General features: G+C 68.2%; 92 protein-coding genes, 1 pseudogene and 1 riboswitch (2 of these 94 running past the window's edge). Of the genes and pseudogenes, 52 read left to right on the top strand and 41 right to left on the bottom strand.

Annotated elements, in window-relative coordinates; all coding sequences use genetic code 11:
* The 4 genes from G4D83_RS26075 to G4D83_RS26060 form a co-directional block, all read left to right on the top strand.
* On the top strand, nucleotides 1-465 hold the end of the coding sequence (locus G4D83_RS26075) for a hypothetical protein (protein ID WP_163867539.1). It extends 912 nt beyond the left edge of the window; 465 of the gene's 1,377 nt are visible here — the last part of the coding sequence; the start codon falls outside the window, past its left edge; the stop codon is at nucleotides 463-465.
* 75 nt (nucleotides 466-540) lie between these two features.
* Nucleotides 541-1,377, top strand: coding sequence for a GIN domain-containing protein (locus tag G4D83_RS26070; protein WP_163867538.1), 837 nt, complete (start codon nucleotides 541-543; stop codon nucleotides 1,375-1,377).
* A gap of 253 nt (nucleotides 1,378-1,630) precedes the next feature.
* Nucleotides 1,631-3,211, top strand: a complete 1,581-nt coding sequence (locus G4D83_RS26065) for an SDR family NAD(P)-dependent oxidoreductase (RefSeq protein ID WP_163867537.1) — start codon at nucleotides 1,631-1,633, stop codon at nucleotides 3,209-3,211.
* 316 nt (nucleotides 3,212-3,527) lie between these two features.
* Nucleotides 3,528-5,306, top strand: a complete 1,779-nt coding sequence (locus G4D83_RS26060) for a DUF4215 domain-containing protein (RefSeq protein ID WP_163867536.1) — start codon at nucleotides 3,528-3,530, stop codon at nucleotides 5,304-5,306.
* Nucleotides 5,307-5,358: 52 nt separating this feature from the next.
* Here the strand turns inward: G4D83_RS26060 and G4D83_RS26055 are convergent, their stop codons facing one another.
* Genes G4D83_RS26055 through G4D83_RS26045 form a run of 3 tightly spaced genes read right to left on the bottom strand, consistent with a single transcriptional unit; the run spans nucleotide 5,359 to nucleotide 9,749 of the window.
* Nucleotides 5,359-5,946, bottom strand: coding sequence for a prolyl hydroxylase family protein (locus G4D83_RS26055; protein ID WP_163867535.1), 588 nt, complete (start codon nucleotides 5,944-5,946; stop codon nucleotides 5,359-5,361).
* A gap of 51 nt (nucleotides 5,947-5,997) precedes the next feature.
* Nucleotides 5,998-7,563: a mucoidy inhibitor MuiA family protein gene (locus tag G4D83_RS26050; protein ID WP_163867534.1), complete on the bottom strand. Its 1,566-nt coding sequence runs from the start codon at nucleotides 7,561-7,563 to the stop codon at nucleotides 5,998-6,000.
* Entirely contained in the window at nucleotides 7,560-9,749 is a 2,190-nt protein-coding gene (locus tag G4D83_RS26045) for a mucoidy inhibitor MuiA family protein (protein ID WP_163867533.1), read from the bottom strand. The genes G4D83_RS26050 and G4D83_RS26045 overlap by 4 nt, the downstream gene beginning before the upstream one ends.
* 168 nt (nucleotides 9,750-9,917) lie before the next feature.
* On the opposite strand from G4D83_RS26045, the gene G4D83_RS26040 reads away from it, so the two are divergent.
* Nucleotides 9,918-10,745: a polyphosphate kinase 2 family protein gene (locus tag G4D83_RS26040; protein WP_163867532.1), complete on the top strand. Its 828-nt coding sequence runs from the start codon at nucleotides 9,918-9,920 to the stop codon at nucleotides 10,743-10,745.
* A 304-nt stretch (nucleotides 10,746-11,049) separates the two neighbouring features.
* Complete coding sequence (locus G4D83_RS26035) at nucleotides 11,050-12,867, top strand: EGF domain-containing protein (RefSeq protein ID WP_163867531.1); 1,818 nt, start codon at nucleotides 11,050-11,052, stop codon at nucleotides 12,865-12,867.
* Nucleotides 12,868-13,004: 137 nt separating this feature from the next.
* Here the strand turns inward: G4D83_RS26035 and G4D83_RS26030 are convergent, their stop codons facing one another.
* The 3 genes from G4D83_RS26030 to G4D83_RS26020 form a co-directional block, all read right to left on the bottom strand.
* Nucleotides 13,005-14,990, bottom strand: coding sequence for a sensor histidine kinase (locus G4D83_RS26030; protein ID WP_163867530.1), 1,986 nt, complete (start codon nucleotides 14,988-14,990; stop codon nucleotides 13,005-13,007).
* Nucleotides 14,991-15,244: 254 nt separating this feature from the next.
* Nucleotides 15,245-16,609 (bottom strand): hypothetical protein, encoded by a 1,365-nt coding sequence (locus G4D83_RS26025; protein ID WP_163867529.1) that lies wholly within the window; start codon nucleotides 16,607-16,609, stop codon nucleotides 15,245-15,247.
* Entirely contained in the window at nucleotides 16,585-18,030 is a 1,446-nt protein-coding gene (locus tag G4D83_RS26020; RefSeq protein ID WP_163867528.1) for a circularly permuted type 2 ATP-grasp protein, read from the bottom strand. The genes G4D83_RS26025 and G4D83_RS26020 overlap by 25 nt, the downstream gene beginning before the upstream one ends.
* A 96-nt stretch (nucleotides 18,031-18,126) precedes the next feature.
* Between G4D83_RS26020 and G4D83_RS26015 the strand changes: the two genes are divergently transcribed.
* The 3 genes from G4D83_RS26015 to G4D83_RS26005 are packed head-to-tail and all read left to right on the top strand — an operon-like array spanning nucleotide 18,127 to nucleotide 22,207.
* Nucleotides 18,127-19,440, top strand: coding sequence for an aminotransferase class I/II-fold pyridoxal phosphate-dependent enzyme (locus tag G4D83_RS26015; RefSeq protein WP_205522710.1), 1,314 nt, complete (start codon nucleotides 18,127-18,129; stop codon nucleotides 19,438-19,440).
* A 19-nt stretch (nucleotides 19,441-19,459) separates the two neighbouring features.
* Entirely contained in the window at nucleotides 19,460-20,539 is a 1,080-nt protein-coding gene (locus G4D83_RS26010; RefSeq protein ID WP_163867526.1) for an amidinotransferase, read from the top strand.
* A 51-nt stretch (nucleotides 20,540-20,590) separates the two neighbouring features.
* Nucleotides 20,591-22,207, top strand: a complete 1,617-nt coding sequence (locus tag G4D83_RS26005; RefSeq protein ID WP_163867525.1) for an NADP-dependent glyceraldehyde-3-phosphate dehydrogenase — start codon at nucleotides 20,591-20,593, stop codon at nucleotides 22,205-22,207.
* 62 nt (nucleotides 22,208-22,269) lie between these two features.
* On the opposite strand, the gene G4D83_RS26000 is transcribed toward G4D83_RS26005, so the two are convergent.
* A complete protein-coding gene (locus G4D83_RS26000; RefSeq protein WP_338041945.1) occupies nucleotides 22,270-23,343 on the bottom strand; it encodes a type IV pilus twitching motility protein PilT in 1,074 nt (357 codons plus the stop codon).
* Nucleotides 23,344-23,522: 179 nt separating this feature from the next.
* Nucleotides 23,523-24,407, bottom strand: a complete 885-nt coding sequence (locus G4D83_RS25995; RefSeq protein WP_163867524.1) for a hypothetical protein — start codon at nucleotides 24,405-24,407, stop codon at nucleotides 23,523-23,525.
* A gap of 204 nt (nucleotides 24,408-24,611) precedes the next feature.
* Here G4D83_RS25995 and G4D83_RS25990 point away from each other — a divergent pair, with 204 nt between their 5' ends.
* The 4 genes from G4D83_RS25990 (at nucleotide 24,612) to G4D83_RS25975 (ending at nucleotide 29,634) form a co-directional block, all read left to right on the top strand.
* Nucleotides 24,612-26,006, top strand: coding sequence for a hypothetical protein (locus tag G4D83_RS25990; protein ID WP_163867523.1), 1,395 nt, complete (start codon nucleotides 24,612-24,614; stop codon nucleotides 26,004-26,006).
* 137 nt (nucleotides 26,007-26,143) lie between these two features.
* Nucleotides 26,144-27,130, top strand: a complete 987-nt coding sequence (glsA, locus tag G4D83_RS25985; protein WP_163867522.1) for a glutaminase A — start codon at nucleotides 26,144-26,146, stop codon at nucleotides 27,128-27,130.
* A 136-nt stretch (nucleotides 27,131-27,266) separates the two neighbouring features.
* On the top strand, nucleotides 27,267-28,835 hold the full coding sequence (locus G4D83_RS25980; protein WP_240356588.1) for a leucyl aminopeptidase: 1,569 nt from the start codon (nucleotides 27,267-27,269) through the stop codon (nucleotides 28,833-28,835).
* 373 nt (nucleotides 28,836-29,208) lie between these two features.
* Nucleotides 29,209-29,634, top strand: coding sequence for a hypothetical protein (locus G4D83_RS25975; protein ID WP_163867521.1), 426 nt, complete (start codon nucleotides 29,209-29,211; stop codon nucleotides 29,632-29,634).
* Nucleotides 29,635-29,714: 80 nt separating this feature from the next.
* Here G4D83_RS25975 and G4D83_RS25970 read toward each other — a convergent pair whose 3' ends face one another.
* Nucleotides 29,715-30,398: a lysoplasmalogenase gene (locus G4D83_RS25970; protein ID WP_163867520.1), complete on the bottom strand. Its 684-nt coding sequence runs from the start codon at nucleotides 30,396-30,398 to the stop codon at nucleotides 29,715-29,717.
* Between the two features lie 44 nt (nucleotides 30,399-30,442).
* Entirely contained in the window at nucleotides 30,443-31,378 is a 936-nt protein-coding gene (locus G4D83_RS25965; protein WP_205522714.1) for an alpha-amylase family glycosyl hydrolase, read from the bottom strand.
* On the opposite strand from G4D83_RS25965, the pseudogene G4D83_RS47275 reads away from it, so the two are divergent.
* Nucleotides 31,341-31,529, top strand: a pseudogene (locus G4D83_RS47275) (LLM class F420-dependent oxidoreductase); the annotation flags it as partial. The gene G4D83_RS25965 and the pseudogene G4D83_RS47275 sit on opposite strands and share 38 nt — an antisense overlap.
* A 116-nt stretch (nucleotides 31,530-31,645) precedes the next feature.
* Entirely contained in the window at nucleotides 31,646-32,011 is a 366-nt protein-coding gene (locus tag G4D83_RS46400) for a hypothetical protein (RefSeq protein ID WP_240356601.1), read from the top strand.
* A 93-nt stretch (nucleotides 32,012-32,104) separates the two neighbouring features.
* Here G4D83_RS46400 and G4D83_RS25955 read toward each other — a convergent pair whose 3' ends face one another.
* Nucleotides 32,105-32,656 (bottom strand): outer membrane beta-barrel protein, encoded by a 552-nt coding sequence (locus G4D83_RS25955; protein ID WP_163867519.1) that lies wholly within the window; start codon nucleotides 32,654-32,656, stop codon nucleotides 32,105-32,107.
* A 63-nt stretch (nucleotides 32,657-32,719) separates the two neighbouring features.
* Nucleotides 32,720-35,167 (bottom strand): helicase-related protein, encoded by a 2,448-nt coding sequence (locus G4D83_RS25950; RefSeq protein ID WP_163867518.1) that lies wholly within the window; start codon nucleotides 35,165-35,167, stop codon nucleotides 32,720-32,722.
* 91 nt (nucleotides 35,168-35,258) lie between these two features.
* Here G4D83_RS25950 and G4D83_RS25945 point away from each other — a divergent pair, with 91 nt between their 5' ends.
* Nucleotides 35,259-35,786 (top strand): DinB family protein, encoded by a 528-nt coding sequence (locus G4D83_RS25945; protein ID WP_163867517.1) that lies wholly within the window; start codon nucleotides 35,259-35,261, stop codon nucleotides 35,784-35,786.
* A 111-nt stretch (nucleotides 35,787-35,897) separates the two neighbouring features.
* Here the strand turns inward: G4D83_RS25945 and G4D83_RS25940 are convergent, their stop codons facing one another.
* Nucleotides 35,898-36,401: a DUF4334 domain-containing protein gene (locus G4D83_RS25940; protein ID WP_163867516.1), complete on the bottom strand. Its 504-nt coding sequence runs from the start codon at nucleotides 36,399-36,401 to the stop codon at nucleotides 35,898-35,900.
* Nucleotides 36,398-37,519: an NAD(P)-dependent alcohol dehydrogenase gene (locus tag G4D83_RS25935; RefSeq protein WP_163867515.1), complete on the bottom strand. Its 1,122-nt coding sequence runs from the start codon at nucleotides 37,517-37,519 to the stop codon at nucleotides 36,398-36,400. Before G4D83_RS25935 ends, G4D83_RS25940 begins: the two co-directional genes overlap by 4 nt.
* A gap of 254 nt (nucleotides 37,520-37,773) precedes the next feature.
* Here G4D83_RS25935 and G4D83_RS25930 point away from each other — a divergent pair, with 254 nt between their 5' ends.
* The gene (locus tag G4D83_RS25930; protein ID WP_163867514.1) at nucleotides 37,774-40,638 is read left to right on the top strand and encodes an FG-GAP-like repeat-containing protein; all 2,865 of its coding nucleotides are present in this window, start codon (nucleotides 37,774-37,776) and stop codon (nucleotides 40,636-40,638) included.
* Between the two features lie 187 nt (nucleotides 40,639-40,825).
* On the opposite strand, the gene G4D83_RS25925 is transcribed toward G4D83_RS25930, so the two are convergent.
* The 3 genes from G4D83_RS25925 to G4D83_RS25920 all read right to left on the bottom strand — a co-directional run bounded on the left by G4D83_RS25925 (nucleotide 40,826) and on the right by G4D83_RS25920 (nucleotide 42,659).
* On the bottom strand, nucleotides 40,826-41,158 hold the full coding sequence (locus tag G4D83_RS25925; RefSeq protein WP_163867513.1) for a hypothetical protein: 333 nt from the start codon (nucleotides 41,156-41,158) through the stop codon (nucleotides 40,826-40,828).
* Between the two features lie 169 nt (nucleotides 41,159-41,327).
* A complete protein-coding gene (locus G4D83_RS46945) occupies nucleotides 41,328-41,462 on the bottom strand; it encodes a hypothetical protein (RefSeq protein ID WP_275902393.1) in 135 nt (44 codons plus the stop codon).
* A gap of 51 nt (nucleotides 41,463-41,513) precedes the next feature.
* The gene (locus G4D83_RS25920; RefSeq protein WP_240356586.1) at nucleotides 41,514-42,659 is read right to left on the bottom strand and encodes a J domain-containing protein; all 1,146 of its coding nucleotides are present in this window, start codon (nucleotides 42,657-42,659) and stop codon (nucleotides 41,514-41,516) included.
* A 192-nt stretch (nucleotides 42,660-42,851) separates the two neighbouring features.
* On the opposite strand from G4D83_RS25920, the gene G4D83_RS25915 reads away from it, so the two are divergent.
* Nucleotides 42,852-43,895 carry a hypothetical protein gene (locus tag G4D83_RS25915; protein WP_176433428.1) on the top strand — a complete coding sequence of 348 codons (1,044 nt, stop codon included), beginning with the start codon at nucleotides 42,852-42,854 and terminating at the stop codon, nucleotides 43,893-43,895.
* Between the two features lie 118 nt (nucleotides 43,896-44,013).
* The gene (locus G4D83_RS25910; protein WP_163867510.1) at nucleotides 44,014-45,645 is read left to right on the top strand and encodes a peptide-N4-asparagine amidase; all 1,632 of its coding nucleotides are present in this window, start codon (nucleotides 44,014-44,016) and stop codon (nucleotides 45,643-45,645) included.
* 54 nt (nucleotides 45,646-45,699) lie between these two features.
* On the opposite strand, the gene G4D83_RS25905 is transcribed toward G4D83_RS25910, so the two are convergent.
* Nucleotides 45,700-47,127 carry a DUF6896 domain-containing protein gene (locus G4D83_RS25905; protein WP_163867509.1) on the bottom strand — a complete coding sequence of 476 codons (1,428 nt, stop codon included), beginning with the start codon at nucleotides 47,125-47,127 and terminating at the stop codon, nucleotides 45,700-45,702.
* Between the two features lie 51 nt (nucleotides 47,128-47,178).
* On the opposite strand from G4D83_RS25905, the gene hflX reads away from it, so the two are divergent.
* The 8 genes from hflX (at nucleotide 47,179) to G4D83_RS25865 (ending at nucleotide 55,374) form a co-directional block, all read left to right on the top strand.
* Nucleotides 47,179-48,657 (top strand): GTPase HflX, encoded by a 1,479-nt coding sequence (hflX, locus tag G4D83_RS25900; protein WP_163867508.1) that lies wholly within the window; start codon nucleotides 47,179-47,181, stop codon nucleotides 48,655-48,657.
* 287 nt (nucleotides 48,658-48,944) lie between these two features.
* Nucleotides 48,945-50,144 (top strand): MDR/zinc-dependent alcohol dehydrogenase-like family protein, encoded by a 1,200-nt coding sequence (locus G4D83_RS25895; protein WP_163867507.1) that lies wholly within the window; start codon nucleotides 48,945-48,947, stop codon nucleotides 50,142-50,144.
* A complete protein-coding gene (locus G4D83_RS25890; protein WP_163867506.1) occupies nucleotides 50,141-50,908 on the top strand; it encodes a DapH/DapD/GlmU-related protein in 768 nt (255 codons plus the stop codon). Before G4D83_RS25895 ends, G4D83_RS25890 begins: the two co-directional genes overlap by 4 nt.
* The gene (locus G4D83_RS25885; RefSeq protein ID WP_163867505.1) at nucleotides 50,905-51,963 is read left to right on the top strand and encodes a 3-oxoacyl-ACP synthase III family protein; all 1,059 of its coding nucleotides are present in this window, start codon (nucleotides 50,905-50,907) and stop codon (nucleotides 51,961-51,963) included. Before G4D83_RS25890 ends, G4D83_RS25885 begins: the two co-directional genes overlap by 4 nt.
* A gap of 17 nt (nucleotides 51,964-51,980) precedes the next feature.
* Nucleotides 51,981-52,217, top strand: coding sequence for an acyl carrier protein (locus G4D83_RS25880; protein WP_163867504.1), 237 nt, complete (start codon nucleotides 51,981-51,983; stop codon nucleotides 52,215-52,217).
* Nucleotides 52,214-52,969 carry an SDR family NAD(P)-dependent oxidoreductase gene (locus G4D83_RS25875; RefSeq protein WP_163867503.1) on the top strand — a complete coding sequence of 252 codons (756 nt, stop codon included), beginning with the start codon at nucleotides 52,214-52,216 and terminating at the stop codon, nucleotides 52,967-52,969. The genes G4D83_RS25880 and G4D83_RS25875 overlap by 4 nt, the downstream gene beginning before the upstream one ends.
* Entirely contained in the window at nucleotides 52,966-53,976 is a 1,011-nt protein-coding gene (locus G4D83_RS25870) for a 3-oxoacyl-ACP synthase III family protein (RefSeq protein ID WP_163867502.1), read from the top strand. The genes G4D83_RS25875 and G4D83_RS25870 overlap by 4 nt, the downstream gene beginning before the upstream one ends.
* Before the next feature lie 18 nt (nucleotides 53,977-53,994).
* Complete coding sequence (locus G4D83_RS25865; RefSeq protein WP_163867501.1) at nucleotides 53,995-55,374, top strand: class I adenylate-forming enzyme family protein; 1,380 nt, start codon at nucleotides 53,995-53,997, stop codon at nucleotides 55,372-55,374.
* Here the strand turns inward: G4D83_RS25865 and G4D83_RS25860 are convergent.
* Nucleotides 55,350-56,291 carry a LysR family transcriptional regulator gene (locus G4D83_RS25860; RefSeq protein WP_163867500.1) on the bottom strand — a complete coding sequence of 314 codons (942 nt, stop codon included), beginning with the start codon at nucleotides 56,289-56,291 and terminating at the stop codon, nucleotides 55,350-55,352. The genes G4D83_RS25865 and G4D83_RS25860 overlap by 25 nt on opposite strands.
* 102 nt (nucleotides 56,292-56,393) lie before the next feature.
* Between G4D83_RS25860 and G4D83_RS25855 the strand changes: the two genes are divergently transcribed.
* Both G4D83_RS25855 and G4D83_RS25850 read left to right on the top strand, forming a co-directional pair.
* Nucleotides 56,394-57,089 carry a type 1 glutamine amidotransferase domain-containing protein gene (locus tag G4D83_RS25855; protein ID WP_163867499.1) on the top strand — a complete coding sequence of 232 codons (696 nt, stop codon included), beginning with the start codon at nucleotides 56,394-56,396 and terminating at the stop codon, nucleotides 57,087-57,089.
* 97 nt (nucleotides 57,090-57,186) lie between these two features.
* Nucleotides 57,187-58,527 carry a leucine-rich repeat domain-containing protein gene (locus G4D83_RS25850; RefSeq protein WP_163867498.1) on the top strand — a complete coding sequence of 447 codons (1,341 nt, stop codon included), beginning with the start codon at nucleotides 57,187-57,189 and terminating at the stop codon, nucleotides 58,525-58,527.
* Between the two features lie 57 nt (nucleotides 58,528-58,584).
* On the opposite strand, the gene G4D83_RS25845 is transcribed toward G4D83_RS25850, so the two are convergent.
* On the bottom strand, nucleotides 58,585-59,124 hold the full coding sequence (locus G4D83_RS25845) for a hypothetical protein (RefSeq protein ID WP_163867497.1): 540 nt from the start codon (nucleotides 59,122-59,124) through the stop codon (nucleotides 58,585-58,587).
* Nucleotides 59,125-59,294: 170 nt separating this feature from the next.
* Nucleotides 59,295-59,364: riboswitch (S-adenosyl-L-homocysteine riboswitch) on the top strand.
* Nucleotides 59,365-59,451: 87 nt separating this feature from the next.
* On the opposite strand from G4D83_RS25845, the gene ahcY reads away from it, so the two are divergent.
* The gene (ahcY, locus tag G4D83_RS25840) at nucleotides 59,452-60,882 is read left to right on the top strand and encodes an adenosylhomocysteinase (RefSeq protein ID WP_163867496.1); all 1,431 of its coding nucleotides are present in this window, start codon (nucleotides 59,452-59,454) and stop codon (nucleotides 60,880-60,882) included.
* Nucleotides 60,883-61,495: 613 nt separating this feature from the next.
* The gene (locus tag G4D83_RS25835; protein ID WP_163867495.1) at nucleotides 61,496-62,317 is read left to right on the top strand and encodes a hypothetical protein; all 822 of its coding nucleotides are present in this window, start codon (nucleotides 61,496-61,498) and stop codon (nucleotides 62,315-62,317) included.
* A 48-nt stretch (nucleotides 62,318-62,365) separates the two neighbouring features.
* Here G4D83_RS25835 and sitI6 read toward each other — a convergent pair whose 3' ends face one another.
* Together sitI6 and sitA6 are read right to left on the bottom strand one after the other, a co-directional pair.
* The gene (sitI6, locus tag G4D83_RS25830) at nucleotides 62,366-63,094 is read right to left on the bottom strand and encodes a SitI6 family double-CXXCG motif immunity protein (RefSeq protein WP_163867494.1); all 729 of its coding nucleotides are present in this window, start codon (nucleotides 63,092-63,094) and stop codon (nucleotides 62,366-62,368) included.
* A gap of 3 nt (nucleotides 63,095-63,097) precedes the next feature.
* Nucleotides 63,098-63,796 (bottom strand): SitA6 family polymorphic toxin lipoprotein, encoded by a 699-nt coding sequence (gene sitA6 / locus G4D83_RS25825; RefSeq protein ID WP_163867493.1) that lies wholly within the window; start codon nucleotides 63,794-63,796, stop codon nucleotides 63,098-63,100.
* A gap of 440 nt (nucleotides 63,797-64,236) precedes the next feature.
* On the opposite strand from sitA6, the gene G4D83_RS25820 reads away from it, so the two are divergent.
* The 3 genes from G4D83_RS25820 to G4D83_RS25810 are packed head-to-tail and all read left to right on the top strand — an operon-like array spanning nucleotide 64,237 to nucleotide 68,130.
* Nucleotides 64,237-66,519, top strand: coding sequence for a patatin-like phospholipase family protein (locus G4D83_RS25820; protein ID WP_163867492.1), 2,283 nt, complete (start codon nucleotides 64,237-64,239; stop codon nucleotides 66,517-66,519).
* 52 nt (nucleotides 66,520-66,571) lie between these two features.
* Nucleotides 66,572-67,780, top strand: coding sequence for an extracellular solute-binding protein (locus tag G4D83_RS25815; protein ID WP_163867491.1), 1,209 nt, complete (start codon nucleotides 66,572-66,574; stop codon nucleotides 67,778-67,780).
* Between the two features lie 26 nt (nucleotides 67,781-67,806).
* Nucleotides 67,807-68,130, top strand: a complete 324-nt coding sequence (locus tag G4D83_RS25810; protein WP_163867490.1) for a hypothetical protein — start codon at nucleotides 67,807-67,809, stop codon at nucleotides 68,128-68,130.
* Nucleotides 68,131-68,290: 160 nt separating this feature from the next.
* Here the strand turns inward: G4D83_RS25810 and G4D83_RS25805 are convergent, their stop codons facing one another.
* The gene (locus tag G4D83_RS25805; protein WP_163867489.1) at nucleotides 68,291-69,856 is read right to left on the bottom strand and encodes a hypothetical protein; all 1,566 of its coding nucleotides are present in this window, start codon (nucleotides 69,854-69,856) and stop codon (nucleotides 68,291-68,293) included.
* A gap of 379 nt (nucleotides 69,857-70,235) precedes the next feature.
* On the opposite strand from G4D83_RS25805, the gene G4D83_RS25800 reads away from it, so the two are divergent.
* The 3 genes from G4D83_RS25800 (at nucleotide 70,236) to G4D83_RS25790 (ending at nucleotide 73,633) form a co-directional block, all read left to right on the top strand.
* Nucleotides 70,236-71,612, top strand: coding sequence for a hypothetical protein (locus G4D83_RS25800; protein ID WP_163867488.1), 1,377 nt, complete (start codon nucleotides 70,236-70,238; stop codon nucleotides 71,610-71,612).
* A gap of 88 nt (nucleotides 71,613-71,700) precedes the next feature.
* Nucleotides 71,701-72,645 carry a type 1 glutamine amidotransferase domain-containing protein gene (locus G4D83_RS25795; RefSeq protein WP_205522708.1) on the top strand — a complete coding sequence of 315 codons (945 nt, stop codon included), beginning with the start codon at nucleotides 71,701-71,703 and terminating at the stop codon, nucleotides 72,643-72,645.
* A gap of 31 nt (nucleotides 72,646-72,676) precedes the next feature.
* Nucleotides 72,677-73,633: a helix-turn-helix transcriptional regulator gene (locus tag G4D83_RS25790; protein ID WP_240356584.1), complete on the top strand. Its 957-nt coding sequence runs from the start codon at nucleotides 72,677-72,679 to the stop codon at nucleotides 73,631-73,633.
* A gap of 24 nt (nucleotides 73,634-73,657) precedes the next feature.
* Here the strand turns inward: G4D83_RS25790 and G4D83_RS25785 are convergent, their stop codons facing one another.
* Nucleotides 73,658-74,200: a hypothetical protein gene (locus G4D83_RS25785; RefSeq protein WP_163867486.1), complete on the bottom strand. Its 543-nt coding sequence runs from the start codon at nucleotides 74,198-74,200 to the stop codon at nucleotides 73,658-73,660.
* Nucleotides 74,201-74,445: 245 nt separating this feature from the next.
* Here G4D83_RS25785 and G4D83_RS25780 point away from each other — a divergent pair, with 245 nt between their 5' ends.
* Both G4D83_RS25780 and G4D83_RS25775 read left to right on the top strand, forming a co-directional pair.
* Nucleotides 74,446-75,360 carry a M12 family metallopeptidase gene (locus tag G4D83_RS25780; protein WP_163867485.1) on the top strand — a complete coding sequence of 305 codons (915 nt, stop codon included), beginning with the start codon at nucleotides 74,446-74,448 and terminating at the stop codon, nucleotides 75,358-75,360.
* 411 nt (nucleotides 75,361-75,771) lie between these two features.
* A complete protein-coding gene (locus tag G4D83_RS25775) occupies nucleotides 75,772-76,323 on the top strand; it encodes a hypothetical protein (RefSeq protein ID WP_163867484.1) in 552 nt (183 codons plus the stop codon).
* Nucleotides 76,324-76,336: 13 nt separating this feature from the next.
* Here G4D83_RS25775 and G4D83_RS25770 read toward each other — a convergent pair whose 3' ends face one another.
* Together G4D83_RS25770 and G4D83_RS25765 are read right to left on the bottom strand one after the other, a co-directional pair.
* Nucleotides 76,337-77,602 carry a PKD domain-containing protein gene (locus tag G4D83_RS25770; protein ID WP_163867483.1) on the bottom strand — a complete coding sequence of 422 codons (1,266 nt, stop codon included), beginning with the start codon at nucleotides 77,600-77,602 and terminating at the stop codon, nucleotides 76,337-76,339.
* A 21-nt stretch (nucleotides 77,603-77,623) separates the two neighbouring features.
* Nucleotides 77,624-78,472 (bottom strand): hypothetical protein, encoded by an 849-nt coding sequence (locus tag G4D83_RS25765; protein ID WP_240356582.1) that lies wholly within the window; start codon nucleotides 78,470-78,472, stop codon nucleotides 77,624-77,626.
* 42 nt (nucleotides 78,473-78,514) lie between these two features.
* On the opposite strand from G4D83_RS25765, the gene G4D83_RS25760 reads away from it, so the two are divergent.
* The 6 genes from G4D83_RS25760 to G4D83_RS25735 all read left to right on the top strand — a co-directional run bounded on the left by G4D83_RS25760 (nucleotide 78,515) and on the right by G4D83_RS25735 (nucleotide 85,696).
* Entirely contained in the window at nucleotides 78,515-79,627 is a 1,113-nt protein-coding gene (locus tag G4D83_RS25760; RefSeq protein WP_163867482.1) for a hypothetical protein, read from the top strand.
* A 235-nt stretch (nucleotides 79,628-79,862) separates the two neighbouring features.
* On the top strand, nucleotides 79,863-81,365 hold the full coding sequence (locus G4D83_RS25755; RefSeq protein ID WP_163867481.1) for a hypothetical protein: 1,503 nt from the start codon (nucleotides 79,863-79,865) through the stop codon (nucleotides 81,363-81,365).
* Between the two features lie 297 nt (nucleotides 81,366-81,662).
* Nucleotides 81,663-82,025: a hypothetical protein gene (locus G4D83_RS25750; protein ID WP_163867480.1), complete on the top strand. Its 363-nt coding sequence runs from the start codon at nucleotides 81,663-81,665 to the stop codon at nucleotides 82,023-82,025.
* 6 nt (nucleotides 82,026-82,031) lie between these two features.
* Entirely contained in the window at nucleotides 82,032-83,168 is a 1,137-nt protein-coding gene (locus G4D83_RS25745; RefSeq protein ID WP_338041943.1) for a glycoside hydrolase family 16 protein, read from the top strand.
* A gap of 261 nt (nucleotides 83,169-83,429) precedes the next feature.
* Entirely contained in the window at nucleotides 83,430-83,990 is a 561-nt protein-coding gene (locus tag G4D83_RS25740; protein ID WP_163867478.1) for a hypothetical protein, read from the top strand.
* A 68-nt stretch (nucleotides 83,991-84,058) separates the two neighbouring features.
* Nucleotides 84,059-85,696 (top strand): cell division protein FtsK, encoded by a 1,638-nt coding sequence (locus G4D83_RS25735; RefSeq protein WP_163867477.1) that lies wholly within the window; start codon nucleotides 84,059-84,061, stop codon nucleotides 85,694-85,696.
* 41 nt (nucleotides 85,697-85,737) lie between these two features.
* Here the strand turns inward: G4D83_RS25735 and G4D83_RS25730 are convergent, their stop codons facing one another.
* The 8 genes from G4D83_RS25730 to G4D83_RS25695 form a co-directional block, all read right to left on the bottom strand.
* Nucleotides 85,738-85,983, bottom strand: a complete 246-nt coding sequence (locus tag G4D83_RS25730) for a hypothetical protein (RefSeq protein ID WP_163867476.1) — start codon at nucleotides 85,981-85,983, stop codon at nucleotides 85,738-85,740.
* On the bottom strand, nucleotides 85,980-86,603 hold the full coding sequence (locus tag G4D83_RS25725; protein ID WP_163867475.1) for a hypothetical protein: 624 nt from the start codon (nucleotides 86,601-86,603) through the stop codon (nucleotides 85,980-85,982). The genes G4D83_RS25730 and G4D83_RS25725 overlap by 4 nt, the downstream gene beginning before the upstream one ends.
* A 418-nt stretch (nucleotides 86,604-87,021) precedes the next feature.
* On the bottom strand, nucleotides 87,022-90,489 hold the full coding sequence (locus G4D83_RS25720) for a TolB-like translocation protein (RefSeq protein WP_163867474.1): 3,468 nt from the start codon (nucleotides 90,487-90,489) through the stop codon (nucleotides 87,022-87,024).
* On the bottom strand, nucleotides 90,483-91,022 hold the full coding sequence (locus G4D83_RS25715) for a DUF1318 domain-containing protein (protein WP_163867473.1): 540 nt from the start codon (nucleotides 91,020-91,022) through the stop codon (nucleotides 90,483-90,485). The genes G4D83_RS25720 and G4D83_RS25715 overlap by 7 nt, the downstream gene beginning before the upstream one ends.
* Nucleotides 91,019-94,696 carry a hypothetical protein gene (locus tag G4D83_RS25710; RefSeq protein ID WP_163867472.1) on the bottom strand — a complete coding sequence of 1,226 codons (3,678 nt, stop codon included), beginning with the start codon at nucleotides 94,694-94,696 and terminating at the stop codon, nucleotides 91,019-91,021. The genes G4D83_RS25715 and G4D83_RS25710 overlap by 4 nt, the downstream gene beginning before the upstream one ends.
* Nucleotides 94,697-94,848: 152 nt before the next feature.
* Nucleotides 94,849-95,487: a hypothetical protein gene (locus G4D83_RS25705; RefSeq protein WP_163867471.1), complete on the bottom strand. Its 639-nt coding sequence runs from the start codon at nucleotides 95,485-95,487 to the stop codon at nucleotides 94,849-94,851.
* A 103-nt stretch (nucleotides 95,488-95,590) separates the two neighbouring features.
* Entirely contained in the window at nucleotides 95,591-96,274 is a 684-nt protein-coding gene (locus tag G4D83_RS25700) for a hypothetical protein (protein ID WP_240356580.1), read from the bottom strand.
* Between the two features lie 2 nt (nucleotides 96,275-96,276).
* Complete coding sequence (locus G4D83_RS25695; RefSeq protein ID WP_163867470.1) at nucleotides 96,277-96,801, bottom strand: RNA polymerase sigma factor; 525 nt, start codon at nucleotides 96,799-96,801, stop codon at nucleotides 96,277-96,279.
* 229 nt (nucleotides 96,802-97,030) lie between these two features.
* On the opposite strand from G4D83_RS25695, the gene G4D83_RS25690 reads away from it, so the two are divergent.
* The 3 genes from G4D83_RS25690 (at nucleotide 97,031) to G4D83_RS25680 (ending at nucleotide 101,787) form a co-directional block, all read left to right on the top strand.
* Complete coding sequence (locus G4D83_RS25690) at nucleotides 97,031-98,302, top strand: DEAD/DEAH box helicase (RefSeq protein WP_163867469.1); 1,272 nt, start codon at nucleotides 97,031-97,033, stop codon at nucleotides 98,300-98,302.
* A 219-nt stretch (nucleotides 98,303-98,521) separates the two neighbouring features.
* Entirely contained in the window at nucleotides 98,522-100,957 is a 2,436-nt protein-coding gene (locus G4D83_RS25685; protein WP_163867468.1) for an exonuclease/endonuclease/phosphatase family protein, read from the top strand.
* Entirely contained in the window at nucleotides 100,954-101,787 is an 834-nt protein-coding gene (locus G4D83_RS25680) for a hypothetical protein (RefSeq protein WP_163867467.1), read from the top strand. The genes G4D83_RS25685 and G4D83_RS25680 overlap by 4 nt, the downstream gene beginning before the upstream one ends.
* A 101-nt stretch (nucleotides 101,788-101,888) precedes the next feature.
* On the opposite strand, the gene G4D83_RS25675 is transcribed toward G4D83_RS25680, so the two are convergent.
* From G4D83_RS25675 to G4D83_RS25655, 5 genes are all read right to left on the bottom strand, one after another.
* Entirely contained in the window at nucleotides 101,889-102,176 is a 288-nt protein-coding gene (locus G4D83_RS25675; RefSeq protein WP_163867466.1) for a DUF6289 family protein, read from the bottom strand.
* Nucleotides 102,177-102,259: 83 nt separating this feature from the next.
* Complete coding sequence (locus G4D83_RS25670; protein WP_163867465.1) at nucleotides 102,260-103,861, bottom strand: serine hydrolase; 1,602 nt, start codon at nucleotides 103,859-103,861, stop codon at nucleotides 102,260-102,262.
* A 392-nt stretch (nucleotides 103,862-104,253) separates the two neighbouring features.
* Complete coding sequence (locus G4D83_RS25665; RefSeq protein WP_163867464.1) at nucleotides 104,254-105,717, bottom strand: hypothetical protein; 1,464 nt, start codon at nucleotides 105,715-105,717, stop codon at nucleotides 104,254-104,256.
* A gap of 218 nt (nucleotides 105,718-105,935) precedes the next feature.
* Entirely contained in the window at nucleotides 105,936-107,195 is a 1,260-nt protein-coding gene (locus tag G4D83_RS25660) for an alpha/beta hydrolase family protein (RefSeq protein WP_163867463.1), read from the bottom strand.
* Nucleotides 107,196-107,337: 142 nt separating this feature from the next.
* The gene (locus G4D83_RS25655; protein WP_163867462.1) at nucleotides 107,338-108,081 is read right to left on the bottom strand and encodes a hypothetical protein; all 744 of its coding nucleotides are present in this window, start codon (nucleotides 108,079-108,081) and stop codon (nucleotides 107,338-107,340) included.
* 231 nt (nucleotides 108,082-108,312) lie between these two features.
* Between G4D83_RS25655 and G4D83_RS25650 the strand changes: the two genes are divergently transcribed.
* Entirely contained in the window at nucleotides 108,313-108,474 is a 162-nt protein-coding gene (locus tag G4D83_RS25650) for a hypothetical protein (protein ID WP_163867461.1), read from the top strand.
* On the opposite strand, the gene G4D83_RS25645 is transcribed toward G4D83_RS25650, so the two are convergent.
* Nucleotides 108,455-109,645 carry a beta-1,3-glucanase family protein gene (locus G4D83_RS25645; RefSeq protein ID WP_163867460.1) on the bottom strand — a complete coding sequence of 397 codons (1,191 nt, stop codon included), beginning with the start codon at nucleotides 109,643-109,645 and terminating at the stop codon, nucleotides 108,455-108,457. The genes G4D83_RS25650 and G4D83_RS25645 overlap by 20 nt on opposite strands.
* Before the next feature lie 362 nt (nucleotides 109,646-110,007).
* Here G4D83_RS25645 and G4D83_RS25640 point away from each other — a divergent pair, with 362 nt between their 5' ends.
* A complete protein-coding gene (locus tag G4D83_RS25640; protein ID WP_163867459.1) occupies nucleotides 110,008-110,943 on the top strand; it encodes an HNH endonuclease in 936 nt (311 codons plus the stop codon).
* A 15-nt stretch (nucleotides 110,944-110,958) separates the two neighbouring features.
* Here the strand turns inward: G4D83_RS25640 and G4D83_RS25635 are convergent, their stop codons facing one another.
* On the bottom strand, nucleotides 110,959-113,097 hold the full coding sequence (locus tag G4D83_RS25635) for a serine/threonine-protein kinase (RefSeq protein WP_163867458.1): 2,139 nt from the start codon (nucleotides 113,095-113,097) through the stop codon (nucleotides 110,959-110,961).
* Between the two features lie 673 nt (nucleotides 113,098-113,770).
* Between G4D83_RS25635 and G4D83_RS25630 the strand changes: the two genes are divergently transcribed.
* On the top strand, nucleotides 113,771-114,736 hold the full coding sequence (locus G4D83_RS25630; protein ID WP_163867457.1) for a hypothetical protein: 966 nt from the start codon (nucleotides 113,771-113,773) through the stop codon (nucleotides 114,734-114,736).
* 38 nt (nucleotides 114,737-114,774) lie between these two features.
* Nucleotides 114,775-114,948, top strand: partial view of a hypothetical protein gene (locus G4D83_RS25625; RefSeq protein WP_163867456.1) — the start only. 1,365 nt of this gene lie beyond the right edge of the window; the window shows 174 of its 1,539 coding nt (coding positions 1-174); its start codon is at nucleotides 114,775-114,777; the stop codon falls past the right edge of the window.

Below are 114,948 nucleotides of genomic sequence, written 5' to 3'. Positions count from 1 at the left end.
GTCAAGCAGCACACCGTGTTCCTGGTGCCGCTGGCCTTCCTCCTGGTGCCCGAGCCCCGTCGACTCTGGGGCCTGCTCTGGCGCGCGGGAGCCACCGCCCTGCTCGTGAGCCTTCCGTTCGCCCTGCCAGACGTGAAGGCGTTCTTCCACAGCGTGGTGGCGCTGCACGTACACCAGCCGTTTCGCACGGAGTCGCTGAGCTACCTGGCGGCGTGGGTGGTCCGGGGACATCCGCCCCCTCCGCTCTGGATTCCGTTCGTCGCGGTGGCCGTCGTCCTGGGCCTGAGCCTGTGGCGCGCACCCCGGTCCCCCTCGGGCTTCGCCGCCGCCACGGCGCTCACGTACGCCACCTTCTTCGCCTTCAACAAGCAGGCGTTCTGCAATTACTACTACTTCGTCGTGGCGACGCTGTGCGTGGCGGTGGCCTCCGCGCGGCTGCCCTCATCGGAAGTCGCGGGCCGGTGACAGTTTCTCGCGGGCGCGGTGTTCCATCCGCGGCGCGTGAGCGCGCGCGACTCTCAACGGAGGCAGGATATGTGGATGCGCATGGCCGCGTGTGTACTCGCGGCGGGGTGGCTTGCGGGGTGCAGTGACTTCGACGTGCACGGCAACGGTGACACCGTCACCGAGGAGCGCCAGGTGGAGGCGTTCCAGTCAGTGGTGCATGAAGGCTCGCTGAACGTCGTGGTGCGCGAAGGAGAGACGGCCAGCCTCAAGGTGACGCTGGACTCCAACCTCCAGGACAACGTGCGCGTGTTCAAGGGCCCGGATGCGTCCCTCGTCATCACCACGGACGGCAACCTCCACCCCAAGGGCACCGCGCGGGTGGAAATCACCGTGCCGCGGCTGGTGGGCGCGACGCTGGAGGGCTCGGGCTCGATGACGGTGGAGGGCTTCATCGGACAGTCCGGAGAGCACGTGCGGCTCGAGTCGACGGGCTCGGGAAGCGTGCGCTACTGCGGCGGAGCCCGCACCGTGGAGGCGAAGGTGGAGGGCTCCGGCCGGGTGGTGATGTGCATGCCGGACTCCGTGCTCGTGGAGCGGGCGGATTTCTCCCTGTCGGGCTCCGGAGAGCTGAGCTGGCTGGGCGCCGCGAGCGACGTGCACGTGACCAGCGAGGGCTCCGGTCTGGTGAGGCTGCGGGGCACCGCCTCCCGGTTGAGCGCGAGGATGGACGGCAGCGGCGACCTGGAGGCCCGTGAGCTGCGCGCGGTGGACCTGGACCTGGTCTCCGAGGGCTCCGGCGACGCGAGCGCCACCGTCGAGGGCGGCACGGTGAATGTCTCCCTGGACGCATCGGGCAACGTGGACCTGTGGGGCTCCGCTTCCGTGCGCTCCATCCGCGTCAATGGCAGCGGCCGGGTCAACTGGCACTGACCGCCCCGGGCGTGACGGCGGTCCACCCGTCCGGGCCGCCGCGCCTCGGGCGGCCCGCTCGCTGACCAGGCCCCTCGCCCCCTCCGACGTCGAGGTCGCCAATGGAGGGCCGCCGGAGAGGCGGTGGAGCCCCGCGCCGCGCCCAGGGTGGTGGCCCCAGGTCCCGGGGAGGCCCGCTCGCCTCCTCTCCGGGCGGGCCCTCCGCCACCGCCGGCCTTTCTTCGCGGGCGCCTCCGGGATATTCACCGCGAGAATGAAGGACGCAGAGACCTCGTCGCCCGCACTCCCCGCTGATACCGAACCCACGGAACTGCCCTCGCTCTCGGTGGAGGAGGTCCGTCGCTGCACCCAGCTCCTCGAGGCCGCGGCGCAGGACCGCATCCTGCTCACGCGGCTCCCCGAGGAGGACAAGCTCGCTCTCCTGGTCGCCGCCGGCCGCCTGGTGCACCCGGACCGTGGGGCGAAGACGCGGTTGGAGAAGGCCTTGCGGCGTGAGCGCCGGATGGAGAAGGAGACCAAGGACCGCGAGGTCCGGGCGTCCACCCGCATCCGACTGATGCGCCGGGCGCCCGTCCTCAACGTGCCCCTGCTGCCGCCCCCGCCCGAGGAGAACCCGGGACAACTGCTCGAGACGCCACGCAAGTGCTACGTGTGCAAGGCGGAGTTCCGGCAGCTGCACTTCTTCTATGACTCCATGTGCCTGGAGTGCGCGCACTTCAACTACGCGAAGCGGACCCAGCGCGCGTCCCTGGAGGGCAAGGTCGCGCTCATCACCGGCGCGCGAGTGAAGATTGGCTTCCAGGCCTCGCTGATGCTGCTGCGCTCGGGCGCCACCGTCATCGCGACGACGCGCTTCCCCCAGGATGCGGCGCGGCGCTACGTGCTGGAGCCGGACTTCGCGAACTGGTCCCACCGGCTGCACATCCACGGGTTGGACCTGCGGCACGCGCCCAGCGTGGAGCTGTTCGCCACCTACGTGGAGCAGACGCACCAGCGGCTGGACATCCTCATCAACAACGCGGCGCAGACGGTCCGCCGTCCTCCGGGCTTCTACGCGCACCTGCTCGAGGGTGAGCAGCTGCGCATGGACCAGCTGCCGGAAGCCGCTCGCCCGCTGCTCGCCGGACACCAGGCCTGCATCGCGACGGTGGCGCCCGCGCTCGGCGCCGGCACGACGGATGCGTCTTCTCTCGCGACGAACTGGCGCAGCAGCGACCCCGCGCTGGGCATCCACTCGTCCGCCGCGCTGTCGCTCCTCCCCTACGCCATGGAGCAGGAGGGCGACACGCGCGCCCTCTTCCCCCAGGGCCGGCTGGACGCGGACGAGCAGCAGGTGGACCTGCGCCACATGAACTCGTGGCGGATGAAGCTGGCGGACGTGACGACGGCGGAGATGCTGGAGGTCCACCTCATCAACGCGGTGGCGCCCTTCATCCTCTGCGGCAAGCTCAAGCCGCTGATGGCGCGCGAGCGCTCCTCGCCCGGCCACATCGTCAACGTGTCCGCCATGGAGGGCAGCTTCTCGCGCGGGACGAAGACGGACCGGCACCCGCACACCAACATGGCGAAGGCCGCGCTGAACATGATGACGCTGACGTCCGCGGCGGACTACGCCAAGGACCGCATCTACATGAACGCCGTGGACACCGGCTGGGTCACCGACGAGGACCCGGTGCAGTTCTCCGAGCGCAAGGTGCAGGACCTCGACTTCCAGCCGCCGCTGGACATCGTTGACGGCGCGGCCCGCATCGTGGACCCGGTCATCTTCGCGGAGAACACCGGCGAGTACGCCTGGGGCAACTTCTTCAAGGACTACCGCCCCACCGCGTGGTGAGCCAGTAACCGCTTCGCCCGGGAGCAGGGCCCTTACCCCGCAAGCAGGGTACGCCGAGCCCGCTCCCTGGGCCTCGCGGGAAGTACGTAGCCTCCACACCGGCATACCGCCCGCCGGGGCGACGGATTGGGGGTAACACCTGTTACCGTGCTACGCCTCCGCGGTTCCCGGCGAAGGCGCGCGCAGGTGCGACCCGCCGGACGAAGCGCGGGGTGAGCACACATTGATGTCGGCACGACGAGGCATCATCCCATCACGCCTGGCGTCCAATGGCTCTCAAGCCCGGCGTCCACCTCCACTGACGTCACAAACACCCATGCCGATGACTCGTGTGCATTCACGGCCGCTGAGCGCCCTGCTCGCCGCCCTGTTCCTCACTCTCTCCGCGTGCGGAGACGACGACCCTCCCCCCAGAGAGGACGCAGGTCCCTCCCTCCCGGATGCGTCCAATCCAGACAGCGGCACGCCCGACAGCGGTGGCGATGCGGGCACTCCGGACTCCGGAGAGGACTCGGGCACGCCCTCGGATGGAGGCCCTGGTGACGGCGGCGGCTGCCCTGGCGGCACCTTCTCCTTGGACTCCTGCCCTCCCGACGATGGAGGCCCTGGGCCCCAGCCTGAACCCGATGCGGGTCCTGTCGACGCGGGAAGCCCCGGCTGCGGCGATGGCACGCGCGAGCCTCCCGAAGCCTGTGACGACGGCAACACGACGAACAACGACGGCTGCGCTTCGAGCTGCGCCCTGGAGCCCGGATGGGTTTGCCCGGTGGACGGGCGCGCCTGTCTGGCCGCGGGGTGTGGCGACAACATCCTCGCCGGCGACGAGGAGTGCGAGGACGGCAACATCGTCCGGGGGGATGGCTGCGACAACGCCTGCCGCCTGGAGCAGGGCTACAAGTGCCCTGTCATTGGCCAGCCTTGCAGCCCCACCACCTGCGGCGACCAGGTCGTCGAGGGCACCGAGCAGTGCGACGACGGCAACAACAACACGGGTGACGGGTGCTCGCCGCTGTGCGTGAAGGAGCCTCGCTGCACCGACGGCGTCTGTGAGGCCACGTGCGGTGACGGAGTGATGCTGCCCGGCAGCACCGCCGAGGAGTGCGACGATGGAAACACGCGCGCCCATGACGGCTGCTCGCCGACGTGCGGCCTGGAGCCGGGCTTTCTCTGCCAGTCCATCGAACAGGAGCCGCCCGAGGTGGTGGAGCTCCCCATCGTCTACCGCGACTTCCGAGGCTACGACCTGCAGGCCACGGGCCCCCTGCCGCGAGGGCACATCGACCTCCAGAACAAGAACGGCCAGGAGACGGGCATCGTGAAGAACCTCCTGAATGCGGCGGGAAAGCCCGACTACGCGAAGGAGGGCGTGCCCTCCACCACGACTCACGGCGCCACGGCCTTCGCCCAGTGGTTCGTCGACACGAACCTCGTGAACAGGCCGGTGGTCGCGAAGCTGTTGCTCCACCGGCAGCCGAATGGCTCGTACCTCTACGACCAGTCGGGGTTCTTCCCGCTGGACGGCCTGGGCTGGGTGGCCGCCGGGCTCGAACCGCTGCGCAACGACTCTGGCACGCCCGTCCGGCAGCGGAACTTCAGCTTCACCAGCGAGACGCGCTACTGGTTCGAGTACAAGGGCACCGAGGTCCTCGACTTCCGGGGCGACGACGACATCTGGGTGTTCGTCAATCGCATCCTGGCGCTCGACATGGGCGGGGTCCACACGGCCCAGGAGGGCACCGTCTCCCTGTCGAACCATGCCGCGCGGCTCGGGCTCAGTCCCGGCGGTATCTACGAGGTCGCGGTGTTCCAGGCCGAGCGCTACACCACCGGGTCCTCGTACCGGCTCACCCTCAACAACTTCGCCACCCGCCGTACCGCGTGCGTCAGGCTTTGCGGCAACGGAAGGCTCGACGTGGGCGAGCAGTGCGACGACGGAGTGAATGACGGCGGCTACGGACAATGCGGACGGGGCTGCGTGCTGGGGCCTCGCTGTGGGGACGGCACTGTCCAGGTCGTGTCCGGCGAACAATGCGATGACGGCAACGTCCAGAACGACGACGGCTGCGGCGCCACCTGCAGGGTGGAGTTCGGCTGAAGCGTGAATGCCGCCGGCTCCGGGGCCTTCGGGCTCCGGAGCCGGGCGTGCCTCATGCGCGGATGCGCCGGTACATCAGGTCCGTGCGCAGCACGTACTTCAGGCCCGCCGTGACTTCCGCCCCCTCGTGGTACAGGTGGTGGTTGAAGAGCAGCGCGGCGCCCGTGCGCGGCGTCACGGAGCGCCCGAGGTAGAGGAAGTTCGTCGCGCCTCCATGCGCGCCGTCATTCAGGTAGACCATGAAGGTGAGCAGGCTTCGCTCATCGCGATGCCGCACGAAGGCCCCGTCGAAATGCGGGGCGAAGTATTGCCCCGCCTCGTAGCGGTAGCAGCGCAGACGCTCGTTCGTCCCACACAGCTCCCACTCGCGCTCCAGCCGCGGTGGGACGTGGGGCTTGATTCGCTGGAACAGCAGGTCCGCCAGCTCATGGTCGTCGAACATCACCCGGGTGTTGTTCCGGATGTCGGGCCGCATCACGAAGCCAGCGGCCGTGGTGATGGGCGCCGCCGTCGGCCCGGCCTCCTCGATTCGCGCCACCAGCGCCCCGCACTCGTCGCCGTTGAGCAGGTCATCGGCGGTGATGACCAGCGGGTTGCGCTCATCCAGCTCTTCATCAGGGTCCGGAAGCAGGGGCGTCATGGGCGTGGATGTGATTCCAGGCGCCTTGAAATGTAAACGGCCCCTCGCCTCCTACATCCTGCCGGCGTCGTAGCTGGACGGCGCATCCACGTGGAAGGCGAGGTCCACGGTGCGCGCCTGCCCGGCCTCCAGCGTCACCCGGCAGAGGGTGAGGCCATCGGCATCGGCGGGTGCGCAGTCCCTCGAGGACTCCGGCTCCACCTCCACCTTCACGTCTTCCAGCTCGGAGACGGGAAGGTGCTCGGACAGCTCCACCGTCTCCGTCCCCGTGCCCAGATTGGAAAGCAGGAAGCGATAGGCGTAGCGGAAGCGATGCTTGCCACCGAAGAGGCCCGCCCGTCCCACCTCCTGCATCGCGGTTCGCTTCACTCGCAGTCCTTCCGCCAGACCGAAGGTCAGGTCGAAGGGCATCCCCCCCGCGACGCGCTCCACCCACTGGCGCCCCAGATAGCCCGTGTCGCGGAAGAGGCTGACCTCACCTGGCAGCAGGGGGAAGTTCGTGGTGTTGGAGAGCCGCGCCACTCGAAACACCACCGGATGCAGCTTGGGCACCGTGCGCCAGGAGAACCTCGCCGGGAGCGAGTGACGCCCCAGCATCACCCGCACCGCGCTGCCGTCCCCCGGCACCCGCGTCGCCTCCAGCGCCTCCCACTGCACGGACACGCCTTGAGACTTCACGGTCAAACCCGACAGGGACTCCGAAGTGCTCGTCTCGCCAGCCGTCTCCACGTGCCGGACCTGCTCCTCGCGCGGCACCAGCACCTTGCGCTCCTTCGGCTGCTTCGTGGCGTGCACGAGCAAGGGTGACACCTCCGGCGGCGTGGCGTCCTGTCGCGGCAGCGCCGTGGAGAGGAAGAGCTTCGCGCCCGTCCACCCCTCCCCCGTCCACTGCCGCACCGTGGCCAGTGACGTCAGCTCCACGAGTCCCTCCGCCTCGTTCGCCCGGGCCTCGTAGCTCGGCACCCAGGACACGCCGCCCACCAGGTAGGTCAGCTCCACGCGCGTGTGCTTCCCCTGGGGGCAGGACAGGCGCACCTCCACGTGATGCTCGTCACGGGCCCCCTGTTCGCGCAGGCGAGCGAGCTCCACGTCCACCTCGGCGCGGCGCTGCTCCAGCTCGCGCCTCCGCTCCGCCAGGTCCCCTGCCTCCTTCACCGCGCGCAGCCGCACGGCCAGCGCCGCGTCGAAGGCGGCGGCCCAGGTGCTCGTGTCTGGCCTGGGCCCGGTCAGCTCACGGGTGACTCGCGCCACGGCCACGTCCGTGTAGCCCTGCGACAGTCGCGACAGCTCCCGCGCCTGGGCCTCCGCCGCGTCCAATACCGCCTGCTCGCGCCCGAGCGCGATTCCCCGCGCCTCCCATTTCTCCCGCTCGGGCGCGAGCTCCCTCTCGAGCGTCCGGCGCTCGGCGGTGAGGCCCTCCAAGGTGGCCCCCGTCGCGCGAGCACGAAAGCTCTCCCGGGATGCGGACCCGGGCGCCCGCTCGAAGACGACGGTGGTGGCTCCCTGACAGGCCACCTCCGTCGAGCGGGTCACCTGGGCACGGTCTCGATAGATGACGACGGAGGACACCTGGGACACGGAAGCGAGCGCCAGGAACGCCCAGGGAAGCAAGGTCATCGGTGGCTCCGGTGGGACTGCGTCAGGCGCCAGTGCTGCGGACGGCGCAGGGAGTATTCGAAGGTGACGGTCTTCTTGCCGCCGGGCGGGACGACGACTCGCCAGCGCAGCTCTCCCGTCTTCGACTGCGGCTGTGCCACGGGGTCGGTGCGAACCAGCTTCACCTCCAGCTCGCTGTTCCCGCTCACCGGCAGCTGGTCCACCACCTGCGTCTGGAGAGGGAATGGATAGGGATTGGGAATCTCCAGGGTGACTTCATAGGTGTTGATTTCATCCTTGGAGATGAAGCCCTCCTTCGACTGCACCAGCCGGACGTTGCGCGCGGTCCGCACCGCCGGGTCCACCCCGAGCGGCAGCGTGAAGGGCTCACCCGGGACAATCACCCTCAGCATCGCGGTGCCCACCGAATCGTTCCCCACGAAGAGGTTCGCCGCGCCTCCGGGCAGCGCGCTGGACGACGGGCTCGTGAGCTGAGCCACCAGGAACGCCTCCGACGCGAGCGCCGGGTAGACATGGCGCTCCACCTGGACCGGCCACGACTCGATGAGCAGGGGAATGCTCCGCTCGCCCCGCGCGCTGGGCACCGACTCCAGGCGCGGCGCGGTGAAGGCCAGGTCATGGCCTCCGGCGAGCGACGCAGGCAGGTCCGCGGACAGGGTCGGCGGCACATAGCCCTGGAGCGGAGCGAGCCCCACGTAACTGTCGACGACGGGCTCTTCCACATAGGGCCGGCTGAAGGTCGGCGGGCCGTTGAGCGAAATTCCCATGCCCGTGGAGGAACTCCCCACGTCGACCTCGGACGGCGCACCGACGATTTCGACCACCTCTCCCAGCGACTCGGGCAGCAGCTCCACCGCGACGCGGAGGGCTCTTCCGGGCCCGAGCCGGATATCGCCGCGGGCGTAGGGCTTGAACATCTCCTTTTCGAACCGCAACGTGTAGGTGCCGGGTGGCAGCCGCGTGAAGCGGTAGTCACCCCGAGCGTCCGTGACGGCGACGCTCTCTTCCCCCAGCACCGGTGAGGTCGCCGTGACGACGACGTCCGGAACGAGCATTCGCGACTGGGCGTCGATGACGGTGCCGTGGAGGGTGCCCGAACCGAACAGACGCGCGCCTCCGCCCGTCCGCGACTCCGACCCTGAAGGCGACGGCGAAGGAGCGGGCACCAGGGAGGTCTGTGCGACGACGGCCGGATTCGGGCTCGACGACGCGGCCGGCACACCCACCTTCGCCTGGAGTTGTCGACGCAGCGCCTGCTCCATATCCGGGGCGGCGTGCTCGGACGGCAGCGGCGGCGGCGGGCTGGGGGACTCGTCGTTCCTCACCGGCGTCGGGATGAAGCGCTCGACCTCGCCCAGCTTCCACGTGCTCAGCTTCGGCAGCGCGGTGGCGTGGGAAGGAAGGGCGGTGCTGAGCGTGAGCCGGGCGTGGGACCAGTCCTCCCCCGTCTCCTGGCTGACCCGGCCGGAGAGCGCCACCTGGACGCGTTGCTGTTCGGGCTGCAGTTGCAACTCGTAGCGCGGATACCAGCGCACGGCCTGGGTGACGAGATAGGAGACACGCACCCGGACGGGCCCGGAGCCCGTGAGCAGGACGCCCACGGCGACGCCAGCACCCGGGGCCGGCGCGGCGAGCCGCTCCGCCTCGCCGAGCCGCTGCCGACGCTCTTCCCTCAGCACCTGGGCGCGCCCCTCCAGCTCCCGCATGCGCCCCTCCAGCTTCGCGGCCATGTCGATGAGAAACGACGTGGCGGTGACCCAGCTCGCCGGGGACATGGGCCGGGCCACCTCCTCCTCCACGTCGGACGCTGTTGGCTGGATGCGGCGAAGCGCGGTGATTTGGAGCACGTGGGCGGCGCGCTCGGCCTCCGTCCGCGATATGTCATCATCCAGCCGGTCCAGGGCCGCGAGCAGATTGCGCGCCTCCTGCTGGGGAAAGGCCGGCGTCTCGGTCGGCTTCACCTCCACGGAGGCAATCCGGGCGCCCTCGGCCTCCACCTGGACGGAGGCCGGGTCCACGAAGCCTGGCAGGGAGGGCAGCTCCAGCCGCCGGGTGCCGGAGACATCGACTGAGGCGGTCCGCACCACCCGGGCCCTGTCGCTGTAGACGGTGACCCCGGTGATGGGCGCCTCGACGGAGGCCTGCAGGAGGTGGCTCGCGGCCCATCCGAGTCCAAGAAGGAGCATGGGAGCCAAGGTACCCAGCCCACTGTGCTCACATCTTCACGGAGTCATCACGGCACGGGCATGAATGGTTCAGCCCGGGCCCGTTCCAGGGGATACCGGGGAGTGGTTGGAGCGATGCCCCCAGCCTCCATCACCCAGGTCCCCTCCGGGACTGACGGAAAGGAAGCCATGCTACACATCACCAGCGCGAGCCAGGGAGCCCGGGTGCGGTTGGAGAACATCCCCACGACGCCGCCGAAGAAGGCCCTCAAGGCCGACGCGAAGACGGAGTTCGACGCGCTCGGCGAAGAGCTGTTCGACCTCCAGGACCTGCTCTGGGGCGCGCGGATGAACTCCGTGCTCATCGTCCTGCAAGGCCGCGACACGGCGGGCAAGGACGGCACCATCAAACACGTGGTGGGCAGCCTCAATCCCCGCGGTGTCAGCGTCGCCTCCTTCGCCGCGCCCAGCACGGAGGAGAGCGAGCACGACTTCCTCTGGCGCATCCACCGCCACACGCCCCGGCAGGGCGAGTTCGCCATCTTCAACCGCTCCCACTACGAGGACGTGCTCGCCGTGCGCGTCCATGACCTGGCGCCCCGCTCGCTCTGGAAGGAGCGCTACGGGCACATCCGCGACTTCGAGGAGATGCTCTCCGAGCACGGCACCATCGTCCTGAAGTTCTTCCTCCACATCAGCCAGAAGGAACAGGAGCAGCGCCTGCTGGCCCGGGAGGAGGAGCCGCGCAAGGCCTGGAAGATCAGCGCCGGAGACTGGGAGGACCGACGCCACTGGGCGGACTACACCCGCGCCTACCATGACGTCTTCGCGCGCACGTCGACGAAGACCGCGCCGTGGACCATCGTCCCCTCGGATGCGAAGTGGTACCGCAACCTCGTCGTCGCGCGCGCGGTCGCCACCGCCCTGCGGCCCTATCGCAAGCGCTGGCAGGAGCGGCTGGACGAGGTGGGCGCGACGAAGAAGGTGGAGCTGCGCGCCTGGCGCAAGAAGCAGTAGCGCGACGTCGCCCGCAACGCGGCCCGCAGCCCCGACACCCGGGCGTGCTCCCAGGGGCGCCCCGGTGTCGCGTGTGACGCGCTCACTCGATACCCAACTCCTTTCCTGTCGATTGGCGCACGTCCCCTCCCGCCCTGAAACACGACGCGGGAGCGGAACAAGTACTCCGTGCATTCCATGGATTCCGACAGCTCTCCGACAGGCCAAACCGGCCTCGGGGGCTGTCGGCCTGTTGCATGGAATGGAGCGAAACATGGAGTTCAATCGAAGGGCCGCGCCGTGGCGCGTCTTGAGCGCTGTCTGTTTGGCTACCGTCCTGGGTGCCTGTGGAATCAATTCCGAGACACCCGCCCCCACCGAAGAGGAAGTGACGGAGAAGCTGGAGAAGGACCCGGCGGACGAGGTCTCCGAGTTCGCGGTGGACCCCTACGCGGACGCGGTGGCACCGGGCGGTGTCATCGCGGTCCTCAACCCGAACAATGCCGTGGGCGCGCCGGATGGTCAGGTCGCCAGCTTCATCGCGGCGCTGGGCGGCTCGCTGAACCTGGACATGGGTGAAGGAGAGGAAGGCAGCGGCCCGCTGCGCATCTACTACCGCGGACTGACGATTGCGGTGGTGGCGCAGGTGGAGTTCCTGCGCGCCGACATGTCGCTCATCACCACGGGGCAGGTGCGGCTGGTGGAGCTGGGGCTCGGCACCTATACGGCCCTGGTCCCCTACACGAATGCCACGCCGTATCGCTACGTGAAGCTGCGGGGCGGGCTGGCCGCCATCTACCAGGTGGACGCGGTGGAGGCGACGGGGCCCCTCTGCGGCGACGGCAGGGTGACGACGGGCGAGGGATGTGACGACGGCGGCCGCGCGGGGGGCGACGGCTGTAGCGCCACCTGTCAGGTGGAGCCGGGCTACGCCTGCCAAGGCCAGCCCAGCGTCTGCACCGACGTCAACGAGTGCACCAACGGCACCTCGCAGTGCTCCCCCAACGCCACCTGCACCAACACGCCGGGCAGCTACACCTGTGTCTGCAAGGCGGGCTACTCGGGCAACGGCAGGACATGCAACGACGTCAACGAGTGCACCAACGGCACCTCGCAGTGCTCCCCCAACGCCAACTGCAGCAACACGCAGGGCAGCTACAACTGCTCCTGCAAGACGGGTTACTCGGGCAACGGCAGGACATGCACGGACGTCAACGAGTGCACCAACGGCACCTCGCAATGCTCCACCAACGCCACCTGCTCCAACACGCAGGGCAGCTACACCTGTGCGTGCAAGGCGGGTTACTCGGGCGATGGCAGGACGTGCACGGACGTCAACGAGTGCACCAACGGCACGTCACAGTGCTCCGTCAATGCCACCTGCAGCAACACGCAGGGCAGCTACACCTGTGCCTGCAAGGGCGGCTACACGGGCAATGGCCGGACGTGCGACGACATCAACGAGTGCACCAACGGCACCGCGCAGTGCTCCGTCAACGCCACTTGCACCAACACCCGGGGCAGCTTCACCTGCACGTGCAAGGCGGGATACTCGGGCAATGGCAAGACGTGCAATGACATCAACGAGTGCACCAACGGGACGAACACCTGCACCCCTGGCCAGCGGTGCGTGAACCAGCCCGGCGGCTTCGACTGCGTGCCCGGGAGCTGCCCGCCGCCGCAGGTCAAATGCGGGGGGCTGTGCGTGGATGCGAACACGGACGAGTCCAACTGCGGCTGCTGCGGCAACACCTGCGCCAGCGGGAAGACCTGCACGTCGGGCGCCTGCGGAGGCAGCATCGCGCCGTTCCAGCTCACCGCCACCTGGGAGCAGGAGCAGGACACCCAGCTCATCATCCGGACGCCCTCCGGCGAGTTCGTCAGCTACGAGGCCGGCCTCACCGGCGCGCGGGCGGCGGGCGGCGAGGACGCGGCACCCCAGCGTGGCACCTATGACGTCTGCCTGAGGACCACCAGCTTCGAGACGAAGCACGGCGACGACAGCCCGGTGCCCTACACCCTCACGGTGAAGCGGCCGGGCCAGCCGAGCCGCGTCCTGCGCGGCACCATCGTCGGTGCCGACGCGGAGGCCGCGTGCCACCCGGGCCACCCATCCTTCATCGAGTCCATCTCCTACCCTTGATGGCCTGAGTCGCTGATGGCCTGAGTCGCTGAAAACCGGGCGCGCGGGGAGCCATCCTCCCCGCGCGTCACGGGCGCCACGCGAATGACAGCCGCCTCGCAGGCGCGCGCGGATGACTGCTTCAGGACCTCGCGCATTCAATGCGCTGGCCTGCGCGGCAGCCACACGTTGAAGCGGGTACCCTCCTCCGTGGAGGACACGTCGATGCTGCCGCCATGGCCCAGGACAATCAGCCGGGAGATGTAGAGCCCCAGGCCGATGCTGCCCCTGCCCCTGCGCGCCTCGGGGCCGCGACGGTAGGGCTCGAAGAGGGTGGACTGCAGCGACGCGGGAATGGGAGCGCCCTGGTTGTGGACCTCCAGGCACATGCCCCCCTCGTCCTCGCGGAGCACCACCCGCACACGGGAGCCCGGCTCGCTGTGCTGAAGCGCGTTGCCCACCAGGTTGGTCACCACCTGCGCCAGCCGGTCCTCGTCCGCCTCCAGATGACCGTCTCCCCGCAGGTCCAGTTGGACGTGCCGGTGGGGATACATGAGCAACACCTCGTCCACGACCTGCCTTGTCAGCGCATGCAGGTCCATGGGACGGGGCCGGATGGGGATGCTCTCGCTGACCCGCGCCTGGGTGAAGTCCAGCAGGTCGCGAATCATCCGCGTGGCCCGCTGGGTCGCATCGCGGATGCGGTCGATTCCCTTCACTCCGTCCTCGGACAGCCCGGCGCGTCGGAGCAGCGCGGCGGCCGTCAGGAGGATGGCATTGAGGGGATTGCGCAAGTCATGGCTCACGATGGCCACGACGTCCTCGCGCACCCGCACCGCCTCGCGCGCCTCCCGGTACAGCCGCGCGTTCTCGATGGCCACCGCCGCGCGGTCCGCCGCGCCGCGCGCCAGCTCCACCAGCGCCTCCATCTCCGAGGGCTCGTGAGGCTGGGTCCACACCAGGTTGATGAGCCCCAGCGCGCGCCCACGTGACACCAGGGGAACCAGGGCGGACGACCGGGGCTCCAGTTCCTCCAGCAGCGCGCGGTGTGCCGCGTTGCTCGCCACCGTATCCAACCACTCCGGCGTCACCCGGGGCATCGCGACGGACTCGGCCCTCGCCAGCGCCCGGGCCATGGGCGAGTCGCCATCCACGCGCGGGGCGAAGGGCATGATGCGTCGAATCAGCTCCCGGCGCGACGGGTCCTTCGCGGCCGCCTCCAGCCGGACGAGCTGCCCCTCTCCGTCCAACAGGTCGACCGTGCAGTAGTCGGACAGGTGCGTCACCACCAGGCCCGCGAGGCTCCGGAGGGTGGCCTCCAGCTCCAGTGAGCTCGACAGCACCCGCCCCGCTTCCAGCAGGAAGTCCCGGGCCGCGTTCGTGCGGCGGATGTCGGTGATATCGGTGGAGATGCCGCAGACGATGGGGCCCTCCCCGTGCGCGCCGGGCAGGGGGAACTTCATGGCGAACCACGTGCGCAGGCCCTTCACCCCTGGAACCTGCTCGTCCGCCATCAAGGGCGCATGAGTCTCACGCACCCGCTCGTCGTTCTCGCGGTTGCGCTCCGCCACCGAAGCGGGAAGGAGCTCGTAGTCCGTCCTCCCGAGGATGGCCGAGCGCGGCATCCCCATCGCCTCCTCGAAGCTCCGGTTGACGAGGACGAAGCGGCCCTGTGCGTCCTTCGCGAAGATGACGGGGGGCGCCTGGTCGATGATGGCCTGGAGCCACGACTCGTCCTCGCGCGTCCGGACCGTCACCGAGTGCCGGCTCACCGCGTCCACCGCGGCCTCCGCCAGCACCGCGCCCAGGATTCGCAGCTCGCGGAGGGACACGTCCGCCCCGACCTCATCGAGCAGCTCCAGCAGGCAATCGTGGAACAGGGCGTACTCCCGCGTGAGCAGGCCCGTGTCCGAGTCCTGGCGGGCACGCCAGCGCTCCGCCTGCCTGGCGCGCAGGTCCTGGAGCACGCGGGGAGCGGGAGGAACCCGCGCCTCCTGGAGCGCTCGGCCCAAGGCGTCCAGGAGCACGGGGACCAGGTCCACCAGCCTGCTCTCGGCGAGGCCCTGCGGTCCGCGCTCCCGCTCCAGCCGGAGCGCATAGCGAGCCCTCAGCTCGCGCTCCAGACCGCGCAGCAAGTCTCCCATCCGACCCGCGGAAGCTTCCCCCTCCTGCACCAACGCGCGGCTCCTTCCTGACCGACTGGCGAGCGGCCTTGCGCCTCGATGGGTGCCCCATCAGGCCCCCCTCCCGCCTTCCCCCACACGAACCCCGTCGCCCACCTGGACCTTCCGACGCGAGCACAGGACAACTCTACGCATCGCCTCCCCAGGGGCTCATGCGGCCAGCCAACCAGGATGCCCTCCTCGAAGCGGCGTTCGGGAATCGACAGGCCCTGACCTCAGGCCTCGCGCCGGATGAAGTGCGCCACGAAGTGCATGCGGCGAATCATCTCCAGGCTGGGCGTGAAGGGCGTCACCCAGGTCTCCAGCCCCCGCAGCCTGCCGCCCATGAGGTAGGGGCAGCATGACAGGCCCGTGCGCCGCTCCACGGGCCCCGCGTCGGTGTACTCCAGCAGGTGGAACTCTCGCGGCCGGACGCGCTCCTGGAGGATCCACAGCTCCTCGGGAGCCGCGCCGCCGTCCCCGGACCTCCGCCCCCGGGACTCCAGCAGCGACGACCACTCGTCCTGGGAGAGGTTGCAGCCGAAGAAGACATCCTTCGCCTGGTGCGAGTCCGTCTTCTTCAGGATGAAGTCGCCCCGGTTGCGCAGCACCCGCTCCCGCGCGTCTCCATCCAGCAGCGTCAGCACCCGCGTCCACGGCACCAGCGTGTCCACCGCGGCATGCTCCTCCGCCGTCAGCGTCGCGGGCCGGGCGGCGGAGTCGCTCAGCCACGCCAGGAACAGCTTGGACTCCAAGAGCGACAGCATCAGCGGCACGGTGCAGCCGCGCACCACCGGCACCAGGTGCGCCAGCAGCACGGCGAACCGCTCCCTGTCCCGGTTCACCGAATAGATGGAGCAGGCCCGATGCAGCCACGACGGCACATCCGTGCGCAGCGGCGCCAACGGGTCTCCAGCGTAGTGGACCCGGTGCTCGACGCCGTGAGGGTTGTCGTTGAGCGTGGCGATGAGCGGCGCCAGCTCCCCGCGAACCGTGTCGTCGTTCTTCATGGGCCAATGGACCTGACACGGCGAACCCTCCGCCAGCTCCGTGAAGTAGTCCCGCATCCCCGCCAGGGGACGCCCCGTCGCCAGGAAGTCCGGGGACGGCGTGAACAGCTCCGCCGCCATCCTCCAGATATCGTCGGGCCGCTCCTGCCCCCCAATCGCGGTGTCGAAGTTCGTCTCCACCACCTTGGGACCGTCCGCCCCCAGCACGATGTCCGGACGACCGAAGAGCAGCCGGGTGGCCTCGTCCGACAAGAGCAGCGACGGCTCCAGCGCGACGTCCTCGCCCAACACCGGCCAGTCCAGGGACTTCGCGCCCCCACCGCGCTGCAAGCGCACGTACTCCTCCCACGGCCCGCCCTGGGAGGTCCCCACCAGCAACGCATGGAGCACCTTGCAGTGCGCGCGGAAGAGCGCCACCAGCCGCGCCTCGAAGCGCGCCACCGACGAGGCCGAGGACCACACCGGCGCCACCAGCGTGTCCGGCGTCTCGCGCGCCCAGGCCGTCCTCCCCAGCCGGGCGCGGTACGCGTCCAGCAACGCGCGCGCGTCGACGCCCGGCGCCACCGTCAACGGCTGGAGGACGGGGTCCATGGGACATCCTCGATGAGCAAGGGGGGCTGCATGAAGCCGCGCCGGCCCACGTTCGTCGTCTCCTCCACCGAGGTGCGGACGATGAGACCGGAGGGCTCGCCCCGGAAGAGGAAGCACGCCAGGGACGTGAAGACGCGCGTGGGAGTGGCACCCTCCAGGCGCCGGGTGACGCTCGGCTCGGCGAGCGCCAGCTCCTGGACGACATAGTCATCTCCCGCGGGTTCCAGGCGCGCGTCGGCCACCAGCCGCGCCCAGGCGTCCGCCTCCGCGCCCTGGCCGATGACGACGCTGCGGCCCCGCGTGTCCAGCGAGCGCTTGAGCACGTACCGCTCGCGCTTCGCGATGACCTCCACCAGCTCCGCCGCGCTCAGGTGCCGCACCAGCCGCGTGCGCGGAACAATCTCCTCCAGCAGCGCCAGCTCCTCCTTCCCCAGGTGCTTGCGCAGGAGCGGGCTCCACAGGAAGGCCAGCGTGCTCTTCTGCTCCGTCAGGTACATGCTCGGGAAGGAGTTGACCGCGAGCATCGCCCCCGCCTGATAGGCGTCCAGGTATGCCTGGACCTCCGCGGTGGTGCGGCTGAAGGCACACTCGTACGCCTCCGGCCCCCGGGAGTCGTCGTACTTGTTGTACACCAGCGACACCGGCACGCCCTCCAGCGTCAGCCGGCCGCCCTCGAAGCGCAGGTCCTCCACGTGACCGCGCACCGCGGTGCAGCCCTCCATGCGGAACTGCTCCGCGATGGAGTCCAGCTCCGTGGTCATCGTCAGGTAGCGGCTGTTGAGCACCGCCACGTTGCGATGGGTTCGCAGGTAACCGGACTGCTCCGCCGAGGCCAGCATGGCCCGGGCGAACGCCCCTGGCTTCTCCAGCGGCGCCTGGAGGGGCCGCAGCCCCAGCTCCCGAAGCCGCGCCAGCGTCTGGCTTCTCGCCAGCGTTTGTCCGAAGTGGAAGGCGTATGTCGCCGCCGCGGGCGCATGGGTGTTGAGCTCGTAGATGCGCGGCGTGCCGTCTGGCGCCAGCGTGAAGTCATAGCGGCAGTACTGGATGCGAGGCCGATATGCCGCTCCCATCCGGATGAGCCGCTCGTGCCGGGACTCGAACCGGAAGAACTCCCGCACCGCCGGGTCCTCCAGGTACAAATCGATGACGCACTCCAGCACGCCAAAGAGCTGCTGGAACCGCTGCGTCATCCGCTCGAAGGCCGCCTGCGTCAGCACATACGGCAATCCCAGGAAGGGAATGGGCTTCTGCTCCTGACGGATGCCCCGCGCATCCAGATACGCGGTGTGTCGAGCCTGGTCTTCCCGCAGCATCGCCTCGGGAATCAGCGCATCCACCTCTTCCGCCAGCACGTTGTAGCTGCCTTTGCGCCGCAACGCGTCCAGCAGCGGCTGCATGCCGTTGTCAGCCGATTCACTCACATTCACCCCCGCTCGGAGCCGGTAGCGCAAAGCCTCTCTATCCACTACTGTTTTGTCAATTCCTACAGAACAAACACATCCGGCGGAAATATACACATGGGAACCATCCAGATTCTCCAGGGCGAAGGCGCTGCCTTTCGGAAGGGAGCGGAGGACGTCGCCATGTTCGAGCCGCGTCACCGGACGCGGGGCCCTTTCGGCGGCAAGCACCTGGACCTGAGAGATGGGCGCGCGGTGGACCTGTCGGGTCTGGATTACCTGGCACTGGGCTCGGACCCCCGGGTGAAGCAGTTGATGGTGGAAAGCCTGACGCAGCACGACTGCGGCATCCCTGGCAGCGAGGCCATCATCCAGATGGAGCAGACGCACGCGCTGGAGGAGGCGCTGTCGCGCTACCACCTGGGTGGGGGCGCGGCGTTGACGTTCAGCGCCGGCTACGGCACCAACTTCTCCGTCATGGAGGCGCTGGGACTGAGGACGCGCAGCCACTTCATCCGGCTGCACGAGGACGTCGCGCCCATGCGCGCCACCGCGGATGTGCCCACGCTCTTCTTCATGGACGGAGACCTGCACTTCTCCGCGCGGCATGGCATCCGCTTCGCGCGCAAGCTCCAACCGGAGGCCTGCGCGGCGTACACGTACCGGACCGGCGACGCGGAGCATCTGGAGTTGCTGCTGCGCCAGTCACTGGAGTCGCACGGGGACCGGGCGGTGCGCATCATCCTCACGGACACGGTGGAGTCCGCCACGGGCCGCGAGTTCGACATGGCCACGCTGTGCCGGCTGGCGGAGTCCTACGACTGCATGCTCTACGCGGACGAGGCGCACGCGGTGGGCGCGCTGGGTCCCCAGGGACGCGGCATCACCGCCAAAATGAAGGACTTCGAGCGCTACCGGGAGCGGCTGATGCTGATGGGCACGCTCACCAAGGTCTTCTGCCAACCGGGCGGCTACGTGGTGATGCGCGACACGGGGCTGGCCCGCCTCCTGAAGTTCTGCAGTCCGCAGCACGTCTTCTCCGCGCCCATCGCCCCGTGGGTGGCGGCCGCGACGGTGAAGGTGCTGGACCTGGTGGCCGGAGAGCACGGCGAGCGCCGCCGCGAACAGGTGCGCCGCGTGTCAAGGCGGGTGCGCGAGCGGCTGGAGCAGGCGGACTTCGAGCTGGTGAGCCACACCGACACGCCCATCCTCGCCATTCCCCTGCGCAACGCGCGGGTGGGCACCCATGTGCTGGAGTTCATGCGGCGCGAGGGCTTCATCATCTCCGTCTTCCAGGCCCCGCTGATGCCCGTGGGGCGCGAGGTGCTGCGGCTGGCCATGCGCGCGGACCTGGATGACGAGGACGTGGAGCACCTCCTCCAGGCCTTGATACACTGCCGTGAGACACTGCGCTTCACCGCCCCCGCCTGATTCTCCTCGAGCCCGCGCCATGAACACTCCCGACACCTCCGTCTGCCCCGTCAGCTCGTTCAACGAGTGGGACCCCCTGGAAGAAGTGATTGTCGGCATCGTGGACGGCGCCACCGTCCCGCCCTCCCACATCGCCCTGAAGGCGACGCTGCCCGAGGACCAGCACGACTTCTTCCGCAAGCACGCCGGCCAGCCCTTCCCCGCCGAGCGCATCGCCGCCGCGAAGCGGGAGCTGGACGGGCTGGTGCAGCTCCTGGAGGCCGAGGGCGTGAAGGTGCGCCGGCCGGTGGCGGTGGACCAGCTCAAGCCCTTCGGCGCGCCGGGCTGGACGAGCACCGGCCTGTACGCGGCCATGCCCCGGGACGTGTTGCTGGTGGTGGGCGATGACCTCATCGAGTGCCCCATGGCGTGGCGCTCGCGCTACCACGAGACGACCTCGTACCGGCCGCTGCTCAAGGAGTACTTCCGGGGCGGCGCCCGCTGGAGCGCGGGGCCCAAGCCGGAGCTGCGCGACGAGCTGTATGACTATGACTGGACGGAGGCCCACGACGGCGGCCCGTTCCGCTCGGTCATCACCGAGTTCGAGCCCACCTTCGACGCCGCGGACTTCATGCGGTGTGGCCGAGACATCTTCGCCCAGCGCAGCAACGTCACCAACGACTTCGGCATCGAGTGGCTGCGCCGCCACCTGGGCCCGGAGTACCGCATCCACGTCTTCGAGTTCGATGACCCGCATCCCATGCACATCGACGCCACGCTGGTGCCGCTCGCCCCCGGCAAGCTGCTCATCAACCCGGAGCGCGTGACGAAGGTGCCGGAGCTGTTCAAGGGCTGGGACGTCTTCCGCGCGCCCACGCCCAGCATCCCCGCCGAGCACACGCTCTACATGACGAGCAAGTGGCTCAACATGAACATCCTCATGCTCGACGAGGAGCGCGTCGTGGTGGAGCGCCAGGACGAGCCGATGATCGCCGCCTTCAAGAAGTGGGGCTTCAAACCACTGCTCTGCGACTTCCGGAACTTCAACTCCTTCGGCGGCTCGTTCCACTGCGCCACGCTGGACGTCCGGCGTCGGGGGGGCCTCCAGTCCTACTTCTAGGGACACCGGAAGGCGTGCCAGTCCGCGAGGGGTCCGTTAAAAAGGGCCCCCATGACGGCACTCGCTGACCTCTTCCCGACCGACGAGCAGATTCCCTCCGGCGTGCGTCTCCCCGCCTATCTCGAGCAGCGCGAGTACCTCGTCGGCGGTGAGCTGAGGACCTGGGCGGGAGACCTCAGCCCCGTGCGCAGCCCCGTCTTCGTGAAGACGGCCGAGGGCCTGAAGCAGAAGGTGATTGGCGCCACGCCGCTTCTGACTTCCCGCGAGTCGCTGGACGCGCTCGCGGCGGCCGTGAAGGCGTACGACTTGGGCCGGGGCGTCTGGCCCACCATGAAGGTCGCCGAGCGAATCGAGGCTGTCGAGCGCTTCGTGGTGGCGATGCGCGCGCAGCGCACGGCGGTGGTGAACCTCCTGATGTGGGAGATTGGCAAGACGCAACCGGACTCCGAGAAGGAGTTCGACCGCACCATCGACCTCATCGTGGAGACCATCCGCTCGCTGAAGGAGCTGGACCGGACCTCGTCCCGCTTCGTGCAGGAGCAGGGCATCATGGCGCAGATTCGCCGGGCCCCCATGGGCGTGGCGCTGTGCATGGGGCCCTACAACTACCCGCTCAACGAGACGTTCAGCACGCTCTTCCCCGCGCTGCTGATGGGCAACACGGTGGTCTTCAAGCCGGCGAAGTTCGGCGTGCTGCTCATCCGGCCCCTCTTGGAGTCGTTCCGCGACTGCTTCCCGCCCGGCGTCATCAACATCATCTACGGCAAGGGCCGCGAGACGGTGGGCGCGCTGATGGAGAGCGGCCAGGTGGACCTCTTCGCCTTCATCGGCACCAACAAGGGAGCGAGCGAGCTGAAGAAGATGCACCCCCGGCCCCACCGCCTGAAGTCCGTGCTGGGCCTGGACGCGAAGAACCCGGCCATCATCCTCCCGGACGCGAACCTGGATGAGGCGGTGAAGGAGTGCATCACCGGCACGCTGTCCTTCAACGGCCAGCGGTGCACGGCGCTCAAGCTGCTGGTGGTGCACCGGAGCATCGTCGACGCCTTCCTGAAGAAGTTCACCGCCGCGGTGGACCAGCTCAAGCCCGGCATGCCGTGGGAGCCGGGCGTCTCCGTCACGCCCCTGCCGGAGCCGGGCAAGGCGGACTACCTCCAGGGCCTCGTGAATGACGCGGTGTCCAAGGGCGCGCGCGTGGTGAACGCGACGGGGGGCCAGTCGGCGCACTCGTTCTACGCGCCCACGGTGGTGTACCCGGTGACGCAGGACATGCGGCTGGCGAGCGAGGAGCAGTTCGGCCCCGTCGTCCCGGTGATGGTGTTCGACGAGGACGAGGAGGTGGTGCGGCTGGTGGTGAACTCCCAGTTCGGCCAGCAGCTCAGCCTCTTCGGCCAGGACTCGGCGCGCATCGGCCGCTTCATCGACGCGTTCTCCAACCAGGTCGGCCGCATCAACCTCAACTGCCAGTGCCAGCGCGGCCCCGACACCTTCCCCTTCAACGGGCGGAAGGACTCCGCCGAGGGCACGCTGTCCGTCGCGGATGCGCTGCGCGTGTTCTCCATCCGCACGCTCGTCGCCACGAAGACGACGCCCGCCAACACCACGCTCGTCCAATCCATCCTGACCCGACGGGAGTCGGACTTCCTCACCACCGACTTCCTCTTCTGACGAGACGCGCCTCGATGAGACACACCGGCGCGTGCGGCCCCCCGCATGCGCCATGGACACGCTCAGTCGAACTCGAGCGCCCGCTGGAAGTCGGCGGGATTGGAGGCGGCGCTCTGGGCGGTCTCCAGGGTGATGAGCCCCTCGCGGTAGAGCTGCGTCAGGTGCTGGTCGAAGGACTGCATGCCGAACATGTCGCGGCCCTTCTCGATGACGTCCTTCAGCTCGCTGGCGCGGTCATCCCGGATGTACTGCTCCACCGTCTTGGTCTGCACCATGATTTCCAGCGCCACCGTGCGGCCCTTGCCGCTGGCCCGGGGTAGCAGCCGCTGGGACACCGTGGCCTTCAGACAGTCCGCCAGGCGCATGCGCACCATCGTCTGTTCCTCTGCGGGGAACACCGACACCAGGCGGTTGATGGTGCGCGAGGCATCCGTCGTGTGCACCGTGGAGAGCACCAGGTGGCCCGTCTCCGCCGCCTTGAGCGCGATGTCGATGGTCTCCGTGTCGCGCATCTCGCCCACCAGGATGACGTCCGGGTCCTGGCGCAGCGCCCCTCGGAGCGCCACCGCGAAGTTGTTCGTGTCCGAGCCAATCTCTCGCTGGGAGATGGATGACTTGATGTTCTTGTAGATGAACTCGATGGGGTCCTCGATGGTGAGGATGTGCAGGTTCTCCGAGCGGTTGATGTGGTCAATCATCGACGCCAGCGTGGAGCTCTTCCCGGAGCCGGTGGCGCCCGTCACCAGCACCAGCCCGCGCTCGTTGCTCGCAATCGTCTTGAGCACCTTCGGCAGACCCAGTCCGTCGATGGTAGGGATTTCATCCGGGATGATGCGCAGGATGCACGCCAGCGAGCCCCGCTGACGGTAGATGTTGACGCGGAAGCGCGCGACGCCCGGCAGGCTGTAGGACGCATCGCACTCCTGAATCGTGTCCAGCTGCTTCTTGATGGAGGGGTCCGAGACGACGTGGAACGCCACCTGCTTGGTGTGGTCCGCGAGGAGCTTGTCCATCTTCAAGGGCCGCAACGCGCCGTTCACCCGGTAGATGGGCGGGTCACCCGGGCGGAAGTGGATGTCCGATGCGCCATTCTGCACGCCGACCGTGAGCAGCTTGTTGAGTGTTGCCAGATCCAGGAGCGGGCCTACCTTCAGCGAGGAGAGCCCCGGATTCTAGGCCAACGCCTCTCACCTGCCCACGGAGTGGGTAATGACCCTCGCGCCGCCCCCGGGTGGTGAGAACCCCGCCCAGGGACACGGCGCCTCACAAGCATCTCGACAAGCTGCACGGCAGAAATCCTGGCACGCGGTACGCGTCACTCGACGGCGAGGACGGCGGGCGGAATGGGCGCCAGGGGAGTCAGGACGAAGTGCTGCACGGAGTTCGTCGTCATCACGCCCTTGGAGACCGTGGACATCTGCCCCGCGAGGCGCCGCCAGCGTCCTTCTTCGACGAGGAACTCGCCGCGCGCCACGTAGGAGAACTCCATCATCCCGGGTATCGACTTGTCCGGCTCGGGGTGCGCGAACTTGCCGTCGTGGCGCTCCGCGAGGGTGAAGTCGATGACGGCCACCGTGCGGCCCGCGGCCTCGTGCTCCAGCGCCACCAGCTCCACGCGGTTGAGGACCTCGTGCTCGCCCTGCCAACTGGCGCCCATCTTCAACAGGTCCGCGCTGTGGGTCCACACGTCCCCGACTGAAACAGGCTTCGACGGCAGCTCCACCATGAAGGCCACCAGGTTGCGCTGCTCTCGCTTGAGGTCGCTCGTCACCAGCCCCGAAGGCGTCAGGCTCGCGCGAAGCTGCACCGTGCCCTCCATGGCCTTCATCGCCTTCGCCATCGCCTGCTCCTGCTTGGATGCGCCCTTCACCTTGGGCATGTCCATCCGCGTCACCACCACCTTGGCGGCCACATCGCCCGAGGGCTTCGGCGTGAGCACCAACACCATGGCGGACTGCGTCGGCTGGCGGAGCTCGAAAATCTGGCGGCGCTTGCTCGCGGGGACGCCCTTCAGCTTGAGGCTGGAGAGGTCCACGCGCATCGTGCTTCCCTTCGGGTCCGCGTTCGCCGTCGTGTACTCGTAGCCCATCGACTCCGGCGGAACCTTCCACCGGAGCGTCACCGGCGCGGGCGCGGCGCCCATCAGGAACGTGGACAGCGAGAGCAGCAGCGCGGTGGAGAGGACATGGCGGCGGGACATGCCCGCATCATCAAGGGCCCACCCGGCCGCGCGAAAGCCCCGCTGCGTAGTGAACACAAGCGCCTGCGTCCGCGCCACAAGCATGGAAAGGCGGACCCGGCGCGATGTCATTCTCTTTTCAGGTGGTTGCCACCACTCGCGACCAGGGGCCCTGGCCTTGCACGGGAGGCAGCCCCGTCGTCCCCTCCAACCCCTGGGTCGTCCATGAGCGTCTCTCACACTCTCCTGCGTCGTTTGACGGTGGGCGGTGTCCTCGCCGGAGCCGTCATCGTCGCCTGTGCCACCACGTCTCCCGCTCCGGTGGGCTCGACGGACAGCCCGGAGGCCCAGGCGCTTCCGCAAGGTTGCAACCCGAGCTCTCCCTGCGCGGGCTCGACGTGCGCCACCTCCATCACCCCCGCGCTGTCCGTGGTGCCAGTGGATGCCTGCCCCCGCGAAGGCGAGTTCCAGTCCGACGTGGACGTCTACTCCTGGAACACGTTCATCGCGCTCAACTGGCCGGCGACGACGACGACGTGCGCGCCGAATACGCAGGTCAGCATCCTCAGTGGCCAGGGGCCCACCGTCTGGGAGACCTACCCGGAGGACTCCGACATCTTCGTGAAGCCAGGCAGCAAGCCCGGCGCCTGGTGCACGTTCAGCACGCCCTCGGCCATGGAGGCGAAGCTGCGGCGGCTGACGCAGTTGACCGAACCCAACCGCCTCGCGGCCCTCGACGCGAACGTGGACAAGTTCCTGGTGAGTGACTCCAAGGCCTCGGCCGCCATCACCGAGCGATTTCCAGACATCGAGCAGGCCATTGGCGGGCCGCTGACGGACCAGAATGGCCGGTTCGTGCGCTACGAGAAGCGCCTCAACGAGGACGAGTACAACTACCTCATCACCAACAACCTCTGGAACGCGGCGGGGCAGACGAAGGCCACCATCTCCTTCCCCACCGGCCCCACCCAGAACCCGGGGCCCTGCAATGGTCAGCCGTGCGGTCCGGTGGGCGCCATGGAGGTCAAGGCGGCGTGGAAGGTGTTGTCCGCGCAGGAGGTCTCCGGCAAGCGCTTCTACACGCGCAAGGCGTGGGTCTTCAACAACGACTCCGGCGCCCCGAGCCCCGGGGCCAACCCCGTCACCGTGGGGCTGGTGGGCATGCACATCATCCACAAGACAGACACCCAGTCGACGTGGTTCTGGTCCACCTTCGAGCAGGTGGACAACACGACGTCCTCCTTCTTCAACGCGCACTGCCCGAACTGCCAGCCCAACACGCAGACGGCGAGCCAGCCCTACACGGAGCTGGCCCCGGATGGCGGGCCGCTCAATGCGCCGGTGCAGGTGACTCGCGCCACGCCCATCCAGGCCGACCCGACCCTGAATGCGTACTACCGGGGACTGCTCAAGGGCTCCGTCTGGGCGAACTACCAGCTCATCAGCACCCAGTGGGCCACGGGTGGCGCGCCCAAGGGGACACCGCCGGTGCTCGCCAACACGACGATGGAGACCTTCATCCAGTCGAGCGCATCCTGCATCGGCTGCCACTCCGGCGCCCCCAAGGCGAGCGGCAGCGGGACGGCGGACTTCAGCTTCCTGATGCTGGAGGCGCAGTAGCCCAAGCCCGCGGCATTGACACCACCGCATCGCGACCGAACCCTCCCATCAAGGGCCCTGGCCGCGATGCGGGCCGCTCGAAGCGATGAGGCAGGCAACGCCTCGCCTCCCCACTCCGGACCGGAGGGCCGCCACGCATGGGCACGGCAGACGAGGCGGCCTATATCTCCACCGGGCACCTCCCCTCTCCCGAGCAGGTCCGGGGCCTGGTCGCCGAGGCGCACCGACGCTTTCGAGACAACACGGAAGGCCAGTGCTCGGAGGTCTACCCCGCGCTGGCGAGGGTGGAACCCCAACTCTTCGGCGTGTGCGTGGCGGGCATCAACGGAAGCAGCTACGGCGCGGGAGACGTGGACCACCCCTTCACGCTCATGAGCGTCTCCAAGCCCTTCGTCTTCGCGCTCGTCTGTCAGGCGTTGGGCCCGGAGACGGCGCGGCGCAAGCTGGGCGTCAACGCCACCGGCCTGCCGTTCAATTCGGCCATGGCCATCGACCAGAGCCCGGACGGACGCACCAACCCCATGGTGAACTCGGGAGCACTCGCCACGACGAGCCTCGTTCCGGGCGACAGTCCCGAGGCCCGGTGGCGATTCATCCAGGAGGGATTGTCGAGCTTCGCTGGCAGGCGGCTGGTGCTCGACGAGGAGGTGTATGACTCCGCGACCAAGACGCATCACCGCAACCAGGGGCTCGCCTGGCTGTTGCACGGCCTTGGCCGGCTGGAGACACCGCCGCCCCTGACGACGGAGCTCTACACCCGTCAGTGCTCGCTGGCGGTGACGGCCAGGGACCTGGCGGTGATGGGAGCCACCCTGGCGGACGGCGGCGTCAATCCCGTGACACGGCTTCGGGTGGTGGACGAGGAGGTCTGCCACCACGCGCTCGCGGTGATGGCCACGGCGGGGATGTATGAGACATCGGGAGACTGGCTCTACGACGTGGGCATGCCCGGCAAGAGTGGCATCGCTGGCGGCATCGTCGCCGTCGCGCCGGGCAAGGGCGCATTGGGCACCTTCGCTCCTCGGCTCGACTCCGCGGGCAACAGCATCAAGGGTCAGCTCGTCGCACGGTTCTTGTCGCGGCGGCTCGGCTTGAGCCTGTTCAGCTCCAGCCCCGACACCTGAGCCAGGACGCTCCCTGGCGGCCAGTCGCTGAAGGGCTCGGCCTGGGCATGCGGTGTTGGGGTCCGAACGCCCGTGACTACATTCTCGCGAGTTCGACAGTCGGCGCTCCGCTGGCACAGCGCCCGAGGACACAGCGATGACGATGACGTTTCCCACGTTTCATGCGGAAGCCGTGTCTGACTTCCATCCCGCTCCCTCCGTGGAGGAGCTCGAGGCGACGAAGCTTCAGGTCTCACGGACTCCGCCCAAGGAGGCGGGAGTCCTGGGCATCCCCGTCGGAGTCGAGGGTGAAGTCCCTCGTGAGCTGGGGCTCAGCCGGGCCCAGCTCAAGGCGGCTGGCTTCGAGGGCAAGGTCGGCCAGTCCCTCGTCATTCCGCGCTCGGAGGGTCCCGCGTTCGTCGTCGTCGGCATCGGGGAGAAGGCGGACAGCGACCTGGCGTCCCTCCGGAACGCCGCCGCGGCCTTCGCACGGGCGGCGGGCCACTACGTCCACCTCGGCTTCACCCTGCCGGAGCTCGGCGGCATCGCGCCGGACGTCGCCGCGCAGGCGGTCGTCGAGGGCATCCTCCTGGCGCGCTACCGCTATCGCCCGCTCAAGCGCACGTCCCAGCAGGAGCCGGCGCTCGAGGGCCTCACCCTCCTGTCGTCGTCGCTGCCCATCGAAGAGGTGAAGCGCGGCGTGGAGCGCGGCCGAATCACGGCGCGGGCGGCTGAGCTGGCTCGGGATCTGGCCAACGCGCCCGCCACGCTCCTCACCGCCCGCCGCGTCGAGGAGATTGCTCGCGTGGTGGCGGCGTCGTCGGGGCTGGACATCGAGGTCTACGACGAGAAGGCGCTCGCCAAGATGGGCTGCGGCGGAATGCTCGGCGTGAATGCCGGGAGCGCGGAGCCTCCACGCCTCATCAAGCTCTCCTACCAGCCGAAGGACGCACGCGGGAAGGCCCTGGAGCCCGTCGGCCGCGTCTCGCTGATTGGCAAGGGCATCATGTATGACTCGGGAGGCCTCGGGCTGAAGCCGAATGACTTGGTCCACGCCGCGATGAAGACAGACATGTCCGGCGCGGGAGCCATCCTGGCCGCCATGTCGACCCTGTCCTCGCTCGGCGCCAGGTCCGCCGTCACCGGGTACCTCATGTGCACGGACAACATGCCGGGCGGCAAGGCGATGCGGCTGGGCGACGTGCTGACGGCCCGGGGCGGGAAGACGATTGAAGTCCTGAACACCGACGCCGAGGGCCGGCTGGTGATGATGGACGGCCTCGTCCTGGCGACAGAGGAGCAGCCGCCCCCCGACGCCATCCTCGACATCGCCACGCTCACCGGAGCCTGTGAGCGCGCGCTGGGCAACGACAACGCCGGAGTCATGGGCAACCACCAGGGCGTCGTCGACCAGGTGCGCGCGGCGGCCGAGAAGTCCGACGAGACGGTGTGGCAGTTCCCGCTCGACAAGCGCCTGCGCTCGGAGCTCGATTCGGAGGTCGCGGACCTCAAGAACATCGGCGGGGTGAACGCGGGTCAAATCACCGCGGGCCTGTTCCTGGAGGAGTTCGTCAACGGCATCCCCTGGGCGCACATCGACATGGCGGGGACGTCGCGAGTCGAGAGCGACAAGGGCTGGCGCTCCAAGGGCGCGACGGGCTACGGCACGCGGCTGCTCATCGATTTCCTGCTCGCGTTCAGCGCGCCCAAGGAAACCCGCCACTGACCTTGCCAGCGGGCGCCTCCGGATGAGGCGCCCACTCCCGGTGACTTGCCTGAGTCCTTGCCGGGGGCAACGTCACCCACCGCAAGTCGCTCCAGGGACTGTCGGGCCTGGAGGACGGCGTCCTCCGCACGCTGACGACGTGGAGCGACGAGCCCGCCATTCTTGACGGCAAACCGGTGCCCGTGCTCAATGAGTTCAACATCGGGTTCACCAAGGAGCCCGGGGTGGCCGCGCCGCGGAGCAGCAGCTCGCCAGCGAGGACGGCTCCAGCCAGAGCGCCTGCATCCTCTGCGCGAGCATCTCGAGGCGCGGTGGGCGGGGACGGCCTCCCCGCCGCCCCGACATGAGAGGCTGGAACCCGACGAGGGGTGACATGACGGACTCGGAGAGGCGGTACGACTCGACGCGGTACTACATCGTCGGCAGCCGCACCGTGAAGTGGGTGCCGCTCGAGAACGGGGGCCTCGAGGTCCTCAAGCTGGACTGGGTCACGGGCCTGTTCATCCCCGGGCTGGACTACATGCACAAGTGTATGTTCGCAGACGACTCCGAGTATGTGAGCGAGGACGAGTTCATCCAGCAGACCGAGGCCGTGCGCCGGGAGATCTTCACCGGCGACAACGCGGTCTTCGCGCTCTACGGGCTCCTGGACACCCTCGAAGCGACGGCCAAGGCCGAGGGACGGCCCTTGACGGAGCAGGAGCTGGCCATCGTCATCCTCACCCAGCGCAAGACTCACGGGATGTTCGAGAGCATCTGTCGCCTGGGCGAGAACTACACCCGGAAGAAGCCGTACTGAGCCTTCGCCCGGGGCCCGGGCCGAGTTCGAAAGAGCAGCGGCGCAGTCAACCTGTCCATCGAACCGGAGCACGCCCACTTTCACGAAGCCAGGGGGTGCGCCGCGCTCACGGACTCGGTGCGCGGCCCCCGCGCGGAGAGGGCGATGCTGAGCTGCGCGGCCCAGTACAACAGCATGATGGCGTAGCTGGCGCCCGGCAGGGGGCGCACGAAGAGCTTGATGGCGAGCAGCCCGTCACTCGCGGCGAACAACAGCGCACCGGCGAACGCGGCCCGCTGCTCGAAGTGGGACAGGCCAGAGGCTCCCAGCAACGCCGTCGCACGCCAGGACATCGTGCAGATGACGACGACGTAGGCCGTCACCGGAAGCGCCATGGCGCCCAGGCTCGGCCACAGGAGCACGCTGGCGCTCATGGCCAGCAGCAGGAAGGGAAGCGCCCTCACCGCCTGGAGCCCGCGCGTCACGGTGAGATACGCGGCGATGTAGCTCACATGGGCCAGCAGGAAGGCGCCCAGCCCGGGAAGGAACATCCCCGGCCCTCCTTCCAGCAGCACGTCGCCCAAGAGCGACAACGCCAGCCCCGCGAACACCCACCGGGCATACCGCTCCCGAGGCGGCCACTGCCACAGCAGCAGGCAGAGCATGGGCAGCGCCTTGGTGACGAGCCGGAGCTCGGGGCGCCCCGTGTCCAGCACGAGGAGGAAGCCCACCGCGCCCGCGACTCCGACTCCCGCGAGAATCCTCGTCCCAACACCCGTCAGCATGGGCGGCACCTTAGCGCGGCGCCGTCCCAGGCCGGTATGCGCGCTCACCCCGTGGCGAGGGGCTCCAGGCGGAACCACCGATAGCCATAACCCTCCAGCGTCACCCGGTGTCGCCCCGCCTTGCCCGGCATGGAGTGCGCCTCCGACAGCAGATGCACCAGCCTCGCCGGAGGTCCGCCGGGAGAGAAGCCCACCTCACAGGCCTTGCCGGACAGGTTGTGCAGCACCACCAGCGTCTCGTCCTTCCAGTCGTAGCGCAGCGCGAGGACGTTCGGCTGCTTCACGCGCAGGAGCTTCCACTCGCCCCAGCCCAGCTCCGGGCACTCCTTGCGCATGCGCACCATGCGCTCCATCCAGTTGAGCAGTGAGGTGGGGTCCCTGCGCTGGTGCTCGACATTCACCTGGGGAAAGCCGAAGGGCGCCTTGGACACCACCGGCCGGAAGGGCTCGGCCGCCCGCGTGAAACCTCCGTGAGGCTCGTCTGACCACTGCATGGGCGTGCGCACGCTCTGCCGCTCATGCAGGGACAGGTCCTCCCCCATGCCCAGCTCGTCCCCGTACCAGAGCACCGGCGTGTCGGGCAGCGAGAGCATCAGGCTGAAGGACAACTCCAGCCGGCGTCGGTCCCCCGCGAGCATGGGAGCCAGCCGCCTGCGCAGCCCCCAGCCATAGAGCTGCATCTTCGGCTCCGGGCCCAGCTCCGCGAACACGCGCTTTCGCGCCGCCGCGGGCAGCCGTCCCAGGTCCAGCTCGTCGTGGTTGCGCAGGAAGTTCGCCCACTGCGCCAGGTGGGGCAGCCAAGGCGAGGAACGCAGTGCCTCCGACAGCGGCGTCGCGTCCTCCGTCACCAGCGAGAGGAAGAAGTTCTGGTTGGCGGCGAAGTTGAAGACCATCTGCAGCGCCTGGGCGGCGCTGCGCAGCGGACAGTTGGTCAACGAAGGCGTGACAGGAGAGCCCTGGCCGGCCAAGGACCTGCGCAACGCGCGGCTGTGGGAGTGCGTGGAGGTGATGCGCGCCCTCTTCCGGGGGGAGACGGTGACACACCGGGGGCTCGTCCGCGTCGAGGAGGCGAAGCTCTACTCACGGCCGGCCTGGCCTACCCTGCTGGTGGGCGCGGCCATCACTCCGCACACGGCGGAGTGGGTGGGGAGCTGGGCGGATGGCCTCATCACCGTGAGCAAGCCTCTCCGGACGAGCTGCGGAAGAGGGTGGAGGCCTTTTGCCGCGGCGGCGGTGAAGGCAAGCCGATGTTCCTCAAGGTGCAGCTCTCCTGGGCCGAGGACGAGCGGGCCGCGCTCCAGGGCGCGATGGAGCAGTGGGCGCCGAACATCTTCGCCAGCTCCGTGCTCACGGACCTGCGCCGCCCCTCCCAGTTCGAGGAGCTGGCGCGCACGGTTCAGCTCAAGGACATGGAGGGCCACGTGCGCGTGTCCTCGAGCCTCCAGCGACACGTGGACTGGCTGGCCCAGGACGTGGAGCTGGGGTTCAGCCACCTGTACCTGCACAACGTCAATCGCTGGCAGGAGCCGTTCATCGACGCCTTCGCCGCGAAGGTCCTCCCAGCACTTCGTCGAACCGCCGCCACCCACGAGGCCGGGCCTCCTTCGCGCTGACACCCCTGTCTGAGATTCGCGACAGGAGTGTCAGGCCTCCCACGATTTTCACCGCTCCCGAGGCCCTCGGGAGCCGTGGGCATCAGCGAGGCGCTACCAGCGCATGCGCCAGCCGACGCCCAGCGTGACGTACTGCTGCTGCTCGTCCGTTTCGCGAGTGTAGTTGTAGAGGTTCCGGTGGACCCGCACGTCGGCGGACAGCGGCAGCCACTCCACGGGGCGCACTTCCAGCTCGGCGCCCACGGAGTAGCCCAGGTTGACGACGGAGCCATGGTTGTAGCTCACGCCGAACAGGGCCGCGGGCCGGAAGCCGCCGAGGTCGATGCCCAATCGCGCCAGCCCACCGACCTGGAACAGGGGCTTGTTCACCAGGTTGTAGGAGTGCTGCCCGCCGTCGAACGTCACATCCATCTCGGAGCCCGCCTTCGCGTAGATGGCGGCCTCCGGCCCCACGGAGAAGTAGCGGCCCAGGTGCTTGAGCAGGTGCAGCCGCGCGCCCACGCCGCGATGCGACTCCCCCTCCACGTCCTTGCCACTGAACGCCGCGCCCACGCTCACACCCAGCTCCATGTCCGGGGGACGCGGTGCCTCCTGCGCCCATGCACTCCCGGCCACCAGCAGCCCCCCTGCGAATAACGCCTTCATTTCGAATCCTTCCACGAGACCCGGCCCAACCGTGGAAGGCCCTGTACAAGTTCCAGGCCACCCTCACTCCGGCTTGGGTCCGCCCTGGGCTCCTCGCGCTCCGGGGCCACTGCCGCGGGGCGAGGGATGCGAACCCGCATGCGCGGGCTGTCCGTGGGCGGGAGGCTTGTTGCCTCGCCGTCGCCGACGACGTCGCTTCTGCGCGGCGCCTGGGCCCGCTGCGCTCCCCAGCTCCCGAAGGACCGCGGCACGCGCGCCTGCGTCCAGCCGCAGCTCCTGGAAGAGCGCCTGCGCCCGGGGCCCGCCCTGCGGATGACGCAGTGCTTCGCAGAGCCGCTCGACGACATCGATTCGCAGCGCCACGGAGCCCAGTACCTCGTACCCGAAGGCTCGCGCCTCCCGTGGTCCGAATGCGGCGGCCTCCAGCGTGACGTCTCGCGGCACGCCCTTGGGCAGGGGCTTCTGGAGGAACAGCGCCGTCAGCATGCTGCGTCGCTCCATCGCTGGTGGGGCGAGCGCGTCGACCACGTAGAAGTAGCGGCGGCCCTCGCGGACGCCCAGCGACCTCAGGCGCTCTTTCGACTCCTCATCCATCAGGCCCCACTGCTCCCAGGCCTCCGCCCGGGTAATCACCCCCACCCCCTCCGCCAGGCGGTAGGAGAGGCCCCGCGTCACGGGAGAGCGCCCGGCGCCGGTGAGCGACTCGGCGGGAAAGCCTCCCATCGCCTCGGTGACCAGATCTCGCGCCAACGCCTGCAGCCGTCGTTCGAGCCGCCGTCGCGCGCCGCCCGTCCAGACCTCCGGCTCCGCCAGCGCGAGCTGCGGCGAGCGACGGTCCGTGCCACGCACCAGTCGCGCCAGGGGCTGCCCCTCGAAGGAGATGCCGCCCAGCGCATCCACCTCGAACGTCTCGTGCGTGGCGTCGACGACGCGCTGGACGAACTGCTCCTCCGTCATCGCCCCACCGTCCGCGCCCGACACCTCGCCCAACAGCAGCCCCAGCTTGGCGAAGGGACTGTCGGAGCCGCTCGCCCCGGGCGTCGTCGTGGCCCGCACGAAGCGACGGGCGCTCCTGCGCGCGGCCCGCTGCACGAAGCGCTCGACGAGGCGCTCATGCAGCGCGTCCCCCAGCGCGTCCTCGATGTGGCGCGTGCGCTCCTGCCACTGCTCGGCGTCATGCAGCCAGGACGAGCGCTGACTGATGTACGTCCAGATGCGGATGGCGGCCAGCCGGTCCATCAACGTGTGGAGGTCTCCCGACACGTCGTCGAGCGGCGACACCTGCTTGCCGAGCCACGTCGGGTCCAACGTCCCGTCTCCGGCGGAGAGCTGGAGGAACGTCTCCCGCAGCAGGCCGACGTGCTGCCCGAACAGGCCCTTGCGGAAGTCGGGAATCTGGCAGACCTGCCACAGCAGCTCGACGGCCGCCCGGTCCGTCACCAAATCTCGGACGGCGGGAATCTGGGAGAGGTCCTTGAGCGCGTCGAAGTCATCCGCGCGCTCCACCCGGATGAAGGCATTGTGGCGGGGCGCCCGGCACAGCGAGTCGAGCAGGGCCTCGGGGCTTTCGAAGTCCAGCTCGGCGTTGCGCCAGATGAGGCTGCGCACCGCGGGGAACTGATGGGACTCGATGGCGGTGACCACCCGGGGAGACAGCTCCGACAGCGTGTTCAGCGTGCCGAAGCTGCCGTCGTTCAGGTGACGACCCGCGCGGCCGGCGATTTGGGCCAGCTCATCCGAGAAGAGGTCTCGCTGCTCGGCGCCGTCGTACTTGGACAGCGCGGCGAAGGCCACGTGGTTGAGGTCCAGGTTCAACCCCATGCCAATGGCATCCGTGGCCACCAGGTATTGCACTTCGCCAGATTGATACATCGCCACCTGGGCATTGCGGGTCCGGGGCGAGAGCGCGCCCAGCACCACGGCCACGCCGCCGCGCAGCCGGCGGAGCGATTCGGCCAGCTCATACACGCGGTCCGCGGAGAAGGCGACGACGGCCGAGCGCGGCGGCAGGCTCTTCAGGGAGCGGCGCCCGGCATAGCGGAGCTGCGACAGGCGGGTGGCGCGCTTCACCGACGCGTGGGGGATGAGCGACTGGAGCATCGGCCGCATCGTGTCCGCGCCGAGGAACCAGGTCTCCTTGCGTCCGCGCGCATGAAGCAGCCGGTCGGTGAAGACATGTCCCCGCTCACGGTGGGCGGCGAGCTGGATTTCATCCACGGCGAGGAAGTCGACCTTGCGGTCCAGCGGCATCGCCTCGACGGTGCAAATCCAGTAGTCGGGGCGCGGAGGCAGCCGCTTCTCCTCGCCCGTCATCAAGGCCACCCGCCCCTCGCCCACCCGGGCGGTCACCCGGTCGTAGACCTCACGGGCGAGCAGGCGCAGCGGCAACCCCATCATCCCCGAGTCGTGTTCGAGCATCCGCTCGATGGCCCGGTGGGTCTTCCCCGTGTTCGTGGGCCCCAGCTCCGCCACGACGATGGCGGCCGAGCGGCTGGGCGGGCTGGTGTTCATTGGGGGCAGTCTAACCTCAGGCGGAGCCCTGCGCCGCAGGCCGCGCAAGCGCCATGGACGTCACCCGAGGAAGCCTCCTGGCTTGCGGCCCATGACCCATCCCGTCAGGGACACACTCCTCGGGCAGCTCGATATCGCGTGGGCGCTCGCCCAGTACCATCTCGAGGGATTGACCACGGAGGAATGCCTGCGCCGCCCGGGCCGGGTGGGCCTCCACGTTCAGCAAGGCGCGGACGGACGGTGGCGCGCGGAGTGGCCCGAGCACAAGGGCTATGACCTGGGGCCCGCGAGCGTGGCGTGGCTGACGTGGCACCTGGGCTTCTGGTGGTCCATGGTGCTCAACCACTCGTTCGGTGATGCGACGCTGACGCGGGAGGCCGTGTACTGGCCCGGCACCGCCGACGAGGTCCGCGCCTGGATTGCGCGGCTGCACGGCGAATGGCGGGGACACATTGAACGGCTCGGCGACGAGGACCTGCGCGCCACGGAGCGAACCCTCTGGCCGCTTCAGGGCAAACCCTTCGGCGACATCGTCGGCTGGGCCTCGCTCGAATTGATGAAGAACGTGGCGGAGCTGGGCTACGCGCGCTTCGTCCTCGCGGCCTCCAGGAATCCCTAGCGACTGACCTTGTCTCTGGCTGCCATTGAGCCAGCCCACCTGATGACAGACGCTCTCGCGTCCCGGCCCTCCGCTCGGCGGGGGCCGGGGCGAGCGAAAATCCGGGGCGCCCTATTTGTCGTCCCGCCGCAGCACGAAGAAGTACGGCGCGGCCATCCCCCGGGCGTCCATCAGTCCCAGCACCGTGTTCGCGTCCACCTTCCTGAACACGTCATGGGTGGGCCAGTCGTCGTAGATCATCGTCGCGCTGACCTGGCCCCGGTACACCGTCAGGCGCAGGCGCGCCTTGAACTTCCCGGTCTCCACGTCCGCCCGGTGCCGCCCCACGAGGCCGCGAATCGCCGGCGACGGCCACTTCCTCGGGTCGACAGGAAACACCGACGCACCGTCCTCCGTGTAGAACAGCAGCGGGTGCACGCTCTCGTCGTCGATGAACCGCTTGCCGTACCAGCCCGTCGCGCCGAGCATCCCATCCATCGGGTGCCCCGTGAGGAGCTCACTGCCCTTCCAGGTGCCACGCATGAACTCCAGCTCCACCGTGGGCAGGCTGTCGAACAACGCGAGCGCCGCTTGCGCTTCCAGTCGCCCCGCGCTCACCGCTTCATCGAAGGTCATCGCGTGCTTCCTCCGTGCATGCGCAGCACGGGCTTGATGACCGTGCGCGCTTCCATGTCGTGAACCGCGTCGTTGATGGCCTCGAAGTCGTAGGAGCGGCTCAGCTTCTCCAGCGGGAACCGCCCCTCCGCGTGCAATGCCACCATCCGGGGGATGAAGGTCTTCGGGTCCGCGTCCCCTTCGATGATGCCCACCAGCCGCTTGCCGTAGAGCAGCCGGGTCATCGAGAGCGTCACTTCCGACGCCTCGGGGCTGGGAAGGCCCAACAGGCCACACGTGCCCAAGGGACGCGTCACCTCGAACGCCTGGCGCAGCACCTGAGGAATGCCGACACACTCCAGCGCGAAGTCCACCCCGCCCCGGGTGCGCTTGAGCATCGTCTTCGTCAGCTCGGGCTCCGCCGCCAGGTACGTGTCGGTGGCGCCCAGCTCGCGCGCCAGCTCCAGCCGGCCCGCGTCCAGGTCCACCGCGAGGATGCTCGCCGCGCCTGCGACCCGCGCCGCCATGACCGCCGCGAGCCCCACAGCGCCCACGCCGAAGACGGCGAGCTGCTGTCCTGCTTGGAGCTTGAACGCCTCCAGCACCGCCCCAGCGCCCGTCTGGAATCCACAGCCCAGCGGCGCGAGCAGCTCGAGCGGCGCCTTCCGGTCCACCTTCACCGCGTTGTGTTGGTGCGCCAGCACGTGGGTGGCGAATGAGGACTGGTGGAAGAACCCCGAGCGGATGGGCGCACCGCGCCACCGCATGGGGAAGGAGCCATCCGGCCGCGCGCCGGAGAAGTTCCCCGCATACCCGCGCTCACAGTAGGCGGGATGCCCCCGCTCACACGTGCCACAGGCTCGGCAGGAGTAGTAGCTGAGCACCACCGCGTCCCCAGGCTCGAAGCCCGTCACGCCCTCCCCCACCGCCTCCACCACCCCCGCGCCCTCGTGGCCCAGCACCGCCGGGAATGGGAACCGCCCCGCACCCGCCCGGTAGGTGAGGTCCGTGTGACAGATGCCACTGGCTGTCACGCGAACCCGCAGCTCTCCCACACCAGGGCCGTCCAGCTCGACCTCGTCGAGCAGGAAGGGACCACCCACCGCTTGAACCAGCGCCGCACGCACCGGAAGACCCATGGGGGCCCATTATTGGCAGATTGCCAACGAAGGCGCTACCAAACTGGACATCCACACCACTCGCCACCAACAGGGCTCGCATTCCAGCCAGCCACGATTTTCGACGCGTCATCGTGACATTCATCAACCTGACCCAATGGCAGGCATTCGTCGGAGTCTCCACCTCCGAGTTCAACTCCGACTCACTTGCAGCATTTTCCGACAGTCCCCTATAGACCGCAATCGCTGTAAGCCCAAACCCAAGGACAGGGGACATGCAATTGACAAGAACATCCCGAGGGAAGTGGACGTGGAGAGCAGGCATCAAGCTGTCGGTCGCGGGACTGCTGTCACTGACAGCCTGTGGAGAGACGTCGCTCCCCGTCTCCCCGGAAGCAGACTCCCTGGGCAAGGTTGCCTCGGCGGCGAACGGCGAGTGCCAGGTCCAGCCGCCCTTCGACCCGAACTTCGAGCCGGAGCTGGAGTGGGCGTGGAACTCGAGCACCGTCCTGCCAACTCACGTCCAGGTCATGATGGCGCCCATCGTCGTGGAGGTGAACGGCGACGGCGTCCCGGACGTCGTCTTCAGCACGTTCGCGGGCAGCAACTACACCACCAATGGCGTGCTGCGAGCGATCAGCGGCGCGGATGGCAGCGAACTGTGGACGGTAACGGACCCGGCCCTGCGCGTGCGCGGCGCGGCGAGCATCGCGGGCGCGGACATCGACGGTGACGGGCTGGTGGAGCTGTGTGCCGTCCCGGAGAGCGGCACGGGCCTGCTCTGTTTCGAGAACACGGGCGCCTTGAAGTTCCGGACGACGGTCTCCCAGAACAGCTGGGGCGGCCCCTCCTTCGCGGACCTGGACGGCGACGGCACGGTGGAGATCCTCAACGGCCAATACGTCTTGAGCAACACCGGGGCGTTGAAGTGGGCGGGCACGGACACCATTGGTGGCCCCCAGGGCCCCATCTCCTTCGCCGCGGACATCGACGGTGACGGGCTGCAGGAAGTGGTCAACGGCCGGTCCATCTACCGCCATGACGGCACGCTCAAGTGCCGGAACACGAGCATCGGCAACGGCCTGTCGGGCGTGGCCAACTTCGACGCGGACTCGAACGGAGAAGTCGTCGTGGTCAGCGGGGGCGTCGTCTCACTGATGGATGACAACTGCACCCTGCTCTGGAGCCAGACGATTCCCGGTGGCGGCAGCGGTGGCGCGCCCAACATCGCGGACTTCGACGCGGATGGTTCGCCGGAAGTAGGCGTGGCAGGTGCCAGCCGGTATGCCGTCTTCGAGACCAATGGCGCCGTGAAGTGGTCCAGCCCCACGCAGGACCAGAGCTCGAACGTGACGGGCTCGTCCACCTTCGACTTCGAGGGCGACGGCCGTGCCGAGGTCGTCTACGGCGACGAGGTCCGCCTGCGCATCTACGACGGTGCCACGGGTGCGGTGCGCTTCGATGTGGCCCACGCGTCCGGGACGACGTACGAGAACCCGCTCATCGTCGACGTGGACGCGGATGACAACGCGGAAATCGTCGTCGCGTCGAACAACTACAGCAGGGCCGGCCCTACCGGCATCCGCGTGTTCCGTGACCGCAAGGATGGTTGGGTGAACACGCGTCGCATCTGGAACCAGCACGCGTACTCCGTCACGAACGTCAACGACAACGGCACCATCCCCGCGCACCCCGTCGAGAACTGGCGCACGCCGGGACTCAACACGTTCCGCGCCAACAGCCAGGGCAACGGCAGCACCAGCCCCTATGCCGCGGCCGACGTGACGGTGACGGAGGTCACCTCGTCGTGTGACCGGACCACGGGCACATTGAGCCTGCACGCCCGCGTCAACAACCAGGGTGACGCGGCAACCTCGGCGGGCCTGCGCGTGGCCTTCTTCCAGGGCAATCCCACCTCCGGCGGCACGCTGCTGGGCGTAGGCATCCTCCCCACGGTGCTGAGCGCGGGGAGCAGCGCGGTGGTGAGCCTGGCGCTCGCCTCGGCGCCTGGTGGCACCACGGTCGTCTTTGCCAAGGCGGACGATGACGGCACCGGTGTCGGTCGCGAGACGGAGTGCATCGAGACCAACAACGCGGGCAGCGCGCCCGTCAGCCTCGCCTGCTCGACCAACGAGCCGCCCGTGGCCATCTGCCGCGACGTGGCCGTCAACGCCAGCCCGACGAGCTGCAACGCGCCCGCGAGCGTGGACAACGGCAGCTACGACCCGGACGAGCAGCCCGGCCCGCTCTCAGTGTCGCAGGCCCCCACGGGGCCCTTCGGCCCCGGCACGCACTCCGTCACCCTGACGGTGTCGGATGGACAGGCCAGCGACACGTGCACGGCCACCATCACCGTGGTGGACGTCACCCCGCCGGTCATCGTCTGTCCGCCCGAGCGCCTCGTCGAGGCCACCGGGCCTGACGGCGCCTTCGTCACGCCCGGGGCGGCCAATGCCTCCGACGCGTGTGGAGCGCAGGTCAGCGGCCCGGCCGCCGGCACCTATCCCCGTGGAACGACGGCGGTGACGTACACGGCCACCGACGCGGCGGGCAACAGCGCCTCCTGCACCACGGCCATCCACGTGGTCGACTCCGAGGGCACGCCGCCCAGCCTCATCATGTGCGACGTGCCGCGCTACACGTCCGCCGCGCAGGTGAAGGCGTGCGGCTGGGCCACCGCCAGCCCTGGTGGCGCTCCCATCAGCGTGGTGCTGCTCTCCATCGATGGCGGCGCTCCCGTGCGACTCACTCCGGACGCTGGCGGCGGACACGTCGTCGAGTGGCTGAGCCTGGCGGAAGGCCACCACACCCTCACGCTCACGGTCATCGCCACGGACGGCGGCATCGCCACCGAGAGCCGGCAGGTGACGGTGGACCGCACCGCGCCCCTGCTCCGCATCGTCGCGCCGAACCTCGAGGAGGCGCAGCCCCTGACGGTGGACGTCGTCACCGAGGTGACGGACCTCACCCCGGTCCACGTGACGGCCAACTGGGTCAGCGACACCGACGTCGGCGCGGGGACGAACCTGGCGACCACGCCCGTGACGTTCTCCGGCCCCGGCTCGCACCTGGTGCTCATCCGCGCCACGGACGCGGCGGGTAACACGGCCGAGCAGGTCATCCAGGTCCAGGTCGAGTAGTAGCGAGGTTCCGGGCGCCCCGTGGCGAAGTGGAGCCACGGAGCGCCTGAGTCCACTCGGTCAGCCCGCGGCGGAAGGATGTGCCCCCTGCCGCTCTCGCGAGGTCGCTAGCGCGGCGCCTTTCCGTCGCGGTAGTGCTTCAGGCATTCCTTGTCTCCCAAGCTCGCGCAAACCTGCTTGAGCAGGATCATCCTCGCTCCTGGCTGGGATTCATTCGAAGGGACTCGTCGAGCCAACGGAGCGCTTCCTGACTCCGTCCAGCCCGCGCATGGTAGGCCGCCATGACTCGAAGAAGGCCCGGGTGTCTCTCCTTTCGCACCTCCGCCTGGAGCTTTTCGAACGCGCGCGCCGGAGCGGACTCGGCCTCATGGTCCAGTCTTTCTACCGTGGCATGGATGGGGTTCACCTCACGGGACCGGGAGAAGCATGCCTCCGCGCGCTCCGGCATCTTCAGGTCCAGGTAGTAGTGCCCACAGAGCGCGAGGCTCGCGGCACTCTGCTCTCGCTCGAAGTCCGTCATGAGCTTGATCCACGCCTCCCGAGATCGGACTTGACCGAGCGATGACGTCGCCACCGGACCGAACCGCGAGGCACGCTGACTTCGTCCTGTGTCCGAGTGGCGCGGTGCCCCTGGCACGCCAGGACCGCGCAGCGCACGACGCCCAGCAGGGCCAGAAGGAGCGCGCGACTCACCGCGTGTCGTCGCCGTCCTGGAAGAAGTCGTGGATGGGCAGGTAGTTCGTCTGGAGGAAGGCCGGATTCGTGAGCCACAGCGAGGAGGCCTCCGCGTAGAACCTGGATGGATTCAGGCGCCAATCAATCACCCTGGAGGCTGAGCCGAACGGCTCCAAAGCCAGACATGCGCGGGACTGACTTCAGGGCCGCGACTGCTTCCGCACCTGTTCCCACGCCTCGATGATGCGACGCGTCTCCTCCTGGGCCAGGGCCTGGAGCTTCGGACCGAGCTGGGCGACCTTGTCCGGATGGTATTGCGCCACCAGCGCCAGGTACGCCCGCTTCACGTCGGGCAGCGGCGCCCCGCGCGAAACGCCGAGCACCTCCCACGCGGTGGGAGGCGTCTCGGCACGCGGCGCGGCGGGTTCTTCGGGAGGGACCTCTCGCTCCGCTTCGTCCGGAGGCGCGCGCTCTTCGCTCACGGGCTCACGGCCCTCGCCACAGCTCGAGCACAGCAGCCGCTCCTGGGCCTCGCCACCCACCTGCGCGACGCCCCGGACATCACAGCAGTCCCCACACACCAGATGGTGACACTGCTCACAGCGCGCGGCCGACGCGGCCTCCTCCAGCCCCACCCCACACCGGGGACATTCGTCGGGCAGCGGCGCCTCTTCTCCGCAGCGCACGCAGAACGCCCAGCCCCGGTCGAGCTGAACCTCGCACTCGTCGCACGTCAGCTCCCCCTCGTGCTCCCAGTGCTTCTCCTCGCCGCACCAGGGACAGAAGGGCATGAGCCACTCCAGCTTCCCCGCGCACTCGGGACCGTCACAGTCGAAGTCGAGCTTGTACCCGCGGGCGACGGGCCTCGGCGGGTTCTCCTCCTCGAACGATTCGCCACAGGCCCAGCAGCAGTTGAAGTCCCGGTGGGACGGCGCGCCGCACGCCTCGCAGGCGGGATTGCCGTGCTCGCTCTTCCACGAGACTTCGTCACCACACGCCGGACAGAACGCCATGCACGGCTTCACGTCACCGTGGGTGCACTTCTCCCGAGCATCGCGTCTCGCCCGCTCACGCTGTCCACGCGGCGCGGGAAACGGCGGTGTCTCACCCTGGTCCACCAGGACTTCCCACAGGCACGAGCGGCACACCCGCCCCTTCACCTGCTCCCCTGTCGGTGCGGGTCCGCCCATGCGTGCCCGGAAGACGCTCGCCTCCAGCACCTGCACGCTGAGACACGTCTCACACACAGCGTCGCCACACGACTCACAGCGTCCCGCCAGGCGCCGGCTGCCGAAGCCGAGCAACCCGGCTGTCAGCGTCTCCATGCAGCACGGACAGGCTCGCATGCACTTCCTTACGCCGGGAGAGGCCCCTGACTGGAACCTCTGAGTGGACGGCCCTCCTGCATGCCCGAGTCCAGCGGGTCCGTCCAGAAAGCAACCCTCCGGCACGACTCTGTAACGAAACACGGATTATCAGCGAGTCAGGCTACTGGTGTATGGGTGACCCCTCTCTTGTCGTGCACTGAGGAGTTCTCCATGCGTCGTCTCGGTTCAGCCCTGCTTTGCCTCAGCCTGCTGGTCGGCTGTGGTCCCACCTCGCCCTCCGAGCCCTCCACCCCGTCCGAGCAGCCCACGACCGAGGTACCCGCGAACCAGGACGCGTCCCTCACGCTGACGAACGTGGACGTCGCGCCGGAGTGCCAGGGCATCCTCACCTTCGCGAACACGGCGGCGCCCGGGACGCTGGACGCGTACCTGCCCAGCGACCTCGTCCTCAACCTGGTCAGCAGCCGCTCGACGGCGCCTTTCGCGACGCTGGCGCAGCTCTCCGCCGTCCACCTGATGGGCCCCGTGCGCCTGACGCAGTTGGAGAGCGGCGCGCGCGCCAATGGCCTCATCAACAGCAGCTGCGTGGGAATCCTGGACGAGCTGGCGGTCTCCACCGATGACGCCGCGGCGGTGGTCTCCCTGGTCAACACCGTGAGCAGCTCCGCGCTGTACGCCATCCTGCCGTACGCGTGGAATGGCGCCACGAACCTGCTCGCCCTGCGCCCGTTCACGTCCGTCCAGGCCATCTCCAATACGTCGGGCATCGGCGCGGTGAGCCTGCGCAACCTGCGCAACGCCGCCAACCTGGGCTACGCGCTGGAGGTCCTCGTCTCCTCGGTGAATGCCCTCCCGGAGGGCAACTGGACGGTGAAGATGGACCTCGCGTTCGACATCCAGAGCGTGATGAACGGCGAGTACGGCAATGACCGCCTGGCCTATGCCCAGTGCTTCGGCATCGACCCCGCCACCTTCCCGAACAACCGCTTCACCAACCGCCCGAACCTGGCCGACGCCACCGAGGTCCACAACTACGTCTCGAGCGCCGCCAACACCTATGCGTACCAGGGGCAGATTCCCACCAGCGTCATCAACGACGGCCTGGATGACCTCGACGCGCGCACCGCGGGTGGCACGTTCAAGGGCTGCCACATCGGCTACAACGACGGGCCCTGGGCCGGCATCCAGGTCCACTTCTTCGTCAACGCCACCACGGGCTTCCGCATCCTGACGGTCCAGCACTGGGTCGAGTGATTCACCCCGAAGCCCCAGGCCCACGTCACCGGGCCTGGGGCTTTCGCGCGGGGCTCGATTGCCCACGACGCAGGCGGGGCCTAGTCTCCAGGCAATAACCGCCTTCAAAGGAAAAGCCGTGAGAGCCTTCCCCCGAGCCTTCGTTGCGGCAGTCCTTACGCTGGGCGCGACGCTGCCAGCGCTGGCCGTCGAGCCTCCCCCTGAGTTCGGTACGGATTGGGATGACCCGCGCACGGCGGTGCCCACGGTGGAGCGGCCGGCGACGGCGTCGTGCACCGTGCGAATCGTCGACGAGAAGTTCGACGACTTCACGCCCTTCACGGGCACCTTCACTCCGCCCGCCGAGTGCCCGGGGCCGTGGCACAAGGTGGTGCTGCGCATGGAGGGCAAGGTCCAGGGCGTCCAGTACGACCGGCTCGGCCATCTGGAGGTGGGCGGCGTCACCCTCTTCAAGACGTCCACGCCCGAGCCGTCTCGCGATGGAATCTCGTGGTCGGTGGAGAAGGACATCACCGCCTATGCGCCGCTCTTGCGTCAGCCCCAGCCCGTGTGGATGCTGATTGGCAACGTCGTCAATGACACCTACACGGGTGTGCTGGACGTGCAGGTGTACCTGACGTTCTACGCGGCGCAGGGAAGGCAGACGCCAGCGGCCCGGACGGCGAGCGACGTGCTGCCGCTGGTCAACCCGCGCCGCGAGGGCAGCGCGTTGGTGGGCGAGGTGACGGTGCCCCAGAACACCACGCGGCTCCTCGCGGAGGTCTACGCGACGGGCTCGGGCGGAGGCTGCGAGGAGTTCTGGTACATCACCGCGCCCACCGTCGTGCCGTACTCGTGCCCCGCCGACGCGGGCCCGTACCGCGAGGTGCAGATTGAAGTGGATGGAAAGGTGGCGGGCATCGCCATGCCCTTCCCTCATGTCTACACGGGCGGCTGGTCCAATCCGTTCCTCTGGTACGTGCTGCCGGCGCCCCGGGCCTTCAACATCCGCCCCATCACCTATGACCTCACGCCCTTCGCGGGCCTCTTGACCGACGGCCAGCCGCACCAGCTCCGGGTGAGCGTGCTGGGCGTCCCCGAGGGTCGCCCTGGCTGGGATTTGCCCACCAACGTGCTCGTCTGGAGGGATTCGAGCGCCGCGCGCGTCACGGGCGGACTGCTCCAGCACCAGGTCGGCGCGCTGACGAATGACGCCGACTACGCGCTCGTGGACGGCTGGCATCAGGTGGACACGCAGGGCGGGCAGCACCTGCGCGTGTCGGGCTACCTGCGGACGTCGCGAGGCTGGGAGCTGACGACCGTCGAGCAGAAGGTGTCCAACGCCAGCATGCACCGCTGGCTGGGGGACATGGAGAACCCGGACCAGCTCCTGGCCACGTGGAACGACACCAGCACCGTCACCGTGGTGGGGCGGGAGCTCTTTCCGACGGTGAGCCGCTCCGACAAGCGCTTCGTGCTCGACGGACTCATCAGCGTGACGCCGGAGAACCGGCTCACGACGAGCATCACCATGAACGACGCGGAGGACGCGTTCGAGCTGCACGGCCTCCAGCCCCTGACGCACCGCAAGCTCAGCGACGTCTTCACCGGTGAGGCCGCGTACACGCTGGGCGTTCCCCGCGCGCAGCGCAACGCCGTGGGCACGTCCACGCACCGCTACAAGGTGACAGGCTTCCCGGGCGACTGCTACGACCGGAGCCTCTCCAGCCGCAACGGCTACATCACCGAGGACGTCCAGCGCTGCGATTGAGCGGTGCTCCGGAGTCCTCGCGTGAAGAGGGGCGCCCCTGGGCCACGGGGCGTCTCACTCCAGCTCGTTCGGCGTCTGGATGCGCCTGCGCTGGACCCAGTCGCGCGCCTTCGCGAGTTCGTGCTCGAACCAGCCGTCCGCGTTGGCCTCCATCACCTCCTCGTGGGTGAAGCCGAACTCCGAGGTGGCGGGAGGCGGCTGCTGGCGCCCCCACCGCGCGGCGACGGCGCGAGCCCACTCGGACTGGCTCCGCGCGAGCGCGAGCTGGAGGTACTTCGCGTCTCCCCGGTCCGATGAGGTGCTGGACTGGAGGGCCGCGCTCAGCTCCCGCTGACTCCACGGCGCATCCAGGGCACAGAGGACGGTGGAGACCCGCATCCGAGCCATGGGGACGGAGGAGCGCAGCGCGCGCCGCACCAACTCCAGGGCGTGCTCGGGTGCGTACTCCAGCGCCAGGAGCGCGAACTCTCCCGCATAGGGATTGCCTCCGTACCCCTTCACCTTGTCCACCCGGGCGAAGGCGAGCACCGCCGCGAGCACCCGCTCCCGCTCGAACTGACGGCGAAGCAGATAGGCCGCGGCGGCATGGAGCGAATAGGGGTGGTGCTCCTCGGGAGACATGCGCTGGAGCAGGCTGAACACCGCCGGACAGCTGGCGTTCCCTGGCAGCGCGTCCAGCCGCTCGATGGCCGCCCCCATGGCGGAGGAGATGGGACCGGAGAGGACGCGCTCACAAGTCACGACGAACGCGTCGGGAGACACGAGGCCCTGGAGGGCCGCGAGCGCATCGCCCGCCAGGGAGGGAACGGTCGCCCTCGCGAGAAGCCACTCCCTGCGCGCTTCACGGACCGCGAGGACTCGCTCGGCGAACACGCTGGAGTCCAGCGCCTCGAAGTCTCCGAGCCAAAGAAAGCTCCGCTCGCGCGCGTCCGGAGCATCGAAGTCCAGCGTGCCAGCCGCGTCGGCCAGCGCCTCCAGCGCGGGAGGGAGCCTGAAGACATGCTCGCTCGGAGGGTGCCGCAAGAGCCCCTGGGCCTGAAGCTCACGGATGCCGCTCACCACCAGGTCCCGCCCCGGGAGCAGGGCCGCCAGACGCGCCTCGGGGAGGCCCGGCGCCTTGAGCGAGAAGATGCGGGTCGCGAAGAAGTAGGAGTCGATGGTGGCCCCTTCGTCTCCATGGAAGTCGACATCCAGAATCTCGTCCTCGCTGGAGAGACAGCAGCCCCTGCCGTGGAACTCGTAGCTCCAGCCCGCGAGGCCAGGAACCTCTCCCGAGTCTTCATCCTCGTCCTCGTCGTCAGCCGCGTCCCGCTTCGTGGTGAGTCGCTCCTCGACGATACGGACGAGCCAGCGCTGGCGGACGAGCTGGCGCATCAGGCAGACGAGCAGCCACGCGGAGTCTGGACGAAAGGCAGGCGCGTCGACACGGCTCGCGGGCGCGCCGCTCAGCAGGACACCAATCGCCTGGATGAGGTCACTCATGGAAGCTCTCGTTTACCCCACCTGGGCCCGCCCCGTGTTACGAGCGTCCCCATGTCGAAGACCCCACCCGTTGCTCGCCCCCGTGCCGTCCTCGTGGGCGTCCAATTCCCCAGTGTGACGGACATCGAGCACGCCGCGGACCTCGCGGAGCTCAAGCGGCTGGTACACACGCTGGGCTATGACGCCGTGGCCACGGTGACCCAGCGTCGAGGGGCGCTGGCCACGGGGACGGTGCTCGGCAAGGGGAAGCTCAAGGACCTGGCCGCGCTCACCGGAGGCCCCGGCGTCATCACCTCGGGCGCCCAGGACCGGACCTCCAAGGCCCGCGCGAAGTGGGAGGCCGCCGAGGACGACTCCGAGCAGGAGGGCGATGAGCCCGCCCAGGCCCCCGAGACAGCGGACACCGGGGCCGAGGACACCGGGGCCGAAGAAGAAGAGGACACCGAGGCCGAGGAGGAGGACTTCGAGGAGGACGATGAAGCCTCCGAGCCCGAGGAGGACGTGAGCGGGCCGCGCCCCACCGTGGTGGTCGTCGACCACGAGCTGTCGCCGAGCCAGCTCCGCAACCTGGAGAAGGCCACGGGGGCCCAGGTGATGGACCGCACCGGCGTGATTGTCGACATCTTCCACCGGCACGCACGCAGCCACGAGGCGCGCATGCAGGTCGAGATTGCCCGGCTCACCTACCTCGCGCCCCGGCTGCGGGAGTCCTCGGGAGGCCGGGAGCGCCAGCAGGGCCGTGGCTCCGGAGACTCCGCGGTGGAGCTGGACCGGCGGAAGATTCGAGACAGGCTCGCGGAGCTGCGCGCGGGGCTCGCCGTCATCCAGAAGGAACAGGACCATCGCCGGTATGCCCGCCGGGAGCAGCTCCGGGTGGCGCTCGTCGGCTACACCAACGCCGGCAAGTCGTCCCTGATGCGCGCGCTCACCGGGAGCGAGGTGCTGGTCGCCGACCAGCTCTTCGCCACGCTGGACACCACGGTGCGCGCGCTGCACCCGGAGACCCGTCCCCGCGTGCTCGTCTCCGACACGGTGGGCTTCATCCAGAAGCTGCCGCACGACCTGGTCGCCTCGTTCCGCTCCACCCTGGATGAGGCGCTGGAGGCGTCGCTGCTGCTCTACGTGGTGGACGCGTCCGACCCGACCTGGAAGTCGCAGCTGGAGGTCACCCGGTCCGTGCTCCGCGAGATTGGCGCGGACGTGGTTCCGAGCAAGCTCCTGCTGAACAAGACCGACCGACTGGACGAAGCCGCGCAGGACGCGCTTCGCGCCGAGCACCCGGAGGCGGTGCTGCTCTCGGCCCATCGACCGGATGACGTGGCGAAGCTCCGGCTGAGCATCATCCAGTTCTTCGAGGCGTCGATGGTGGAGGCCCACCTGATGATTCCGTACGCCAGCCAGGGCCGCATCGGAGAGGTGTACGAGCACACCACGGTGCTGACCGAGGAGTTCGACGAGCACGGCAGGAAGCTCCGCGTGCGGGGCCCGGCCGCCGCGATTGCCCGGCTCACGCGAGACTTCCAGGCGTGAGGCCCGCGGTGCTCATGCCGAACGAGCACCGCACCTGACCTCCCAGGCAGGGCCGCGCCGCAACCCCTCCGGGCCCCCTGCCCCGCCGCCCCGTGAGCGCACCACCGGGGTGGCATCCGACGCCCCACCTGCGTTTTCCCCCGGCCTCGACGTGTCCCAGGACAACGGTGCCCCGCACCGGAGGAAGGCACACCCCGGGCATTCTTGAGACATGAATCAGGATTCAACATCATCCCTCCACGTCGACGCGCCCTGTCTCTCTCCCACGGCGCCTCACTGGAGCGGTCATGCAAGAGGTGCAGGCCTGGGTCCTTCATCGCGGGGAGAGGCAGCGGGACGGCAAGAGCGTTCCGGGTGAGCTCGTCCAGGAGTCCTTCGCGATTCCAGACCTGGGCCCGGAGCACGTGCTCGCGGAGCCCCTCTACGGCTGCTGGGAGGGCAACATGGGCCACGCCCTCCAGCGAGTGCCCGTGGACATCTGCCGGCTGCGCCGCGAGGACAAGGTGGTCATCGGCAACGCGGGCGTGGTGCGCGTGCTGGAGACAGGCAGCGCCGTCACGCGCGTCCGCCCGGGAGACGTCTGCCTCGTGTTCTGCAACGCGGAGCAGGACGAGCATGGCTACCCCGTCAAGGTGCTGGCCTACGACGCCAGCCACACCATGGGACTCCTCGCCCGGAGGACACGGCTCCCGGAACGGGTGCTCGTCCCCCTCCCCCGCGACACGCGTCACTCGCTGAAACAGTGGGCCGCGTTCTCCCTGCGCTACATCACCGCGTGGTCCAACTGGCGGCTCGCCTACGGCTGCTGGCGCTTGCAGGTCAGCGAGTCCGACTGCCCCGCGCCCTTCGTCGTCGGTTGGGGCGGCGGGGTCTCCTACGCACAGCTTCGACTGGCGCGGTACGCCGGGTGTCGAGTGGCCATGGTCGCGTCCCAGGACGAGCGGCTGCGCCACCTGTCGTCCGTGGACATCATCCCCATCGACCGGCGCGAGTTCCCCGACCTGATGCTGGACCCCGTCCTCTTCGCCGCCGACTCCGGTTATCGCCAGCGCTACACCCAATCGGAGAAGCGGTTCCTCGCGCGCGTGAAGGAAGCGGGACGCGGTCAGGACGTCTCCATCTTCCTGGACCACATCGGCGCGCCGCTCTTCCAGGCCACGCTGAAGGCGCTCGGCCGCCAGGGGGTGATTGCCACCGCGGGCTGGAAGCTCGGCGCGGAGCTCATCGACCTTTCGCGCTCCACGGAGTGCACCCGGCGCCATCAGCACATCCACACCCACTACGCGCGCTACTCGGAGGCCGTGGCGGCCGTGGGCTTCGCGGAGGAGATGGGCTGGCTGCCTCCCGTGGACGATGAGCGCGTCTATACCTGGGACGAGATTCCCCAGCTCGCGCGCGACGTCGAGGAGGCACGCGTCGCGTCCTACTTCCCCCTCTTCCAGGTCAACCCCGAGGCACCGGCCCCCGTACGCCAGGAGGCCGCATGACGCAGGACGCGACGGACACGCTCGCCGCCGCGAGGCAGCGGTTCAAACACCAGTCCCGAGCCTTCAGCGTCGCGCGCGTGCTCCTCGTGGACCTCATCACCATGGCATTCGCGCTGCCGCCGGGCCTGGTGGCGTGGTGGTCCTGCCTGCTCTATCTGCGGTGGTGCTGGGACAGGCCCGGGTTCGCCGCGTGGGCGCTGCTGGCGCCCGGAGTCCTCGCGGCCGTCTTCCTGGTGACGTGCTGGCTCATGCGCCTGTGCATCCCTCGCATGAGGCCAGGCACCTACCCGATGGAGCTGTCTCGGGACTACCTCGCCTGGTACTCGGTGCTCTGCCTGGGTCACGCGGTGCGCATCTCCGGACTCCAGCCGTTCTTCTTCACCTTCTACGTCACCAAGTATCTGTACTGGCGGGCCATGGGGGCGCGCATCGCGTACGGGGTGAACTCGTCCCTCTTCGCCATGCTCGCGGACTACCCGCTGCTCACCATCGGCAAGGGCTGCACGATGGGCGCGAATGTCTTCGTCCTCGGGCACCTGTTCCTCGGCGACAAGGTCCAGCTCGGCGAGGTGCGCATCGGCGACAACGTGTTCCTCGGCGCGGGCGCCATGGTGGGCCCCCGGACGACCATCGGCTCGAGGAGCTGGATTGGAATGGGCAACAAGCTCCTGAAGGACACGCTGCCGGAGGACTCGCGCGTCGAGAACTTCGCCTGGGAGCACTTCAACCCGGCCCGCGCCTCCGCCGAAGCGAGCCCGCGATGAAGCTGCTGGAGCCTCGCCTGGGCATCCAGGTGCTGGGACATGGCCGCTCGTTGCCCGGCACGCGCGCCGTGTCCAACGCGGAGCTGCTCGCCCGGGACTCCGAGCAGCACGGCCGCTCCGCCCAGGCGATGGAGACGCTCGGTCGCAAGCTCCAGGCACGACTGGGATTCGGGCAGCGCCATCTCGCGCGACTGCCCGGAGCACTCCCGGGTGAAGCGCCCCCCGCGCCCGGCGACGAGGAGACCAGCGAGTCCCTCGCGCTGACGGCGACCCGGCGGGCGCTCGGAGAACGTGGCGGCGCCGATATCGAAGCGCTGATTCACGGAACCACGACGACCAGCCGCTACACGGGCTCGCAGGCGGCGGCCATCCTGGGGCGGCTCGGCGGTCATGCCTCGGCCTATGAGCTCAAGGCGGGGTGCTCCACCTCCCTGGCCAGCCTGCACCTCGCGATGTCCCTGCTGGGCAGTGGCTACGACAACGTGATGGTGAGCTGCGCGGAGACGTTGTCCAAGGTGATGAACCCGGCCCTCAAGGAGACCTGGTTCATCCTCGCGGATGGAGGCGCGGCCCTGTGGCTGCGCCGTGAGTCGACCTCGCCCGACTTCGAGGTGCGCCAGTGTCTCTACGCCACGGACGGGACGCTGGTGGACCTGTATACGACGCCCGGGAGGCTGCCTCCGGACCGGAGCGTGCTCGAACAGGGGGGCTACGCGATGACGGGCGACGGCACCCGGCTTCGCGAGGAGGCGCTGCGGCGATATCTGGAGATGCTCCGCGCGATGTTCCCCGGCGGACGGGGCCTGGAGCGGGTCCGCTGGGTGGTGGCCCATCAAATCAACCGGAAGCTCATCGAGCGGGTCTGCGCGGAAGGCGGGCTCGATGCGCGCCTCGTCTGGAGCGCGGACCGCGTCGGCAACATCGGCGGCGCCTCCGTCCTGTTCTCACTGTCGGAGGCGCTGGAGCAGGGGCTGTTCGCTCCAGGTGACTCGGTGCTGCTGATGAGCGTGGGTGGTGGGCTGTCCTTCGCGATGCAGCACTGGGTGAAGCAGTGACGAGGGAGCGCCACGACATGGACCTGCTCGAACGCATCAAGAAGGCCCTGCTCAGCGCGGGCATGGAGGAGCTGCCCTCGGACACCTCCGAGAGCCTCGTCACACATGGCATGGACAGCCTGATGATGGTGCTCGGTGTCGCCGCGCTGGAGAAGGAGCTGTCGCTGCGCATCTCCGGCAAGGACTTCTCCGAGCAGGCGTTCCACAGCCTCGACACCCTGGAGACCTGGCTGCGCGAGCTGGGCGCCACATGAGGGTCCTTGTCACCGGAGGAGGCTCCGACATCGGCCGCTCCATTGCCCGGCGACGGCTGGCCCTGGGGGACGAGGTGTTCGTGACGGCCTCCTCGGAGGCCTCGCTGGAGCAATGCCTTGCGCGATATCGCGAGGAAGGGCTGAAGGCCCAGGGCCTGGTGCTGGACCTCGCGGCTCCTGGACTCAGCGAAGAGGCCCTGCGCGGTCTGCTGGCGGGGGGCCTTCAAGGACTGGTGCTGAATGCGTGGACACGGCGACCTCCCCTTCACCGTTTCCACGAACTGCCGCAAGCGGCGCTCGAAACAGACGTCACCGCGAACCTGATGGGCAATGTCTGGCTCTTGCGCCGCCTGCTGCCGTCGATGCTCGAAGCCCGTCGGGGCCGCATCGTCTTCATCTCCAGTGTCTCCACGGTCAGCGGCACGGGGCGCTATGGCGCGTACATCCTGTGCAAGTCCGCGCTGGAGGGACTGATGCGCAACCTGGCGGTGGACTACGGCGCGTTCAACGTCCTGTGCAACACCGTGCGGCTGGGGCTCTTCAAGACGACGCGCACGAAGAAGTACTGGTCCCGTCCCCACTACGTGGAGCGGATGGGTGGCGTCATTCCACAAGGGTCGCTGGGCGAGCCCGAGCACGTCGGTGAAGCGCTCGACTCGCTGCTGTCCGAGCACCAGTACATCAACGGCGCGGTGCTGGACGTCACCGGGGGCCTCCCCATGGTCCGACTGGAAGGAGTGTTGAAGCCATGAGCTTCCTGAAGCCCACCGCACCGGTGTACCTGCTCGGCCCTCGCTCGTGGCTGCCCGCGAAGGTGATGACCAACCAGGACGTGCTCGACTGGATGGGGACGCGCGCGCGGCCCAGTTGGATTACCCACCGGACCGGCGTCGAGAAGCGGCACTGGGTGGAGCCGGAGCAGGCGTGCAGTGACGTCGCGGCGGCGGCGGCCCTGCGGCTGCTGGAGGACTACGACATCGACCGGCGGCGCATCTCCCAACTCCTCCTGGCCACCGTGTCGGGAGACTTCCCCACCCCGCCGACCTCGCCGCTGGTGCTTCCCAAGCTGGGCCTGGATGGCATTGGCGTGTTGGACCTGGTGGCCGCCTGCGCGGGCTTCACCAGCGCCGTCCACGTCGGCGCGGGACTCGCGCTGGCCACGGGGAGCGACCATCTGGTCATCGCCGCGGACATCCGCTCCAAGTTCCTCAACCGCGAGGACCTGGCGACGACGGCCCTGTTCGGCGACGGGGGCGCGAGCTGTCTGGTGACGACTCGTCCCGAGCAGGCCGACTATCAGCTCATGGCGAGCGAACTGGGCGCGGACGCGTCCATGGCGGACATCATCGCCATCCGCGCGGGAGGCTCTCGCCTGCCTCATCATCTGAACGACGACCCGACCAAGGTCTTCCTCAAGATGGAGCATGGGGCCACGCTGTTCATGAAGGGCGTGGACAACATGTCGGCGGGCGCGGCCTCGCTCTTGCGGCGGCTCGGCATGAGCGTGGCGGACGTGGACTGGTTCGTTCCCCATCAAGCCAACCTGCACCTCATCCGAGCCATCACCGACAAGCTGGGGGCGGACCCCGCGAAGGTGGTGGAGACCGTCCAATTCACCGGCAACACGTCGGGGGCCAGCGTGGGCATCGCGCTCGCACATCTCCAGGAGAAGCTCCCGCTGCGCTCGGGGCAGAGCGTCCTGCTCATCTCCGCGGGAGCGGGAGGCGCGTCCGCCTGCGCGCTGCTCAAGCGCCTCTAGCCACGAAGGCAGCCCGACATGAACCTCGCACACGCGTTCTCCCGGGCGGATGACGCCCCCGCTCTCATCCTCGGTGAGGAGACGCACTCCTTCGCCGCGCTCCGACGCGAGGTCGAGGCCCTCAAGGCGCGCCTCCCCGACAGGCCGTCGGGGCTCACCATCCTGAGGTTCCGCCGGTCGCTCGCGTTCGTCACCCGCTTCCTGGCCCTCTACGAAGCAGGGCATCCACTGGCCGTGTTCGCGCACGACTGGACGGACTCGGAAGTCGAGGCGCGACGAGCGAGCCTCGGGGACTGCTTCGAGCTGGATGAGAACCTGTCCATCTCCTGGCGAAGCGGACGGACCGAGCCACTCCGCCATCCGGAGACCGCCGTCGTCCTGTTCACCTCCGGGAGCACGGGCGCGCCTCGGGCCGTGCAGCTCTCCCGGAGGAACATCGACGCGAACGTGGCCGCCGTCCTCACGTCGCTCGACTTCGCGTCGGTGTCCCGCCAGACGCTGTTCCTTCCGCTCTCCTACTCCTTCGGGCTGCTCGGGCAATTGCTCCCCGCGCTGGCGGCGGGCATCCCCACTCACCTGCTCGCAAACCTGGTCGAGCTCAAGCGACTGCTCGATGAAGGACGCTTGCAGGGGATGATCAGCGGAGTCCCCTCCCACCACGAGACACTGCTGCGATTGCTGGGGGACGCGACCTCGAACACGCGAGACGTCACCCATGTCGTCTCCGCTGGCGCGGCGCTGAGCCTGGAGCTGCGCCAACGCCTGACACGGGCCTTTCCCGCCAGCCGCATCTACACCTGCTATGGCCAGACGGAGCTGGCGCCTCGGGTGCTCTGTCTGCGCAGCGACCACCCGGCCTTCTTCTCCTCCGCCACGGGCTTCCCGGTCGGCGGGCTCACCGTGAAGCTCACCTCCGAGGGCGAGCTCTGTGTGCGAGGCGAACAGGTGATGTTGGGGTATCTGGGGGCACCGGAGGCCACACGCGAGAAGGTCCGCGAGGAGGGCTGGCTCCACACGGGCGACGTGGCGGAACTGAGTCCCACGGGCCTGGTGACGCTCCTGGGGCGCAACGATGAGCTGCTCAAGGTCGGCGGGGAACGACTGAGCCCGCTCGAAATCGAGGCCGTCCTGCGCATCCTGCCGGGGGTGACGGACGCCGCCGTGTCGGGCCGCGAGGACGCCTTGTATGGAATGACACTCACGGCCTTCCTGCGCTTCGAGCCTGGCACCACCAGCCCTCACAAGCGCGAGCTGCGGCAGACCCTGCGCGAGCACCTGTCCCCGCACAAGGTCCCCACCGAGTTCTACCGGGTGGAGCAACTCCCACGAACGTCGAATGGGAAACTGCAACGCGCCCGGCTGACGGAGTGTATTCACCCCGAACGGCGCCTCGGCTGAGCCTCCGTCCCCTGTCCGTCCAGAAGCCAGTCACGCACCGCGAGGAAGCGGGCGGTGGGAGCGGCGGCGCGGCGCCAGGCCACCCAGAGCGTGCCCCAGGGACGCCGAGGCGAGCGCCGGCCCACCTCTGGCGTGAGCGCCACGACGCGCCCGTCGCGCACGGCGGGGTCCACCAGATAGTCGGGCAGCACCGTCACGCCCACGCCGGCCTCCGCCAGCGCCAGCATCTCATCCAGGTTGGCGATGCGGCACACCACCTGCGCGGGCAGCGGCTCCTTCGGGCCCAGCGTGGTCCGCCACCATGGACCGAGCATCGCCAGGTCCGCGTCGAAGGCGATGAAGCGATGGGCCCCGAAGTCCCGGGCACTGCGAGGCGTCCCCCAGCGCTTCAGGTAGGCGGGCGAGGCCACCGCCACGAAGCGCTCCTGCGCCACCTGCCGGACCTCCAGCCCTGGTGCCTCGGGCAGGAGCCCGACGATGCCCAGGTCCAGTTCTCCCTCGAGCAGTCGGCGAGCGATGCGGCTCGGCACATCGAAACGGACCTCCAGCCGAAGCTCGGGGTGTCGTGCCAGGAGGCCCGGCAGGCGCGGGCGCAGCCAGTGCCGGAAGAAGGGCCAGGGCCCACCGAGCGACACCTCCCCGCGCACGGTCCGCTGCGCCTCGGAGGCTTCCTCCAGTGCGGCGTCGAGGGCGGGCAGGTGCTCGCCCAGACACGCGACGAGCGCCACTCCGGCGGGGGTGAGTCGAGCCCGTCGCCCCACCCGCTCGAACAGGGCCACGCCCACCTGTCGCTCCAGTACCTTGAGCTGCTGTCCCACGGCGGAGGCGGTGATGCCCAACCGAGCCGCCGCGGCGGCATGAGTCCCCGCGCGACTCACCTCCCACAGCGTCCAGAGCGCCTCGCGATTGCCAAGCATGGCTTCACTTTATGTGAAGACCCTCTCGGTTTTCTGGGGATGGGCGCGGGAGTACTTCTTCACTCCGTTGGCCCCTCATCCCGGGGCCGTGAGGAGCCCGCCATGGAAGCCCTGACCGCCGTGAAGGTCCTGCTGATTGTCACCAGTCATTCTCAGTTCGGAGATACCGGGGAGCGGACGGGCTTCTGGCTCGAGGAGCTGGCCGCGCCCTACGCGCAGTTCTCGCAGGCCGGCGCCCAGGTGGACATCGCCTCGCCCCAGGGAGGCGCGGCTCCCGCGGACCCGCGCAGCGAGAAGGAGTCGACGGAGACGACGCGGGCCTTCCTCGCCGACGCCCAGGCCACGAAGAAGCTGGCGCGCACGCTCACGCTCGCCGAGGTGAAGGACACCTACGACGCCTACTTCGTGGTGGGCGGGCACGGCGTGATGTGGGACCTGGCGAAGCACGTCCCCCTTCACAAGCTGCTCTCCACGGGCTACGCGCGCGGCGCCGTCATCGCGGCGGTCTGCCATGGCCCGGCGGCGCTGGTGGGTGTGAAGGGACTGGATGGCAAGCCGCTGGTGAACGGCAAGCGTGTGGCGGCCTTCAGCAACGCGGAGGAGAAGGCGGCGAAGTTCGACGCCATCGTCCCCTTCCCGCTGGAGACGCGGCTGCGCGAGCTGGGCGCGCGCTACGAGTCCGGCCCGTTGTGGCAGAGCTTCGCGGTGCGCGACGGACGGCTCGTCACAGGCCAAAACCCGGCATCGTCAGCGGAGACGGCGCGCGAGGTGCTCCGAGCCCTGAAGGAGAAGAAGTAGCCCCCGACGACAACGCGCCGCGAGCCCACCGGCGGGACTGGAGTGCCGCTTCATGATGACGGTGGGCGGGCTCCTCGCTGCGCCGTAGAGTCCGGCAGTGAATCCTTCACCGGAAGACCTCGCGGCCCTCTCATCCGATGTGGATGACACCTTTCGCCTGAGACTCGCGCAGGCCCTGAGTGAGCGAGGCGACCCACGAGGTGAGTTCATCCAGGTGCAGTGTGCGCTCGCGAAGATGAAGGCGGAACCCTCCGCGCAGACGCTTCGGGCACGAGAGGCCTCACTGCTCGCGGAACACGAGGCGACGTGGCTCGCGGAGCTCGGGTTGCTCCCGGGTGATGCCGTGTTCGCGCGCGGGTTCGTGGACCGCGTCACGGTGGATGCAAGCCGCGCCCATGGCGTCTACGCGCGGCTCATCCGTCAGGAGCCTGTTCGCGCGCTGGGCCTGCGCGTGGACCTCGGAGGCTCCGAAGAGCAGCTCCCCCTCCTCCTCGAGGAAATCCGCCACACTGGCTTCGCGCCATCGCTGGAGCGGCTCACCCTCGACCGGAAGAACTACTGGGACGTCATCCATGACGATGAGCTGGAGCTTCGTCGGCAGGGCACGAAGCTGCTCGGGCTCTCGCTCGACCTCGACGACTTCGGCCGCGCCGACTCGGGGCTCGCGCTGCTGGACATCGCGCTCACATCGCCTGATGCGGCGCTGCTCGAGACGCTCGGCATCAAGCTCACCGGCCGGGGTTCGAATCCCCTGGAAGCGCTCCTCCAGACACTGGAGCGCGCGGGAGCTCGCCCTTCGCTGCGCGAGTGGACCCTGGAGTTCTCCTGCCCCAATGGGAGGGAGTGGATCCGCTGGGTCCAGTTGGATTCACTCTCACGCCTCCTGGCCCTGTACCCGAAGCTCCAGACCCTGGTGCTCCCGATGACGGAGCTTCAGGCCGTGCACGTCGAGCATCCCGAGCTGCGCGAGCTCTCCCTTCACTGGCTGGGGCTCATCCCCTGCGGCCCCTCGGACCTGTCGCAGTGGAAGCCCGCGCCCGTGCCCAAGGGCACCGGACTCCAGTTCCTTCGGGAGGCACACCTCCCCAAACTCGAACGGCTGCACATCGATTTTCAATACGAGTGGTACATCGCGTGGACCCCCGAAGACCTGGCGCCGCTCTTCGAGGCGAAGGGGCTGCCCTCCCTTCGTCAGCTCGAGCTGCGCAACTGCGCGTTCGGCGACATGCTGTGCCACGGGCTGGTCCGCATGGAGCACTTCCCGTCACTCCAGGTGCTCGACCTGACGGGAGTCATCCTGACGGACGAGGGCGCCGCGACGCTCACGCGGCATCGCGACCGCTTCCCACGCCTGAAGCAACTGGTCTGCGGACCCTGGGGACTTTCCGAGTCCGCCTGGAACGCGCTGGTGAAGCGCTACCCCGTCACCGTCCCTTGAAAGGCCCACGGGCCAGGCACACGCGAACCACCGCGGCCTGGCCCGGGATGACGCGGACTAGCTCCCCGACGCCCGCACCGTGCCACCGCTCGCCCAGTGGTCCACCGAGGCGTGCGACGCGGTGCTGTCGAGCAGCTCCGCGAGCAGCTTCGGGTTCGCCACTTCGTCCGGCTCGAAGACACCCAGCAGCGCCAGCTCCGGCTTGGCGTCGCCGTAGTGCTCCTCACCCACGGTGAGGAAGCTCGGGGTGTAGCTCGCGCCCACCAGGCCGCTCACCAGCGGGGCGATCTTCATCGACGCGCCATGCGCGTGCACCGGGCCGGCGGGAGCGCCGTTGCCCTTGACGAGGCCGATGTCGTGGCCCAGGAACCGGACCTCGAACGCCTTCGAGTCATCCCAGTGCGGAACCTGCTCGATGACGAGCGTCAGGCTGCCCTCGGACTTCGCTCCGGCGTCCTGGTTCGCCTTCTCAATCAGCCCCTTGAGGGTCTCGAAGACCTGGGGAGCGAGGCCGGCCCAGCGCTCGCGACGGGCAAAGGCCGCCCGGATGTTCTCGTTGATGGCCTTCAGAGATGCTCCAGCGCTTTTCGACGACATTGCGACCCTCGGAGGTTGTTGGAAGGCGGCGATGCTGCCTCCCCCCTGGCGGCCCTGTCCAGCACTCGACACCCCTCTCGGCCCACGGGGGTGCCCCCGCCCGTCGGCCCGCTGGCCTGGGGGGCAATCTCCCTTTGAAATTCGCGGCGGCTTCTCGTAGTTTCGCCCGTGACTTCGAGGAGTGTTGCGAGGCCTCAGGCCCCAGGCTCGAAGCGCGGTACCCAACGGCACTCACCTGGACGCGTTGCTTGCGAGGGTGGGTCCGCTTTTTGGCGGCTCGGGAGTTCCTCGCCAGTTCGCGCCGCAACCATCAGCAGGAGCCATGCCATGACCGCTGTTCCCCAGACCCAGAAGCAGGACCACGCCGTCGCCGACCTGTCGCTCGCCGCGTGGGGCCGCAAGGAAATGCGTATCGCCGAGAGCGAGATGCCCGCCCTCATGGCCATCCGCGAAGAGTACGCGAAGCAGCAGCCGCTCAAGGGCGCGCGCGTCACCGGTTCGTTGCACATGACCATCCAGACGGCCGTGCTGGTGGAGACGCTGCAGGCCCTGGGCGCCGAGGTGCGCTGGGCGTCGTGCAACATCTTCTCCACGCAGGACCACGCCGCCGCCGCGCTGGTCGCCGCGGGCACGCCCGTGTTCGCCCACAAGGGCGAGACGCTGAAGGAGTACTGGGACTTCACCCACCGCATCTTCGAGTTCGGGCCCGCGGGCAGCGACCACGAAGGTCCGAACATGATTCTGGACGACGGCGGTGACGCGACGCTGCTGATGCACCTGGGCAAGCGCGCGGAGAAGGACGCGAGCCTGCTCGCCTCGCCCCAGAGCGAGGAGGAGCGCGAGCTGTACGCCTCCATCAAGGCGAAGCTGGCCCAGGACCCGACCTGGTACACGCGCAAGGCGGCGAAGATTCTCGGCGTCACCGAGGAGACGACGACGGGCGTGCACCGCCTCCAGGAGATGTCCGTGAAGGGCACCCTCCTGTTCCGCGCCATCAACGTCAACGACAGCGTGACGAAGAGCAAGTTCGACAACCTGTACGGCTGCCGGGAGTCGCTGGTGGACGGCATCAAGCGCGCCACCGACGTGATGGTCGCCGGGAAGATCGCCGTCGTCGCCGGCTACGGAGACGTGGGCAAGGGCTCCGCGCAGGCGCTGCGCGCGCTGTCCGCCCAGGTGTGGGTCACCGAAATCGACCCCATCTGCGCGCTCCAGGCCGCGATGGAGGGCTACCGCGTCGTCACCATGGACTACGCCGCGGACAAGGCCGACATCTTCGTCACCGCCACGGGCAACAAGAGCGTCATCACCCATGACCACATGGCGAAGATGAAGGACCAGGCCATCGTCTGCAACATCGGCCACTTCGACAACGAAATCGAGGTCGCCTCCCTGGAGAAGTACCAGTGGGAGGAGATCAAGCCGCAGGTGGACCACATCATCTTCCCGGACAACAAGCGCATCATCCTGCTCGCCAAGGGCCGGCTGGTGAACCTGGGCTGCGGCACCGGCCACCCCAGCTACGTGATGTCCAGCTCCTTCGCGAACCAGACCATCGCGCAGATTGAGCTGTACTCGCACAGCGACAAGTACCAGGTGGGCAAGGTCTACGTGCTGCCCAAGCACCTGGACGAGAAGGTCGCCCGGCTCCAGCTCAAGAAGCTCAACGCGCAGCTCACCGAGCTGACCCCGGACCAGGCGTCGTACATCGGCGTGGAGAAGAGCGGCCCGTACAAGCAGGACACCTACCGCTACTAGGCGGAACCCCCGCTGGAGCGCGAACCCGTGGACGGTTCGCGCTCCGGCGTCAAGGCGGCTCCCGCACGTCAATCACCACGACGCTCAAGGCCAGCGTTCAACGGTGTATCCGCCGGAACGGACGATGAGCGCCGGCGCATCCGCGCAGCCCATGCTGTCGGACAGGTAGCAAACCTTCCCGTAGAAGCGAGTCCCGGGGAGCAACCGCCCGTTGCCGGTCATTGTTCATGCATTCCGTGAACACGCCCACCACGTCCGCGCCAAGCGTGAACCAGACCCTGTCTTCAGCTCCGTAGCGGTTGTCGAGCAAGGGCCCCAAAGACTCACGGTTGTTTCAATGGACAGACGTGCCGTAGGGTTCTTTCCCACCATGGACCCCAACGACAGTCTCCTCGGACATCTGGCCACGCGTCTCAGCACCCACCCCGAGAACGTGGCCACGGAAGCACTCGCATTCATCTTGCGCCGACACGAGTACCTGCGGCGGGCGGTCCTCCGCTTCATGGAGAGTCTGGGCGCCCCTCCGCCCCAGGTGGTCTCCTTCACGACGCAGCGGAGCGAGGAGAACGCCGCTCGCCCGGACCTGCGTGGCGCCGACGAAAGTGGAGCGCCGGTGCTTTTCATCGAGGCCAAGTTCTGGGCGGGTCTCACCGATAAACAACCGGTGACCTATCTCCATGCACTCCCTTCCGACAGGCCCACCGCACTGCTCGTCCTCGCACCGGAAGCCAGACGCCAGATGCTCTGGAGAGAGCTGCGGCTGCGCTGCGAGGAAGACCTTCAACAGAGATCCCCGTTCGACGTGGGTCCCGAGCGGCCTGCTGTCCTGCAAATGGGTCCCCAGAAGGTCCTGGTGCTGGCCGCATGGCAACCATTCCTGGAGAGCCTCCAGAGCGCGGCCCGAGCACAAGGGGATCACGCCTCCTCGGAGAACCTGAATCAACTGCTGGGGCTTTGCACCCGAGAGGACACCACGGCGTTTCTTCCGCTCCGCCAAGAAGACCTGTCCGCGGACATCGGCCGGCGAATCTACCAGTTCGGCGCCCTGGTCGACGAAATCTGCGAAGCAGCCGTCGCCGCCAAGGTCTGCAAGAAGGGAACGAGCGGAGGCAGCAGGATGTCTTACTGGCGCACCGTCCAAATCGAGGGCCATGACTTCTACCTATTCTTGAGCCCTTGGCGGTGGCACACGCTCGCGGAGACCCCCCTCTGGCTGGAGTTCCCCAGCCAGACGGAGTCCTGGAATCACCTGCTGGAAGCGCTCAGCCCACTGGCGTTGCGAACACCTTCGATGATTCTCCGAGACCCAAGCAACAGCGACACGCCCCTCATCCCACTGCACCTGAAGCTCGGCGTGGAGCATCACGAGGTCGTCCAGACGGTTGTCGACACACTCCGAGGCATCAGGGATTTGATTGTGGCGAAGTCCGCCTGACAGGCGGAGCGGAAACCAGAGGACGACTGAATCCCGCGAGCACCCAGTTCATGCGGGCGGGGCGACATCGGACCGCTTCTCGGCCCCTGGGGCGCCACTCACATCGAGCGCGACGACGTCGGACTCTTCCAACTGCCGCTCAAGCCGCTCGACAACACGCTCGCTGACAACCACCACACTCGCTGTTGCTCGAGCGAAATCGGCCGATGGAGGAACCGCCAGGCGCCGCATCTCGGGCGGAGGAAGAACCCAACTGGCACGTCCACAGGTCTTGCATGGTTTGTGGCCGTCCTCGCCGACCAGCTTGCCGCCCGGCATCACCTGCAACTCGAGCAGTTCACCGTCGCTCCGGGCACGCCGGAAAGCTGCTGGCACGGGAACAACCCCCGTCAGTCCGTCAAGACGCCGCACGACGTCCGGTCGCACCAGCAGCGTCCACGGCATGTGGACGCTCACGGGGCCGAACCGTCCCTGTGCTCGCCCCGTCAACGGGCCAAAGCCCGACCCCGGCGTCACCACCGCGCCGGGCGGAACCAGCGGCAACACGCTCGCTCGCAGCCCCGTGAATTCGGCCCACGGGACGCACCGGGGGCGCTCAAGCGCCTTGGCCTCCCTCCCCAGCTTCGACAAATCCACTGCTGGGTAGTCATAGCCTCCTCCTCCCCACGTGCTCCCGCACGTGGAGCACGAAACGCCGGGCAGGTGCCAGCGCCTGCCCATGTCGTACCCGCCACTCCACCGCACCTTTTCGCGTTCCTGCAGCGTGTAGTACCGCATTGCTCATTCTCCAGCGGAGTACAGCCGCAGGGTCTGCCAGTACGTCATTGGCACTCCGATGAGCCCATACTTTGAAATCATCCGCCCCCCCTGCTTGAAGTGGTCGTCGCGCGTGGCCGTAAACCTGTTCGCATCAATCCACTTCCTCCAGTCCCGATTCCACGGGCCACCATTCCCGCCCGCGTGGACTCGCTGGTGTTCCTCGACCGCGACCAGCAGAGTGTACTGGTGGATGTTGATGCCGACGAACTCGAAGTACCCCGCGAAGGCGCGGGGGAAGATGTGGTGACGCTCCTTCGGCCGCCTCGTCCACTCGGCGATGGCCTTCCGCGCCGCCTTGACGCTCGGCAGCTCCTCGCGCTGGTACCACGGGATGACGAAGACGGGCAGCCGCCCTGGTAACGGCACTGCGCCACCCCAGTACCGCTGAATGCGGGCTGTAGTGCCGCCGGCCTGCGCGGGCGGAAACCGCAGTGCGAGCGGAGGCGACGCGAGGTCCTCGCATCGGAACAGCCCACACTCTGCTTCGCCACAGGACTGGGCATAGCAGCCCTCCTCGGACTCCCCCGCCGACTGTGCACAGGACGCCGCAGAGTCCTCCAAGCTCGCGGCGAGCAAATCGCCGCTGCCGATGTGTTCCGGCGCTCCGGCGCAGCCAGCGGAGAACATGAGCAGAACAGCCCACCACCTGAGCGTCGTCATGAGCCCCCCTGGACACGCTGCATCGTGGGCATGCAGATGTACCGTCAATGCGTGCCATCACAGCTTGCGCTCGCTTTACTGCTTTTACCAGTCCCGTAGCCGTGGCGAACTCCTCCGCCGCCGGCGCGTTGGTGACGAGCTGCTCGTCGAGGACCTGGTCGTGGGCCAAGCGCGCGATGGTGGACCAGCGAGAGAAGGGACGAAGACCCGAGCTCCAGGGCCACTCCCGTCATCCCACTGAACCTGAAGCTCGGCGTGGAGCATTACGAGGTCGTTCAGGCGGTTGTCGACGCATTCCAAGACCTCAGGCATTTGATTGTGGCGAAGCCCGCCTGACAGGTGGAGCGGAAGCCAGGGGACGACGCGACACTCGACAAATGGGGGCTTGAGTCATCGAAGGATGATGCGCCCCGACCAGCGGGGGCCTACGGTCCGCGGCCATGGGTTCCGTCGCCACCTCGACCGCGCTCGTTCTCGCGTGCGCGCTGCTCCTCATCACCCCACCGGCGAAGTCCCAGCCACTCGACCCGGACGCCCCGCCGATTTCGGCGGTCTCCCTCACCGTGAGCGGAGGCGTGTCCCTGGGCGTGTACGAAGCGGGCTTCCTGTACTACGCGCTCGCCTCGTCACGGGGGAGCCAACGGGTGGACCTCCGCCTGCTCACGGGCGCCTCCGCCGGCAGCCTCAACTCGCTGCTGGCGGTGATGGCCGCCTGCGGCGCCGAAGCGCCCTCTCCCGAGAAGTCCCTGTTCTGGCGCACCTGGATTCCCATCGGGTTCGACCGCCTCTTCATCCCCTCCTCCACGTCCCCGCTGGGCATCTTCTCGCGCGATGCGCTGGAGCACGGCGCGACCGGAATCGAAGAGGTGTGGAAGAAGGGACTGACTCCCTCGTGCGATGTGGTGCTCGGCGTCTCCACCACGCGCGCGGAGCCCCGGGTCCTCTGGGCCGCGAACGACCGCCTGCCACTGCCGCGCATCGAAGAGAAGTTCGCCATCCGCATCCAGGGCCGGGGCCCCGGCAAGCCTCCGCGCGCCACCAACTACACCACGCCCGGCAGCCGCCGCATGGAGCCGCTGCTCGTCACGGATGAGCAGGGCGAAATCCCCTTCGAGCACCTGCGAAACCTCATCCTCGCGTCGATGTCGTTCCCCGTGGCCTTCCCGCCCCACGAGCTGCCCACCTGCGAGTCAAGCAGCTCCAAGGCCACGCCTCCGGTGTGCCCCCAGGAGAAGGCCGGGACGGCGCGGTACATCGACGGAGGCATCTTCGACAACGCGCCGCTGAGGCTGGCGGTGGGGCTCGCCAGGGATGGCCTGCGGGCCTCCGACGGCAAGCTGCGCTGGCGCGACGTCCCCACGCCCGGGGTGCGCGACACGCCCAAGGGCATCACCTTCGCGTTCGTCGACCCCGACGCCACCGAGTACCCCTCCCTTCCGCCCGCCGAGGCCCGGTCGGCGGCGACATCCCTGCCGGTGGAGCTGGCCGGGCTCATCGCCGCCCTCGTGGACACGGCTCGCTCGAAGGAGCTGGCCCTGTTGCTGGAGGAGGAGCCCGAAATCGCCCGCCACCTCATCCTGCCGCGTCGGCACTTCCCGGCGGCGAGCGCCCCGCTCTTCGCCTTCCTGGGCTTCTTCGAGACCGAGTTCCGCACGTTCGACTTCTACCTGGGCATGTATGACGCCCGCCGGATGCTGGAGGACGTGGCGGACAGGAGCACGCGCTTCGCGGAGCCCATCGGCGAGCCCGCGGAGGAGCCCGGCGGGTGGGCGCCGTTCACCTGCATGCGCGCCGTCTACGATGGCGCCTCGGACGCGACGAAGGCCTGCCAGGGGGACGCGCTCGCGGACTTCCGCGCGCTGCTCCAGGTGTCCCTGGACCAGCTCTACTTCGCGTGCGGCACCGCGAAGAAGGAGACCGAGGGCGCCACCTGGCGCAACCGGCACTGTGACCGCGCCATGGCGGGACACCCTCCGCCCAGGGTCCCCGGCGTCGCGCCGCGCCACTGGCCGGACTGGAAGAAGGGCGAGAAGGAGCCGGAGCTGGACTATTCGATGCGACTGCTCGGGGCCTACGGCTTCCATTTCCGCGACCTCGGCGTGGAGCAGGGGCGCGGAGACCTCGCCATCGTCCGCATCCGCGAGTCCATTGGAAGCGCCCTGCACCGGCTCACCTCGGCGCAGTCCGGCGCGGACAAGCAGGTGGTCGGCTTCGCGGGAAAGCTCGCGGCGGACAGCGTGGCGTTCGCGCCTCCGGACACCGTGCTGCACTTCACCATGGGCCCCACCCAGAGCGAGGTCGGCCTGAGCCTGGGCGCCTTCGCCTCCAAGCTCCCCACGGGCCTGCGCTTCGCCAGCGCCATCGGCTTCCGGGGACTCGAGGACGTGTTCTCCTCCGGAGGGGGCGAGTCCTTCTCCGCGGCGCTCGTGGGCGGACTCGAATACCGGCCGCGCACGGACCAGTCCTTCCTCGCGCAGAGCCGCTTCGGGCTGCGCGCGGGATGGATGTTCAGCGCCAATGACCGCTATGGGACACAAGGCTGCGAGGGACGCGGCGCCAGCCGGGTGACGGCCTGCTCGCGCCCCGTCGTCCAGGCGCTCGCGGGCATGGCCTTCCTGGAGCGCTTCCGCGTCCAGCTCGTCGGCGAGTGGTATCCGGGCACCTCCCACCGCAAGACGCTCTGGTCGGTAGCGCCTGGCCTTGGCGTGGAACTCGCGCTCTGACCCGTGGCACGCTCCGGCTCCTTTCGAAAGACATTCCCAAGGAAGCCACGCCATGCATTGGAGAGCCCTGCTCTGCCCCGTCGTCCTCGCCCTGAGCGCCTGCTCGGAGTCACCCGACCCCACGCCCACGCCTCCCCGGCCCCTGAAGGCCGTCCTCTTCCCCTACATTCCAGACGCCGCGGGAGATGGCTTCGCGGGCCTCAAGCAGCGGCTCGAGGCCGACTTCGAGCGGGAGCACACGGACATCGACCTGGACATCGTGTTCGACTCGAACCTGGACCTCTATGACCTGGACGAGGGCGGCACGATGAACCAGTTGCTCGGCCAGGGCACGGGCGCGGCCCAGGTGGTGGAGGTGGACACGCTGGTGCTCGGCTCGCTCGCGTCGAAGGGCTGGATTCAGCCCCTGTCGTTCGAGGTGGGCCCCTCGTATCCCGCCGCCGAGGAGGCCGTGCGGCTCTCGGGTGCGAGCTACGGCACGCCCACCTATCTCTGCACCTACGTCGTCTACTCACACAGCCCCCAACTCCAGACGGCCACGGATGCGGCGTCGCTGGTGCGGGTCCTCCGTGACGTGGCGCCCGGCAAGCGGCCCCTCGCCGCGAACTTCGACGGGAGCTGGACGCTGCCCTCCTCGTATCTGGATGCCTGGGCCGACACGCATCCGGGCGCGTCCCTGTCCACCGCCATCTCCCTGCCACTGGACTCGCCCGCGGTGGCGTCCTTCAAGACAGTCGTCGACAGCTGCTCGCTCGAGCCGGGCATCAACCCGTGCATGGATGGAAGCTACGACAGCAATACCGTGGCGGAAGAGGCCTTCGCGACGGAGCAGGCCAATGGCTTCATGGGCTACACCGAGCGCCTGTTCTACATTCGCCAGGCCCGGCCCACCCAGCCGCTCCCGGCGGTCATCTCGGTGCCGCTCGGCACGGGCTCGGCGCCCGCGGTCTTCGTGGATGCCCTGGTGCTCAACGCGAACTGCACGGGGACGTGCGCGGAGGATGCCCAGGCCTTCATGACGTACATGAGCGACCCCGAGGTGCGTGGCCTCATCGCCTTCAGCGAGGACGCCCCGTTGGGGACGACTCCCCGCTACCTGCTCCAGGCCAACCGCGCCTTCTACCAGCAGGAGCCCGCGCGCTCGGACCCCATGTACCAGAAGTATGAGCCGCTCCTCGGCGGCGCCCGGCCCTACCCCAACCAGGGCTTCCCCGAGAACAGGCGGGCGATGCAGTCCGCGCTGAAGGAAGATCTGCGATAGCGCTCACCCCTCACCAGGAAGTCACCATGCGACTGTCCCTCATCAGCCTGCTCTGTCTCGCCTCCTTCACCGGCTGCGGAGACGACGAATCCAAGGTGCCGAACTCCTCGCTCGCCGCCTGCTCGTTCACCGACAAGTGCGCGAGCGCCGACGAGGCCTGCTACGTCAGCCAGGTCTGTGGACCGCCCGTTCCGGATGAGGAGCTCTATTGCCAGGAGGAGAAGGGCGACCGGAAGTGTCACCGCCGCTGCGAGGGCAATGCGGCCTGCGGGCCCGGAGAGTCGTGCCAGGAGGTCGAGTGGGCCAATCGCGGGGACACGCTGAACTGGGCCTTCTTCTGCATCAAGTGACGGAAAGTCCGTAGCAGGTCAGCGGCTGGTCGCTGGCGGTGGTCACCCTGCCGCGGCCCGCGGCGGTGTGGGGTGTGGTTGCGCTTCAACGGGGCTGCGAGTCGAGAATGACCGGCGCGAGAAATCTTCCCGCCCTCGCGAGCCCCAGCGCCGCCACCCCTCAGGGGCCGCAGGGGGATTGCATGTCCAATCCCAGGTCCAGATAGGCGCGGGCGCCGCTCTTCCAGAACTTCTTCATGACGTGCTCGGCGTTGGGCATGGAGTGGTCCGCGCCACACACATCCACCTTGATGGCCCCCGAGTAGAGGTTGAAGTCCGCCTGGTCCAGGAAGTCGAGGTTGGTGTCGGTGGAGGACATGTGGCAGGTGCGGCAGTAGGGCTTCACGACGCCTCGGTAGAGCCCCAGTCCCTTCTGCTTGGTGTTCGTCCAGTTGGGAGGCACATAGGTGTCATTGGCCACCGCCGTGACGTCGGAGACCAGCTTGGGCGCGTAGGTGCCCTCGATGAACTCGCGGATGCCGTCAGAGGGCCCCGTCAGGGTGACCAGGTGATTGAGGCGCCGCAGGGCGTCCGCCTGGGCTGACTGGGTGAAGCCCGTGGCGGTGGAATAGCGGAAGCTGAAGACGTCGAAGGGGAGGAATTGCGCCCGCCCCACCACGGAGTTGGTGGCCGCGTCATAGTTCGCCTTGATGCCATGGCATGACAGACAGTTGCCGGGCACGAAGGTGTTGAAGCCGGTGTTGTCGAGCTTCGCGGTGGGCGTCAAGACGCCCGCGGCGTCGTACACCATGAACTTCACGCTGTTGGCGGCGTTGGCGGGGGGCGTGAACGTCATGGCCACGGTGGCGAAGGAGTTCGTCCGGGCCACCGCGTCCTGGAGCGCGGAGGCGGAGCTGCCACCGAAGATGGGCTCGCCGTCGAGCACGCCGTAGTTCCTCACGTAGCAGGCCAGGCCTACCTGTGACGGGGGGACCGCGAACGGCTTGCAATGCATCTCCCGCCCCAGTCCCAGGTCCCCGTCGTTGTAGTAGGTGGCCGTGACATCGCCCCCAGCGGCGAAGCCATAGATGGAACGAAAGGCCTCCAGCGTCCCCGGCGCCTGGATTTGCGCGTAGTACTGCTGCGTCTCCGCGGCGCCCAGTCCCGGCGACTTGCGCCCCAGGAACTCGGGCCTCTGCGCGATGGGCCGGTCCACGGGGTTGAGCCGCGTGGACACCAGCGCGGAGCGGTTGAGGCCCAGGCCCTGACACTCGGTGCCCAGGGTGTTCCAGGGCTGGGTGGCGTTCTGGGTGAAGCAGTCCGCGTAGGTGATGTCGTCGAACGTGTAGAGGACCGTCTGCCCATCCGGGTCCATGGCGACGGCGCGCACCTTCACCAGTCCGCCCGAGGGCCAGCGCGCGGAGAAGAGGGAGTTGGGGACGGGCGCGGCCGTGACGCTCCAGTGGTAGAGGGGCTCGGGGCGGTTGAACGGAGTGGGCGTGGTGGTGGTGATGGACGTGGCGAACTGCTGCCAGTTCGACTCCACCGTCGGGTCCAGATGGGGCTCCCTCAAGACCTGGAGGGACACGGGGGTGCTCGGCTCGGGGTAGTAGCCCTCGAACAGGAACGTCTCGCCAATCACCGAGTCCCCGGTGGTGGTGCCGTTGTGAGGCCCCGTCATACAACCCGAGGCGGCCAGCAACGCGAGGCAGGACAACACGAGGCGCCGGAACGAGAGCGGCGGCATGGTCGGAGCTCCTTCACGGAAGGCACCCGAAATGGGTCGCTTCCTCCCGAGGAGAACGAGCAGGCCTCCGAAAGCCCCTCACCCACCCGCGTCGAATCTTCACGACCGGTGACACCGCGTGACGACTCTCCGAGCCCGCACATCGTCCTCGGGCTGACGGGAGCACCGCGGCTCGCGTAGCGCCAGGACGCACCAGCGTCGGCCCTGGACGCAACCGGCGGGGAGGCGAGCTGCCTGCGGGCTTCCGGTGGACCGCGCAGCGCCGAGTCAGCCCCTGCGACAGCTACCGGCACGGTGGCTGCAAAGTGCGCCCGCGCGACCGTGACCCCGAATCACCGCGCTGTCGCGGCCCCCTCCCCCCCGGTGACAACGAGGCAGCATGCTCATCAAGTGCCAGAGGTGTCATCAGAACGCGTTCGTCTTCAGCTTCGAGAGCAGGAAGGTCTGCAGGAAGTGCAGCGCCCTCATCGCCGGGAGGCGACCCAAGCAGGACGACTACAAGTACCAGGGCAGCAAGCTGGACCACCACAAGCGAAGGGTCGGCCAGGCCTCCACGCGACTCACCGGCGTCTCGAAGGGCCGGCACAAGCTCCGGCGCACCCAGTCCGCGGAGTCGTTGTCAGATATCTCGGGGGGAGTCTTCGAGACGGAGATGACCATCGAGACGCCCACCGTGGTCGACGACACGGCGCAGTACGTCCCGCCCAGCGTCATGCGCATGCAATGCATGACGCTCTTCATCCCCTTCGATGCGGGGAACAACTTCTACCGGAACAACGCGAAGCAAGGGACCTTCCAGGCGGACTTCGTTCCCCTGGGCAACAACATCTTCGCACCCAGCTCGAACCTGGCGGCGACCCAGGCGCTCCCATCGTTCAACACCAAGCCCTATCCCGGTCAGCAGGTCTTCGAGGCCAAGTCGACGCCCCTGGATGAATCGGAGATCCTGGCCGGCTACAACAACATCGTGCTCAAGCACATCATGGCGTGCACGAACTCCGTGGAGTGGAAGCGGCTCCATGCCGCCAGCCCCATCGACGTGCATGTGCAACTGAGCCGGCTCGTTCCCGAGGTCATCTTCCTCTCGGAAGAGCTCAAGGACGCTCCGTTCCCCTCAGTCCTCCAGCCCTGCCCTGAGCTCAAGTACCGGAAGGTCGGCAGCATCCGCGCGCTGCTCGACCCTCAGGTCGACGCGAAGAATGAGATCGCCGCCTACGTGCTGATCGACGAGAAATACATCACCCAAGTCATGTACCACGCGAGGACGCTCGTCCGCCCGGGCGTCAAACACGATGAGAAGTGGCTCTGCGTCCAGAAAATCGTGCCCGAGTTCCGCGTCTATTTCGAAGTCGCCGGCGTTCACCTCGACGCGGCCTACACGGGCTTCTCGTCCCCCACCAAGAAGCAGGAGGCGCTCGAGGAGGTGGGCCAGTTCGCACGGGACAACGAGGTCGACGCGCTGCTGGGTGACCTGAACATGGACTCGTTCGAGCTGAACGGCGGGTTCTTCCCGAACCGCTTCTCCTTCGAGTCCGTCTCGGACAACACCATCAAGCCCGTCTATACGCTGTCCCACTCCAACACCAATGCGAAGAACAACTACATGGGTGGGTTGATTGCCAACAGCGCGCAGGTCGCGACCGAGTCCATGAACCTGAGAGGCGAAGACACGGTGTCGCTGTCCCGCACCCTGGATGGGAAGTTCTACTCGGACCATCCCGCCATCATGGCGAACTACTTCAAGTCGTTCGCCTGAGGCCCCCGCGCGGATTGGCGCATTCGTTCAAGCCCGAGCGTGCTCGCGCCCCTACCCTGGCGATGAAGCTGTCACCAGGAGGACTTGCATGGATGCCCCCGGTTCGCCCCCGTCTGCCGCCTTCCGCGTCGGGAGGACGCTGACGTGGTGGTTCGTCTCACTCGCGCTCGCCTGCTTCGCCGGCGCGTGCGGCTGTGCCACGACGCCCACCCGTCGTCTCGTCTTTCCCTCCGCCCCCCTCCCGCCCGCGGAGGTCCAGGCGCCCGGGGCGGTGCTGATGATCCTCTCCGCCGCCTCCGAGCAGAAGCTCGCGGATGGCAGCACCCGCCCGACGGGCGTCTTCCTGAATGAGTTCTACGAGCCCTACCGAGCGCTCGTCGACGCGGGCTACGAGGTGGTGCTCGCGACGCCGGGCGGGCAGAGGCCCGCGTTCGACCCAGAGGGCCTGAAGCCGTCGTACTGGAAGGAGCGCCCCGAGGCGCTCGCTGAAGCCCAGGCCCTGGTGGCAGGGCTTCCCCAACTCCAGACGCCGCTTCCCCTGGCGGAGGCCCGAGCGCGCGCGGAGACGTTCCAGGCCCTCCTCATCCCCGGAGGACAGGGCGTCATGGTGGACCTGCTCGACAACGCGGAGTTGCACGGCCTGCTCGTCGACTTCGGGGCGACCGCCCGCCCCGTGGGGCTCGTGTGCCATGCACCCGCGCTCCTGGCGCGACTGCCCGCGGAGCAGAGTCCCTTCTCGGGGCGGCGCGTCACCTCCGTGTCTGGCTTCGAGGAGTGGTACATCGAGACGTTCGTCATGGGCGCGCGCGCACAGGTGCGAGGCATCGGAGACCAGCTCGACGAGGCGGGCTATGCACATGAGACGGCGTTCCCAGGCCGTTCGCGTGCCGTGAGAGACTGCAACCTGGTGACGAGCCAGAACCCCTTCTCCGGCGCTGACTTCAATGCGCTCTTCCTCGCCGCGCTCACGGACTTGCGCAACGCGGGGCGGTGCGAGCTGGAAGCCAGCGCGGCTCCGGACGCCGCTCCCTGAGGACCTGCTGACCATGGAGGACCAAGGCGTCATGACGAGCGCGGCCCTGAGTGCCGTGCTGAAAGCCGTCGTCGCGCGGGACTACCCGGGGATTCCCACCGAGGGTCGCGACAAGGTCGCCATCCTCCAGGACGTCATGGACGCCCATGGGTGGCGCCCCGTGCTGGAGCTCGGCCGGGCGCTGCGGGCCCTGTCCTCACACCCCGTGCTGCGTGCGCTCTGCGCGGCGCGGACGCCCCTGCAGACGGTGGAGCGGTGGAGCACGCTCGAGCGCTTCATGCACTCCCGGCACCGGACACGACTCGTCGAGCATGACCTCGCTCGCGCCCGGATGACGCTGCGCCACGTGGCCATCGACGGCGGGCGGATTCGCGTCGTCAACGACCTGTTCGTCTGGGGCGTCCTCATCGCCATCCTGGAGACCGCGGGTTTCACGGGACTGAAACTGTCGCTCGCGTCCGCCTCCGGCGCGGCCGTCGTCATCCACGGTGGGGCCTCCAGGCTCGCTCCCAGGAAGCTGCCCGCGGTCACCGACGTGGCCACCTTCTCGTGGAAGCCCGCGCGGCGGGCTCCCGCGCCCGTGAGCGAAGCGTCAACGAAGGGAGCGACAGGGCAGGTTCGCGACCGACTCCAGCGACTCATGGACGGCGACCTGCTGCACCCCTGGACGCTCGTGGAGAGCGCGCAGCGGCTCGCCCTGTCCCGCCGCACCCTTCAACGCGCCTTGCAAGAGGAAGGGACGACGTTCTCGGAGACGCTGCAGCGCTCGCGGGTCGACGCCGCGCAGGGGCTGCTGGGCGATTCGAGCCTGACTCTCACGGACGTCGCGTTCTGCACGGGATTCTCCGACCAGGCGCACTTCACCAGGACGTTTCGCAGATACAACGACGTTCCTCCCTCCGCGCTGCGAGAGCTGATGCGCTCCGCCGGCGCCCTGCGCCTCAGCGATGGCCCAGCAAGGCGAGGCGGAGGACCCGCCACCAGGTAGAAGCGATTGAGCCTGGAGGTCGCCTCACGGATTCAGGATGGCGGCATCGAGGATGAGAGCATTCTCCGCGCAACCGTCCCGCAGGGCGCGCTCGTCCCCGGGAAGCACCACGTCCAGGACCTCCAGCCGGTAGTCGCGGTCCCCCAGCAGGAGGTCCGTGATGAGTTCACCCGTGTCCGGCTCGAAGAGGCCCTCGGTGCTGTCGGAGAGCCAGGCGCTGAGGCTGTAGGCATCGGCGTAGCTCTGGTAGATGCGGTACTCGGAATACTGTCGCTCCAGCCCCTCGAACACCTCGGTGACCCAGGCACGGGTCATCCCGCAGGCGTACCAGTCACCGTTCTCCCGGGAGTCGAGCATGACGGAGACGAACCGCGCGGCGTCCTGGGCTTCTTTCGCGGCCCGGGACTTGTGGTCCAGGCGGGTGGAGAGCACCCGGTCATGAGCAGAGAGGCGTCGGACATGCTCGTAGCAGGAGTCTCCATCGAGGGGTGGCGTGACGGGCTCCCCCTCTGAGTGACACGCGAACAGTGCCAGACAGAGAGGAAGGACGACGTTCCTGGAGCTCATCGATGATGTCTCCGGGTTCATGAAGGAGGAGCCTGCGTGCTCCCGTCCCGTCGCGCAACCAAGGCACGGGCGCGCGAACCGCCTTCAAACCAAAGACAGACACCGGACTCACGATTCAAGTCCAGCCTCACGGGACAACATCACTCACACCATCAGTCCCCAGGCGCACGGAGCCACGGGCCAGCGCGTGGCTGTCCCAGGGGGTGATATGACCGCGCTGCTGCGTCCCTTTCCCGGAGCCCTTCATGAAGTCTGCATTCGCGAAGTCGCTGTGCCTTCTTCCCTGGGTCCTCGCGACCGTCCTGGCCTGTGGCCCCGAAGCCGAGGAGGCTGCCTCTGGCCCCAGACTCAGGCCAGGTCAGCTCATGGACAGCGACCGGCTTCAACTGGCCCAGGTGGAGGCGTTCGGGGAGGCGGAAGCACTGGACGTCCCAGTGGTCGAGCGCAACGGCCTGCTCCTGCTCGATGGAGATATCCTCGTGGGCCGCGCGTCTGAGAGCCCGAGCGCGCTGAAGCAAGCCCTGGAAGTCTCCCAGTTCAATGGCATTCCCCAGGGCAGCCTGCGCTGGCCGGAGGGGAAGATTCCCTACGTGGTGTCCAATGTCTTCACATCGGCCCAGGAGAAGATGATCACCCAGGCCATGAAGGAGATCAAGGACAGGACAGGGGTGCGCTTCGTCCACCGCACCGACGAGAAGGACTTCGTCAGGATCATCAAGACGAAAGATGGTTGCTATTACGATGCGGGCCCGGGCAGGGTGGGCGGCGTGCAGGAGCTGTCACTCATGGACACCCAGCAGGCGAGCTGCTTCTATCACGACATCATCATCCACGAGCTGCTGCACGCCGTCGGCCTGTGGCACGAGCAGTCTCGCTACGACCGGAACCAGTTCGTGCGCATCATCTGGGACAACATCCAGAAGGGCCGAGGGCCGCAGTTCCAGATCGTCCCCGCCTCGCGCTCCGACGTCTACGATACCGAGTACGACTACCGCTCCGTCATGCACTACGACAAGAACGCGTTCGGAGTCACCAATACCGCCATCACCATCAGGACCAAGGATGAGGACTACCTGAACGTCATCGGCCGCGTGGAGTCCATGAGCGCGAACGATGCCAGGAAGGTGAGGCGCATCTACCAGAACCTGCTCGAGCCCTGAGTGCCCACACGGCCCTCGGGCGACTCACACGCTCATCACCTCGCCCCCGCGTGCCGCTCATCCGCGCGCTTGGGGAGACATCACATGCCGCGTCCCCTGGGAACGCGGCGGCGTTCTCCCGAAACGCAATGTCTCTCGCCGGTGCGGGCGACAGGCATGACGCACGGAGCGCTCCCGCCAGGGTGGCGACGGGATGAAGTGCTGGCGTGCGCCATGCACAGGTCCTCACGAGCTCCGGCGGGAGCCAGGGGCGTCCTCGCGAACCGCGAGCGTGCCGGGGGGAACTTCATCATGGCGATGCGCTGCCTGCAGTGTGGCCACACAGAGCAAGGGGATGACGCTCCGGTCTTCGGCCCTCCGGACGACGCTCCTCGGGCATCACCGAGAACCCGATGTCCCGAGTGCCGGGGCATGATGAGCCCCATCCTCATCTGCCAGCTCGCGCCCCGCGCCTTCTCGCCGCCCGTCGTGGCACCTCCACGCCCACGCCACATCCTCGACTACCTCCTGGTCGACGGACACATGGGTGACTATTCACCACCGCCCGTGGATGCCCTGGCCTGCCGAGGAGCCAACATCACCCTTCCTCAAGGCGACTACTTCACCCCCGCGAGGGGCTCGCTCGCGCGCGTCCACTACACCTTCGGCAACTGGAATGTATTCGTCCCGTGGCCCACGGTGTGGCTGCTTCGAGGACAGGCTTACTGCCCGGCACCGAATCGATATGGCTTCGCCCCTTCGGCGGAGTTTGGCGTACCGACCTTCTCGGGCGAGACATCACTGAGAACAGACCTGGTCCGCGTCGCGCCCTTCGCCTACCCGACGATGGGAGCCGGGCTCTATACGCCCGAGGTGGACTTCGTCCATGGCGTACCGGTGACGCAGAGCAAGTACGCGCAGGCCGCCAGGGCGATTCGGGAAGGGCTGTCCCTCGAGGCGGCGGTGGCGAAGTACCTTTCCTGAGACAAGGCACACCCTACTTGAGCGGAAGCCGAGCCTCGACGGAGGGCTTCACGGGCGGCGCCTCCCTCTTGAAGGAGGCCCACGACAGGGAGACCTTGACGCCGCTGTCATCGCGTCCGTGAAGGACATCCACGACCTGCTTCACGGTCGCCGCCAGCTCGGACGGGCGAACCACGACGAAGCCCCGGAAGCCACCCCGGCCGAGCTCCTCTTCCACCGTGATGACCTGGCGCCACTCGCGCGTCATCACCTCCACCTGGTCGTCCCAATGAAGGGTCAACCTCTCCACGCGCTCCCAGGTGACGCCGCCCTGCTCCGGAACTCCCACGGACACCTCGCTCCGCCACACCTCCGAATCCCCGCTCGTGCGTGACAGCGTGAGCGTCGCTGGCGGCGGTTCATCGGACGGAGGCTGCCCGCGCACACCGACGAAGGCGATGGCACTCAGCGCGGTGCCCGCTCGTCGACTGGCGGTGAGCCGCACCGTGAAGGTCCGGACGTCCAGCGACTCCAACATCCGGGTGTCATAGGCATGCTCGACCTCGGGGCCCGTGGTGACGGCGGTGCGTCCGTCACCGAAGTCCCAGGCATAGCCGGTCGGCGATTCGGACTCCGGAGGAACAGCACGGAAGAGGAAGGCGCCGTTTGCGCGTTGGGTGACGGATACCTCCAACTGGCCTGCCTCGTGTTCCGCGCCCCCCGCGCAATCACGCACCTCGATTCGGAGCACCTGCTCGGCCAACACGCCCACGCGTCGCCCGCCCAGGTCCTTGCACACCTGGAAGCGCACGAAACAGGTGCCCGGCGCCGCAGGCGCACGCCACTGGAGTCGAGCCCCCGGATGCAGCTCCGCGGCGGAGTCGCTTCCGGGCCACACCCATCGATAGAGCGCCCCTGACTCCGGCGCGCCCCCCACCCTGCCCGCCAGGGAGACCTGCCCGCCAGCGCAGGCCCAGGGTCGGTCCATCTCCAGGCGCTCGATGACGGTGCTGGAGGCGAGCACCACCCGTTCCTCGTTCAGTGCCGCCGCCAAGGCCTCTCCGGAGGCACTCTTGGGCATCGGCACCCCCTCCACGGAGGACGTCGAGACGATGGACGTCCGAGACTCCACCACCGACGCGCTGGGAACCACGGGCTCTGGAGGCGCCAGGCTTCGTGATTCCGGCGCCACGCCGTCATGCGGGCGCGGGGGATACCAGACCCCCAACCCCAGCAGCGACGACACGGCGGCGCCCGCGACGAGCGTCACCCAACGACGGCGAGGCGATTCGAGCGACATGCGCGGGTTCTTCCGCACCCCTCAGAAACCGAAGTCGTTGAGGTGCCGGCGATACCCCTTCGAGTTGGTCCGGTACCACTGGTCATCCCAGCCCTTGAAGTCGACGTCGTCGAGCAACCGCTCCGTCTTTCCGTTCAGCACCACGGAGTTGATGAGCGGAACCGCGGTCGACCCCACGTTGCGGGACACCAGCGGTGTGGAGGACGTGTCCAGGTACTGCGCCACATGGCGGCTGCAGTAGTCCTGGGCCAGGCAGCCGCTGTCACACGTGGAGAGGTTGTTGTACGTCGCGTGTTTGTCCTCGGCGACGTACAGCACGGGCCAGCCCCGGTAGGCATTGCGTGAGTCGCGCATGTCGTATTCCAGCTGCTCGTAGGAATACCAGGCCGACGACTCACACACGCTCTTGCGGTGCGCCGACAGGTAGACCCAGTCCAGGTACCAGCGGCCCGCGGAGTAGTGGACCTCGAAGATTTGAAACTCGGGGTCGCCGTCGTGGCCGGTGGTGACGCCGGTGTCGTCGAAGAAGGTGTCCAGGTAGAAGATGCGCAGGGTCCGCGTCGCGAAGCCCTCGCTCTTCACCGCGTAGTAGGGACGGCGCTCGTAACCACTCTCCCCGGTGTCGAACCAGAACAGCGGCATGAACCAGCGCGCGACCTGGTGCTCACAGTCGTCATTCAGGCCATCCCGGTCCGCGTCCGTCCCCGTTCCCCAGCAGTTGTCTCCGTAGGGAATGACGGAAAGGCCATCCGCATGCGCCTCCGTGGACGCGAAGGCGAGCAGCAGGCCCAACGACACGGCGACCCGGTGCGCGGCGTGAGCACCGGGGTGCTCCGACACACGTCGTCCACTCGGCATCTGGAAATCCATGAGAGACTCGACTTCATACACTTCCAGGAAGCGGAGCAACACATGGTTCTGACCCCGGGCACCTCTCGTCGTGTCGTCTCGTGGATGAAACTGGCCCTGCTGTTCGGAGGCACCCTCGTGGGCTGCGGTGGCCCGCTGGAGCCGGACGGCATGCTGGAGGCCCAATCCCAGGCCCTGGCCTATCCCAGCGGCGGCACTCGAACCGTCGTGTCTCGGCGCGTCACCTACAGGAATGCCTCGGGTAGCTATCAGGCGGCGTCCGGCTTCGAGCCCTTCCGCGCGGCGGGGGCCTCCGATGACACGCTCCACAACATCCGCATCGCGGAGGTGGATGCGCCCGCCGTGCGCGAGGCGCTCGTCATCATGTCGGCGGGCCAGAAGATTTCGAGCAGCGGCCACTCCAGTGGCGTCACCGGCCAGTCCTCCAACTGGGATGCGTCCTGCGACGGCGTCTCGTGCCCCAACGTCACCCTGGACGGCCGCTCGCTGGCGATGAAGCTGGACGCCCTGGGCTGGTTCCCCCGGGGAAGGACCTACCTGTCCGTGGTCAACGACAGCAACTTCGACCACCTGGATGACAGCGACTCGAAGCAGCGGGTCGTCAACGGATTCACCGGTTGGATTCAAGCGCAGGTCCGTCCGGAGACGCGCTCCATCTACCTGGCGGGCAGCTCGCGTGGAGGATGTCTGGTGATGCGGCTGGCCCAGGCGCTGCGGGCGAATACGGCGCTCGACGGCATCGACATCTATGTGTCTTCGTTCGACGGCGTGTGTCGCAACAGCCAGGGCGAGCTGGGGACCTACGACAGCAAGATCAACAACCCCGTGCGGCCCTGGGGCACGTTCTATGGCGCGTGGGCCACCAACCTGACGGCCCAGTTCCCTCGCAACCACCGGCTCCACATCTTCCACACGGTGGGAGGCCAGGAGGTGGCCCCCGCCACGGGCATCCGAGCCTTCTCCGGGTACGCGGGCTCCTCACCGCCGTCGACGGGGACGAACCTCGACTGGGGCTGGTACAAGCAGACCTGGGTGAAGTGGAAGCACAAGGAGATTGGCAATCCCTACACCGAGCCCAGCTCCTCAGAGCAGGCCCAGGTGGTGGCGGAGACCATCGACGCCCACCTGACGTGGCTCGACGCGCGCGTCCCTTGAGTGGCCGGGTGTGCAACGGCTGGCACAGCCGCGATGCGTACCCTGCACACCCACCATGCAGCCCCCTGCCCGTTCCCCCCAGGTTGAGCAGAGGCACCGCGTGATGCCCGGCACGACGCACTGCGCAAGCCTTTTGCAATGACAGGTCAACAGGACTCGACACGCAGGTCGGGTCTTGGACCAGCGCCCGTGCCGGGCATGTCGCCCGGCCCGCGCGTCTGGGGGGTGAGGACAGATGAAGAATCATCGACTGGCATTGTTGACGTCGTTGTTGTGCGCCACCGCCACCTGGATGGGGTGCTCGGATGACTCCGGGCCCACCCCGCCTCCGGGGATGCCGGATGCGGGCTCGAATGACGTGCGCGTCACGCTGTTCACGCGCCACCTGACGGAGAGCGGCCTGACCCGGCACCCGGCTGACTTCGGCAGCGGCCCCCTGGAGGCGCTCATCCCCGAGGGCGAAAGCCTGGTCCCCATCACCGGCGCATTGAAGGAGCCCGGCGTGTATGTGTTCCCGGAGGTGCCCCAGGGGACGTACTACCTGCACTATGGCAACACCTACCTCGTCACGAACTCGCGCGACCTGGACCTGGGCATCAACCGGCTGGGCCGGCCTGACGTCGTGACGTTGGAGCGCGGGCCCGCGGCGAGCCTGGCCTTGGAAGGACTGGAGCCTTGGGTCGACTCGACCTTCCCCTCCTCGGGGCTGCAGTTCATCTCGGAGCAGGTGGGCCTCGCCGGCGCGATGTACCCCGCCTTCGCCGATGGCGCCACGTCCGGGAGCGCGGAGGACGTATCGCTTTCCGTGGCCGGTGCACCCGTGCGCTTCGAACAGGAGAAGGGTGACAGGGCGTGGGTGGTTCAGCGCCAGCCTCGCGCCCTGGCGCCCCTGCCGGATGGCAGCTCGCGGGAATATACCTCCGCGGTTCGTGCCTTCCAGCTCCCCCCGTTCTCCAACGACGGGAGCCAGCCCATTCGCATCCAGGGAACGCTCCAGCCGGTGCCGACACGGGAGCTTCCGCTCGACTGGCGCATTTCCACCTTCGCCGCCATCGCCGCGGAGGTGCACCCGACGGCCACGCATGCCTTCAGTGACTTCCGGTTGTCACCCATTCCGTTCACCCAGGCGGAGTGGATTGGCTACTCCGGAGAGCTGCTGACGTTTGACCATTCGAACAAGGCCGGGGACTTCAACGAGACACTCGTGTATGGCAATCCCTACCCAGCCAACTGGGGACTGGTGGGCGAGGCCATCAGCTACTTCACCGTCCCCCTGGATATACCAGGCACGACCCCCTTCAGGCGCCTGGCGCGGATGTCCGTGAGGGACCAGCCCTCGGCGCTGACCGCTGGCCCCATCCGTCCGCGCGTCGGGTCGCCCCGAGGGCTTTCGGTGGACGGTGCGGACGCGTTCACCGGGCTCCTCATCACCCCGGGCTCGCATGTCATCCAGTGGCAGCCACCGGCCTCCGGGTCGCCGAATGCCTACGCGGTGCATGTCTACCAGTTGCGTGCTTCCCCCCGTGGAACCCTGCTCTCCGCCTCCTTCTACATGAGCGGGGAAACCACCTCCATCCGACTGCCCGCGGGCATCCTGCAGTCGGGGGCGTACTACCACCTCAACGTGGCTGCCATCGTGGCGCCTTCATATGACGCGGTGAACAGGCCGTTCGTCCTCACCGATACCGTGTCCTTCGGTTCCGCGGAGGCCTTCAGTGGCGTGCTGACCGTGCAGTAGGCGAGTCAGCCGCGGAAAGTGCCGGTGGGACGCGCGCGCCCACCGGCACCACCGGTGGACGACGGGCAGCCAGCAAGGCGTTCGCCCTGCATGGCAGTACCCGCGCTTCCAGGCCGCCGTATCATGAGCCTCTGACATTGGTGCGGACCCAAGCAAGCTTCCGTGAACGATTCGCTCAGGATTTCCTGTGAACGGGTACCCGCGGCGGCCCAGACAAAACACAGCAAACCGCCATGGACATGAGCCCCTGTAAATGGCACCTTGCAGCAAGTCCATACACACACCATGAGGTTCACCATGAAGACTCCTTTCTTGTCATCAATCATCGCCACGGGCATCCTCGCGACCTTGCTTGCTGGCGAAGCGGTAGCTACCGAGCGCTCCGGGACCATCTACAGCTTTCAAGTCGAGGCGAATGGCAGCTTCAGCTTCGTGCTCACCGGGATTCCCGACCTTTGCACCAATGGCACCCTGAACAACAACAAGCGTGGAGCCGTGGTTGTCGGCATCCGTGGCGTGACGGCGGACGGTCTCAAGATGATGTACTCAGCGGTCATGGCGGCGTTCATGGCCGGCAAGCATGTCACGGTGCGCACGGACGACACCGTCACCACCACGGGCTGGGGTTGTTCCGTGTATTTCGTGGATGTCTCGTCGTAGCCAGGGATGACAGCAATGTCGACTCCCAATCGGGTGGACTCCACCCCTGTCGTCCTGGGTATTGCACTCATCATCATCTGTTTTTCGCCGACCCGTGCCGATGCCACCCCTCAATGGGTGCCCATCGCAGGAGAGACTCCCGTCTTCGTTCAGGCGGAAGTACCCGACCCGAATGGCACATGCCAGACCGGTTGTGCGGCCGGGAAGGCCTGTGTCGCTGGCGCATGCATGAGTTGCGGTGGGTTCGGTGAGCCCTGTTGTGCTGGCACATGCCTGGCAGGCTCCACCTGCCTTGGAGGCTGCTGTGGTCAGCATTCCTTCTACGATGACTTCTCCCAGGGACCTGATACGGGGAAGTGGGTCATCCTGGATGGAGAACCCGATACCCCCAATTACTGGCGCGCCAGCAACACTACCGTGGGTTCCGGGATGTTGAAGCTCACGGCCAAGGTCGATTCCTCCGGGCCTTACGGATATACGTCCGGGAGCATCGCGACCCATCAGTGGTTTGGTTATGGGCGTTACCGAATCACCGCGCAGGTGACGGCCCAACCAGGCCTCGTGCCCGCATTCTGGTTCTCAGGCCTCAACTGTAGCGAGATTGACGTGTTCGAAGCCGGTGGCCTCTGTGCGTACAGTCCCGCGAAGGTGCTTTTTGGCCACTACCCACAAACCCAGCCCAGCTCTCCCGGTGACGCATGCAGTCCGGCTCGTCAGATTGATTACGAGCATACGGCCTCTGCCTCCTACGCACTCGGATTCCGCGTCTATGAACTCGACTGGAGCCAGGATCGCATCCTCATCAGCATTGATGGCGTGCCGATGTACCTGGCGACCTCCGCGATACCCACACCGCCGATGCAACTGCTCCTGAACCTCAATGTCGAAGCAGGTTGTAAGGGCTGGCCTTTCAACCAGGTCATCCCCGGAGTGACCCAGTTCCCATCGACCTTCTTCATCGACAAGGTGGAAGGCTGGACGCCGGAGCCGACGTGTCCCGTCATCAGCAGCACGGGTGCATGGTCCAGCGCGTCAGACCCGTCCAGGAGCGAGCCGCTGTCATGCGTGGGGGATGCTGGCTGTATTCCTCCCCCTTCCCAGACAGCCTCCCCCCTCGAAGGTGCGGCGGCCCGCGACATGTAGCGCCGCGACTCACTCTGAGGGCGTGACCCGATAAGACCTGGCACACGAGCTTCGTGACCTCACAGCGCGCCGGCCGCTCCCGCGGCGCGCTGTCCTTCGGGCCGACTTGACAGGCGGTGACTTGGGCCCTGCACTACCGACATGGCCGCGCCTCGTGAAGTTCCAATCATCCTGGGCGTTTTCGTCGCGTTGGCGACGGTGATGGTCCACGTCGTCACGATCCGACTCGAAGCGTCCTCTCCCGGACCATCAGGGCCTCGCGTGGCCGTACTCGCGGGGAGCGCGCGCGTCCCTTCCTTGTTGGACGTCGTGACGATGGTGAGCGTGGGAGCCCTGGGGTTCGTGGCCATGGCGGCCCAGGTGCACTCGCGCCGTGTGCGGCTGCTCGACGCCCAGGAGGGAGCAGTCTCCCTGACGGGCGATGGGCCCCCCGCGTCCGTGGCGTCTCATGCTCCCTCGCGCGGGCTGACGGCCTCCGAGCGACGGACGCTCGCGTGGCGCACGGGACTCGTGCTGGTGGAGTGGGCTTGCTTCGCCGCGCTCTCTTTCGCGTTCATGCTTCGAAGGCCCCCGGAAGAGTGGCCTTTCTTCCTCGTGCCGTGCGTCCTGCTCCTGCCACCCGCCCGGGTGTATGTGCGATACCGGGAGGGAGAGGCGCTCTGGGCCCCCTGGCTGCTGGCATTGTCGGTGCTCGTGCTGGGAGTGACGCGCGAGCCGAGGTGCACCTGGGGACTGCTGCTCATCGCGGGAGTCTGTCAGTTCTGCGTCCTCCGCCAGGAGCATGCCCGACGCGGGGTGCGTGGGACTCCGTCACGGGCGTAAGGTACAGGACCCGAAGCAAGGCCAGGATGTTCGAGTGACTTCGGACTCGAGTTCATGAGGGAGGCATCATGCGCCGTTCACCCGTCGCCGTACCGTCGTGGCCCACCGTCTCCTCACGAGCGCTGGCACTGATGGCCTGGAGCGTCCTCGCGGTCGGCATGGGCTGTTCCGCCCTCGCGGCCCCCGAGCACGAAGACGCCCTGGACGACTCCCTCGCGGCCATCTCTGGCGGCGACATCCTCTTCGTGGGCAACAGCTTCACCCACGGCCACGAGGAGCCGACCCTTTCGTACAACAAGGCCGCCGTCACGGACACGAATGGCTCTGGAGTGGGAGGCATCCCAGGCATCTTCAAGAAGCTGACCGTGCAGGCCGGCCTCTCGTTCAATGTCTGCCTCGAAACGGCCAGTGGCCAGACGCTCGGCTGGCATGCCTCCAACAGGACCGCCATCATCGGCCAAGCCACCTGGAACGCAGTCGTGCTGCAGGAGCAGAGCACGACGCCGCTTCCCACCCCGCGAGGTGGCTCCCCCACGGCCTTCACGGACGCCGCGCGCACCCTGCGCTCCCTGGTGCTCTCCAAGAACCCCGCCGCGAGCCTGTTCCTGTACGAGACCTGGGCCTCGCCCACCGGCGTGGGCACCCAGGGCTATCCGAGCGGCACCCCGGGGCTCCAGGCGATGCAGACCGACCTGCGCGACGCCTACTTCAAGGCCTCCAGGGATTTGGGCTTCACGGGCGTTGCCCGCGTGGGAGAAGGCTTCCTGCGCGCGGTCGACCAGGGACTGGCTGACCCGAACCCGTCGGATGGCATCTCCCCGGGCATGTTCAACCTGTGGAGCGCGCAGGACAGCCGTCACTCGAGCAAGTACGGAAGCTACCTCTCCGCCGCGGTGCTGTTCGCCAGGGTGACGCAGGTCGATCCCCGAGGCCTCGCCACGGGCGCGGGCAGCGCGGCGGCCGAGCTGGGCATCAGCGCCACCGACGCCAGCAACCTCCACCGCATCGCTCATGAAATCACGACCCTGGCCGAGCCTCCCGTTGGACGTGGCCCCACGCGTCTGCCCGTTACTCGCGCGACCTTCACGGGCGCGGTGACGGCGGGCACTCCGGCGAACCTCACCGGCGTGGTCTCGTTGGCCTCGCTCACCACGGCGGAGGGCACCTTCTCCCAGTTCGTGGGTGCGACGGCCCAGGGAATCACCGGCACCAACACCCCCAGCGCCGTGGGCGTTGCGCCCGCCAATGCCAACGTGGCCGTCTCCGGCCTGGGGGTCCATGACGGCGCGAACAACCTGGGCACGGGCCACTTCCAGTTCGGCACGAGCTTCACCGCGAAGACCCGCTTCTTCATCGTCGACAGCACGACGACATCCACCACCCTGGGCGACAGCACCACCGTCACGCTGGTCAACGCCGCAAACCAGCCCGTGGGCACCTGGTCGCTGGCGCTGCTCGCGAGCGACTTCACGCCCTCCTCCGCTGGCACCACGTCCACCGCCCTGGCGACCGTCTCCTATACGAGCGGAGTGGCGAACATCACCGGCACCCCGCCGGGCACGGTGCAGTCCAAGCTGGGCGCCGCCTCGTTCTCCCTGGCGGACCTGGGCGTGAGTGACATCACGAGCGTCAGTGGCGCCACGGGCCTGCGGCTCTCCAGCGCCACGCTGGACCCGAACGTCGTCGGGCTCTACACCTTGCCGTGAGCACCCGAGGCCCCCAGCGTCATGCCGGGCTCGTTCGTCGCCTACGAGCCCCACACGAGATGAAAGAGGGCGGGGCTGGAGTCCCGCGGAGAACCGAGCGCTGCCTCCAGCGCCCCGAGGCCATCGTGGCTCAGCGGGTTGTCCAGGTGGAGGACCTCCAGGTCCAGGTCCTCCAGCTCCAACATCGTCTCCACGGCCTCGGCGAGAGGACCGGGTGAGTCGAACGCGAGGACCTCGTGCTCACCGGCGGGCACCAACGTGTCGATGAGGAAGCGGCGATAGCTCACCAGCGTGTCCTGGACGCGCGTGTCGAGGGGGCACGCGCAAGACACGTATCGAGCCAGCGAAGGTGACTGCTCAAACTCTTGATGGAGACCGAGTGATGTTCGCCCACGGACTGACGCGTCTCGGCCCAGAGGACCCAGCGGCCGAAGTCACTTCGCGCCGGGGGGACCCGAGGCACGCGGAGGGGCTCGAGGTTGCTCAGCACGCGGCCCGCCGTCGTCAGTCGGACGCGCGGACCGTCCATCGCGACGAGTCCGGCGGAGCGCAGGCGCGCGAGCAGCGCGGGCAGGGAGCCCACCTCGGCGAAGTACGCGCCATAGGACTCCTCAAGCTGGCCGCAGTCGGGCTGCGCCTGGACCGCCTCGAGTGCGAGTTCCTGCTCCGCGTTCTCCACCCAGGGGCCGCGACGGCCTTCCGCGTGAGAGGTGCCGCGCACTTCGACACCGTCCGGAACAGTGAGGGTGTTCTGGGGGGCCGGGAGGTTTCCCTGGCCCACGTACACGCGACGCACGGTGGGATGGGGAAAGGCATCGAACGAAGGGCGTGTCCCCAGCAGGAGAAGCTCATGGAGATGAGGTGCCGCCGCGATGAGCGCGTCCCGTACCGCTTCGCCGACACGCACGGCGGGACTGCTGGGAATGAAGTGAGCTGAACCAGCCAGGGCCGTGGACGGCTCGCGAGTCGGGCCAGCGCCCGCTCATCGCCGCGCACCGTGTAGCGCCTGACGAAAGTGCCCAGCGGACTGTCGAGCAGGCCCGGAGGATGGAAGCGGTCATCGCGAAGCGCGTGGATGAAGCCATGCTGGACCAGGTGGCCCGCACGTTCCGCGAGCGGCGCGCCCAGCCAGGTCGCGAGCAACTCCTGTCGTCGATGCCGCCAGCCCCGGTCTTCGGGAGTGGGGTTCAAGTCCAACGCCATCAGCTCGCCGCGCGGGTCTCATTGTTGCTGGAGGAGGTCCGCCTGGACGGCGAGCGTCTCCAGGCGCCAGGACGTCACGAGCGAGTGCTCCAGCTCACTCCAATCTCGCATGGGAGCGTCGATTACCGCTGCGCGGGCAGCACCTGCGCGTCGCGGACCTCCGCTGGCGGGTGGGCGTTGAGCGCCATGTAGATTTCGAACCACGCCAGATACGCGCGCCAGGACGCGTCTCGCTGGTCGATGAGAGAGCGCCGTGCCTTGCCCAGACGCTCCGGCACGTCGAAGGGCAGCCGCGTGCTCCCGTTCGAGTGAAGCTGCGCCGCGAACCAGAGCACATCCAGTTGGCCGGCATCGACCGGGGCATGGGTGCGCTCCACCAGCGCGTCCGCGTGCTCCAACGCCTTGCCCAGCCACCGGGCCGCCTGCGCCGGGTCCTGGCGATCCACGGCATTCTCCGCCAGGCGCATCTCCGCCAGCGTCACCGCGCGGACATCCTCATCCCTGTCCAACTGGGCGAACTGCTCCAGGAACAGCTCCCGCCGCTGTTCGAGCGCACGGGACGCGGCATCCAGGTTTCCGAGCCGGCTCTCCGCGTTCGCACGCAGGCCCGCGGCGATGATGCGATAGGTGCGCAGCACATGCTCCGGCGTGGAGCGTGCCCACTTCAGCGCGGCCCGCACCTCCGGAGTCCCCAGGTCGCGCTCCACCTGGTCCAGGTCCTCCAACGTCCGCTGGGGCTGCCCCATCCCCAACGCCGAGGCGCAGCGGGACAGCCGCACCACCAACCGGTTGCGCAACCCCTCCTCGTCGCGAGGACTCGCTTCGATGATGGGCAGCTCGCGGTCATAGAGCGCCAACGCGCGCTCGAACCTGCCGGCCGCGAGGTTGTAGAGCGCCGCGCGGTCCACCACGAGCGTGCTGAAGCGGGACAGCCTCGGAGTGGCATCCACCATGGCCAGGGCCTGGTCCGCCGCCTTCGCCGCCTCTTCGTCGCGCCCGACGTGCAGGAGCACGCGCGCACGCGCCAGGGAGACAGCCAGCCCCGCCCAGTTGTCCACGTAGGGCAGCTTGTCCCGCTGGTCCAGGTAGCCCAGCGCGATGTGGTAGTTGCCCACCTGGGTATGCAGCATCCCCAACGCGCCGAGAATCATCGCCTTGTAGCGGACGTTGTTGCGCATCAAGTCCAACGCGACCATGTAGTGCCGGTTGGCGCGCTCGGCGGCGGCGGGGGCGCGGCTCCGCAAGAAATCCTCATGGTGGATGGCGCCCAGGAGGGCCTGCACCGCGCGCTGGTTCTTGAGCTCCGGCCATGACAGGCGCAGCTCCGCCACGGCCGCCTTCACCATCAGGGCATGGGCCTTGTCATCATCCAGCTTGGGGAGCTGGCGCGCCATGAGGTAGGCCTTCACGAAGTGCGCGAGCGGCCTGGCCATGCTCGCGGAGGTGGTGGTGACCTCCTTCTCCACCACCTCGGGGCTGACATCGGCACGCAAGCGCAGGCTCACGGATTCGACTGCGCTCTCCAGGAAGCCCGTCCGCTTCGTCACGAGGTCGAAGTCGGCACGGGCCTCATCCCGGCGTTGCTGTCCCAACCGGCGGTAGGCACGGCCCATCATCGCGCGCCGGAACAGCCGCTCGGCCCGGCGGCGCTCCTCGGTGCCCGCGGGAGCATCGTCGACATAGACGGTCGCCAGTGCCTCCAGCACGCCGTCGGCGCCGAGCCCCGATGCACGCTCGACGGCGTCCTGCACCACCGCGCGTCGGCGGAGCGGGTCCTGTTGCTGGCGGTAGAACGCCATCAACGCATCCCGGACGGGACGCGGGGGACGCTCCTCGTGCACCGCGTTGACGTGCCGCCCCAGCTCCAGGGCGAACGCATACGCGGAGCCAGCGGGAGCCCCGGTCAGGGCCTGGGCCATGGCGGCATCCGCCTCGGCATAGGGGCGGCCCCGGTACAACGCGCTGACGGCGGCGCGAGCGAAGTCGAGCTGGTCGTCGGCCGGGAAGACCTTGTGCATGGAGAGCCGACGGCCGGCTTCGACCAGGGCGTCCCGGTCATCGAGCTTGCGGTACAGCGCGTCCGCCTTGTCGTACCAGGCCTCCAGCACCGCGCGAGGCGTGGTGTCCACGAGCTCCGCCGACTCCAGCTCCTTGCGCGCCAGCGTGAAGTCCCCAGCGGCCTCCGCCAGTTCGCTGCGCACCACGCGCTGGAAGACGGCCGTCGGTGGACTCGGCGCGTTGGCGGGCTCCAGCGCGGCCATGCGTTGCCGCTCGGCTTCGCTCAGCTCCTCCACCATGCGACCGCGCTCGCGCTCCTTCATCGCGCGCCGGTGGTCGATGAGGATTCGCAGCGGCTCCTCCAGGCCCGTGGTCGCGGAGTCCTCCACCCGGCGCATCTGGTCGGCGTAGAACTCCGCCGCGCTGAAGTCCTCGGAGTCCAGATGGAGCCGGCTCAGGCGCATCATCAACAGCCGGCGCAGCTTGGGCCGGGCCTCGAGCAACAGGCGGTGGCGGTAGAGCAGGAGCTGGTCGGCGCGCCTGCCCACCATCTTCAGCTCCTCACTGAGCTGCCGCACATCCCACGTGTCGGGGACCTGCCCATCCAGTGGCAGCTGATACACATCCAGCGACTGCGAGCGCGAGCAGGTCGCGATGAGGGACGCGGAGGCGGGCGAGGGGTACTGGCAGTTCCAGGACGCGCTGGTGAGCTGGGTCGGACTGGCGGCGGCGGCCAGCGCGGGCGCGTCGTCGCGCTCCGCCTCGAAAGGCACCCGGAACAGCACCCCGGTGTCGCTGGCATCAATCAGCCCGTCCCCCGTGGAGTCGGTGAAGAACTGCACCACGTAGAGGAAGCGCCCATCGCGCGAGAACACCGGCTGCCCGGTCTGCCCCGGAAGGTCCAGGTCCATCGCGATGGGAGCCGCGCCTGGACTGTCCAACCGCAGCGCCTCCAGGTGGGTGGCGGCACGCGCGGCGAAGCCAGGGCCCACCTGCGTCACGGAGCGCTCGACGGGGACGTACACCAACCAGCGCCCATCGGACGTGAGCGTGGGACTCGTCAGGTTGCGCTCGAGCAGCGTCTTCACGCTCCACTCGCGCCCCAGCTCCACCCGCGACAAGCGCAGGTCCCCCTGGATGGTGGCCCGGCTCACCAGCGCGATGCGTGACGAGTCAATCCACTCCGCCTGCAGCGCGTTGGCCTCCTCGTCGAGGCAGCGACGCTCCTCCGCGCCGGGCAGCTCCCGCACACACAACTGGCCACCGGCCTGGTTCCGGAACGAGATGTAGAGAAGGTGCTTGCCGTCGGGACTGACGCGCGGCCACGTCACCTCGGCGCCTTCGTCGAAGAGGCGGCGCTCGCGGCCCTTCTCCAGGTCTTGCGTGTAGAGCTCGGTCGCGATGTTGCGGTTGGACGCGAAGATCAACGTGTTCTCATCGGGCCCCAACTGCCCGAGGAACTGGTCACCCACGCCCACGGTGAGCCGTGTCGGCATGCGCACACCGCCGTCGTTCTCGTCATCCTGCGCGCTCGCGCCGCTCGCGACGAGCAGGGCCAGGAGCAGCAAGCACCGCCCTTGGGGCGTCAGCACTTCTTCTCTCCCCAGGTGCCGTCAGCGGCCTCCACCCAGCCACCGCAGACCACGCCCTCCGCGTGCATCTGATGCCAGCTCTGGCGCAGCGACTCCTCGGGCACGCCGGGGCGCACGGTCCGCATCCACTTCCAGAGCTGGAGCCGGGCCCGGTTCACCCGCTCCATCAGGGCGACGTCATCGGACGTCAGGCGCCCCGCCTGACAGCGACGACGGGTGTCCGCCAGGAGCCCGTCCTTCCCCTCGCCCACGCAGTGGCGCCGCAGCAGCTCGTCGACGCGGTCCGCCTGCGTCCTGCCGAGGTTCTCCACCAGGGGCGTGGGCTGGATGCCCAGCTCCTCCAACTGGTTGGGCGTGAGCGGCACCGGCGTCGGACTCATGCCCGCGCGCGCGAGCCGCTGCTCCACGTCCTTGAACGAACCCGAGGCCTGCTCCTCGAGCGCCGTCGCGCGGTCCACCATGACGATTTCCGGGGCGCTGATGCACCCGGGAGCGGCCAGCGCGGCCACCAGCAGCAACCCGCGGTGTTTCATGGCGTGGCCTCCAGGGAGGGGATGGATTTGATGAGCTGATCCACGATGGGCCCCATGGGAATGCCCCGGATGTCGTTGATGCTGATCAATTTGGCCAGACCGCCCATGGTGATGCTCAGGCTGCCAAAGCCGTGGTTGAAGCTCACGCGCACGTGCTCCGGATAGCCCAGGCTCAAGGCATAGCGGACCCGGTTGGTAGCGGGGTCCACGTGGCGCGGGTCCTCCAGGTCCAACAGGTCGAGCAGGTGCCGATTGCCGATGCGCAGGATTTCCGCGCGGCCGTTGATGCTGCGGTCCTTGGCGGAGATGACCATCGCGGCATTGCCGTCGAAGGGCTCGCCGTGTGAGGACTTCACGCCGGTGGCCCTCACGCGCGCCTCCAGCGTCGACTGCTTGCCCTGCCAGTCCAGGAGCCACTGGCCGGTGATGCGCCCGCCGCGAACGCCCATCTCCAGTTGAGTCATCGAGACCACGTGCTGGTCGATGGCGAGGTTGCCCGCCAGCGGAGAGATGGAGACCTGCGGCGTGGTGATGCTGGCCACCGACACGAACCCGCTGCGCGAGAGCAAGGGGTGCTGGTCGGCGAACCGCAGCATCGGGTACGGATTCACGTCGATGTCGTCCAGGAGCCGCACCTGGCCCTCGGTGAACTGGAAGTTCTCCGTGAGCGGGACGTTGCCATCGAGCGCCTCGACGACGATTCCCTGCGGGGGCAGTCGGACATTCACGTTCTGGAACAGCAGGCTGGAGAAGGTCCGGAAGCCCACGAGGTCGGGAGACGCCACCCGGAACTCGACCGCGACCTTGCCGCTGCTCTCCAGGAGACCGGGCTGGGCGAGCTTGGACAGGTCCTGCGCCAGTTGTCCCCGCAGCGCCAGGCGCCGCCGCTCCTCGCCGAGGTCCAGCCTGCCTCTCACCTTCAGCTCGGTGCTCGTCCCACCGTTGGACAGCAGCAGGTCGGGGACGTGGATGACACCCGAGGCCTTGCGAGTCGCGGTGAACGCCAACGTCAGGTCCTGCACCGGATACGGCAGCGCCGGCTTCTGCTCCAGCGTGCGCGCCTTCAGGTCCTGCTTCACCTCGATGTCGTCCGCCTCCCACTTGTCGGAGAAGGTGAAGAGGGTATCGCTGGACAGGTCGGCGAAGGTGAACCGACGGTCCTGCAAGCCGACCGTGAGCTTCTCCGCGGTCAGGTCACCGTGGACGCTCCGCCGGGGTCCATCGATGTGCGACTCGATTCGCCAGTGCACCGCGGGGAGGTTGAGGGACAGGGCATCGTCCCTCCAGCGGACGCCGAGCGCGTCCATCACCGCCGTCCCCTCGAAGCCCACGCCCCGCAGCGGCGTGGGCATCAGCCGCACCTGGCCCTCGGAGGTGATGTCCTTGAAGATGCCAAACAGGGTGCCATGCACATCGAGCTTCAGCGCGAACTTCGAGGCATCCACCGCCGCGGGCACATGGAACCGGGCCAGGAGCTTTGACAACGGACCGAGGGGCGGGAGGTCCGCCGTCACATCGCCGCGAAGCGCACGGGTCTTCCGGTCGAAGGCCAGCGCGACATCGACCCCTCCCTTCAGCCCCTCCTTGCTGGTGACGACCAAGCGAACCGCGGGTTTCCGACGGTCGACGTCGAACGTCATGAACTGGTGCTGAGTGCCCACCTCCAGGTCACCCGCGCGAAGCCCTTCGACTCGAACGTCCAGCTCCGCCTTGTGTCGCCATACATCTCCCCGCGAGCTCGTCACGACGGCGATGGTGCTGGCCGTCACGTCGTCCCATGCGGGCCGCGTCAGCCGCAGCTCCGTCCGGTGGTCCCAGCGAGGCGTGGGAGAGAAGAGCGCCGTCGCCGTGCCCTTGGACGTCAGGTCCACGCCCAGGTCCTTCCAGCCCAGACGCGCGGCGACTTCGTTGGGGAGGAAGGGCCGCGCGACGGCGAGGTCCGGAGTCTGGGCGGTCAGGGTGAACGCCACGTCCTCCGGGCCCTTGGTGGCATCCAGGGACGCGTGCACCGCGCCGACATCGAGCGTCACGCGGGCCCGGGCCCGGCTGAGCCGTGGCTCGTCGAGCAGCGGGAACACCTCCGACGCATCCAGCTTCAGGTGCACGGGGCCCTTCAGCACCTCGCGCCCATCCGCCAGGACGACCTGGAGCGCGCCCACGGGCACGTCCGCGCTCAGCGCGAAGGGCGGCTCCCTGGCCAACGGAGCTCGGAGCTGAATGCCCAGTCGTTCGGCCTTCGCACGGACACCCGAGGCACTGACGTCCAGCGCCTCCACCATGGCGGACAGCGTTGCATCCCCCGCGAGCATGAGCGGTGAAGAGGGCTCCGGTCGCAGCTGGTGTCCCTTCAGTTCACCCTGGGCCTTCGGAACTCGCAGCGTGGTGGGCCCGTCGACCGCCAGCGCCTGGAGCGCGAAGGCCAGTTGAGCGGACAGCCCCTGCTTCGAGTCAGGCGTCGCGACCAGGGAAACGCGGCCACTGCCGAGCGCCACCTGAAGCGCGTCCTGGACCATCCGGACCGACGTGACGTCGACGTCCAGGCCCAGCTTGCCCTGGGCGCCCAGGGTCGGCACGGCGCTCAGCGTGACGTCCCGGGCGTCCAGGTGCGCCTTGCCTTGTTCGAGGACGAGCGGACGCCACTCAGCGGGAATCCCTTGCAGCAACCCTCCGAGGTCCACGTCCGCCAGGGCCCGCGTCACGAACACGGGCACCTCCGCCGCATCCGGCAGCACCACCAGGGCTTCCACCTGGGCGCTGTCGGTCAGCCGGGTGCGCTCCAGCTCGATGACGGTGTGTCGCTTCTCCGTGTCGAACCGCGCGGACACCGCGCCGTGCAGCAGCGTGCTGACCGTGAACCGCGAATCGAAGCTCTGCCGCACGACATCCAGGTCCACCCGCGCGCGAGCGGCCTCGGCTCCTGCCTCCACCGAAAGCACCAGCTCCAGCGCCGCCACTCCCGTGGGAACGGCGGGGCCTTCACGGCGCACCTCCAGGGGCAGTGGAGCGCCAGCACCGCCCAGGTTCGCGAAGACCTTCCATCTCCCGTCCTGCTCCTTCAACTCGAGCAGCGCCGCGAGCCCGCGCAAGGACCAGCGGTCCACGACCTCGCCGTTCCGGACGCGGACGTAGGCCAACGACACGCCCGACACCTCGACCTTCCCGACGGGAGGCGCCGAAGCCAGGAAGGAAGCGAGCTGCTGGGAGGTTCCAAGGGGAGCTTCAGCGGGCAGCGGCTCCGGCTGCGTCAAGAGCGTGAGGGACGTGGGCCCCGCGTCATCGGCCACCAGGGTGACGGCCACGTCCCGCGCGGACACCCGCTCCAGCAGCGTGGGCCCATTCAGGAGTGAATCCAGCGTCCACTGCGCCTCCAGCGTGCCGACGCGCAGCAGCTCGGGCGCGGCGGCGTGAAGCGGCGCCGGGGTCCGCACCACCAGCCCTTCCAGTCGCAACCCCGACAGAATGGCAACGTGGGCGCGCTGGTAATCCAGTGACAGGCCCGTGGCCGCTTCCACCCTGGGAAGGATGCGCGGCTTCACCCACGGGTGGTCGAGGTTGTGCAAGACCACCACGGCCCCGAGCAGCACGAGCGCGGGGAGCACGACGAGCAGCAGGACCACGCCCGCGAAGACTCGCGCCCACCGCCGACGAGGCCTTTCCGCTCTAGGGGATTCCATGGTGCTCGATGAGGGCGAGCGGCCATCATCTCGGGGAGCCTGAGCGAAGTCGAGCACCCGTTGCGGGCAAGCGAGCGGGCACAGGAAGGCAGCGGAGGGCCGCTGGCGAACCCCTCGGGGGAGCGCGGAGGAAGTGCCCGGATTCCGTGCGGCTATCGCGCTTCGTCTTTGACGAGCAGTGAATCCGGGTCCGTGAACAACACATCCGCCCGGTCAGACAGCGCCATGCGCTGCAACCCCTCGTTGGCGCCTTCGCCCGCGAAGTCACACGGCGTGTCGCGCAGCAGGAAGGCCTTCTCGGAGGACCTGACGTTTTCGGGCAGTTCAGCGAAGGTGTAGTACGTGTGGCTCGGGATGCTGATGGGCTCGTTGGTGTTCTGATACCGGTCCGCCACCTGGGGCAACGCTTCCTCGCCATCGGCGCCCTTCCGACCGTAAGCGGCCTCCGTCATGTCGAAGCGGAGGAAACACTGGTCCTCGCGTGTCGGCAGGAGGAGCTCGTCGAAGCCGTAGGGGACGTCGACGGAAAAGTGGATGACGGTGCCGGACACGGGGTCCGTCAGCTTCACCTTGTGCGGGCCGCGACTGACCTCGAAGACGAGGTGGTCACCGTCCGTGCTCGCCTCCGGCGTCGGCTTCCCGTCCACGGAGAGCTCCACCGCGCTGCCCGCGACTGTCAGGACGTGCAGCCTGCCGACGCCGAGGGCGCGGATGAGCACCGAGGCGAGGCCCGCGCCGACGAATCCGATGACGACGACGGCGACGGCGATGATTTGAACCTTGCGCACCACGATGACCCCCAGGCCGGGTCGACCGACGGCCCGTGCACGCGGGATGATAGTGCACGGCCCCGTGTGTCCGGAGAAAAGGAGGGCCGCTCCAGCGCGAGCCTCGCTATTTCCCAGCGCCTCGCGGCGCTTCCTCGAAGGCCGCGAGGCGGGCGAGCTGCTCGCGCGCCACGTTCAGGTTCGTCCCGGCGACGGCATGGGCCAGCCGCTGAAGCCACGCGGCCCCCGCGGGCCGCTTCGTGAGCCATCGACTGCCCACCACCATGAGGGCCAGGAACACGAGCCCGAAGAGCACGTTCGCCGCCAGGTAGCCCGTCCCCAACGCGCGCCAGGCATCCACTCCGACCACGCCTCGCAGTCCGACGATGAGCAGCGGCGTCCACAAGAGCGGCGACAGCCACAGCACCCACTGCGTCGTGCGGACCGAGGACAGCCTCAACGATTCGACACCGGCCTGGAGCTGGGTGATGGGCGCCGCATAGTCGAGCGCTCCCGCGCGAAGCCACTGTCGCCCCGAGATGGCCGTGAGCACCAGCGCCACACCATGAAGCAGCAGCGCGGGCACGACGAACCGGGGCTCATGCACGTTCGCCGCGATGAAGGCCCCCAGCGCGACCAGGCTGACCAGCCCCATCACCAGCTCGAACCCCATCGACACTCGCAGCCGGGTCATCGCCGTCCTCGTCCCCTCCAGCTCCGTCGCGCGCAGCAGCCGTCGGTTGAGGCGAATCACCTCGTCCAACCGCGCGTCATGCGCCTGCCAGCACTTCTGGAAATCATCGAGCTCCATCGTCAGGTCTCCTTCGTCGTGTCGATTGAGAGGCGCTTCATGTCGGCGCGCAGCCGGTCCTTCAGGCGTCCGATTCGCGTCGAGACATTGGCGGTGCTGATACCGAGCACCTCCGAGATGTCCGCGTGGCCGTGGCCATCCAGGTACAACATCGCCAGGGCCTTGCTCAGGTCATCGAGCCGGGCGATGGACTGGTACAAGAGCGCGAGGTCCTCCGACGGAGGCCCCTCCACGTCCCGAGCCACCTCCAGCATCTCCTGGCTCTCCGGCGCGAGATGTCGCTTCCGCGTCCCCTCCCGCCGCTGGAAGGAGATGGCCACGTTGAGCGCCACCCGGTACATCCACGTCGAGAACCGGAGCCTCTCGTCGTAGCGGGGAAACGACTGCCAGAGCTGGGCGATGGTCTCCTGGACCAGGTCGTCCGGCTCCACCCCAGGGACGCCGTAGACGCGGGCGACTTTGTAGAGGATTCGCCGGTGCGCCTCCAGGAGGGCGAGGAAGCGGGCATGTCGGTCGGGTTCGGCCATCGCGGGTCCACAGGGTGCGAGGACGCGAGTGACGCGTCCATCGCCTTCACTCCATGGTTCGCGCCAGGGGGAGGAATTCTCACACCCCCTCTCCATTTTCCCGGACGCCGACGAACGCCACGCCTCCGGCCGAGGCCCCGACCCGGGCAGCCAGGAAGGCCACCGCTGAGCCGCCACCCCAGCCCTTTAGGACGGGTGCGTCCCCATCCGTGGGATAGGGTGCCCGGCCATGACCTTCTCCTCCCTCGGTCTCTCGGACGCGCTCGTCCGCGCGATGAGCGACCTCGACTGCCTCGACCCCACCCCTGTGCAGCGCGCCGCCATTCCGGCGGTGCTCCGAGGCGGTGACGTCTGGGCGTCGGCACCGACGGGCTCGGGGAAGACCGCCGCGTTCGTGCTGCCGCTCCTGGAGGCCCTGGGCGTGAGTCCCGTTGGCACACCCCGGCGGACCCGCGCCCTCATCGTCGTTCCCACCCGCGAACTCGCCGCTCAAATCGCCGAGGCCGTCGAGCAGCTCGGGCGCCATCTGCCCCGGCGATTGAAGACGTGCCTCGCGGTCGGCGGCGTCTCCATCAACCCCCAGATGATGGCGCTGCGCGGAGGCGCGGACCTCGTCGTGGCCACGCCGGGCCGCGCGCTGGACCTGGTGGACCAGAACGCGCTCCGGCTCTCCACGGTGGAGACCCTGGTCCTCGACGAGGCCGACCAGCTCCTCTCCCTGGGCTTCTCCGACGAGCTCACGCGCCTGCTCGCCCTGCTCCCCAAGCGCCGCCAGAACCTGTTGTTCTCCGCGACGTTTCCACCCGCCGTGGGGACGCTCGCCGCGGCGCTGCTGCACGAGCCCACCCGCATCGACATCCAGCCAGAAGCCCTGCCCGGCGCGGACCTCGTCATCCAGCGCGCCATCGAGGTGGACGCGGGGCGGCGAACGATGCTGCTGCGTCACCTGCTGGAGACCCAAGGCTGGTCCCACGTGCTGACCTTCGTGGCCAGCCGGTATGGGGCGGAGCACGTCGCGATGAAGCTCAACCGCGCTGGCATCACCGCCGCGCCCCTGCACGGAGAGCTCAGCCAGGGAGCGCGCACGCGCGCGCTGGCGGACTTCAAGGCGAAGCGCGTGAAGGTCCTCGTCGCCACGGATGTCGCCGCGCGCGGCATCGACATCGTGCAGCTCCCCGCCGTCGTGAACTACGACCTGCCGCGCTCACCCGTGGACTACGTGCACCGGATTGGCCGCACGGGCCGGGCGGGCGAGCCTGGCACGGCGCTCAGCTTCATCAGCGCGGACACCCAGGCCCACTTCCGGCTCATCGAGCGTCGCCACCAGCTCCGCCTCCCCCGCGAACAGCTTCCGGGGTTCGAGCCCGTCGACGTCCCCACCCCGCCCCTGGACGTGAATGGCGGCGTGAAGGGGAAGCGCAAGAGCAAGAAGGACAAGCTGCGCGAAGCCGCCGCGGCCGCCGCGAGCCGCCCGCCGGCGCGTAAAATAAAAGGGCCGTGAAACACGGGCGGGAAGATCCGCGAACGCCTTCGTTCCTCTGGGGCACAACCCGGAGGTTTCATGCAACGCGGTGCATTCCTGTTGGCTCTCGCCAGTCTCATCCCCACATGGGCCCTGGCGGCGCCCCACGTCACGAGGCTTCCTCCTCAGAACGCAGCAGTCCAATGCAGCCCCGGCGCGACGTGCACCCAGCCCACGGTGGACGGTTGGGTTGCTCCGATGGAGTACGCCGACGGCAAGAAGTTCCCGCTGCAGGACTATGCGAACGGCGGCCCCAACGGCGAGCTGTACCTGCTCGTCAGTGACAACGCCGAGTACACCTCGGAGGAGTGCAACTTCGGGATGCCCAAGGCCGGCGGGATTCCCTCGGTCCAGACCAACCCCTGCCTCTCGCAGACGCTGTTCATCGGCATGCGGCTGCCCCGGCCCAAGGACGCCAACGGGAACTTCCTGGACGCGGCGGGCCTCATCGACATCTGGCTCGACGCCCAACGCGACGCCACCATCAACCAGGTGACCGGGGCGAACCAGCCCCGCTCCGAGGACCGTCGCCTCCAGCTGCGCTACTCCACCGGTCCAAATGGAAACACCACGCTCTCGCAGCGGATGGGCAACAACACGAATGGCTGGACGGGACTGACCGACCCCAACCAGGCCTGGGCCACCACCGTCGTGGTGTCGACCCCGAGCGCACAGTCGTCCCGCGTGCACATCGAGTTCGCGGTGAAGCTGCGCAGCAGCGTGCCGCCCATCACCGGCAGCGAACCCTTGTCCGCGCTCGTCCGCAAGCTGGGCCTCGGCATCCAGAGCACCGTCTTCTCGGTGGCCGGCGCCACGCAGCGGGTGGGAGGCGGCATCTTCCCCAACGTGAAGAACCAGTCGCCCGTCGACTTCATCCCCTCGACCTGGGAGACGCTCGAGCTCAAGGAGCCCGTCTCCATCCCCCTGAGCTTCACCATGTGGAACGTGGGGCAGATGCCCGACGCGACATTCTGGGTCCCCGACGGAGGCTCGGGAGAGATTGACACCGTCGCCGTCAAGATTTTCAGGAAGGAGGTCGCCTGCATCTCCGAAATCTGGATGTCCCATGAGCGCGGCGAGCTCATCGAGAAGGTCAACGCGCTGCGCGCCATCGAGCTGCTGCCGCCCATGCAGGCCGTCACGGAGCTGAACGACGAAGTCTTCAAGCTGCCCACCGAGAGCACGGGCCTCGTGCTGCTGTCCTCACGGCAGATTCTGGAGGGAGGCGTGCACCACTTCCCCTCTCACATGTGCACCGGCTCCGACTGCATGCAGGACAAGGGCGTCATCTGGGCGCGCATCGCCACCCCCGCCGCGACCGAGCCCGTCATCGTCATGGAAGAGACCGGCGCCTCCAGGACCTCCTCCGCGACGGACTACGGTGAGTTCGTCGATGTGTTCTGCACCCACGTCAACGCGGGAGAGAACACTCCGGGGCCGGACACCGATGCCCGCGAGGACCAGCTCTTCGACATCAAGGCCTATGTCCAGCAGGTGCGCAAAGGCGGGCCCCTGCATGCCAACACCTTCCCGTACCTGCTCGGCGACGACGACATCTTCCCCCAGGGGACGTGGCCGAGCGGCATGGACCGCCCCGCCTTCCTGCTCGGGGACATGAACACCCTGGGGCCCAAGGCCACCCAGCCCGACTCCAACTTCCCCCGCTATCAAGACATGGTGGGCCCCAGCTTCCTGGACATCAGCCAGCTCACCGAGTTCGAGAAGGCCAACAGCCTCTTCTCCGAGTCCCGTGACCTGGCGCGCACCTCGTCCGGCCCGGACCCGATGGCGACCGGAACGTGGCTGGGCACCACCTGCACGGACCTGGTGACGGACGAACTGGGCTCCAAGGACCGGCTCGACTACGTGCTGGTGTTCCCCGCCGAGGACACCCTGGAGTTCCCCGCCTACGCGCTGCTCAAGGAGCCCACCGCGGACGTCAAGCCGCACTTCGACCCTGACTCCAGCATCATCCTGTCGAACCCGCCGCAGCTCTTCCAGCAATGCCTGTCGGACCACGCGATGGTGGACGTGAGCGTGGCATTGACGAAGGTGAAGGACACCGTGAAGTACAACCCCGCCAAGCCTCACCGGCTTGAATACGCGGTGAAGCAGGTGACGGATTTGGAGACGGAGAGCGGCTGCTGCGCGGACTGGTTCACGCCCCGGGTCCACATGACGGCCAATGGCTTCTTCCGGGAGAACGCCTTCCTGACCATCGTCGAGGACCAGACCATCTACCCGAACTGGCAGGTTCAGACAGGACCGGACAATCCCACGCAGTTCCCGGACCTGCCCGCCAACTTCACGGGGGTGGTGAACATGACCTCCGCCATCTGGGAGGAGGATACTGGCCCCAACGACCACTACGACTCCATCCCCGAGGGGGGCGCGGGGACGGCGGTGGACGAGCGAGACGGCCACTTCAGCTTCTTCGCGGGGACGGGCCTGGTCCGCCGGGTGAAGGGCGAGACGAGTCCCAATGATTGGTTCACGGGGCTCGAGCTGATGGGCAGCTTCCTGAACGGGTACGAGAACGGCATGTCCCTGGAGACCGAGGGCAAGGATTTGGACACGGGCGACAACGCCCGGGTGCGGCACTTCATCCAACTGAAGGAGCTGGAGACCCCATGAGCGCAATGAATCTGAAGTACGCGGTGCTCGCGCTGCTCCTCGGGGGGACGGCCCACGCCGTCGAGCCGATGGTGCCCTACGACAACTTCAACCCGACGGAGTCCAACCCGCCTCGCGCGACGAAGGTGCGCGGCATCGACGCGGCACGGTGGACCAGCCAGGAGAGCGGAAGCCGGCAGCAGGCGATTCGTGAGCTGGCCTTCACCCGCCTGCGGCTCTTGAGCCGCTCCAACACGGGCACGGGACGCTACGGCCTGCGCCTCACGCAGCCGTCGGCGGTGACGGCCATCGAGGCGAAGGTCCGCGTGAACAACGCCCGGAGCACGGGGTGCGCGGCGCCGGGTGTCGGGGTCTCCCAGGGAGCGGCGGAGCTGTCCGGCCACTTCTTCAACGCCGCCGTGCCGAGCCGGGCCAGCGCGAAGGACGACATCACCGCGTCCATCCGCATCGTCTCCCGGTCCACGGACCCGCTGGGCTCACAGGACTTGAGGGTGGAAGCGCTCATCGAGCGGTGCAGGGACGCGTCGTGCACGGGGCGCAGCTCGCTCTTCACGTCGGACCTGGGCCCGGTTCACCAGGGCGAGCAGGCCCGGCTGCGAGTCCAGTGGGACGCGGTGAATGACCGCTTCGTGTTCCAGCGCGACAGCCAGCCCGAGGTGTACGGCGCCTACACCGTCACGGACACCCATGTCCCGGGCATCGCCAACAAGGAGCTCGTGGTGACACACGCCCTGCCGTCCTGCGGCAGCGGAACTCCCAGCCCGCTGGGGTATGTGAATGCCTACTTCCACGACGTGCTGGTGAACCAGTCGGCGGCCCCCGCGCCCTGACGCCTCCATCTGACGGACCTGGATGGAGTTGAACGCCCGCGGCCCACCCCGACGCCCTGGGGTGGGCCGCTCGAATGCCCTGTCACGGAATGCAGGCGGATTCAGCGCAAACAACCGTAGGTCCAGATCGAGACGTGCGGAGACACCACCCCCCCGCGGATGATGGTCCCATTACAGAGACAGTCCTGCCGACCGACCTCTTCGGTCTTCGTCGCGTCACGGTAGTAGGTGATCTCCGTGAGCGCGCCCGGTACGCAAGATGCCGGTCGCAGCTCGGCCTCCTCCGACGCCTCGACAGGGAGTTCGGACTCCTCGGTCGCCGCCGCTCCACCGCAACCCGCCATCAGCACGGCCCCGGCAACGACAGCCCACTTGACGATACAGTTCATCCGCTCCTCCTGGGTTGAAGCACCGCAGCCTAGACCAGCAAATCGCCACAACCAATATAACCAGGACAACCCGACTGTCAGCATTAGCGGCGGGTGAACACCCCCAGCTTGTCGCGGTTCCACGCGTTGATGGTCAGCGAGAGGACCTTCGTTCGTGGCGCGGCGAAGAGGGCCCCCGAGAACCCTGACTCGTTCTCGCCCGTGGTCTGGAAATAGAACTCGTCGCCGCTGTAGTGCATGAGCGCGAAGCGCTTTCCGGCGGGACCGACGGTGAAGGACAGCGCCCCATCTCTCAGCGACACGGTGAGGTCTCCGTAGACGCGGTTGGGATAGGTTCCGACATAGGCATTCAAGCTTCGCGCGGGAGTCGGGTTCACCGCGGGCTTGGAATACTTCGTCTGGTCCGCGGTGATGGGCTCGGCCACGAGGGGCCCGAAGAAGGCCAGCCAGTCTCGCGTGGACGCGCCGTAGCGGACGATGTCCACGAACTCGGCGGAGATGGCCTCCGGCACGCCTCGCGGGTCCGCGTTCGTCAGCACGGCGATGGCCAGCTTCTTGGACGGATAGACGGTGATGACCGTGGACGCACCCCGGCCGAAGGCGCCCGAGTGGCCCAGTCTCAACTCGCCGGTGTCCTCGTAGCCGACGTTCCAGCCCAGGCCATAGAAGCTCGCCCGTCCTCCCAGCTCGTCCGGCCCCTGGGTGACACTGCTGGGCCGCCAGATGGTCTGCAGCCCCGGGACGTCCACCACGGGAGTCTGAAGGCCCGGGTAGCTGCCTCCCGCGAGCAACATCGTCAGCCAGCGGGACAAGTCTCGCACCGACGAGTTCGCGCCACCGGCGGGCGCCTGTCCGTCATTGTTGGCCCCCAGGTCTGGCTTCCATTGGCCATCCACCAGCGTGTGCAGCGCCGCCCGGTTCTTGAGGGCCTGGAGGTCCGCGAAGGAGTAGGAGCTGCTGCTCATGCCGAGCGGCGCGAAAATCATCTCCCGCGCCAGGTCCTGCCAGGAGCGCCCCGTCCCCGTGGCGAACGCCAACGCCCCCGCCGTCAGTCCATAGTTGGTATAGGCATACGAGTCGCGAAACCGCGTCAGGGGATACAGCGCCAGCTTCGAGATGATCTGGTCGGCGTTGTAGCCCAGGTCCTCGAGCAGGTCTCCCGCATGGTCGGGCAGGCCACTGCGATGCGCGAACATGTCGGCGACCGTGACGTGCTGCCCCACCCAGGCATCCGCGAGCGTGAAGCCAGGACGGAACGTCTGCAGCGTGTCATTCCAGTCCACCTTGGCCAGGCGCCGCGTCAGTGCCGCGGCAATCACCGTGGAGCTCAGCGGCTTGGAGACCGAGGCGAGCTGGAACACGGTGTCCGCGTCGACGTCCCCCACGACACCCGCCTGTCGTTCGCCCAGGCCCTTGAGGTACCGGACCACGCCGTCGTACACCACGGCGACCGCGATTCCGGGCACGGTGGTGGCCGCCTTGTCCTTCTTGACGATGTCGTCGAGCACCGCCAGGGCGCGCGTCACTCCGTCCGGGGTGATCTGCCCCGAGGCCGCGGGCGTCGCCTGAGTCGCGGCCCTTGGAACGGCTGCTGGCCCCGCCGCCTCCGCCGCCGAGCCCGTCCCGGAGAGGGCGGCGCCCACCCCCGCGGCACCCAGGCCCCGCAGCAGCGTCCTGCGTGCCATTCCTGACTCCACCGTGGGTCCTGAACCCTGCCCGTCGTCCTGCGCCATGACTCCCCCCAGAAGCCTCACGTCGAAGAGGTTTCGACGCACTCGCGGCGGGCAGAGTGGGAGGCCCGTGCACGCACACGCAACAGACCCAGGTGCCGGTGTGCCGTCGGGTCAACCTCACCTCGTCTTCCAGCAACGGCGGGCCGTCCGGAATTCCTTCCAGTCAATACCTGCCCACATCGATAGGACCTGAAGTCGACAATGCGTATCGCGCCCGGCCATGGCGTCTCCGACACCAAGGCCTGCGCCTTCGACGGAAGGGCTGAGCCCGTCACCCGAATGAAAGAGAGCCGCGCCCACCTTGGAGTGGAGCGCGGCTCTCTCACGTCAGCGCTGACAGCGGGCTACTGGCAGCTCCCCGCCTGCAGGTAGTCGAGCAGCGAGCCACCGCCGCTCGAAGTCTCACGGCCCACCAGGCACTGGCCCGCGGGGACGGCCACGCTCGAGGCCCCGGCGGTGAGCGACAGCTCGCCCGTCACGACCTGCACGCCGCCCTTGAAGCCGGTGGTGGCGTTGGCGCGCACCGGACGCAGGCTCGGGCCCCCCGTCCCACCCGTGAAGCGAACGCGGTACGTCGCATCCTCGTACGCTGAAGGGACTTCCATCTCCGGGTCCGCCTTGAGCGGCGCCAGGAAGAAGCGCGCCACCAGGTCCACCTCCGGCTGCACGCGCACCAGCGGCAGTCCGTCATCCCCGCGCGACAGATTCAGGTCGAAGTGGCGGCCGGACTGGCTGTTGAGGTCCAGCGTGAAGAGCTTGTCGGTGCCCAGGCTCAAGAAGCTCTGCGCATCGCCGAGCCCCACGTGGGCCACGGTGAAGTCCTTCTGGTTCTCCGTCGCCTCCAGGGTGAACGACAGGCCCGACAGCGACGCCGTCCAGTTCTTGCCCCGCAGCGCGGGCGCGAAACCCGAGTACGGCAGGCTCACCTCGGTGGTGTTCAAGTCCAGCAGGAAGCGCGCGCGCTTCGCCACGCCATCCGCCTCCAGCTCCACCAGCGGCGCGGCGCGCGCCGAGGAGATGGCCACGGTGCCACCCTCACCCGCCAGCTCCAGCCGCAGCGCCTGGAGGATGGAGCCGCTGACAATCCAGCGCTGCGCCCCCTCCTTCGTCACCTTCAGCTCCACCTGCCCCACCATCACCGTCGGCAGCGCGGCGGCCGCCTCCGCGTCGAGCTGCTGCACCGCGCTCTTCACGCCCCCCAGGTCCACGACCAGGGAGATGACCTTCGGCAGGAAGCGCAGCGACACGGGCTGGGCCTTCTTCGAACCGATGAGGAACGCCAGCTCCAGCCCGTCATCGTCCAGGGTCGTCGCCCGCACGCGCAGCTCGGACTGGTTCACGAACTTCACGCAGTCGGTGTCCGCCGCCTCGCTGCCATCGGTGCAGACATTCTCGCCCTTGAGCAGGAAGACGGTGGAGTCACCTTCCGTCGACTCCACGTGCTCCGCGGTGAAGACGCGCTCGCGCAGGTACTTCTCCAGCCGCGCGGCCTGGGCGTTCGTCTCGGCCTCGTTGGAGAAGTCGGGGAGCGACGAGCCGTCCTCCTCCGTCTCCTCGCTCGGGAGCGCCGGCAACGGAACGCCCTCGAAGCCGGTGCTGAAGACGGACAGGGCCTCCTCCAGGCTGTCCACCGCGGGCAGGCCATTCATCGTCCGTACGCTCGCGCTGACGCCGCGCACCATCTCCGCGGAACGGCTGGCGGTGACGTCCGCGACCTTCCGCGCGTCGGGCGGGTTCTCGCTGTCGCATCCCGTGGCGACGAGTGCGAACACCGCGACGCCGGCGAGCCAGGACCTGGCGTTCCTCATGAACTGCTCCTTGAAAGGGGTGTGGGTACGTGTCCCCTCCTGAGCAATGCATGGGCCAAGCATGATTCCAGGTGTTTCGAGTGGTTACCGCGATGACTGGGGGTGTAGCGCCCTGCACACCGCGACATCACTGTCACGAGGCCTACGCACCTCTCGCCATCCGTGCGCGCCGGCATGGAATCGACGCGCCGCGCAAGACAGTCAGAGAGCGGCGGCCGTCAATGCGTGCGGACGCGGGCGAGCCGGTCGGCGAAGAAGTCGAACATGCGCACGTCCGTGAGCGCCCGGCCCAGGGGCTGGCAGTGGAAGTCCGCCCCTTCCTCGCGGGTGAAGCGGACGCGCTCCTTGTCGCAACGCAGCGCCTGGAACAAGACCTCCGCCTGACCTGGCCAGAACTGCTCGCCTTCCGGGTCGAGGACGAGCATGGGCGTGCGGATGCGCTCCACGACGTCACGCAGGTGGTAGCGCAGCACCTGGGAGAACGTGTCGAACGGCGTCCCGGTGCCGTAGGGCCTGCTCCGAAAGGCCATGACCCGGGCCATGACAGGGTCCGCCTCCACTTCGCGCATCGCCTCGTTGAACGGCTCCCGCGCTCCCGCGTGCAGCAGCGCGATGAGCTCTGGTGGCAGGTGTGACGTCCACGACGTGGACACGTCCATCACTCCCGGGTCCACCACCGCGGCGATGAAGCGAGGCTCGAAAGCCAGCGCACGAGGAAGCCAGTAGCCGCCCTGGCTGATGCCATAGGCGAGCAGCCCGCGCGCATCCACATCCGAGCGGGACACCAGCACGTCCACGACGGGAGTGAGCACCGCCTCCCAGTCCGGTCGGAAGGCGATGCCCCGCTCGAACAGCAGCGATTGCTGTCCGGGGCCGTCATACACGAAGGTATTGAAGCCCCGTCGCAGCGCGCCCGAGGCGCCCGTGCCCCACAGCGACGTGAGCGAGCCGTCACTGCCATTGGTCATCACGAGCGTCGGCCGCGCCGTGCCCGAGGCATCCGGACGGAGGAGGTAGCCGGGCAGCGTCCCCTCCTCGTAGGGAACCTCCACCCGGAGGAAGCAGCCCTCGGAGTGGGCCACCACCGCATCCCAGCACCGTCGATGCAGGGCGAAGGTCGGCGCCAGGACGCCGGGGTCCGCCAGGCCCGTGACGAAGGCGAGCGCGCGCGAGCAGGCCTCCGCCGCGGCCAGGAAGAACCACCGCGCGCTCTCCTCGTGTCCGGAGGCCGCGCTCGACTCCGCCTGGGCACGCAGCCGCTCCGCGGAGGCCTTCCAGGCCTGGAACCACCCTTCCGCGCTCCCCTCCTCGATGGACGCGAGCGTCACGAGCACGCCGCCGATATCGCCCACCCCCTGCGTCGCGAGCCCCAGGGCCATCCGCGCCTCGAAGTCGAAGTCGGGGTCCGCGAAGAAGCGCGCGGGAATGCCGCTGTCCCGCGTGCCGTGAGGCAGCGGTACTGTTGTCTCCTCGCTCATGGGGCCCTCGCTCCCATCCAGCCTGGACGGCAAACGTCATATCTCCGAGGACCGCCTTCAAGCGGACGGCCCGACGGACGGGCGCCCGAGCTTCCAGGCGCCCGGAGCAGGTGCGCTCACGGCCGTCGGGCAGGCCCCTCCCTCAGTTCACGCACTCGAACTCGTCGTCGCCATTCCAGGACTGGAGCCAATAGCCGCACCCGGCGGTGACCCAGGCTCCGCTCGACGGCTTCGTGGTGAGGGCGACCTGGCGGATGACCGTCGAGGCGGGCCAGAACTTCTTGCAGTAGGCCAGCCCGCCGATGTCGCAGCCCGACGTGCAATCGGGGTCCGGCGTCCAGCTTCCACTGACGGACCTGTGGGTGTTCACCTTGCCGCACCACCGCGAGAAGCGACCGAGCGTGGTGCCAGTCGAGGTGCCGCAATCACCCGGGCACGTCCCCGTCGTCTCGCCGTTGTTGCAGATGCCATCGCCACAGGAAGGGCAGTCGCTCGGACAGGACGACGCGTTCTCGTTCGAGCTGCAGACCCCGTCTCCGCAGTACCCGCAGTCATCCGGACAGGTGGACACGTCCTCGTTGCCACCACAGACCCCGTCACCACAGACCTGGCAATCAATCTCGCAGTTCCACGCATTCTCATTGGGACCACAGAGACCATCACCACAGTATCCGGATCCGGAGCAGTCCCAGGGGCAGGTCCATTCGTCCTCGAAGTCGCCGCAGATGCCATCGCCACAGTATGCGAGTTCCTCATGGCCCGGCGGGGGGTTGCCCGGCAACGACTGGGGTTGGGTGGAGGTCGTGCTCGGTCCAACCTCGGTGATGTCGCCAGCGCAGGCGGTGAGCAGTGTCGCAAGGCAGAGCCAGGGCATGAGTCGTGACATGGGATTCCTCTGGATGGATGTGGGGTACAGGCGAGAGGCAGACACCGCCTGGAGGCGAATGCCAGACACTCCCGCGCGGCCACCATAGGCCCGAACGCCCATCTCCAGACAAAGAGATTGCGCCATGCAATGACATTGGGGTGGCGCCGTCAAATTGCAATCCGGTCAGAGCCAGGCGGTTTTTTTCCGACGCGAGGCAGGGCGTCGGTCACGGGTATAGAGTCCAGCGGAATGTTCTTGCTCGCCGCCAATCCTCCGCCGCCCTTCCTGGCCTGGGTCATTCCCGTCGCGTTCCCGGTGATGTTCGTCTGCGTAATCCGCCTCCAGCTCCAGCCCTCCGCGATGAAGCCGTTCGAGGTCTATCTATCGGCCGTCAGAAAGCCTCGAGGGTGATGGTCGCCCTCGTGGGCTGCCGCGAGACGGTGAACGAGCTGCCGTCGCAGTTGTCGTCGTTGCCGAGCGCATACGCGCGGCCGTCGATGGCATTGGCGTGCACCACGCGGGCGTAGTGATTCGTGAGGCCCTTCCAGGGCCGGTAGCTGTCCCGCAGGGTCTCCTTGCACGCCTCGGTTCCGCTGATGACGCCCAGACGGTCCTGCGCCAGCAGCACCGTTCGATTGAGCGCCGGGGCGAGCGCGCCTTGAATCTGGGAGCCGTGGAGGCCCCCACCCTCCTGGGCGTTGACCTGGTTGGCGAACACCTGGAAGGTCGTCGGCTTCGAGAACGCGGGCCGCACGCTCCCGGCGACGGATGCTTGCTGGAAGACGAACGAGCCCGAGGCGTCCACGGACCCGACGAAGTACATCCCGGCTTCGACCTCGACTCCCAGGCGGCGGGGGCCGCCGGCCGCGTAGTTCTCCCACACCGCGTCGATGTACGGGTCGAAGTATGTCGGGCTGAACGCACCGTTCTCGATGCCGTGGAAGGGCGCGATGGCGACGATGTCCTGACCGCCATTCTGGATGACGAGCTTCTCCCACCCGGGGGTGGCCTTGAGCGCCGACAGGATTTGGGAGCGCGCGCCGGCCTTGAAGCCGACTCCGTCTCCGCCGGGCGCATCCTTGCCGTACACACGCAGCGACATGGGAATGCCGACCATGTCGACCTGCGTGAGGTTCGCGTTGAAGCCCGTCATCGGGTCCTTCGGCAGGTTGACGAACTCCCACCAGTCGAAGAGCGTGCCGAAGTTGTCGCCGTGGGTGCTCCAGCCGTTCGGCGTGGTGTTGTTGAAATAGGGCGAGCCGGTGATGCTGGCCGCCTTCATCTTCAACTGGTCCTTGACCGAGAAGTACATGCGCGCGCCGCCGTTGAGCGCCGGCAGCAGCATCTTCCCGCCATCGGTTCCAGTCTTCAGGTTGATGCTGTAGTCGAGGAGCCCGTTCTTCTCGTCGCCGGGCTGTATCTGCTCGAGCGCGCCGGTCCTCGCGTCGGCCAGGCGATACCACGGATGGAATCGCCCCTCCCCCGGACTGTCCGGCTGCTGCTGCCCGGTGGCCACGAGCCAGATATCGCTGTCCGCATAGGGCGTGTTGTTCACGATTTGAATCGGAAGTGTGTCTGCCATGAAGAGGCCCTCGCGAGAGTTGAACGGCGACGTCTCCGGGCTCGTCTCCACCGAGCCCGGCCAGGGGCGAAAGTGTCGGGCGGCCACTGAGCTGGGTTCAAGGTGTGTGAATTCGCGGGAGCAAGCCGGCTTCGGAGGACACCTGGCCCGAGGGCCTGGAGCCAATCCCAGGCGGTGGATGCCCTGGCAGGGCCTCGAGTGGCTACACGCCCGTGCACCGGCGCGAGGCAAGCTGCTGGGGGCGCTACCTCACCGGAGGTGCTCATGCACCATGCCACGGCGTGTCGGGCTGCACCCCGAGGACGGCGACCTGGTAGCCTGGTCGGACCCCGGCGCCGCCCCTGACCCGGTGCCGGGTGCCCATGCCCCAGGATCCCGACTGGCCCATTCGTGTCGCCGCCATCAACGCCTTGCAGGAGCGGGTGCGGCGACTTGGCGACGTCCTTCCCTGGGACGTCATCGATGCGGGCTTCTCCTTCCAGGGGGAGACGCTCCACTTCGCGAACCGGGCGCGCGGCATCTTCTGGCCCCGACAGATGCGCGAGTCCGCCCTCTCCATCAAGACCACCGTGCCGCGCCAGGGACGCGAGGCCCGGTACGACGACCTTCCGTCGGACGAGGGGTTCGACTACCGGTTCCAGGGTGAGGATGTCGAGGGGCGCGACAACAGACGCCTGGTCCGCGCCATGGAGATGGATGCGCCGCTCATCTACTTCTACGGAATCGAACCCGGCATCTACGCCCCCATCTGGCCCGTCTACATCTCGGGCGTGGACCTGACCACGAAGTCCTTCACTGTGTCCTCGGGCTCACCGGGGTCACAGGTGCGGGCGCCAGGGAGCTATGTGGCGGACCCGAAGCTGCTCACCCTGGAGCGTCGCTACACGACGGTGGAGGTGAAGAAGCGACTGCACCAGGTGGCCTTCCGTCAGCACGTCCTGCACGCCTATGAGCAGCGCTGCGCCGTCTGCCGCTTTCCGCGCAGGGAGTTGCTGGATGCCGCCCACATCCTCCCGGACCGGGACGTGCGCGGCCGTCCCGAAGTCGCCAACGGCCTGTCGCTCTGCAAGCTCCATCATGGCGCGTTCGATGCGGACCTGATGGGCATCCGCCCCGATGGCATCATCGAAATCGCCCAGCGACTGATGGCTGAACACGACGGACCCACGCTGGAGCACGGACTCAAGGGCTTCGCGGGCAAACCGCTGGGAATCCTGCCCTTGCACCCCGCACAGCGTCCCCGCCCGGAGTATCTGGAGGAGCGCTACGCGCTCTTCCGCAGGACCCGAGACTCGTGAAGCCAAGCGACGACGTCACTTCGGCGTGGCACGGTCCAACGACTGCCGCCACGCATCAAGCCCGCGCTGGACATCCATGCGCTTGGTGGCGGTGTCCGCTGTCATCGAGGCGCGATGGAGCCGTATCAACTCTTCCAGGATGCTCAATGGGTACTCATCCCGAGCCGACAGCTCCACGAACAGTCCCTTGTACTGAGAAAAGCGACGAGCCAGTTTGGCATCGGGGGGGCTCTTCACCATCAAGGAGAGCATTGTATCCAGTTGTGGGCCCCTAGGCGCTACCAGCCTGGGTTGAGGCGGTGGCGGTGGCGGCAAGACAGCCGGTGGGGACCATGGTGCGTCCAGTTTCTTGCCAAGAACGGAGAGTGAGTAGCTCGCCTTGGCGATCTCCGTCCGGGTACTGGCGTCGAGTGCTTGAGCGTGAAGCTGCTTCAGATTCTCTTCGAAGCCGGGCGCCGGTGATGGGTGTCGCAGATAGCGCTCTTCCAGTTGATACACACGCTCCATCAGGTTGGCGTCTTGTGGAGGCGCCTTGCTCCGAGCCAGAAACGGAGCCCGCGGCACGGAGGGCCCTGGCGACTTGCTGTCCGCTGGAAGCGGGGGCGTCTGTAGCGCGACTTCCTTCCGGAGGACCTCGGTTCGCGGCACCGACGTCATGACCGCCGACACCTCCACAGGCAAAGCCTGGGGAGGTGCCGTGATTTCCCTCCCGCTCCGCGAAGCCAGGGCTTCGTCGAGCGTTAGCACCTGGGCTGCATCGGATGGGCCCGGCCCATTGAGTGTCCCTGCAGAGGAGCCGCCCTTGGCCCGCGAGGTGCCTCGGCGCTTCAAAGTCTCCGCCGGTTTGTGTTGAGGCTCGGTCCGCGGGGTGTCCGCGGCGACACTGTTTTCGATTTCGTGCGGCGCGGCCTTCTGCTCCGGGAGAACATCGAAATCTCGTGATGGAGGGCCCTCCTCTGCCACGGAGAGGCTCGTTGCGGGGGTCGCCGAATTAGCTGGAGGTGGAGGCCGGGCTGGCAGCGCGGAAGGAGGAGTGGGCGACGAAGGAGCCTGTGAGGCCGCGACAGGGGGCGATGCCACGAGGAGGTAGATGCCCACTCCACACAGTCCGGCGAGGAGGGGCAGGCTCATGAGCCAGTACCATCCCCAGCGCGCAGGTGGGGGTTGACTGAGTCGCCTCGCCTGCACCGTCTTGGGCTCACGCTCGACCACGTCCGCGGCGGGGACCGGCGACCTGGGGTTCGAGGGGAGCGGAGAAACCCCGGTTTCCGAGCCACGCCGCAAGGCCAGTCGTACGATTTCCGCCGACTCGGGACGCAATCCAGGGTCCTTGGCCATCAACTGAAGGACGAGGGTATCGAGTTCGGGGGGAACCGACGGAACGCGTGCGGAGGGAACAGGCGGCGGTTGCTCGACATGAGCAAAGAGCACCTGGAGCGGCTCACCCTGGAAGGGAAGTGCTCCGGTGAGCATCTGGAACGTCATGACACCGACCGCGTACAAGTCCGTCGCGGGACCGATGCCTGCCCCTCGAATCTGTTCCGGCGCCATGAACTCCGGGGTTCCGAGAATGGAGCCCTCTAGAGTCGTGGGCCCTTCATGTGAATGCACCAGCTTCGCGATGCCGAAGTCGACCAGCTTGACGGAGTACGCTCCGTTCGAGGCTCGAGCCAGGAAGACATTCCCCGGCTTCAGGTCGCGATGGACGATGCCAGCACGATGCGCCGCTCCGAGCGCCGCAAGCATCTGGTCCAGGATCCAAAGAGTCGTTTCGGCGTCGAGGCATCCGTGCTGCCGGATGAAGGCCGCCAGGGATTGCCCTTGCAGCAACTCCATGATGACGTAGGGCCTGCCGTCCGGAAGACTCCCAAAGCCGAAGATGTCAATGATACCCGGATGCTGTATGGCGTTGACGGCTCGAGCTTCGATGAGGAGTCGCTCCACTTGCTGCTGGGAGACGAGTTCCGCCCGCAGGATCTTGATGGCGACCTGCTTGCCAATCAGTGGATGGGTTGCACGATAGACCACTCCCATGCCACCTGAACCGATGCGCTCATCAATGATGAAGTCGCCAACCTGAGTGGCAAGCAATGCATCAGTACCAGGAGTCGCCGGAGTGACTTCATTCCTCAGGAATTTGTCCCGTGCGGTCATCTAGATATCCGCGCGCATTCGATGGTGCGCACCAAAAGTGCTTATACCGCTATGAGTTGAAGGGCGCACAGCGCGATAGGCAAGCCTTCGGTCATTGCATGACGTTCGCCTGGAGGGTGGAGATATACCCCCGAACGGAGTGACCGCCCTATCCGCTCGCACGAAGGGCAGGGCTTCAGGTAGTGAACAATTTCACACCAAGAAGGTGCTGCTGCGGAATGGCACCTGAGGCCGTGGGCTTGGCCGCAGCCAGCGAGAGGCGGCACCGCCTCTCCTCTTTGAACGGGGAGCACTTGGCGGCGACGTGGCGGCGAAGGCCCTCTCCACCCCCGCCGGCGCGCTCGAGCGAGAGACGGCGCCGAGCCATGCGAAGTTGAAGCCCGCCTTCCGCGTCCTCATGTTGGCCGTGCCCTCTTCGGACTTCGACAAGCTCCTGAGCACCCTTCAGCAGCACCTTCCCCTCGAGCAGGACGCCGCCATTCAGCAAATGAGCAGCCCCGACTCTCAATCTCGGTCAAATCGAGACGCACGTGGCGGCCCAGCAGGCAGCCACGTGCGATGTCGTGTCCGTGAGCCAGAACCAACATCCGCCCATGCGCGCGTATAGCCATGGGGGCTCATTTCCGCGGGTTTTTCCGGATGCCGGCCGGATGCCCGCCACACACAAACCATCATGAATGCCAGACTCACACTCGCCGCAGGCGTCCTCTCCTCCCTCGTGTGGAGCGCTCCCGCGCGCGCTGAAACCACGACGGTGGACCTCATCTCCCCGTCCCACTGCACGATGGGGAACGGGCGCCTCAGTCGCTGCTCCATTCCCACCCAGACATTGACCGCCACGGACTTCGCCACCGCCGTCCCGCTGCGCACCATCCTCCGACGCGTCATGACGGGGAACTGCTCCACGCAGTTCCCCCTGGAGGTGACGCTGACGCCTCCGGGCACGCCCGCCACCCGCTACACCTTCATGTCGACCCCAGAGGTCACCCTCCGAGATTTGGACCGGGAGCTGATGGCCTCGCTGGAGCTCAAGGACTCCTCGGCGTGGACGGGCACCGCCGCGTTCGCCGACACCTGCCGCGTCTCCCTCAGCATCACCTGGAACGAGGTGGACGTGGACAACGCCGCCCAGGCCCAGGACATCCTCCAGGCGCTCCAGGCGGAGCTGACCACGAAGACGACGCAGCGCGACCACCTGGCCAGCCTCGTCGAGTACAGCGCCGCGTTCGACTTCATGAAGACGCTCGCCAACAGCTTCCTCGTGGACCTCACCAACGAGACGGCGCACGCCCTGCATGTCCAGGGACAGGAAGCCGCCCCCATCATCTTCAAGGCCGCCATGGGCTGCGCGGGCGTGCTCACCGACGAGGAAGCCGGCATCCTCGCCAACTTCTATTTCGTCCTGGGCTCGTTGAGCGACCCGACGAAGTACCACCACCCGGATGGCTCGCCGAAGACGCTGGAGGAGCTCATCGGCCCCGAGGCGCTCCCCGTCATCCAGAAGCTCTCCCTGCTCTCCGCGGCCGGCGCGAAGGAGCAATACCAGGCGCAGTACCAGGTGGCCGCGCAGGAAGCCGCCGCCGCCCAGGCGAAGCTCGACCTGGCCCGGGCGCAGCTCGCGCCCTGGGCGACGCCCTGAGCGCCCCCGGCCTCAATCCCATTCACAAAAGACATCCCATGACCCAGACACAAAAGAACATGAGGAGACGTGTCCTCGGTGCGCTGATGCTCACCCTGGGCGCCACCGGATGCGGCACGAGCGAAAGCGCTCCGCCCCCACGTGAACCCCGGACACCCGTCGCGGAGATGTCCCCTGCCCTGGCCTCCGAGCAGGTCTGCGTGGAAATCTTC

It is taken from the genome of Myxococcus eversor, assembly GCF_010894455.1.
Classification (GTDB): Bacteria; Myxococcota; Myxococcia; order Myxococcales; family Myxococcaceae; genus Myxococcus; species Myxococcus eversor.
The sequence above is the reverse complement of the archived record's forward strand: the minus strand, read 5'-3'. Positions and strand labels throughout refer to the sequence as shown.

Bases quoted from the DNA above. Each gene is read 5' to 3' on its own strand.
- G4D83_RS26030 (WP_163867530.1), bottom strand. From the start codon at position 14,990: ATGGGAGACTTGCTGCGCGGTCTGGAGCGCGAGCTGAGGGCTCGCTAT.
- G4D83_RS26015 (WP_205522710.1), top strand. From the start codon at position 18,127: ATGGGAACCATCCAGATTCTCCAGGGCGAAGGCGCTGCCTTTCGGAAG.
- G4D83_RS25785 (WP_163867486.1), bottom strand. From the start codon at position 74,200: ATGAGCTCCAGGAACGTCGTCCTTCCTCTCTGTCTGGCACTGTTCGCG.
- G4D83_RS25795 (WP_205522708.1), top strand. From the start codon at position 71,701: ATGGATGCCCCCGGTTCGCCCCCGTCTGCCGCCTTCCGCGTCGGGAGG.
- G4D83_RS25765 (WP_240356582.1), bottom strand. From the start codon at position 78,472: ATGGATTTCCAGATGCCGAGTGGACGACGTGTGTCGGAGCACCCCGGT.
- G4D83_RS26070 (WP_163867538.1), top strand. From the start codon at position 541: ATGCGCATGGCCGCGTGTGTACTCGCGGCGGGGTGGCTTGCGGGGTGC.
- G4D83_RS25885 (WP_163867505.1), top strand. From the start codon at position 50,905: ATGAAGCTGCTGGAGCCTCGCCTGGGCATCCAGGTGCTGGGACATGGC.
- G4D83_RS25695 (WP_163867470.1), bottom strand. From the start codon at position 96,801: ATGGCCGAACCCGACCGACATGCCCGCTTCCTCGCCCTCCTGGAGGCG.
- G4D83_RS25940 (WP_163867516.1), bottom strand. From the start codon at position 36,401: ATGACCTTCGATGAAGCGGTGAGCGCGGGGCGACTGGAAGCGCAAGCG.
- G4D83_RS25945 (WP_163867517.1), top strand. From the start codon at position 35,259: ATGACCCATCCCGTCAGGGACACACTCCTCGGGCAGCTCGATATCGCG.
- G4D83_RS25815 (WP_163867491.1), top strand. From the start codon at position 66,572: ATGCATTGGAGAGCCCTGCTCTGCCCCGTCGTCCTCGCCCTGAGCGCC.
- sitA6 (WP_163867493.1), bottom strand. From the start codon at position 63,796: ATGACGACGCTCAGGTGGTGGGCTGTTCTGCTCATGTTCTCCGCTGGC.
- G4D83_RS25780 (WP_163867485.1), top strand. From the start codon at position 74,446: ATGAAGTCTGCATTCGCGAAGTCGCTGTGCCTTCTTCCCTGGGTCCTC.
- sitI6 (WP_163867494.1), bottom strand. From the start codon at position 63,094: ATGCGGTACTACACGCTGCAGGAACGCGAAAAGGTGCGGTGGAGTGGC.
- G4D83_RS26045 (WP_163867533.1), bottom strand. From the start codon at position 9,749: ATGCTCCTTCTTGGACTCGGATGGGCCGCGAGCCACCTCCTGCAGGCC.
- G4D83_RS25920 (WP_240356586.1), bottom strand. From the start codon at position 42,659: ATGCGAGCCTGTCCGTGCTGCATGGAGACGCTGACAGCCGGGTTGCTC.
- G4D83_RS25645 (WP_163867460.1), bottom strand. From the start codon at position 109,645: ATGGCAGACACACTTCCGATTCAAATCGTGAACAACACGCCCTATGCG.
- G4D83_RS25710 (WP_163867472.1), bottom strand. From the start codon at position 94,696: ATGGAATCCCCTAGAGCGGAAAGGCCTCGTCGGCGGTGGGCGCGAGTC.
- glsA (WP_163867522.1), top strand. From the start codon at position 26,144: ATGGGCACGGCAGACGAGGCGGCCTATATCTCCACCGGGCACCTCCCC.
- G4D83_RS25895 (WP_163867507.1), top strand. From the start codon at position 48,945: ATGCAAGAGGTGCAGGCCTGGGTCCTTCATCGCGGGGAGAGGCAGCGG.
- G4D83_RS25845 (WP_163867497.1), bottom strand. From the start codon at position 59,124: ATGTCGTCGAAAAGCGCTGGAGCATCTCTGAAGGCCATCAACGAGAAC.
- G4D83_RS26065 (WP_163867537.1), top strand. From the start codon at position 1,631: ATGAAGGACGCAGAGACCTCGTCGCCCGCACTCCCCGCTGATACCGAA.
- G4D83_RS25820 (WP_163867492.1), top strand. From the start codon at position 64,237: ATGGGTTCCGTCGCCACCTCGACCGCGCTCGTTCTCGCGTGCGCGCTG.
- G4D83_RS26055 (WP_163867535.1), bottom strand. From the start codon at position 5,946: ATGACGCCCCTGCTTCCGGACCCTGATGAAGAGCTGGATGAGCGCAAC.
- G4D83_RS25805 (WP_163867489.1), bottom strand. From the start codon at position 69,856: ATGCCGCCGCTCTCGTTCCGGCGCCTCGTGTTGTCCTGCCTCGCGTTG.
- G4D83_RS25690 (WP_163867469.1), top strand. From the start codon at position 97,031: ATGACCTTCTCCTCCCTCGGTCTCTCGGACGCGCTCGTCCGCGCGATG.
- G4D83_RS26050 (WP_163867534.1), bottom strand. From the start codon at position 7,563: ATGACCTTGCTTCCCTGGGCGTTCCTGGCGCTCGCTTCCGTGTCCCAG.
- G4D83_RS25655 (WP_163867462.1), bottom strand. From the start codon at position 108,081: ATGTCACGACTCATGCCCTGGCTCTGCCTTGCGACACTGCTCACCGCC.
- G4D83_RS25875 (WP_163867503.1), top strand. From the start codon at position 52,214: ATGAGGGTCCTTGTCACCGGAGGAGGCTCCGACATCGGCCGCTCCATT.
- G4D83_RS25890 (WP_163867506.1), top strand. From the start codon at position 50,141: ATGACGCAGGACGCGACGGACACGCTCGCCGCCGCGAGGCAGCGGTTC.
- G4D83_RS25685 (WP_163867468.1), top strand. From the start codon at position 98,522: ATGGAGTACGCCGACGGCAAGAAGTTCCCGCTGCAGGACTATGCGAAC.
- G4D83_RS25980 (WP_240356588.1), top strand. From the start codon at position 27,267: ATGACGATGACGTTTCCCACGTTTCATGCGGAAGCCGTGTCTGACTTC.
- G4D83_RS26025 (WP_163867529.1), bottom strand. From the start codon at position 16,609: ATGGACCCCGTCCTCCAGCCGTTGACGGTGGCGCCGGGCGTCGACGCG.
- G4D83_RS25950 (WP_163867518.1), bottom strand. From the start codon at position 35,167: ATGAACACCAGCCCGCCCAGCCGCTCGGCCGCCATCGTCGTGGCGGAG.
- G4D83_RS25915 (WP_176433428.1), top strand. From the start codon at position 42,852: ATGCGTCGTCTCGGTTCAGCCCTGCTTTGCCTCAGCCTGCTGGTCGGC.
- G4D83_RS25715 (WP_163867473.1), bottom strand. From the start codon at position 91,022: ATGAAACACCGCGGGTTGCTGCTGGTGGCCGCGCTGGCCGCTCCCGGG.
- G4D83_RS25770 (WP_163867483.1), bottom strand. From the start codon at position 77,602: ATGTCGCTCGAATCGCCTCGCCGTCGTTGGGTGACGCTCGTCGCGGGC.
- G4D83_RS25975 (WP_163867521.1), top strand. From the start codon at position 29,209: ATGACGGACTCGGAGAGGCGGTACGACTCGACGCGGTACTACATCGTC.
- G4D83_RS25680 (WP_163867467.1), top strand. From the start codon at position 100,954: ATGAGCGCAATGAATCTGAAGTACGCGGTGCTCGCGCTGCTCCTCGGG.
- G4D83_RS25750 (WP_163867480.1), top strand. From the start codon at position 81,663: ATGAAGACTCCTTTCTTGTCATCAATCATCGCCACGGGCATCCTCGCG.
- G4D83_RS25790 (WP_240356584.1), top strand. From the start codon at position 72,677: ATGACGAGCGCGGCCCTGAGTGCCGTGCTGAAAGCCGTCGTCGCGCGG.
- G4D83_RS25800 (WP_163867488.1), top strand. From the start codon at position 70,236: ATGCTCATCAAGTGCCAGAGGTGTCATCAGAACGCGTTCGTCTTCAGC.
- G4D83_RS25640 (WP_163867459.1), top strand. From the start codon at position 110,008: ATGCCCCAGGATCCCGACTGGCCCATTCGTGTCGCCGCCATCAACGCC.
- G4D83_RS25870 (WP_163867502.1), top strand. From the start codon at position 52,966: ATGAGCTTCCTGAAGCCCACCGCACCGGTGTACCTGCTCGGCCCTCGC.
- G4D83_RS25860 (WP_163867500.1), bottom strand. From the start codon at position 56,291: ATGCTTGGCAATCGCGAGGCGCTCTGGACGCTGTGGGAGGTGAGTCGC.
- G4D83_RS25990 (WP_163867523.1), top strand. From the start codon at position 24,612: ATGAGCGTCTCTCACACTCTCCTGCGTCGTTTGACGGTGGGCGGTGTC.
- G4D83_RS25660 (WP_163867463.1), bottom strand. From the start codon at position 107,195: ATGAGCGAGGAGACAACAGTACCGCTGCCTCACGGCACGCGGGACAGC.
- G4D83_RS25955 (WP_163867519.1), bottom strand. From the start codon at position 32,656: ATGAAGGCGTTATTCGCAGGGGGGCTGCTGGTGGCCGGGAGTGCATGG.
- G4D83_RS25650 (WP_163867461.1), top strand. From the start codon at position 108,313: ATGTTCTTGCTCGCCGCCAATCCTCCGCCGCCCTTCCTGGCCTGGGTC.
- G4D83_RS25745 (WP_338041943.1), top strand. From the start codon at position 82,032: ATGACAGCAATGTCGACTCCCAATCGGGTGGACTCCACCCCTGTCGTC.
- G4D83_RS25810 (WP_163867490.1), top strand. From the start codon at position 67,807: ATGCGACTGTCCCTCATCAGCCTGCTCTGTCTCGCCTCCTTCACCGGC.
- G4D83_RS26040 (WP_163867532.1), top strand. From the start codon at position 9,918: ATGCTACACATCACCAGCGCGAGCCAGGGAGCCCGGGTGCGGTTGGAG.
- hflX (WP_163867508.1), top strand. From the start codon at position 47,179: ATGTCGAAGACCCCACCCGTTGCTCGCCCCCGTGCCGTCCTCGTGGGC.
- G4D83_RS26010 (WP_163867526.1), top strand. From the start codon at position 19,460: ATGAACACTCCCGACACCTCCGTCTGCCCCGTCAGCTCGTTCAACGAG.
- G4D83_RS25775 (WP_163867484.1), top strand. From the start codon at position 75,772: ATGATGAGCCCCATCCTCATCTGCCAGCTCGCGCCCCGCGCCTTCTCG.
- G4D83_RS25760 (WP_163867482.1), top strand. From the start codon at position 78,515: ATGGTTCTGACCCCGGGCACCTCTCGTCGTGTCGTCTCGTGGATGAAA.
- G4D83_RS25700 (WP_240356580.1), bottom strand. From the start codon at position 96,274: ATGGAGCTCGATGATTTCCAGAAGTGCTGGCAGGCGCATGACGCGCGG.
- G4D83_RS25905 (WP_163867509.1), bottom strand. From the start codon at position 47,127: ATGAGTGACCTCATCCAGGCGATTGGTGTCCTGCTGAGCGGCGCGCCC.
- G4D83_RS25970 (WP_163867520.1), bottom strand. From the start codon at position 30,398: ATGCTGACGGGTGTTGGGACGAGGATTCTCGCGGGAGTCGGAGTCGCG.
- G4D83_RS26060 (WP_163867536.1), top strand. From the start codon at position 3,528: ATGCCGATGACTCGTGTGCATTCACGGCCGCTGAGCGCCCTGCTCGCC.
- G4D83_RS25670 (WP_163867465.1), bottom strand. From the start codon at position 103,861: ATGGCACGCAGGACGCTGCTGCGGGGCCTGGGTGCCGCGGGGGTGGGC.
- G4D83_RS26005 (WP_163867525.1), top strand. From the start codon at position 20,591: ATGACGGCACTCGCTGACCTCTTCCCGACCGACGAGCAGATTCCCTCC.
- G4D83_RS25880 (WP_163867504.1), top strand. From the start codon at position 51,981: ATGGACCTGCTCGAACGCATCAAGAAGGCCCTGCTCAGCGCGGGCATG.
- ahcY (WP_163867496.1), top strand. From the start codon at position 59,452: ATGACCGCTGTTCCCCAGACCCAGAAGCAGGACCACGCCGTCGCCGAC.
- G4D83_RS25925 (WP_163867513.1), bottom strand. From the start codon at position 41,158: ATGACGGACTTCGAGCGAGAGCAGAGTGCCGCGAGCCTCGCGCTCTGT.
- G4D83_RS25630 (WP_163867457.1), top strand. From the start codon at position 113,771: ATGAATGCCAGACTCACACTCGCCGCAGGCGTCCTCTCCTCCCTCGTG.
- G4D83_RS25855 (WP_163867499.1), top strand. From the start codon at position 56,394: ATGGAAGCCCTGACCGCCGTGAAGGTCCTGCTGATTGTCACCAGTCAT.
- G4D83_RS25735 (WP_163867477.1), top strand. From the start codon at position 84,059: ATGCGCCGTTCACCCGTCGCCGTACCGTCGTGGCCCACCGTCTCCTCA.
- G4D83_RS25865 (WP_163867501.1), top strand. From the start codon at position 53,995: ATGAACCTCGCACACGCGTTCTCCCGGGCGGATGACGCCCCCGCTCTC.
- G4D83_RS25755 (WP_163867481.1), top strand. From the start codon at position 79,863: ATGAAGAATCATCGACTGGCATTGTTGACGTCGTTGTTGTGCGCCACC.
- G4D83_RS25935 (WP_163867515.1), bottom strand. From the start codon at position 37,519: ATGGGTCTTCCGGTGCGTGCGGCGCTGGTTCAAGCGGTGGGTGGTCCC.
- G4D83_RS25675 (WP_163867466.1), bottom strand. From the start codon at position 102,176: ATGAACTGTATCGTCAAGTGGGCTGTCGTTGCCGGGGCCGTGCTGATG.
- G4D83_RS25665 (WP_163867464.1), bottom strand. From the start codon at position 105,717: ATGAGGAACGCCAGGTCCTGGCTCGCCGGCGTCGCGGTGTTCGCACTC.
- G4D83_RS25995 (WP_163867524.1), bottom strand. From the start codon at position 24,407: ATGTCCCGCCGCCATGTCCTCTCCACCGCGCTGCTGCTCTCGCTGTCC.
- G4D83_RS25635 (WP_163867458.1), bottom strand. From the start codon at position 113,097: ATGACCGCACGGGACAAATTCCTGAGGAATGAAGTCACTCCGGCGACT.
- G4D83_RS46400 (WP_240356601.1), top strand. From the start codon at position 31,646: ATGTTCCTCAAGGTGCAGCTCTCCTGGGCCGAGGACGAGCGGGCCGCG.
- G4D83_RS25930 (WP_163867514.1), top strand. From the start codon at position 37,774: ATGCAATTGACAAGAACATCCCGAGGGAAGTGGACGTGGAGAGCAGGC.